Source organism: Cellulomonas sp. P4_D11 (assembly GCF_056401915.1).
This window is the reverse complement of sequence record NZ_JBFUIK010000013.1, coordinates 1-113,606: the sequence shown is the minus strand read 5'-3', so window position 1 is coordinate 113,606 and position 113,606 is coordinate 1. Positions and strand designations below refer to the sequence as shown.

The window sequence follows — 113,606 nt, the reverse complement described above, 5'->3', positions numbered from 1 at the left end:
GCCCAGACCAGCGACAGGATGCCGGACCCGGCGAGCGCGAGGCCAGCGAGGTCGAGCCGCTGGCGTCGGCCGTACGACTCGGGCAGTGCCCAGAGAACGAGCGGGATCGCGACGAGCGCGACGGGGACGTTGATCCAGAAGATCGCCTCCCACGAGATGCCGTCGACGACCGCGCCGCCGATGACGGGTCCCAGGGCGACCCCGAGGCCCGAGACGCCACCCCAGATGCCGATGGCCATCGCCCGCCGGGCCGCCGGGACGGCGCCGGCGAGCAGAGTGAGGGAGAGCGGCATGATGGCCGCGGCGCCGGCTCCCTGCAGCGCCCGGGCGGCGATGAGCATCTCGGCGCTGGTGGACAGCGCGGACGCGATCGAGGCGACGGCGAACAGCGCGATGCCGGCCAGGAACACCCGGCGACGGCCCCACCGGTCGCCGAGCGTGGCGGCGGCGATCATCAGCGTCGCGAAGCTCAACGTGTAGGCGTTCACCATCCACTGCAGCTGCTCGAGCGAGGCCGACAGCTCGGTGCGCAGGACCGGGAGCGCGGTCGTCATGACGAGGTTGTCGAGCGTCGCCATGAACATGGGGAGCGAGGCGGCGACCAGCGCGATGGCCGTGCCGCGGCGGCGCGGTGTCGACAGCGGTCCGGCAGCGGCCGGCCGGGGTGGTGCCGGGGTCGTGAGGGTCACGATGACTCCTAGCTGGCGCTTGTTGGCATTGACTGATTACTAACAACCACGACCGTAGGCATCGGCTGATAACATGTCAACCATGTCTCTCGACCAGACCACGGAGTGGACGGCGAAGAAGCCGGCCCAGCGCATGACCGGAGCGCAGCGGCGCGAGGAGATCCTCGTCGCGGCCCGGACGGTGTTCGCGGAGCGCGGGTACGCGGCCAGCACCGACGAGGTCGCGCGCGCCGCGGGCGTCTCGCAGCCCTACGTCGTGCGGTTGTTCGGCACCAAGCGCGAGCTCTTCCTCGAGGCGTACACGGTGGCGAGCGCCGAGATCATCGCGGCGCTGTCGGGCGTTCCCGCAGGTCCGGACGCCATGATGGAGATGGGCGACGCCTACGTCGGCCTGCTGGCCGACCGCGACCTGCTGCGGCTCGTGATGCACGGGTTCATCGCGGGGGCCGACGAGGAGGTCGGGCGGGTGGCCCGGCACACGCTCGGCGAGGCGTTCCGTCTGTTCCAGGAGCGGTCGGGCGCCGACGAGAACGCGGCCCGGGCGTTCGTCGCCCAGGGGATGCTCATCAACGTGCTGCTCGCGGTCGACGCGCCTGCGCACCGCGGCGACGACGCCGGCCTCGACGCCCTCGTGCAGTGCGTGCAGGACGGCATCGCCGAGCGGCGCACCGCGTGAGCCGGAGCCAGGCCCCGGGGGAGCGCAGGCCCACCGCCGCGGACGGCATCGTCGTCGTCGACAAGCCCGCCGACTGGACCAGCCACGACGTGGTCGCCCGCATGCGGCGCCTGGCGAGCACCCGCAAGGTCGGGCACGCCGGCACGCTCGACCCCATGGCCACCGGCGTCCTGGTGATCGGCATCGGCCGCGCGACGCGGCTGCTCACGTACATCGTGGGGGCAGACAAGGAGTACACGGCGACCATCCGGCTCGGGGTCGCGACGACGACGGACGACGCCGAGGGGGAGCCGCTCACGGTGGCCGACGCCTCCGGCATCACCGCCTCGGACGTCGAGGCGGGCGTCGCGGCGCTCACCGGCGAGATCCAGCAGGTGCCGAGCGCGGTGTCGGCCATCAAGGTCGACGGGCAGCGGGCCTACGCCCGGGTCCGGGCCGGCGAGGACGTCGAGCTCGCCGCGCGCCCCGTCACGGTCAGCCGGTTCGACGTGCACGAGGTGCGGCCCGCGCGGACCGACGACGGCTCGCCGGTGCTCGACGTCGACGTCACGGTCGTGGTTTCGTCGGGAACCTACGTCCGTGCGCTCGCCCGCGACCTCGGGGCGCGGCTGGGGGTCGGGGGGCACCTCACGGCCCTGCGACGGACCCGGGTGGGCGGGTACGGGCTCGACGTGGCGCGGTCGCTGGACGACCTCGGCGCACTGCCGATGGATGCGCCGATCGACGTCGTCCCCCTCGCCGACGCGGCGCGGGCGACGTTCCCGGTGCGCGAGCTCAGCGACGACGAGGCACGGGCGCTGTCCTACGGCCAGGCGATCGGCGTCGCGGGGGTGCAGGCCGGGGTGACCGTCGCCGGCATCCGGTCGGACGGCGAGCTGGTCGCGCTGCTCGAGGAGCGCGAGGGCAGGGTGCGCCCGGCGCTGGTGTTCGCGCCCGCCTGAACCTCGTCGGCGCCGTCGTGGCGGGCGGGACGCGCCGGGGATGGCAGGCTTGTCCGTCGGGCCCCGGATCTCGACCCTGGGGGCGGACGACGAGGAGCAGGTGTGCAGGTCTGGAGGGAGCTGTCCGACGTGCCCGCGGACTTCGGTCCGTCGGTGGTGACGATCGGCAACTTCGACGGGGTCCACCGGGGCCACGTCAGCGTGCTGCGCCGCATGTGCGCGGATGCTGCGGCGGCGGGCGCCCAGGCGGTCGCCGTGACGTTCAGCCCGCACCCGCAGCAGGTGCACCGGCCCGACACCGCGCCGCCCCTGCTGACCGGCGACGCCGACCGGCTCGAGCTGCTGGAGCAGACCGGCCTCGACGCCGTGCTGCTGCTCGAGTACACGCTGGAGTTCGCCCGCCAGACGCCCGAGGAGTTCGTGCAGCGGTACCTGGTCGACGTGCTGCACGCGCAGACCGTCGTCGTCGGGCGCGACGTGCGGTTCGGGTGGAACAACTCCGGCGACCTGTCCACCATGGTCGAGCTCGGTCGTGAGCACGGCTTCGGCGTCGAGGTGATCGAGGACGTCGCGCCGGCGGTCTCCGCGGATCCCGGCAGCGCCGAGGACCGGGCCGCGGACCCGCTGCGCCGGCGCTGGTCGTCGACGTGGGTGCGGGAGCTCCTCGACGCCGGCGACGTCGTGCAGGCCGGGCGTGTCCTCGGCCGGCCGCACCGGGTGCGCGGCGTCGTGGTGCACGGGGACGCGCGGGGCCGCGACCTGGGGTTCCCGACGGCGAACCTGAGCCAGGACGCCGAGGGCATGGTGCCCGCCGACGGCGTCTACGCGGGCTGGCTGCGCCGCGTGCTCCACGCGGACGGCACGCCGGTCGAGGCGACCGACGCGGACCGCGTGCTTCCCGCCGCCGTGTCCATCGGCACCAACCCGACGTTCGACGGGGTCCAGCGACGCGTCGAGGCCTACGTGCTGGACCGCACGGACCTGGACCTCTACGGCGAGGTCGTCGTGCTCGAGCTGGTCGAGCGGCTGCGCGCGACGCTGAAGTTCGACTCGATCGACGAGCTGCTGGTCCGGATGCACGAGGACGTGGCGCGCGTGCGGGAGATCCTGGACGGGGTCGCGGTGGCCGAGGGCGATGCGGGGACCGGTCCCGCAGCCTGATAGTCTGTGTGCGCCGTCTGAACGGCCGCGGAACGAGAGAGCCCGGGTGGACAAGCCCCGGAGCACCGCGCAACGAGACAACCTGGAGAACCGTGCCGCTCGAAAGTGCCGTCAAGCAGTCCATCATGACCGAACACGCCACCCACGAGGGTGACACCGGTTCCCCCGAGGTCCAGATCGCGATGCTGACGCAGCGCATCAAGGACCTCACGGAGCACCTCAAGACGCACAAGCACGACCACCACAGCCGCCGCGGCCTGCTGCTGCTCGTGGGCAAGCGTCGTCGCCTGCTGGGTTACCTCCAGAAGATCGACATCAACCGCTACCGCGCCCTCATCGAGAAGCTCGGTCTGCGCCGATAACGCCGTGCACCAGCCCGGACCCGCTCAGGGTCCGGGCTGGTGTGGCGTCACGGCCGCAAGCGCTTCACTCGCACGACCAGCACCACCTGCACCACCACACCGCGTCGGTCCGCTCGGTCCGGTCCTCGGTAGTGGCTTCCGGAAGCTCCGCGAGGAGAGTCCGGTGGCCTCGATCGAAGATCGCTCGCGGACGGCCGGCGCCTTCACCAAAGAGGAGGGCACCCGTGGAGGGTCCCGAGATCCAGTTCGCCGAGGCACTGATCGACAACGGTCGCTTCGGCACCCGCACCGTCCGCTTCGAGACCGGCCGCATCGCCAAGCAGGCCGCCGGCGCCGCTGTTGCCTACCTGGACGGCGAGACGACGCTGCTCGCCGCCACCACGGCCGGCAAGCACCCGAAGGAGCAGTTCGACTTCTTCCCGCTGACGATCGACGTCGAGGAGCGGTCGTACGCGGCCGGCAAGATCCCCGGCTCGTTCTTCCGTCGCGAGGGTCGTCCGTCCACCGAGGCCATCCTCGCGTGCCGCCTGATCGACCGCCCGCTGCGCCCCCTGTTCGTCAAGGGCCTGCGCAACGAGGTCCAGGTCGTCATCACCGTGCTGTCGATCCACCCGGACGACTCCTACGACACGCTGGCGATCAACGCGGCGTCCATCTCGACCCAGCTCTCGGGCCTGCCGTTCTCCGGCCCCGTCGCCGGTGTGCGCATCGCGCTCATCGACAACCAGTGGGTCGCGTTCCCGCGGTACTCCGAGCGTGAGCGCGCCACGTTCGACATGGTCGTCGCCGGTCGCGTCGTGGGTGACGATGTCGCGATCGCCATGATCGAGGCCGAGGCGCCCGAGAAGTCCTGGAACCTCATCAAGTTCGAGGGTGGCACCGCCCCCACGGAGGAGATCGTGTCCCAGGGCATCGAGGCGGCCAAGCCGTTCATCAAGGTGCTCGTCCAGGCCCAGCAGGAGCTGGCGTCGAAGGCCGCCAAGGAGACCCAGGTCTTCCCGACGTTCCCCGACTACCAGGACGACGCCTACGCCGCCGTCGAGGCTGCCTCGACGCAGTCGCTCAGCGACGCGCTGAGCATCGCGGACAAGCAGACCCGCGAGAACCGCCTCGACGAGATCAAGGCCGAGGTCGTCGCCCAGCTCTCCGGGCAGTTCGAGGGCCGCGAGAAGGAGCTCTCCGCCGCGTACCGCTCGGTGCAGAAGAAGCTCATCCGCCAGCGCATCCTCACGGACGGCTTCCGCATCGACGGTCGTGGCCTGCGGGACATCCGTACGCTCTCGGCCGAGGTCGAGGTCCTGCCCCGCGTGCACGGCTCGGCCATCTTCGAGCGCGGCGAGACCCAGATCCTGGGCGTCACCACGCTGAACATGCTGCGCATGGAGCAGCAGCTCGACACGCTCTCCCCGGAGACGCGCAAGCGCTACATGCACAACTACAACTTCCCGCCCTACTCCACGGGCGAGACGGGTCGCGTCGGTTCGCCGAAGCGTCGCGAGATCGGCCACGGGGCGCTCGCCGAGCGCGCGCTCATGCCGGTCCTGCCCAGCCGCGAGGAGTTCCCGTACGCCATCCGCCAGGTCTCCGAGGCGCTGAGCTCCAACGGCTCCACGTCCATGGGCTCGGTCTGCGCGTCCACCCTGTCGCTGCTCAACGCCGGTGTGCCGCTGCGCGCGCCGGTCGCCGGCATCGCCATGGGCCTCGTCTCCGACACGGTGAACGGTGAGACCCGCTACGCGGCGCTCACGGACATCCTCGGCGCCGAGGACGCGTTCGGTGACATGGACTTCAAGGTCGCCGGTACCCGCGAGTTCGTCACGGCCATCCAGCTCGACACCAAGCTCGAGGGCATCCCCGCCTCGGTGCTGGCCGGCGCGCTGACGCAGGCGAAGGAGGCTCGCCTGGCGATCCTCGACGTCATCGCCGAGGCGATCGACGTGCCCGACGAGATGAGCCCGTTCGCTCCCCGCGTCATCACGGTGAAGGTCCCCGTCGACAAGATCGGCGAGGTCATCGGGCCGAAGGGCAAGATGATCAACCAGATCCAGGAGGAGACCGGCGCCGACATCTCGATCGAGGACGACGGCACGGTCTACATCGGCGCCACCGACGGTCCGTCGGCGGAGGCCGCGCGTGCGGCGATCAACGCGATCGCCAACCCGCACATGCCCGAGATCGGGGAGCGCTTCGTCGGCACGGTCGTCAAGACCACGACGTTCGGCGCGTTCATCTCCCTCTCGCCGGGCAAGGACGGTCTGCTGCACATCTCGCAGATCCGCAAGCTCGTCGGTGGTCGTCGCGTCGAGAACGTCGAGGACGTCCTGGCCGTGGGCCAGAAGGTCCAGGTCGAGATCGGCGAGATCGACCCGCGCGGCAAGCTCTCGCTGCACGCGGTCATCGAGGGCGAGCAGGCCGACGCTCCGGCCGAGGATGCCTCCGAGCCGGTCGACGCCTGACGATGCCGCTGGACCTCCCGCTCGTCCGCCCGGGTCAGCCCGGGGCCGAGCAGTCCGTCGGGCAGGACGGCGACGCCATCGTGCGTCGTTCCGTCCTGCCCGGCGGGGTCCGCGTGCTCACGGAGCACATGCCGGGCCTGCGCTCGGCGACCGTGGGCGCGTGGGTGGGGGTCGGCTCGCGCGACGAGTCCGACGGCCACCACGGCTCGACGCACTTCCTCGAGCACCTGCTGTTCAAGGGCACCGCGCGCCGCACCGCGATGGACATCGCGGAGGCGTTCGACGCCGTCGGTGGTGAGGCCAACGCCGCCACCGGCAAGGAGCACACCTGCTACTACGCGCGGGTGCTCGACACGGACCTCCCGATGGCGGTCGACGTCATCGCGGACATGGTCACCTCCGCGCGCCTGGACACCGACGAGCTCGAGACCGAGCGCGGCGTGATCCTCGAAGAGCTCGCCATGAACGACGACGACCCCAGCGACGTCGTCCACGAGCAGTTCGCCGCCGCGGTCCTGGGCGCCCACGCGCTCGGCCGCCCCATCGGCGGCACCCCCGACACCATCCGCGCGGTGCCGCGCGACGCGGTGTGGGACCACTACCGGCAGCACTACCGGTCGTCGACCCTGGTGGTGACCGCCGCGGGCGGCGTCGACCACGACGTGCTCTGCGCGCAGGTCAGCGAGGCGCTGGTCACCGGCGGCTGGTCGCTCGACGCCGGCGCGGAGCCCCGCAGCCGCCGCCTCCTGACCGACGTCGCCGTGCAGGCCGGGCAGGAGGGCATCCCGGCGCAGGGCGTCGAGCGGACGATCCGCCGGCACACCGAGCAGGCCAACGTCATCATCGGCGGCACGTCGCTCACGGCCACGGACCCGAGGCGGTTCACGCTCTCGGTGCTCAACGCGGTCCTCGGCGGCGGCATGTCGTCGCGGCTGTTCCAGGAGATCCGCGAGCGCCGCGGGCTGGCGTACTCCACCTACTCGTTCGCGTCCGGGCACGCCGACACGGGCGTCTTCGGCCTGTACGCGGGCTGCACGCCGGGCAAGGTCGACGAGGTCGTCGCGCTCATGGTCGCCGAGTGGGAGCGCATGGCCGACGCGCCGATCACCCAGGCCGAGCTCGAGCGGTCGATGGGCCAGCTGGCCGGCGGCCTGGTGCTCGGCATGGAGGACTCCGGGTCCCGCATGAGCCGGCTGGGCAAGTCCGAGCTGGTGCACGGCTCGCTGCTGAGCATCGACGAGTCGCTCGACCTCATCCGCGCGGTGACCGTGCAGGACGTGCAGGACCTGGCCGCCGAGCTGGCGTCGCGACCGCGCTCCGTGGTGCGGGTCGGACCGTTCGGCGACTGACCGCCCCCACGCGCGTCCTCCGCGCGCGATGATGGGGCATGGTCAGCGACCAGGTCGTCTACCGGCGCTACGCGCCCCCGCCGAGCGCGCGCGGGCTCGTCGAGCACCTCTGGGTGGTGCACGTCCCCGAGGGCGTCGTCGAACGTGAGGTGCTGCTGCCCGACGGGCACGGTCTGGTGACGGTCGCGGTGGGCACGCCCGGCGAGCACGTCGACCCCCTGAGCCTCGCGCGGACGCCCGACAGCAGCGGGGTCCGCGGCCTGGCGGAGCGCGCGTTCGTCCGCGAGCAGCGCGGTCCCGCGGTCCGGCTGGGCGCGCAGCTCGACCCCGTCGCGCTGGCACGCATGGGCGTGCGGACTCCCTCGTACGACGCCGTGGCGCTCGGGTCGTTCGTCGGCGCGGAGGTCGAGGAGGAGTGCGCGACGGCGCTGGGCCAGGGGCGCGACGCCGACGCCGCCGCCGCGCTCGGGTCGGCGCTGGCCGTGCACGCCGCGCCGGTCATCGTCGGCTCCCCGCTCGAGGCCCTCGCGCCGGTGCTGCGCAAGGTGATCGAGCAGAAGGGCCTGGTGCGGGCCTCGGACCTCGCGCGGCAGGCGGACCTCGCGGTCGGTGTCCTGTACCGCGAGGTGGTGCAGACCGTGGGCATCACCCCGGAGGCGTTCCTCGCCGCGGTGCGGTTCTCCGCGTTCGTGCGCGACGCCGTAGGTCCCGGTCCGGTGCGTCCGGGCGACGCGCTGGCGGTCCTGCAGTGGTACCTGCGCGCCGGCTACCCGCCGCGTGAGGTCGAGCGGTTCACCGGGCTGAACCACGTGGAGCTGCGCCGGCTCGAGATCGGCATCGCGGCGGCGCTGGGGGTCCCGGCCTGACGTTAGGGTTGCTGGTCGTGAGCGAGCGCATCAGGGTGGCCGTGCTGGGTGCGGCGGGCCGCATGGGATCGACCGTGGTGGCAGCCGTCGAGGCCGCCCCCGACCTGGACCTCGTCGCCGCGCTCGACGCGGACGCCGACCTGCAGGCCGTCGTCGACGCGGGCGCCCAGGTGGCCATCGACTTCACCGTGCCGTCGGCCACCGAGGGCAACGTGCACGCGCTGGTCGACGCCGGGGTGCACCTGGTCGTGGGCACCACGGGCTGGACGGACGAGTCGCTCGCCCGCGTGCGGGACCACCTGGCGGACCGGCCGGGCGTCGGCGTGGTGGTCGCCCCCAACTTCGCGCTCGGCGCCGTGCTGGCCATGGCGTTCGCGGCGCGGGCCGCCCGCTGGTTCGAGTCCGTCGAGGTGGTCGAGCTGCACCACCCCGACAAGGTCGACGCCCCGTCCGGGACGGCCCGGCACACCGCGTCGRCGATCGCGTCGGCGCGGGCCGCGGCCGGCCTCGGGCCCGTGCCGGACGCCACCGCGCAGGCGCTCGACGGGGCGCGCGGCGCGGACGTCGACGGGATCCGGGTGCACGCGGTGCGGCTGCGCGGGCTCGTCGCCCACGAGGAGATCCTGCTGGGCAACCCGGGCGAGCAGCTGACCATCCGGCACGACTCCTTCGACCGGGTGAGCTTCATGCCCGGCGTCCTCCTGGCCGTCCGGCGGGTGGGCTCGCGTCCCGGCCTGACGGTCGGGCTCGAGCACCTGCTCGACCTGGCGTGAGCGTGGCGACCTCCTCGAGCCGCGTCCGCTGGACCTCCCTGGCGGGTGCGGTCGCGCTCACCGGGCTGCTCGCCCTCTACGTGTGGCTCGTGGCCACCCGCGCGACCGCGCTGATCCGGACGGGGGAGCCGGTCGGCATCGGGCTCGGCGTCGCGTTCTGGATCCTGCCGCCGCTGGTCATCTGGCTGGTCGCCCGCGAGTGGCGGCTCGCCATCGACGTGCAGCGGATGGCCGACGAGCTCGCCGCCGCCGACGAGCTGCCGATCGACGACCTGCCCCGCACGCCCGGCGGCCGGATCGACCGCGCCGCGGCCCGCGCCGCGTTCGAGCCCGCGCGCGAGCTGGCCGAGGCGGAGCCCGACGACTGGCGGTCCTGGTACCACCTCGCGTTCGCGTACGACGCGGCGGGGGACCGGCGGCGCGCCCGCGAGTCGCTGCGCACGGCGAGCCGGCTGCACCGGTCCTAGCAGCTAGATCGACGCCGACCAGCGGTGCTCGGTCACCGTGCGGGTCGAGCCGTCGGGCATCCTGCCGGAGATGAGCTCACGGGCGACGTCGTCGGGACCCAGGCCGGCCGACGCGAGGAACCGGGCGCGCGCCTCGTCGCCGTCGAGGACCCACGTGTGCACCTGGTCGGCGCCGTCCTCGCGCAGGGTGTCGACGGCGGCCGCCAGCAGCCGGGAGCCGTGCCCGACCCGCTGCCTCGCCGGCTCCACCTCGAGCGCGAGGATCGCGCCGCCGGGGGCGTCGAAGGGCCGGTCCTCGGGCGCCGGCACGGGGGCCACGGACACCACGCCGACCACCGTCGGGCCGTCGCACGCGACGAGCACGCGGTAGCCCGCTCCGGGCGGCGCGACGACGGCCGCGGCCCACTGCGCCTCGATCGCCCGCTGGTCCAGCAGGTCGAGCGCGCCCTGGCCGAGGACCTCGGCGTGCGAGACCCGCCACGCCTCGACCTGCACGTGGGCGATCGCGTGCTCGTCGCCGCGGACGGCGGGCCGCACGGAGACGTCGGCGTTGTCGGTGAACAGCGGCATCAGACCTCGACGGGCTCGGGGGCGGTGGTCTCGTGCACGACCGCCTTGGGCGGGTGCTTGACCGACATCTTGTCGATCCACGCTAGCGCCACGGCGGACACGATGAACGCGAGGTGGATGACGGTCTGCCAGAGCAGCACGTCGGTGCCGCTGGTGTCGATGATGGTCCGGGCCTCGATGAAGCTGCGGAGCAGGTGGATCGAGGAGATGCCGATGATCGACATCGCGAGCTTGGTCTTGAGCACGTTCGCGTTGACGTGCGAGAGCCACTCGGGCTGGTCGGGGTGGCCGTCGAGCTTGATGCGGGACACGAACGTCTCGTAGCCGCCGACGATCACCATGATCAGCAGGTTCGCGATCATGACGACGTCGACGAGCCCGAGGACACCGAGCATGATGGCCTCCTCGGACAGCCCGCCGTGCAGGAACACCTCCTCCGCGATGTGCCAGAGCTCGAGCATGAACTGCCACACGTAGATCGCCTGCGCGACGATCAGGCCCAGGTACAGGGGCACCTGGAGCCAGCGCGAGAAGAAGATCAGCGAGCCGAGTCGGTTGGTGCGGGCGGGAGCGGCCACGGGGTCCTCCGGGATGGTGTGGGGTGCCGGGCGCGAGGGCGCGCCACGCGGCAGGGCGTTCGGACCCCCAACGGGCGGGGGGCGCGAATGGTGCCCGCTACGGCATGCCGAGTGCCCGCAGCACGGCCGCCGTGACGGCGGCGAGGAGCACGACGACGACGAACGGCGCCCGCAGGACGAGTGCGATGGCGGCGACGACGAGCGCGGGGAGCCGGGCGTCGAGCACGATCTCGTTGCCGCGCGTGGCGGCCTGCACCGCCACGAGGGCCGACAGCAGCGCGACCGTGACCAGCGCCGCGGTCCGGGCGACGCGCGGCTCGGCCAGCCAGTGCTTGGGCACGAGGTGGCCCGCCAGCTTGAGCGCGAAGCACACGGCGCTGGCGACGAGCAGCGCGACCCAGGTGAGGGCGCTGCTCATGCCGCGGGTTCCGGGGTCTTCACGACGAACCCGGCCACGATGGCGACGCCCGCGGCGAGCAGCACCGGGATGCCGGCGGGGGCGACCGGCGTGAGGGCCAGGGCGACGACGACCGCGCCCCCGGCGACGAGCCGCGCGAGCCCGGTCCCCGGGCCGGTGATCCGGGGCCACACGAGCGCGAGGAACGCGGCGGCCGCGGCGGCGTCGAGACCGTACTTGCGGGGGTCGCCCAGGCGGTCGCCCACGAGGGCACCCGCGAGGGTGAACAGGTTCCAGAGCACGAAGACGCCCACGCCGGTCCACCAGAAGCCCAGCCGGGCGGCGTGGGGCGCCTTGTGGACCGTCGCCACGGCGGTCGACTCGTCGATGGTCAGGTGCGCGGCGACGGGTCGGCGCCAGCCGTGGGCGTCGATCAGCGGTGCCACCTGCGGACCGTAGAGCCCGTTGCGGACACCGAGCAGTCCGGCGGTCGCGATCGCGGCGCCGGCCAGCCCGGCGGCGCCGACGACGCCGATGAACGCGAACTGCGAGCCGCCGGAGAACATGAGCAGGCTCAGCGCCATCGCCTGCGGCACCGAGAGGCCTGCGGCCACGGCGAGCGCGCCGAACGAGATCCCGTACAGGCCGGTGGCCAGCGCGACCGAGACGGCCTGCCGGATGGCGGCCCGTCCCTCGGCGTCCTGCGTCACGCGGGCAACTGTGGCACAGGGGGCGCGGGTCAGATCGCCACGTACACGCTGTCGAGATACTCCTCGATGCCGGCCTCGCCGCCCTCGCGGCCCAGGCCCGACGACTTCACGCCGCCGAACGGCGCGCTCGCGTCGGACACCAGTCCGCGGTTGATGCCGAGCATGCCGGTCTCGACGGACTCCGCCAGGCGCATCGCGCGGGCGATGTCGCGTGTGTACGCGTAGGCGACCAGGCCGAACGGGGTGGAGTTGGCCAGCGCGACGCCCTCCTCCTCGGAGCCGAACGTCACCACGGGGGCCACCGGGCCGAACGTCTCCTCGGTGATGACCCGCAGGTCCGCCGAGACGCGGTCGAGCACGGTCGGTGCGTAGAAGTAGCCGGGCCGGTCCGGCCGGTCGCCGCCGATCCGGACCCGCGCGCCGCCGTCGACGGCCTCGGCGACGACCTCCTCGACGCGGTCCACGGCGGACTTCTCGATGAGCGGCCCGACCGTCGTGCCCTCGTCCGCGCCGTGCCCGACGACGAGCTTGTCGAACGCCGCGGTCAGGCCGGCGGTGAACTCCTCGGCCACGGACGCGTGCACGAGGAAGCGGTTGGCGGCGACGCAGGTCTGCCCGGCGTTGCGCATCTTGGCCTGCACGGCGCCCTGCACCGCCGCGGGGACGTCGGCGTCCTCGAACACCAGGAACGGGGCGTTGCCGCCGAGCTCCATGGACGTGCGCAGGATGTTGTCGGCCGATGCCTTGAGCAGCGCGGCGCCCACCTCGGTGGAGCCCGTGAACGACAGCTTGCGCAGCCGCGGGTCCGCCAGCAGGGGCCCGGAGATCGAGCGCGCCGACGCCGACGGGACCACGTTGATGACCCCGGTGGGCAGACCGCGGCCCTCGAGCTCCTCGCGGATGATCTCCGCGACGTACGCGGTGGTCAGCGGCGTGAGCTGGGCGGGCTTGATGACGACCGTGCAGCCCGCGGCGAGCGCCGGGGCGACCTTGCGGGCGATCATGGCGATCGGAAAGTTCCACGGCGTGATGAGCAGCGCCGGCCCGACCGGTCGGCGCAGCACGAGCTGGTGGTTCGCACCGGAGGGCGCGCGGCGGGCGAGGCCCTCGAACCGGACCGCCTGCTCGGAGTACCACCGCACGTAGTCGGCTCCGTAGGCCACCTCGGCGCGGGACTCGGCGAGCGGCTTGCCGCCCTCGGCCGTGACCAGCGAGGCGATGTCCTCCGTGCGCGCGGTCAGGGTCTCGTAGACGGCTCGCAGCAGCTCGGCCCGCACGCGCGGGGCGGTCGCGCGCCACTCGGGAAAGGCGGAGTCCGCCGCGGTGAGGGCGTCGAGGGCGTCCTGCTCGCCGGCGTCGGCGACGTCGAACAGCGTCTCGGTTGTCGCGGGGTCCGCGACCTCGAACGTGCGGCCGGTGCTCGCGGAGCGCCAGGCCCCGTCGATGAGCACCCCGGTGGGCACGTGGGCGGCGACGGTGGGGGGCAGGGACGACGGCGTCATACCGGTGAGTATCACTCGCCGGAGCCGCCGACGCACTGAGCGACGTGTCCGCGGCTCGTCGGCACCGCGACCTACGATGACCACCATGACGGACGCGCGCGTGGCCAGCCCCTACGAGGACCTCCTCCGGCTCGTCCTGGAGACGGGCACCCCGAAGGCGGACCGCACCGGCACCGGCACCCGCAGCGTGTTCGGCCACCAGATGCGGTTCGACCTGTCGGCGGGATTCCCCCTGGTCACGACGAAGCGCGTGCACCTGCGCTCGATCGTCCACGAGCTGCTCTGGTTCCTGCGCGGCGAGTCGAACGTGGCCTACCTGCACGAGAACAACGTGACCATCTGGGACGAGTGGGCCGGTCCCGACGGCGAGCTCGGGCCCGTCTACGGCGTGCAGTGGCGCAGCTGGCCGACGCCCGACGGCGGCCACATCGACCAGATCACGGAGCTGCTGGCCAACCTGCGCCGCGACCCCGACTCGCGCCGGCACATCGTCTCGGCCTGGAACGTCGCCGACATCCCGTCGATGGCGCTCGCGCCGTGCCACGCGTTCTTCCAGTTCTACGTGGCGGACGGCCGCTTGAGCTGCCAGCTGTACCAGCGGTCGGCGGACCTCTTCCTCGGGGTGCCGTTCAACATCGCCTCCTACGCGCTGCTCACGCACATGGTCGCCCAGCAGGTGGGGCTCGAGGTGGGCGACTTCGTGTGGACCGGCGGCGACTGCCACATCTACGACAACCACGTCGACCAGGTGCGCGAGCAGCTGACCCGCGCGCCGTACCCCGCGCCGACGCTCCGGCTCCGCAAGGCCGATTCCTTGTTCGACTACACGTTCGACGACGTCGAGGTGCTCGACTACCAGTACCACCCGGCCATCAAGGCCCCGGTGGCCGTGTGAGCCTGGCGCTCGTCTGGGCCCAGACGCCGACCGGCGTCATCGGGCGCGACGGCACCCTGCCCTGGCACGTCCCGGAGGACATGGCGCACTTCCGCGAGCTCACGCGCGGCCACCCGGTGATCATGGGGCGGGCCACCTGGCAGTCGCTGCCCCCACGGTTCCGGCCGCTGCCGGGCCGGGACAACATCGTGCTGACCCGGAGCCCGGGGTTCGAGGCGGCCGGCGCGCTGGTGGCGCACGGGATCGACGAGGCGCTCCGGCTCGTCGGGGACCGCGACGCCTGGGTCATCGGCGGGGGAGTCGTCTACGACGCCCTCCTGCCTCAGGCGGACCGCGTCGAGATCACCGTCGTCTCGCTCGACATCGACGGCGACACCCGTGCGCCCGTGCTCGACGCGGGGACGTGGCGACGCAGTGGTGCCGACCCCGACCACGGCTGGCACGTGTCGTCCGCGGGCGGCACGCGGTACCGCTTCGAGTCCTACCTGCGCGTCTGAGGCACGGATCGGAAGGACGGCCGGGGCGGCCGGGGCGGTACCGTGGCCCCATGCCGCGCACCTCCTCGTCCGCTCGCCCGTTCGGGACTGTGCTCACCGCGATGGTCACGCCGTTCACGGCGGACGGTGCGGTCGACGTGGCCGGCGCCGTGCAGCTCGCCCGGCACCTCGTGGACCACGGCAACGACGGTCTGGTGCTCAACGGCACGACCGGCGAGGCCTCCACCACGCACGCGCCCGAGAAGGCCGAGCTCGTGCAGGCCGTGGTCGAGGCCGTGGGCGACCGCGCCTGGATCATCGCCGGCGCCGGGTCCAACGACACCGCGCACGCCGTGCGCATGGCCGAGCAGGCGGCCGAGGCCGGTGCGCACGGCCTGCTCGTCGTCAGCCCGTACTACTCGCGACCGTCGCAGGAGGGCGTCCGGCGGCACGTCGAGGCCGTCGCCGACGCGACGCCGCTGCCGGTCATGCTCTACGACGTCCCGGGCCGCACGGGCGTCCGGTTCGCCCCGGCGACCGTCGAGGCGCTCGCGCAGCACGACCGCGTCGTCGCCATGAAGGACGCCAGCGGAGACCTGTACGGCGCCGCCAAGGCGATCGCCGGCACGGGGCTCGCCTGGTACTCGGGCGACGACAGCGCCTTCCTCGCGCTCCTCGCGCACGGCGCCGCGGGCATCGTGAGCGTCTCCGGGCACGTCGCCGGCGACCAGCTCGCCGCGATCGGCCGCGCGTTCGACGCCGGCGACCACGCCGACGCGCTCCGCCTCTTCCTCTCGATCGCACCCGCGATCGATGCACTCAACGGCGCCGGCTTCCAGGCCGTCGCCGCGAAGGCCGCGCTCCAGGTGCTGGGCGTGCTGCCCGAGCGCTCGGTGCGCCTCCCGCTCGTCCCCGCGTCCGACGACGAGCTCGCGCTGATCCGCGACGGCCTGCGGGCCGCCGGGCTGCTCGATCTGACGTCGGCTGACCGCAACTGATCCCACCAGGAGCCCCATGAGTCACCCGCACCCCGAGCTCACCCTGCCGCCGGCCCTGGCCGACGGTGCCCTGCGAGTCGTCGCACTGGGTGGCCTCGGAGAGGTCGGCCGCAACATGGCCGTCCTCGAGCACGCAGGCCGTCTGCTCGTCATCGACTGCGGCGTCCTCTTCCCCGAGGACCACCAGCCCGGCGTCGACCTGATCCTCCCCGACTTCGAGTACATCAAGGACCGCCTCGACGACATCGAGGCGATCGTTCTCACGCACGGCCACGAGGACCACATCGGTGCCGTCCCGTATCTGCTGCGCCTGCGCCGCGACATCCCGCTGGTCGGCTCCAAGCTCACGCTCGCGTTCATCGAGGCGAAGCTCAAGGAGCACCGCATCCAGCCCGTGACGCGCGAGGTGCGCGAGGGGCAGACCGCGACGTTCGGCGGCTTCGAGTGCGAGTTCATCGCGGTGAACCACTCGATCCCCGACGCCCTCGCGGTCGCCGTGCACACGTCCGCGGGCACCGTCCTGCACACCGGCGACTTCAAGATGGACCAGCTGCCGCTCGACGGCCGGATCACCGACCTGCGGGCCTTCGCGCGGCTGGGCGAGCGCGGCGTCGACCTCTTCATGGTCGACTCCACCAACGCCGAGGTGCCGGGCTTCGTCTCGCCCGAGCGGGGGATCGGCCCGGTCCTCGACCAGGTGTTCGCCGACTCGACCAAGCGGATCATCGTCGCGTCGTTCGCGTCGCACGTGCACCGCGTGCAGCAGGTCCTCGATGCCGCCTACACGCACAACCGCCGCGTCGCGCTGGTCGGCCGGTCGATGGTGCGGAACATGGGCATCGCGTCCGACCTCGGGTACCTCAAGATCCCGGACGGCGTCCTCATCGACCTCAAGCAGGTCGACACGCTCCGCGACGACGAGATCGTCCTCATGTGCACCGGCTCGCAGGGCGAGCCCATGGCCGCGCTGTCCCGCATCGCCAACAACGACCACAAGGTCTCCGTCGGCCCCGGCGACACCGTCATCATGGCGTCGTCGCTGATCCCCGGGAACGAGAACGCCGTCTTCCGCGTGATCAACGGCCTGACCCGGCTGGGCGCGCGCGTCGTGCACTCGGGCAACGCCAAGGTGCACGTCTCCGGGCACGCCAGCGCCGGCGAGCTCCTGTACTGCTACAACATCCTCAAGCCGCGCAACGTCATGCCCGTGCACGGCGAGATCCGCCACCTCGTGGCCAACGCCGCGCTCGCGGTGCAGACCGGCGTCCCCGCCGACCGCGTTGTCCTGGCCGAGGACGGCATCGTCGTCGACCTGATCGACGGGCGCGCGCGGATCGTCGGCGCGGTGCCCTGCGGCTACGTGTACGTCGACGGGTCCAGCGTCGGCGAGATCACCGAGGTCGAGCTCAAGGACCGCCGGATCCTGGGCGAGGAGGGCTTCATCTCGATCTTCGCGGTGGTCAGCTCCGCCGACGGCAAGGTGCTGGCCGGCCCGCAGATCCACGCGCGCGGGTTCGCCGAGCAGGACGCGGTGTTCGACGACATCCTGCCCGAGCTCACCGCCGCGCTCGAGGAGTCCGCCCGCAACGGCAACTCCGACAGCCACGTCCTGCAGCAGGTCATGCGTCGCGTGGTCGGCCGCTGGGTGTCCAACCGCCTGCGCCGCCGCCCGATGATCATCCCGGTCGTCGTCGAGGCCTGACCGGCCCGACCGCACGGCCCCGTCCCGCTCGCGGGTCGGGGCCGTCGTCGTCCCCGGTCAGCTCGGGGTGGCGCGCGCGTCGCCGTCGGTGGCGAGGGCATCCTCGACGGTGACCCCGCCGGTGGGTGCCACGGCGTCAGCAGCCGGTCCGTCGTCGGTGTCGCGCGGGCGACGCGAGGCCGCCGCGGAGCCGAGCAGGATGAGCGCGGTCGCCGCCAGCACCGTCACCGTGATGGCCTCGTCGAGCACGAGCGCGCCGAGCGCGACGGCCACCACGGGGTTGAGGTACGCGACGAGCGTCGAGCGGGCCGCGCCGACCTCGAGGATCAGCCGGAAGAACAGCACGAACGCCAGGGCGGTGCAGAGGGCGCCGAGCCCGACGAGCGCGAGGACCGCGTCGAGCTGGGGCCAGGGCTGGGGGCCGCCGAACGCGACGAACGGGGCGTAGACCAGGGCCGTGAGGGCGAGGCACGTAGCGGTGAGGGGGATCGCCGGGACGTCCCGGAGGCCGCGGTCGGCGATGATCGGCGCCGACGCGTAGCCCAGCGCCGCGAGCAGCACCTGCGCGACCGCCCACGGGTCGCCTCCCGCCGCGCCCGGGCCGAGCAGCAGGGCCACGCCGCCGAGGCCGACGAGCAGCCCGATCCACCGCACGACCGCCACGGGCTTCCGGTCCCCGACGAGCCGGCCCAGGACGACGGCGGCGATGGGCACCGTGGCCACCAGCAGACCCGTGGTCGAGCTGGACAGGGTGCGCTCGGCGTTCGACAGCAGGATCCACGGCAGCACGATCTCGAGCACCGCGAACCCGAGCACGGACGGCCAGTGACCCCGGAGCGTGCGCAGCCCACCGCCGCGGACCGCGAACGGCAGCAGGAGCAGGGCGCCGAGGGCCGTCCGGACGAAGACGACCGTGACGGGCGTGACCTCGGTGACCGCGATCTTGATCAGCAGGTAGGGGATGCCCCAGATGACGCCGACGGCCAGGAGCAGCAGCCAGCCCCGGCGGCTCATCGGGCCGCGCGCAGAAGACTCATGGGGACACCGTAGGACCGACCGCCGACACTCTCAGGGGCTCGTCCGGAACGCGGCCCGGTGCTGGCGAGGGCTGGTGCGGAACTCGCGCGCGAAGTGCTGGCGCAGGGCGGCCGACGAGCCGAACCCGGCCGAGGCGGCCACCTGCTCGACCGGCGCGTCGGTGGACTCCAGCAGCACGCGGGCGCGCACGAGCCGCTGCCGCAGGAGCCACTGCGACGGGCTCGCGCCGGTGCGGGCGCGGAAGCGGCGCGTGAAGGTCCGGCGCGAGAGGTGCACGCTCCCGGCCCATCTGTCGAGGTCGAGCGGCTCGTCGAGGCGGGCGGAGGCCCAGCCCATCGCGACCTCCACGGGGTCGGCGGACGGCTCGGGCGCGACGGGCGCGGGGATGTACTGCGCCTGGCTGCCGTCGCGGTGCGGCGCGAGCACCAGGGCGCGCGCCACGTCCGCGGCGAACGCGGCGCCGTGGTCGCTGCGGACGACGTGCAGGCAGCAGTCGAGCGCGGCGGCGACTCCGGCGGAGGTGACGACGTCGCCGAGGTCGCACCACAGCACGTCCGACCGCACGTCCGCCGACGGGTGCCGGCGCGCCAGCTCGGGCGCCGCCGACCAGTGCGTCGCCACCTCACGGCCGTCGACCAGCCCCGCCGCGGCCACGACGAACGACCCCAGGCAGAGGCCGATCACGCGCGCGCCACGCTCGTGGGCGGCGCGGACGGCGGCGAGCAGCGCGGCCGACGGCTCACGGGTCACGTGCCAGCTCGGGATCACCACGGTCTGCGCCTCGGTCAGCGCGTCGAGCCCTCGGACGACCGAAAGGTCGTAGCCCGCGTCCGTGCTGATCGGGCCCGGCTCCTCCGCGCACACCGTGACGCGGTAGCGCGGCGTGGGGGCGCTGCGGGACCGCGCGGCGAAGACCGTGGACGGCACCGAGAGGTGGAACGGGCTGATCCCGGGGAACGCGACGACGGCGACCTCGTGCATGGCCCGATCCTAGCGAACGCTGTCCAGCGGGCCACTGGTCCCGGCTCCACCGAGGGCCCACGCTGGCGTGATGACCTCGACGCCCACCGCCACCTTCGTCGGCGGACCCACGCTCCGGCTCGCGTACGCCGGTCTCACGTTCCTCACGGACCCGACCTTCGACCCGCCCGGCGAGTACCCGGGCACCGGGGCGACCCTGCACAAGCTGGTGGGACCGGCCGTGCCGCTCGCGGAGCTCGGTCCCGTCGACGTCGTGCTGCTCTCGCACGACCAGCACGCCGACAACCTCGACCACGCCGGGCGCGCTCTGCTCGCGTCGGTGCCGACGGTGCTCTCGACGCCCGACGCCGCGAGCCGGCTCGACGGCGTCCGGGGCCTGGCGCCGTGGGAGGAGGTGACGGTCGGCGTGGTGACCGTCACGGCCGTCCCCGCGCGGCACGGACCGGAGGGCGCCGAGCCGCTGAGCGGGGTCGTCACGGGGTTCGTCCTCGCGGCCGAGGCGTGGCCGACCATCTACGTGTCGGGCGACAACGCGTCGCTCGACGTGGTCGACGCGATCGCCCGCCGCGTTCCGGGGATCGGGATCGCCGTGCTGTTCGTCGGCGGCGCGAACGTCGGCCGGTTCGGGGACGAGCCGCTCACGCTCGACGCCGCGCGGGCGAGCGCAGCCGCCGACCTGCTCCCGGGCGCGCGCATCGTCCCCGTGCACCACAGCGACTGGGCGCACTTCGTCGACCCGCTGGCCGCGGTGGAGGCGCGCTTCGAGGCCGGGGGTCGGCGCGACCGCCTGGTCGTCCTGGAACGCGGGGTGCCGACCGAGCTGTAGCGGCCGGCTCAGCCCGGCGTCAGGCCGCGGAACTCCGCAAGACGCTCGTGCTCAGCCTCGACCGCCTTCCTCGTGCGCGCCGACCACGGCACCCACTCGTCGAGCTCGAGCCCGAGGGTCCGCCCCTTTGCGCGCGGCCGCCACGTGCCGATGAGCTCGGCGTCCGCCAGGACCGCGCCGGGCCGCCCGATGCTGGGCCAGAGCGCCTTGTGGTGGACCTTCTCCGGTACCAGGAGGTCGCGATCGCGGCCCTGCAGGAACAGGTCGTACGGACCGAGCAGCCGCACGACCGGCTCGTCGGCGGGATCCTCGAGGGCGGCGACATCGGCCTCCAGCAGCCCGGCCGCGTGCCCGTCGAGCTCGACGTCGACCGCGTCGTCGGGCCACCGGGCCTGCACGTCCCGGAGCGGCGAGTCGAGGAAGCCCGCGGCCTGCTTCGGCGTCAGGGGACCGAGGAAGTGCAGGAGCCCGCGGAGCAGGTCGACGGTGCCGTCGTCCGCGGTCGACGGTCGATCGAGCACGCCCACCTGCCCGGCGGGCCAGCGCGGGATGCGGCGCAACACCGGGGGAGAGGTGTACGGCTCCAGCTCCAGGCCGGCGTGGAGCGCGGCCAGCCGGAACGGCATCTCGTACATGTGAGTGGCGCCGCAGCCGGGGCACCAGCGCAGGTACGGCTCGGTCATCTCGGCGGTCATCCGCGTGGACACCGTGCCCTTGTCCATCGGCTCGTCGACGACCGTCCGCATCGTGCGCGCGGTCGTCGCCAGGCCCTCGACCGACGAGATGTCCGCCGCCCGGAGCGACTGCGCGGCGTTGAGCACGCGCGAAGCGGCGTCAGCCTCGGAGTACGGCCGCAGGGCCTTCTCGACGGCCTTCAGGTCGGTGCGACGGTAGGCGTGCGGGGCCGCGCGGACGGTCCACGCCAGCGCCAGCTCGCGCGGCCACTCGTGCGCCCGCACCGGGACCCCGCGCACCGCGAGCGCCCAGAGCGCGCCGTCGGGACCGGTGTCCTGCACACCGAGATCGAGGATCGCGGCGTCGTCGGGCCCCCGCCGGCTGCTGGCCGGCCGGTCGAGCTGCTGCACGTGCACGCGGTACCGGAGCACCTGGCGGCGGGTCACGGACATGGCTCCACCGTGGCACGGGCCACCGACACCGGCAGGTCAGCCGCCCAGGATGCCCGGTCCCGCAGCCCGCAGCACGCGCGCGTACCGGTCGGAGGCCCCGTCCGGCAGGAGACCGTCGAGCTCGAGCTCGACGAGCCCGTGCACGAGCGCCCACAACCCGAGCGCCGGCTCCTGCGCGGCCCCGGCCCCCACGCCCAGGACGCGCGCGACGGCGTCGCGCAGGACGCCGAACGTCGCGCTCGCGGTGGCGGGGCCGCGCGTCCCGTCCTGCAGGCCCGCACCCGCCGCGCCGAACATCACACGGTAGAAGTGTGGGTCGTCCAGCGCGTGCCGGCGGTACGCGAGGCCGAGCCCGAGCAGGTCGGCGGCGGCGTCGGACGTCTGGGGGACGGTCGCGAGGCGGGCGGCGAAGCGCGCGAAGGCCTCGTCGCCCACGGCCCGCACGAGGTCGTCGCGGCTGCCGAACAGCGAGTAGACGGCGGACGCCGACGTGCCCGCGCGGGCCGCCAGGTCGCGGACCGTCAGGGCTTGGGCTCCGCCGGTCGCGACGAGGGCCGATGCCTCCTCGAGCAGGCGCACGCGCAGGGCGTCGTCGTGCACGCGGGGACGGGCCATCCGGCGAGTCTAGGGGTTGACGGAGGTTTGCGAACAGGGTTCTATAACAACGTTCGTAAACGAGGAGGAGCCATGATCGAGCTGACCGACGCCGCCCGGGTGACCGCCGGGGTGGTCGCCCTCACGGTGGTCGCGATCGAGTCCGGGGGCGCGTTCCTGCTGCGCGTCGCGACCGGCAGGGAGCAGGCCACCGACTTCCAGAAGAGCTTCTACCGCGCCGGTCACGCGCACGCCGGCGTCCTGGTCACGCTGGGGCTGGTCTGCCTGCTCCTCGGGGAGGCCACCTCGCTGTCCGGATTCTGGCGCTGGCTCGCGCAGACGGGGGTGCTCCTCGCGGCGATCGTCATGTCGGCCGGCTTCTTCTTCTCGGCCATGGGACGGGGTCGCGAGCGGCCGAACCGGGCCGTCGCGCTGCTCGGCGTGGGGGCCGTGCTGCTCGCCGCGGGGGTCGTGACTCTGGGCGTCGGCCTGCTGCTCGGGTGAACGCGCGGCCGACACGCGCTCGGGCGCGCCCGTCTCGCCGTCGGCCCCGGCTACTTTGAGGACCATGGCGACTCGTACGTCCACCCCTCGCGCCCGCTCAGGTGCGCCGGCGACGTCGCGCGCCTCCGGCAAGTCGACCGGCTCGTCCCGACCGCAGGGTCGCAAGCCGGCCCCGCCGCCACCGCGCCAGGCGCTGCCGGTCCGCATGGTCAAGGGCGTCTTCATGGGCACGGCGCACCTGGTCGGCGGCACCGCGCGCCGCGTCGGCCGGGGGGCCCGGGACCTCGACCCCTCGCACCGGCGGGACGGGCTCGCGTTCACGCTCCTGGGTCTCGCGATCGTCATCGCGGCCCGCGAGTGGTGGGACCTGTCCGGCACCGCCGGGACCGTCGTGCACAACGTCGTCGCCGGCACGTTCGGCAAGGTCGGCGTCGTCGTCCCCCTTGTCCTGCTCGGGCTGGCCATCCGGCTCATGCGGCACCCGGAGCGCGTCGAGGCCAACGGGCGCATCGTCATCGGGCTCGGCGCGATCACCCTCGCGGTCTGCGGGCTCGTGCAGATCGGCGCAGGCCTGCCCGGCACCGACGACTTCGCGGCGCTGCGCGACGCCGGCGGGATGGTCGGGTTCCTCGTCGGCACCCCGCTGGCCAGCCTGCTCACGCCCGGCGTGGCCGTCGCACTGCTGCTCCTGCTCGCGTTCTTCGGCGTCCTCGTCGTCACCGCGACGCCGGTCCACCAGGTGATCCCGCGGTTGCGCGGGGTCTACGACAGGCTCACGGGGAACCACCGGGAACCGGCCGAGGCGACCGAGGCCGACGACGACGCGCCCCTCGTGATCAACGCCCTGCACACGGCCGTCCCCGAGATCGAGGCGCCGCCGGCGAAGCGCGGGCTGCTCGCGCGGCGGCGCAAGCGGGCCGAGGAGGTCGACGAGCCCGAGGACACCCGGCTCGACGGGTACGACGGCGACGAGGCGTTCGCCCGCGCGGCCATCGTCGCGGCAGCCGAGGCCGAGGCGGAGGCGCAGCTGGCGCGCGACGCGGCGCCGGACACGGTGCCGACGACCGTCGTGGCCAAGACCCCGCTCGTCGCGCCGGAGACGACTCCCGTCCCGCGCGGCGAGCAGCCGATGCTCGGCGGCGACGTGCTCTACACGCTCCCGGCCGAGGACGCGCTGGCCAAGGGCGCGCCGCACAAGGTGCGCTCGGCGGCCAACGACCGCGTGGTCGAGTCGCTGACCTCCGTGCTCGAGGCGTTCGAGATCGACGCGCAGGTCACGGGGTTCACGCGCGGCCCGACGGTCACGCGGTACGAGGTCGAGCTCGGCCGGTCGGTCAAGGTCGAGCGGGTCACGGCGCTGAGCAAGAACATCGCCTACGCGGTGGCCAGCGCGGACGTCCGCATCCTGTCGCCCATCCCCGGCAAGTCCGCGATCGGCATCGAGATCCCGAACACCGACCGCGAGACGGTCTCGCTGGGCGACGTGCTGCGGTCCAGCGCGGCCAAGCGCACCGAGCACCCGATGGTCATCGGCGTCGGCAAGGACGTCGAGGGCGGCTACGTCACGGCCAACCTGGCCAAGATGCCCCACCTCCTCGTGGCGGGCGCGACCGGCGCGGGCAAGTCGAGCTTCGTCAACTCGATGATCGTCTCCATCCTCATGCGCGCGACGCCCGACGAGGTGCGCATGGTGCTGGTCGACCCCAAGCGGGTCGAGCTCACCGTCTACGAGGGCATCCCGCACCTCATCACGCCGATCATCACCAACCCAAAGAAGGCCGCCGAGGCCCTCGAGTGGGTGGTGCGCGAGATGGAGGCGCGGTACGACGACCTCGCCAACTTCGGGTTCAAGCACATCGACGACTTCAACACCGCGGTCCGGGCGGGCAAGGTCAAGCCGCTGCCGGGCTCGGAGCGCAAGATCGCGACGTACCCGTACCTGCTGGTGGTCGTCGACGAGCTGGCCGACCTGATGATGGTCGCGCCGCGCGACGTCGAGGCATCGATCCAGCGCATCACGCAGCTCGCCCGCGCGGCCGGCATCCACCTGGTGCTCGCCACGCAGCGCCCGAGCGTCGACGTCGTCACCGGGCTCATCAAGGCCAACGTGCCGTCCCGCCTCGCGTTCGCGACGAGCAGCCTGACGGACTCCCGTGTCGTGCTCGACCAGCCCGGCGCTGAGAAGCTCATCGGGCAGGGTGACGCGCTGTTCCTGCCGATGGGCGCGGCCAAGCCGATGCGCACGCAGGGTGCCTGGGTGTCGGAGTCGGAGATCCACGCGGTCGTCGAGCACGTGAAGAAGCAGCTCAAGCCGGTGTACCGCCAGGACGTCACGGTCGCCGCCGTGAAGAAGCAGGTGGACGAGGACATCGGCGACGACCTCGACCTGCTGCTGCAGGCCGCCGAGCTGGTCGTGACCACGCAGTTCGGCTCGACGTCGATGCTGCAGCGCAAGCTGCGGGTCGGGTTCGCCAAGGCGGGCCGGCTCATGGACCTGCTGGAGTCGCGCGAGATCGTCGGCCCGTCCGAGGGCTCGAAGGCGCGCGAGGTGCTGGTCCAGCCGGACGACCTGCCCGGCACTCTGGCGATGCTGCGCGGCGCGCCGGGCGAGGAGGAGGACCGGTACGCCACGGTCGACGGTGCCCTGCCGGGCGAGCCACCGGTGGCGACCGACTACTTCGACAGCGCCGAGGAGGACGACGCCGGCTGGTCCGGCGGGGGTCGGTGAGCGCCGTGACCCTCGACCCCCTCGGGGTCGTCAGCACGGTGATCGCCGTCGTCGCGGTCGTGGCCCTCGTGGCCGTCCTCATCCTGCTCGGCAAGCAGCGCGCCGAGGTCCGCCGCGCGAACGCGCTCCTGCAGCTGTCGCGCGAGCTGCGGCACCGCTACGACGCGCTCCAGGCCGTGACCAAGGAGGGCGTGCTCGTCCAGTCGCTGTCGGGCACGGTGCTCGACATCTCCGAGCGTGCCGCGGCGATCCTCGGCGTCGACGCGGCGTCCTCGGTCGGGCGCTCGGTGGGCGACCTGCCGGTGGTGCTGGTCAACGAGATGGGCCTGGCGATGAACCCGGCCGCGGTGCTGGGCCACCGGAGCGGGGTCGCGCGAGCGGGCTTCACGGTCGACTCCGAGCTGGTCGGTGTCGCGCTGCCGGGCACGGACAGCACGCAGGCGCGCATGGTCCAGGTGGCCAGCCAGCTGGTCCCTGCGGGCGACGGCGACGTCGCGGCGGTGCTCACAACGCTGGTCGACGTGACCGGTCGGCGCGAGGTCGAGGCCGCGCTGACCCGCAGCGAGATGCAGTTCCGAGTCGCGATGGAGAACGCGCCGATCGGCATGGCCCTCGTGGACCTCGAGTGGCGGATCGTCGAGGCCAACGCGGCGTTCGCCGAGCTGCTGGGCACGAGCGTCGGCGCCCTGCGCGGCTACCGCATGGAGGATCTCAGCACCCCCGAGGGGCGGCCCGCCGAGCGCCTCGAGGTCGACCGCCTGCTCGGCGGCGGCCAGCACCGGTTCTCGCTCGAGAAGCGGTACCAGCGGGCCGACGGCCACCAGGTCTGGGTCGCTCTCGACGCCGCGCTGGTGCGCACGCCCACCGGCGCACCCGACCACTTCGTCGTCCAGGTCCGCGACTCCACCGAGTCGCGCCTGCAGGCCGAGATGCTCACGCACCGCGCCATGCACGACCCCCTGACCGGCCTGGCCAACCGCACGCTCCTGCAGGAGGTCCTGCAGTCCGTCCTCGAGCAGCCCGGGGTCGTCGACCGTGTCGCCGTGCTGGCGTGCGACCTCGACGGGTTCAAGGAGATCAACGACCGGTACGGGCACGCTGCGGGGGACGAGGTGCTGGTGCACGTCGCGGGTGTCCTGCGCGCGGCGACCGCGCGCCGCGGCACGGTCGCCCGGCTCGGCGGCGACGAGTTCGTCGTCGTCGTGCAGGACCTCGACGGTCCCCGTGCGGTCTTCGAGGTCGCGGCGGCCATCCACACGGGGCTGCAGGAGCAGGTCCGGGTCGGGCGTCGCCGGCTGACCGTCGCCGCGAGCATCGGCATCGCGCTCGCCGACCCCGAGTCGATCGAGGGCGGCGCCCCCGGCCTGCTCGCGGCCGCCGACGCCGCGCTCTACCGGGCGAAGGGCGCGGGCCGCAGCCGCACCGAGGTCTACGAGCCGTCGATGACGATGGGGTCGGCCTCGGACCTGCACCGCGAGCTCGCCGCGGCGATCGCCAAGGACCAGCTGGTCGTGCACTACCAGCCGATCGTCGACCTGTCCGACTCCCGCGTGGTCGGGTACGAGGCCCTCGTGCGGTGGGAGCACCCGTCGCGCGGGCTGCTGCTGCCCGCCTCGTTCCTGTCGCTCATCCAGGAGGCGGGCATGTCGGTGGCGCTCGGCCAGCTGGTGGCCACGCGCGTCGTCGAGTTCGTCGCGTCGATCCACGACCGGACGCGGTGGGTGTCCGTCAACGTGTCGGCGGACCAGCTGGGCGACGGCGAGTTCGCGACGACGCTGCTCGGGGAGATCTCGCGGCACCGCCTGACCGCCGGCCGGATCGTCGTCGAGCTCACCGAGTCCTCGCTGGTGGCGTCCGGCACGCGGATCCGCCACGAGCTCACGCAGCTGTCCGCCGCCGGCGTCCCCATCCTGCTCGACGACTTCGGCACCGGGGTGTCGCCGCTGTCCTACCTGCGCGACCTGCCGGTGGCCGGCGTGAAGCTCGACATGTCGTTCACCTCCGGCATCCCGGAGGACCCGACCGCCGGCAAGGTGGCGCGCGCGCTGGGTGCGCTTGCCCGCGAGCTCGCGATGGTCACCATCGCCGAGGGCATCGAGCACGAGGAGCAGGCCGAGTACCTGCACCGCAACGGCTGGCGCTACGGGCAGGGCTGGCTGTACGGCAGCGCGCAGCCGGGGGACATCAGCCGCTGACGCGGGGCGCGACGACGGGCGCGGGCCCCGTCGGCGTGAGCGGCGTGGTCCGCTGCGGCGCCTGGTCTCCCGCGGCCGCGACCACGCGCGCCAGCCGGTCCGCCACCTGCGCGGCGCTCAGCGTGCCGGTGCCGCCCGCGATGTCGACCAGCGCGTGCACCTGGTGGCCGCCGAGCCGGTCGACCGTCACGGGCGTCCACTCGACGCCGGTCACGCGCGCCGGTCCGGCCTCGCGCCCCTCGGCCGGGAAGGCCCCCGTGCTCTCGACGTGCGCGGTGAGCATCAGCCCGGAGTCGGTGCTCTCGACGCAGCACTCGCCGTCCTGGTTCGAGACGTAGTTGCCGAGCCCGTACGCGACCCACATCCCCTCGCCCCGCGGTCCGCCGGTCAGGTGCACCACGGGCTGCGGCACGTGCGCGTGGTGCCCGATGACCAGGTCGATCACGCCCGAGTCCGCCAGCTGCTGGTCGATGGCCACCTGGTCGGCCGTCGGCTCGGTGCGGTACTCGACGCAGCAGTGCAGGCTCGCGACCACCAGGTCCGCCCCGGCCGCGCGCGCTGCGGTGGCCTGGGCGACGAGCGCCGGGACGTCGATGACGTTCACCGACCACGGCTTGTCGGCGTCGATCGGCATCCCGTTCGTGCCGTACGCGGCGGCGAGGTGCGCGACCGTGATCGTCTGTCCCGCACGCTCGAGCGTGTACAGCTGCGGCTGCGACTGCTCGAGCGCGCTGCGGGCGGTGCCCACGTGGCCGAGACCGGCGGCGTCGAGCGCGTCGAGGGTCGCCGTGATGCCGGCGAAGCCGCGGTCGACGGAGTGGTTCGACGCCGTCGAGCACCCGTCCCAGCCCTGCGCCCGCAGGGACGACGCGATCTCCGCCGGAGACCCGAACAGCGGGTAGCCGCTCGGCGGAGTCCCGGCGGGGGCGACGGGCACCTCGAGGTGGCACAGCGCCAGGTCGGCGCCCTGCACCCAGGGGTCCATGGGCGACAGGACGGGCGCGAAGTCGTACCCGCCGCCGGGGGTGCGCGCGTCGGCCAGGACCGGCAGGTGCGGGAGCACGTCTCCGGTCGCGACGATGGTGAGCTGCGCGTCGGGGTCTGCCGTGGGTGTGGGCGTCGGGGTCGGGGTCGGCGTCGGGCTGTCCGCGGGCGCCGTCGAGGGCGCGGACGTCCCCGCGGTGGCCTGCTGGTCCCATGGGCGCAGCGCCGCGGCACCCGCGCCGAGGCTGACCAGGACGAGCAGCAGGATCGCGAGGCCGACGACGACGGGGGAGCGTCGGCCGGCGCGGGCGTGGCGGGTCACAGGCGGACTGTAGTTGGTGGACGGGCCACCTCCCGCACCCCTCTAGGCTGTCCGGGTGTCCGACGCCGTGCCTCCAGCGCCTTCTGTGCCGTCCGCCTGGAACCTGGCGAACGCGCTCACGGTGCTGCGCATCGCGATGGTGCCGTTCTTCGCCTGGGCCTTGCTCGTCGATGGCGGGCACAGCACCACGGGCCGGCTCGTCGCGACCGCGCTGTTCGCCCTGGCTGCGGCCACCGACCGCCTCGACGGCTGGCTCGCCCGGCGCTCCGGCCAGGTCACCAACCTCGGCAAGCTGCTCGACCCCATCGCGGACAAGGTGCTCATCGGCACCGCGCTGATCCTGCTGTCGTACCTGGGCGACCTGTCGTGGTGGATCACCGTCATCATCCTGGTGCGCGAGCTCGGCATCACCGCCATGCGCTTCTTCCTCCTGCGGTACGTCGTGCTGCCCGCCTCCCGCGGCGGCAAGCTGAAGACCGTGCTGCAGTCGGTCGCGATCGGCCTGTACCTCCTGCCGCTGGACCAGCTGCCGACGTTCGTCACCGTGGTCGCGGCGATCCTGATGGCCGCCGCGCTCGTGGTGACGGTGGTGACCGGCCTCGACTACGCGCGCACCGGCCTGCGGATCAGCCGGACCGCGAGCCGTCCGCCCGCCGCCGGGCTGTGACGTGTCTGGCGCCGAGGACCTGCTCGCGGCCGTCCGCGCCCGCGGCTGGACCCTGGCCGTCGCCGAGTCGCTGACCGGCGGGCTCGTCTGCTCGACGCTCGTGGACGTGCCTGGCGCGTCGAGCGTCCTGCGGGGTGCCGTCGTCGCCTACGCCACCGAGCTCAAGGCGACGCTGCTCGACGTGGACCACCATCTGCTGGCCGCCCGCGGCGCCGTGGACCCCGATGTCGCGCAGGCCATGGCGATCGGCGTGCGGGACCGGCTCGGTGCCGACGTGGGCCTGGCGACGACCGGCGTGGCCGGGCCCGACCCGCAGGACGGTCACCCGCCCGGGACGGTGCACGTCGCCGTGTCGACGCCCGACGGCACGCAGGTCCGGTCCCTGCGCCTGGCGGGGGACCGGGTCGCCGTCCGCGCGCTCACCGTGGACGCGGTGCTGGCGCTGGGGGTGGAATTCGTGGGCCGATCGGGGTGAATCTCGCGCCGCGGGCGGGCATCCGGTCCCCGAGCGGGAACACTTGTCGACGACGGACCGTTACTACGACCGTGATGAGCACTCGACCCCCGGCACGACGCTTGCCTTCGCGTGTCGGCGGTGCAAGGTACGGTGGAATCCTCCCGATCAAGGGACAGCAGGGTTCTGCAGTGGTTCGGACTCCGGTTCCCGGAGTGGATGTGGCACGTGACGCGAGAGGGGGAGCCCGGATGGTTGTACTCCGTCGAGAGATCGGCGATGTGCTGCGGGATGCGCGACAGCGCCAGGGGCGCACCCTGCGCGAGGTGTCGTCGGCAGCCCGCGTCTCGCTCGGGTACCTGAGCGAGGTGGAGCGGGGTCAGAAGGAAGCGTCGTCGGAGCTGCTCAACAGCATCTGCGAGGCGCTCGACGTCCCGATGTCGCTCGTCCTGCGCGAGGTCAGTGACCGCGTCGCTGTCGCCGAGGGTCTGCTGATCCCCGACACGGTGCCTGCGGACCTCGCGGCGTCGGTGGCCGGTGCCACCGACTCCGGATGGGCGCGGTCGCGGTCGGAGCTCGCCGCCATCGGCTGATCGGATGGCTTCGGCCATCATCTGATGATCGGGCGCGGTGCGTGCCCGATCGGTGGGTCGCTCGCGAGCGCCCACGACGGCGGGCGTCGTGCCCGTCCGTCCTCCTGCACGGTCCGTGGACTTCCGTCCGCGGACCGTTGCGCGTTCCGGGGTGGGCGCGCCGGTCAGTCGCGCTCCTTCTGGCAGCGCGGGCAGTAGAAGATCGGTCGCTCCATCGGCGGCTTGCGCGCCTGGCCGACCATGATCGGTGTGCCGCAGCGGTGGCACGGCCGACGCAGCCGCCCGTGCACGTGCCCCGGTGGTCTCCCCTCGGCGACGGCGCGCTGGAGCTGTCGGCGCGCGACCCCCAGCAGCCGGGCCGGGTCGGGGATCGCGTCGGCCGGCGTCCACGGCCACAGCCGCTCGGCGAACAGGGACTCGGCGGCGAAGATGGTGCCGATTCCGGCGACGACCGTCTGGTCGAGCAGGACCTCCGCGGCCGGGGTGGTGCCCCGGGCGGTCCACCGCCGCAGCGCCTCGTCGACGTCCACCGTCTCCGCCAGGAGGTCCGGCCCGAGGTGGCCGATGAGCGTGCGCTCGTCCCGCGTGCGCACCACGTCGAGCATCCCGAGGTGGTGGCCCACCGCGGTCCACTCGGCGGTCGCCAGGACGGCGCGGACCTGGGGCGAGCGCGCTCCCGCCTCGCGGGACCCGGTCCGCCAGATGCGCCAATAGCCCTCCATGCGCAGGTGGGTGTGCAGGGTGCGCCCGTCGTCGAACCGGGTCAGCAGGTGCTTGCCGTACGAGCGCGTCTCCAGCACCGTCGTGCCGACGAGATCGACCGTGGCGGCCGACGGCCAGCGCAGGTCGGACCGGGTCACCACGCGACCGGTGAGGGCGAGCTGGAAGCGGTCCGCGGTCCGGCGCAGGACGTCGCCCTCAGGCACGGGCGCCCGCCGTCACGGCCGGTCCCGCAGGCGCAGCCCGCGCGGTGTCGTCGCGAAGCCCGCCGCGACGAGTGCCTGGCCCAGCGTGCCGTGCAGGGCGCCCGAGAGGACCTCGACGCCGTCGATCCGCACGATCGTGAGCCGGCCGGTGCGCCGGGTGCGCACGGTCGACGCGAGCCCGTCGGCGGCGGCGGTCAGCACCGGAGCGTCGGGGGTGAATGACAGGACGGTCCGGCCCCCGCGTTCGAGGTAGAGGACGAGCGCCCCGTCGACCAGCACCACGAGGGCCCCGCCCTTGCGGCCCGGCCGGTGGCGGCCGGCCGCGGGGTCGTTCTCGGTGGGACCGGGGGCGGGCCACGGCAGCGACGCGCCGTACGGGTTGGCGGGGTCCGTGGCGGCGAGGACGACCACCTGCGTGTCGGTGGTCGCCTGGTCGTCGGCCGCGCGGTCGACCACTTGGGCGTCGACGCGCAGCCGGTCGACCGCGCCCGGCAGCGCGAACTGCGAACCGCCGAGCCGCTCGACGAAGTAGCCGCGGCGCACCTGGCCGCCCTGCTCCAGCGCGGAGAGCACCTTGTACACGTCGGCGAACCGCGCGCCGATGCCTTCCGCCGGCGCGACCGCCCGGGTGAGGATCCCGTGCCGGTCGAGCAGCTGGGCGGCGAGCGCGTGCGCCCGCAGGGTCGGGTCGGGCTCGCGCGCCGGGAGCAGGGACCACCGCCCGCCGCTCGCGGCGCCGTTCATGCCGAGGGCCGACGACCGGGTGCTCGGGTCCCCGGCCAGCTGGACCGCGGCCCGCAGCCCGAGCCGAGGGCGCAGGGGACGCCCGCGCGGTGCGGCCGCCCGGGTCTTGTGCGCGGTGCTGCCGCTGCCCAGCCAGGCGCGCAGCGGGGCGAGCCCGTCGTTGGTCACGTGCCCGGTCCACACCAGGTCCCACACCGCCTCCGCGACCTCGGCCTGGCTCGGGGAGGCCTCGTCGGGGCGCAGCTGGCGGACCCGCTCGGCGAGCGCGCCGAGGAACCACGCGCCACCGCCGGCGAGCGCCTCGAGGATCGCGGCGTGCAGCGGCCCGTCCGGCGGGGCGGTGACCGGCGGGAGCGTGAGGTCCGCCACGGCGGCGGGGTGCAGCGAGATCAGGCCGTCGTGCCCGGCGAGCGCCCCGTGACCCGCCCAGACGACCTCGCCCGCGGCGGTGAGCTCGTCGAGCATGGCCGGGGAGTAGTCGGCTATGCGCGCGGGCAGCACGTGGGTCTCGAGCGCCGACGCGGGCAGCACGGCGCCCGCGAGCTGCTCGACCACCCGCGCCACGCCGTCGACGCCCCGCAGCGACCCCGTCGCGGAGCTGCGGCCGGACCGACCGACCGGCTGGACCCCCTGCCAGCGCGGCAGGAACACCCCGAGAGCCCGCGGCGCGACCGGCTCCACCTCCGCTCGCAGCGCGGCGAGCGAGCGCCGGCGCAGCGTCCGCAGCACGTCGGCGTCGCAGAACTCGTCGCCCGTGCCGCCCAGCACGTCCGGCCGCAGGCGCCCCTGGACCAGCACGCCCAGGCGCTCGAGCCGGCGCAGCGTCTCGGTGACCACCGCGACGCCCCAGCCGAACCGGGCGGCGGCCTGTGCGGCCGTGAACGGCCCGTGCGTGCGGGCGTGGCGACGCAGCAGGTCGCCGACCGGGTCGGGCACCACCTCGGTGAACACCTCCGGCACGCCCACCGGCAGGGCGACGCCCAAGGCGTCGCGCAGCCGCCCGGCGTCCTCGACGGCCGCCCACTGGTCGGCCCGCTCCGGCGACACGGCGCCGAGCCGCACGCGGATGAGCCGTCGGGCGCCCTCGAGCTCGACCAGCCACGCCGGCACCTGGTCCCGGACCTCGACCTTCGTGCGCTCGGCGAGCTCGTCGGCGGTGAGAGGCCCGTGGCGCCGGACGGCGTCCGCGAGCTGCTCGAGGGTCCCGGCCTGGCGCTCGGGTGCCCGACCGCTGAGCTCCGCCTCGGTCCGCACCACGGCGTCGGGGTCGAGCAGGTCCGCCAGCTGCGACTCGCCGCCCTGCCCGAGCAGCTCGGCCAGCAGCGTCGGGTCCAGCGTCAGGGCGGCCGCGCGCCGCTCGGCCAGGGGGGCGTCGCCGTCGTAGAGGAACTGCGCGGTGTAGCCGAAGAGGAGCGACTGGGCGAACGGCGACGGCTGCGTCGTCGTCACCTCGACCACCCGGATCCGGCGGGCCGCGACGTCCCGCATCAGGGTGGTGAGCGCCTCGGTGTCGAAGTCGTCCTGCAGGCACTCGCGGACGGCCTCAAGCAGGATCGGGAAGTCCGGGTACTCGGACGCCACCGCGAGCAGCTGCGCCGAGCGCTGCCGCTGCTGCCAGAGCGGCTGCCGACGGTCGGGCCGGCGCCGGGGGAGCAGCAGGGCCCGGCTGGCGGCCTCGCGGAACCGGGCGCCGAACATCGCGGACGAGCCGAGCTCCGCCCGCACCGCGTCGAGCACCTCGTCGGCGTCGAGCAGCAGGTCCGCCATGTCGATCGCCGGTCCGGTCGACTCCGCCCACGGGTCGTCGACGCCGAACCCGCTGTCGAGGCACCCGTCGAGCATGTCCGGCAACCGCAGCACGATGCCGTCGTCCGAGTGCATCGCGGCCGCGTCGACGCCGTAGCGCTCGCGCAGGCGAGCGCCGATGACGATGGCCCACGGGGCGTGCACGCGCGCGCCGTACGGGGAGTGCAGCACCACACGCCAGTCGCCCAGCTCGTCGCGGAACCGCTCGACCACCAGCACCGTGTCCGACGGGACCTCGCCCGTGGCCTCCCGCTGCTCGGCCAGGTAGGTGAGCAGGTTGTCGGCCGCCCACGGGTCCAGGCCGGCCCCCTCCACGCGGGCGCGGGCGTCGTCGGGCGTCAGGGCGCCCAGCTCACGCACCCAGGCGCCCATCGCCTGGCCCAGCTCCGCCGGGCGGCCGGGTGCGTCACCCTTCCAGAACGGGAGCCGACCGGGCACACCGGGAGCGGGCGTCACGAGCACGCGGTCGGGCGTGATGTCGTCGATGCGCCACGTGCTGGAGCCCAGCGTGAACATGTCGCCGACGCGCGACTCGTAGACCATCTCCTCGTCCAGCTCGCCGACGCGCTTGCCGCCGCGGACCGCGCCGCCCGTGCGCTCGGCGTCCGCGGGGACGTCGCTGGTGGTCGCGCTGCTGGCGAGGAAGACCCCGTACAGCCCGCGGTCCGGGATGGTCCCCCCGCTGGTGACGGCGAGGCGCAGGGCTCCGGGGCGACCGCTGAGCACGTCCCGCACGCGGTCCCACACGAGGCGGGGGCGCAGCTCCGCGAACTCCTCGCTCGGGTACCGCCCGGCCAGCATGTCGAGCACCGCGCGCAGCGTGGCGTCGCCCAGCCCGGAGAACGGCGACGCCCGGCGCACGACGGTCGAGAGCTCGTCGAGCGACCAGTCCTCCACCGCGACCATCGCGACGATCTGCTGCGCGAGCACGTCGAGGGGGTTGCGCGGGATGCGGAGCGCCTCGAGCGACCCCTCGCGCATGCGCTGAGCGGTCACGGCCGCCGGCACCAGCTCGCCGCGGAACGTCGGGAACACGATGCCGCGCGACACGGCGCCGACCTGGTGCCCGGCCCGGCCGACCCGCTGGAGCCCGCTGGCCACGGACGGCGGCGAGCCCACCTGTACGACCAGGTCGATGGCGCCCATGTCGATCCCGAGCTCGAGCGAGCTGGTGGCGACGACGGCCGGGAGCAGCCCGGCCTTGAGCTCCGACTCGGTCCGCGTCCGCTCCGCGCGGCTCATCGAGCCGTGGTGCGCGCGCGCCAGGATGGTCGCCGCCTCGCGGGTGTCGACCCCGACGGCCGTCCCGGACTGTGCCGGGACCTGCGCCGCCCGGAGCGTGGCGGGGTCGGGCACGTCCTCGCCGGACCGCTCGGCCCACACCTCGTTCATCCGCGCGGTGAGCCGCTCGGCGCCGCGGCGCGAGTTGGTGAACACGAGCGTCGAGCGGTGCGCCGCGACCAGGTCGACCACGCGCTCCTCGACGTGCGGCCAGATGGACGGGCGCGGGAGCTCGCCGGCCGCAGCGCCGGACAGGTCGAGCTCGGCGTCCGCCGGCGTCGCGCTGCGCAGGTCCGAGAGGTCCGGCACCGGGACGACGACGTCGACCACGATCTTCTTGGTGGACGGCGGCTGGACGACGACGACGGGGCGTCCCCGGTCCTCCGGCGTGCGGGCGCCGCCGAGGAACTCGGCGACCGCGTCGACGGGGCGGACCGTCGCCGACAGGCCGATCCGCTGCGCCGGACCGGGGCCGCCGGGGTGGTCGAGCAGGGCGTCGAGCCGCTCGAGCGACAGGGCGAGGTGCGCCCCGCGCTTGGTACCGGCCACCGCGTGGATCTCGTCGACGATCACGGTGCGGACGCCCGCGAGGCCGGCCCGGGCGCCCGACGTCAGCACGAGGTACAGCGACTCGGGCGTGGTGATGAGGATGTCCGGGGGCTTCGTCGCGAAGGCCCGGCGCTCGTTGGGCGGCGTGTCCCCAGTGCGGATGCCGACGCTGACGTCGGGCAGGGTCAGGCCGAGCCGCGTGGCCGCCTGCCGGATGCCGACCAGTGGCGAGCGCAGGTTCCGCTCGACGTCCGTGGCCAGGGCCTTGAGCGGCGAGACGTACACGACCCGGCACCGTTCGACCGGGTCGTCCGGCGCCTGACCCGTCAGCAGGCCGTCGAGCGCCCACAGGAAGGCAGCGAGCGTCTTGCCGGAGCCCGTCGGGGCGACGACGAGCGCGTGGTCCCCTCCCGACACCGCCGTCCACGCGCCGAGCTGCGCGGTCGTGGGCTCGGCGAACGCACCCGTGAACCACGCCCGGGTCGGGTCGGAGAAGCGGTCGAGCACCACCGGGCCATTCTGTCGGCCCCCACCGACACCCGCGCGCCCCGGGGGATGGCAGGCTGTCGTCCGTGAGGTTACGAGAGTTCTGGCAGCTGGTGGACGAGGTCCTCGGCAGCGCGCACGGCCGTGAGCTCACCCGCGAGCTGGTGCTGCGCAGGCTGGACCAGCGGACCGCGATCCAGGCGCTCGACGACAACGTCGAGCCGCGCACGGTCTGGCACGCCCTCTGCGACGAGCTGGAGATTCCGGAGAACGCACGCTGGGGGGCCGACGCCCGGCGCCCGGCGCCACCGCGGGCATAGGAGCCACCACCCATGACGTCCCCGACCCGCTCGCGCGCCCCCCGCTGGCTGCCGACCCTGCGCGACATCGGGGAGGCCGTGCTGACCCTCGTCACGACGACCCTGGGCCTCGCCGTCGCCGTCTGGCTGATCGACGGCGTGCGCGCCGACACGCCGGGGGCGATCGTGCTCGCGGCCGTCGTCGTCGCGGTCGGCGACCTGCTGCTGCGGGCGCCGCTGCGGTTCCTGGCCCGGCGGGGCAGCGCGGCGCTGGCGCTCGGGCTCGGGCTGCTCGCCCAGGTCGCGGTCCTGTGGCTCGCCCTCTCGGTCGTGCCCGGCATCGGCGCCGACAACCTCTGGTCCGTGCTGGGCGTCCTGGTGCTCACGGCGATCGTCATGGCGATCGGGCGCTGGCTGATCGGCGCGAGCAACAGCGACTACGTCGTGTCCGACGTCGTGCGGCGCGCGCGGCGCCAGGCCCGGCGCGAGGGCGTCCGCGAGCCCGGCGCCGGAGAGGCGCGCGAGGCCGGGATGCTCGTCGTGCAGCTGGACGGGGTGGCCGCACCGGTGCTGCGCGAGGCCATCGAGGCCGGGCTCGCGCCGAACATCCAGCGCTGGATCACGTCGGGCGGCCACACCCTCGAGGACTGGTGGGCGCGGATCCCGTCGACCACCCCCGCCAGCCAGGCCGGACTGCTGCACGGCGACTCGTCGCAGATCCCGGCCTTCCGCTGGTGGGACCGGGACCTCGGCCGGCTCGTCGTGACGAACCACCCCGAGGACGCCGCGCTGGTCGAGCAGCGGCTCACCACCGGCAAGGGGCTCCTCGCGGGAGGCGGCACCGCGGTCTCGACGATGTTCTCGGGCGACGCCGCGACCGCGTTCGTGGTCATGAGCCGGTCCCGGACCAAGGGTCCCGACGGCGGCCTCGGACCCGGTCCCGCCTACGTGCGGTTCTTCGCGAGCCCGTTCGTGCTGGCGCGCGCGGTGAGCCTGTCCGTCGGTGAGATGGTCAAGGAGCTGTACCAGGCGCACCGCCAGCGGGTCCGTGACGTCGAGCCGCGCATCTCGCGCGCCGGGTGGTACGTGGTGCTGCGGGGGATCACCAACGTGCTCCTGCGCGACCTCAACACGTCGCTGGTCTCCGAGGCCCTGCTGCGCGGCGACCCGACGATCTACGTCGACCTCGTGGACTACGACGAGATCGCGCACCACGCCGGTCCCACCCGGCCGGAGTCGTTGCGGTCCCTCGAGGGCCTGGACCGCGTGCTCGGGACGCTCGAGCGGGTCGCTGCCGTCGCGCCCCGCGACTACGAGATCGTCGTGCTCTCCGACCACGGGCAGGCGCTCGGCGCCACCTACGAGCAGCTCGCGGGCGAGACGCTGCTGGACTCGGTGCGCGGGCTCATGGCGGAGCCGGCCGCCGACGGCGTCGAGAGCAGCACCGGCGAGGACTGGGGCCTGCTCAACGCCCTGGTCAACAGCGCGCTGAACCTCTCCCGCGGCTCGACCGTCCTCGGCCCCGACCAGGGGCGTCCCAAGCAGCCGGCACCCGCGGACGACGTGCCCGACGTCGTCACCGTGGGCTCGGGGAACCTGGGCCTCGTGTGGTTCCCGCAGGTGCCGCACCGGTTGACGCTCGAGGACTTCCAGGAGCGCTGGCCCGCCCTGGTCGCCGGCCTCGCCGCGCGGCCAGGGGTCGGTGTCGTCGTCGTCGACACGCAGACCCGTGGCCTCGTCGCCGTCGGGCCCCGGGGCCTGGTGCTGCTCGAGCAGCCCGACGCGGAGCCCGAGGGGGAGGACCCGCTGGTGCCGTACGGTCCGCGCGGGCGCGCGGACCTGCTCCGGGCAGCGCGGCTCACGCACACCGGCGACCTCCTGCTCATCTCGACGGTCACCGACCGCGGCCACGTGCACGCGTTCGAGGGCCAGGTCGGCTCGCACGGTGGCATCGGCGGCGCGCAGAACCACGCCTTCCTGCTGCACCCGACGCGCTGGGCGATGGCCGACGAGCTCCGCGAGCCGGTCGGCGACGACGAGATCCTGGTCGGCGCCGAGGCCGTGCACGAGCAGCTGCTCCGCTGGGCGGACGCGGCCGGCCTGCGGCCGTGAGCCTGCAGGTCCGCTGGCTGGGCCACGCGAGCACGGTGATCGACGTCGGGGGCGTGCGGCTGCTCACCGACCCGCTGCTGCTGCGGCACGCGGGGCTGCTGCGGCGGCGCGGCGGCGCCCCTCGGCCGGCCGACTGGCAGGGGGCCGACGCGGTGCTGGTCTCGCACCTGCACCACGACCACGCCGAGCTGGGCTCGCTGCGGCTGCTCGACGGCGTCCCCGTGCTCAGCGCGCCCGCGAACGCCCGCTGGCTGCGCGGGCGCGGGATCGCCGGGGCGGTGGGGCTGTCGGACACGGAGTGGTGGCAGGTCCCGGGCGCGGACGTCCGGGTGCGGCTGGTCCCCGCGGTCCACGTCCACCGCCCGATGCCCCACCGGCCCAACGCGACCCACGGCTTCGTCGTCGTGGCCGGCTCGGTCCGGATCTGGTTCGCGGGGGACACCGCGCCCTTCGCGGCCATGGCGGACCTCCCGGCGCTCGCGGGCGGCCCGATCGACCTCGCGCTCGTCCCGGTCGGCGGGTGGGGTCCGCGGCTGTCGGGCGGCCACATGGACGCGGCCCAGGCCGCGCGCGCGTGCCTGACGGTCGGCGCGCGTGCGGCGGTCCCGGTGCACTGGGGCACGCTCCACGCCCCCGTCTCCCGACGCCTTCCGCCGGGCTGGATGGACCGCGCGGGACCGGCGTTCGCGGCGGCCGCCGCACGCGTGGCGCCGGGGATGCACGTGCACGTGGTGACGCCCGGGGAGCAGTTCACGGTGACCACGACACGCTGACGGCGTGTCGCGTGCATCGAACATCTGTTCGGCTAGTGTGGTGCGTGCGGGTGAGCGACCGAGCCTCCCACAGCCCCTCCGGCGGACGCCGGGATCCCGGGGACGAGGGTGGCCCGGTCGGGATGTCAGTGGTCGGACATAGCGTCGCTCGCAACAAGACCAGCCCCCGTACCGCAGCACCCGCTGCTCGAGACAGACGAGGTCGACATGCCCGCTCCGAAGGATCGCGACAAGGCCCTCGAGGCCGCGCTCAGCCAGATCGACCGCCAGTTCGGCAAGGGGTCGATCATGCGACTCGGCGACGAGGGGCGCGCCCCGGTCGAGATCATCCCCACCGGCTCCATCGCGCTGGACATCGCCCTCGGCATCGGCGGGCTGCCGCGCGGCCGCGTCGTCGAGATCTACGGCCCGGAGTCCTCGGGCAAGACCACGCTCGCGCTGCACGCAGTGGCGAACGCGCAGAAGGCCGGCGGCATCGCCGCGTTCATCGACGCCGAGCACGCGCTGGACCCCGAGTACGCCAAGAAGCTCGGCGTGGACACCGACGCGCTCCTCGTCTCGCAGCCGGACACCGGCGAGCAGGCGCTCGAGATCATGGACATGCTGATCCGCTCCGGCGCCATCGACGTCGTGGTCATCGACTCCGTCGCGGCGCTCGTGCCCAAGGCCGAGATCGAGGGCGAGATGGGCGACAGCCACGTCGGCCTGCAGGCGCGCCTCATGTCGCAGGCGCTGCGCAAGATCACCGGTGCGCTCAACCAGTCGGGCACCACGGCGATCTTCATCAACCAGCTGCGCGAGAAGATCGGGGTGTTCTTCGGTTCGCCGGAGACCACCACGGGCGGCAAGGCGCTGAAGTTCTACGCGTCGGTGCGCCTGGACATCCGCCGCATCGAGACCCTCAAGGAGGGCACGGACGCGGTCGGCAACCGGACCCGCGTGAAGGTCGTCAAGAACAAGATGGCGCCGCCCTTCAAGCAGGCGGAGTTCGACATCCTCTACGGGGTCGGCATCTCCCGCGAGGGCAGCCTGATCGACATGGGCGTCGAGCATGGCTTCGTGCGCAAGTCCGGCGCCTGGTACACGTACGAGGGCGACCAGCTGGGGCAGGGCAAGGAGAACGCCCGCGCGTTCCTCAAGGACAACCCCGACCTGGCCAACGAGCTGGACAAGAAGATCAAGGAGAAGCTCGGCGTCGGCGCACGGGTCGACGCGCCGGCCGACGCCCCCGTGGCCGTCGACTTCTGAGCGCTCGCATGACGACTGGTACCCGGCGTCGGGGGCGGAGCGGCACGGAGCCGCCCCCGACCGGGTCCGCTGCCCAGGACGCCGAGCCCGACCAGGAGGCCGTCGCGCGCGCGATCGCGCTGCGGCTCCTGACGTCTTCGGCTCGGAGCCGGTCGCAGCTGGCCGACGCGATGGCACGCAAGGACGTGCCGGCCGAGGTGGCGGAGCGCGTGCTCGACCGGTTCACCGAGGTCGGGCTGATCGATGACGCCGAGTACGCCCGCATGGTCGTGCGGACCCGGCACGCGGAGCGCGGCCTGTCCCGTCGAGCGATTGCCGTCGAGCTGCGGCGGCGCGGGATTGATGACGAGCTCGCCGGCGAGGCTCTCGAGCAGGTCGACTCGGACGACGAGGAGGTCGCCGCGCGCGCGCTGGTGCGGCGCAAGCTCCGGTCGACGGCCGGCCTCGACGCGCAGACGCAGGCGCGGCGGACGTTCGCCGCACTCGGTCGCAAGGGCTACCCGCCGGGGCTGGTCTCCCGGCTGGTGCGCGAGGAGCTCGCCGCGGCCGGCGCGCAGGACGTGGATTCGCTCAGCGGTCCGGACCTCGGGCTGTAGGTCTGGACGTCGGGCCGGCTGGAGGTCTGGACGTCCGGCCGGGGGCTCTGGCTGGGGTTCGGGCCCTGGATCCCGGGACGTCGGGCGAGCGGAATGCCGGGAATCGACCGTTCCGGGCGGGGTGGCGATGCCGCAGGCAGTGGGTCGGGGTGAGCGACAATGGTCCCCGACCCGCGCAGCACCTTCGTTGCGCGTGACCGCTGCCCGAGCAGGAGGACGACGTGGACGCAGGCGCGACCGCCACCATCGTGGGGCTGCTCGGTGCCTGCCTGGTCGCCCTGGTGCTCGTGCTCGTCGCCCGCCGCGAGGCGAGCGTCCAGCGCGCGCGTGCCGAGGCCGACGTCGCGTCGATCAAGGACGACGCGCGCACCATGCTGGCCGACGTCGAGCGCCGGGAGAAGCGGCTGACCGAGCGCGAGCGGCAGCTCGCGGCCGACCGGTCCGAGGTCGACGACCTGGAGCGCAGGGCGCGCGCCGACGCGGAGGCGGCCGCCGAGGCGCACCGGTCGAGCACGCGTACCGTCGAGGAGGCGGAGCGCGCGGCGGTCCAGGTTGCTGCGGACGCCGACCGTGCCGCGCGTGCGGAGCTCGAGTCGGTGACCGGGCTGACGCTCGAGGACGCGCGCGCCGAGCTCACGCGCCGGATCACCGAGGACGCGCAGAACGACGCCGCGGCGCAGGTGCGCCGGGCGGAGGCTCAGGCGCGCCGGACGGCCGAGGCGCGTGCCCGCCGCATCGTCACCACCGCGGTCCAGCGGCTCGCCGTCCCCACCAGCTCCCAGTCCGCCCTGACGGTGCTGCCGCTGCCGTCGGACGAGATGAAGGGCCGGATCATCGGCAAGGAGGGCCGCAACATCCGGTCCTTCGAGGCGCTGACCGGCGTGAACGTGCTCATCGACGACCAGCCCGACGCGGTGGTGCTCTCGTGCTTCGACACGGAGCGGCGCGAGGTCGCCCAGGTGGCCCTCGAGGCGCTCATGGCCGACGGGCGGATCCACCCCCAGCGCATCGAGCAGGCGTACGCCGAGGCGCTGGCCGGCGCGGACGAGCGCACCGACGCGGCCGGTCACGACGCCGCCGAGCGGGCGGGCGTGCAGGGCTTGCACCCGAACCTGGTCCGCACCCTCGGCCGGCTCCGGCTCCGGACGTCCTACGGGCAGAACGTGCTCGAGCACCTCGTCGAGACCGCGGTGCTGGCCGCCACGATCGCCGCCGAGGTGGGCGCGGACGTCGAGGTCAGCCGCCGTGGCGCGTTGCTGCACGACATCGGCAAGGCGCTCACCGCCGAGGTCCCCGGCACGCACGCAATGGTCGGTGCCGACCTCGCGCGCCGGCACGGCGAGTCGGCGGCGATCGTCAACGCCATCGCCGCGCACCACGACGAGGTGCCACCGGAGACCGTCGAGGCGGTGCTGGTGCAGGTGGCGGACGCCATCTCCGCCGCGCGGCCCGGTGCCCGCCGCGAGGAGCTGGACCAGTACGTCGAGCGCATCGACAAGCTCGAGCAGCTGGTCGCCGCGCACGCGGGCGTGCGCCGGGCCCTGGCCATGTCGGCGGGCCGGGAGGTGCGGGTGGTCGTGGAGCCCTCGGAGGTCGACGACTACGCGCTGCCGCAGCTCGCGGTCGCGATCGCCCGGCACATCGAGGCGGACCTGGCATACCCGGGCGAGATCAAGGTGACGGTCGTGCGCGAGAGCCGCGCGAGCGCCACCGCCGGCTGACCGGGCCAGCCTCAGTCGTTCCCGGTCGCTACGACCAGGCTCGGCGCCTCGGCGCGCGGCTTGCCGGCCGTCCGCTTGCCGACGCGGCTGGCGAGCAGGTCCGCCAGCTTGGTCAGCCCGTAGTTGATGACGATGAAGATGAGCGCCGCGACGACCAGCGCCTGCAGGATGTTGCCGTTGCCGGAGCCGAAGCGCCGGGCGGCGTCGAGCAGCTCGGGGTACGTGATGATGACGCCGAGCGCGGAGTCCTTGAGGATCACGACGAGCTGGCTGGCGATCGCGGGCAGCATCGCGATGAGCGCCTGCGGCACCTCGACGATCCGGAGCGACTGACCGTCGCGCAGCCCGATCGCCAACGCGGCTTCCCGCTGCCCGCGGGGCAGGCTGTGCACCCCGGACCGGACGAGCTCGGCGAACACGGAGCCGTTGTAGAAGGTGAGCCCCAGGACGACGGCGACCAGCGGCACGTCGGACGGCTCCATGACGCGCATCTGCCCGAGGCCCAGGTAGAAGAAGATCATCATGAGCAGCACGGGGACGGCGCGGAAGAACTCGACGATCGTGCCGCTGACGGAGCGAACGGCTCGCGACGCGGAGAGCCGCCCGAGGCCGAAGACCAGCCCGAAGACGGCGGACGTGACGATCGAGATCCCGGCGGCCTTGAGGGTGTCTCGCAGGCCGGGGAGCAGGTAGTTGGTCCACGGGTTGGCCGTGAGGAACGGCTTCCAGAGCGCGGGGTCGAGCTGCCCCTTCGCGCCGAGCCGCGCCAGCACCCACACGCCGATGCCGACGACGACCACGGTGGCGCCGATGTTGACGAAGACCATGCGGCGGCGGGCGACCGGGCCGGGGACGTCGAAGAGGGTGCTCATCGGGCCACCGCCAGTCGTCGGGAGAGGGCGGTGGTCGCCAGGCCGATCGGCACGACGATGATGACGAAGCCCAGCGCGAAGGTGAGGAAGATCGCGACGATGACGTCCGGCCGGAACTCGATCATGGTCTTCATCAGCCCGGACGCCTCGGCGACTCCGGCGGCCGACGCGACTGTCGAGTTCTTGGTCAGCGCGATGAGCACGTTGCCCAGCGGGGCCACGGAGCCGCGGAACGCCTGCGGCAGGATGATCAGCCGCGCCGCCGGCCAGAAGGACAGCCCGATCGCGCGCGCGGCCTCCGCCTGACCCACGGGCACGGTGTTGACCCCGGACCGCAGCGCCTCGCAGACGAACGCCGCGTGATACACGGACAGCGCGAGGACGGCGAGCCGGAAGAAGTTCGTCTGGAAGTCGGGCGAGAGCGTGAAGCCGAGCTGCCCCCAGAGCCCGAGGACGCAGAACACCATGATGATCGTCAGGGGCGTGTTCCGGAGCAGGGTGACGTAGGTGGACCCCGCCCAGCGCAGGCTGGGGACGGGGGAGATCCGCATGGTGGCCAGCACGGTGCCCAGGATCAGGGCGAGGATGCCCGCGTAGAAGGTCAGCTGGATGTTGACCCAGAACGCGGCGGGCACGTCGAACTCGCCGAACAGCGACACGAACTGCTGCAGAAAGCCGTCGTCCACCGACGCTCCTTGCTCTGGGAGGTCCCGGGGGCCGTCGCGGTCGTCGCGAGGGCCCCCGGGAGACGGGTCAGGCGCAGGCGGCGGGCGTCGGGGGGTTCAGCTCGTCGTTCGCCTTGTAGCCGGAGGCGCCGACGTTCTTGTCGAGCAGCTCCTGCCACGTGCCGTCGTCGATCATCTTGGTGATCGCCGTGTTGATGGCCTCGCACTTGTCGCTGCCCTTGGGGATGCCGACCCCGTAGTTCTCCTCGGAGAACGGGTTGCCGACGACCTTGACCTTGCCCTCGTTCGCGGGCACGGCGGCCAGGCCGGCCAGGATGATGTCGTCGGTGGTCACGGCGTCGACGGTCCCGGCAGTCAGTGCCGTCACGCACTCGGCGTAGCCGGGCTGCTCGAGCAGGTTCGTGCCCGTGGCGTACTCGTCCTTGATGCGCTGGGCGGACGTGGACCCGGTGACCGAGCAGAGGTTCTTGCCCTCGAGGTCCTCGGGGCCCGTGATGGAGTCGTCGTCGGCGGCGACCAGGAGGTCCTGCCCGGCGACGAAGTACGGACCGGCGAAGGAGACGACCTCCTTGCGCTTGTCGGTGATCGAGTAGGTCGCGAAGATCATGTCGACCTGGCCGTTCTGCAGCAGCGTCTCGCGCTGCGCGGACGGCGACTGGACCCACTCGATCTGGTCCTCGCCGTACCCGAGCTCGCCCGCGACGTACTTCGCGACGTCCACGTCGAAGCCGGTGTACTCGCTGCCGTCCTGGTACCCCAGGCCGGGCTGGTCGAACTTGATGCCGATCTTGATCGTGCCCTCGGCGCCGCCGCCGGAGGCGGACGCGTCGCTGGTGGCGCCTGCGTCGGTGTCGGTGTCGCCGTCGCCGCTCGAACAGCCGGTCAGGCTGAGCGTGGCGGCGGCAGCGAGTGCCAGGACCAGTCGTCCTCGTCGCATGATGTGTCTCCCCTTGTGTGTGGTGTGCGGTGTCGGTTCGGTCGCGGTGGGGTTCTGGGGTTCTCAGTGGGTCAGGATCTTGGACAGGAAGTCGCGCGCGCGGGCGCTGGTGGGTGCCGTGAAGAACGTCTCCGGGTCGGCCTCCTCGACGATCTGGCCGCCGTCCATGAAGACGACGCGGTGCGCGGCCCGGCGCGCGAAGCCCATCTCGTGGGTGACGACGATCATGGTCATGCCGTCGTTCGCGAGGCCGACCATGACGTCGAGGACCTCGTTGATCATCTCGGGGTCCAGCGCGGACGTCGGCTCGTCGAAGAGCATGACCTTCGGCTGCATGGCCAGGGCCCGGGCGATGGCGACGCGCTGCTGCTGCCCGCCCGACAGCTGCGCGGGGAGCTTGTCGGCCTGGTCCCGGACGCCCACCCGGTCGAGCAGGTCCATCGCGATCTCGCGCGCCTTCGCGGGCTTCACGCCCTTGGCCTTGACCTGACCGAGCACCACGTTCTGCAGGACCGTCTTGTGCGCGAACAGGTTGAAGGACTGGAACACCATGCCGACGTCGGCGCGGAGCCGGGCGAGCGCGCGCCCCTCCGCCGGCAAGGGCTGGCCGTCGAGCGAGATGGTGCCCGAGTCGATGGTCTCCAGGCGGTTGATCGTGCGGCACAGCGTGGACTTGCCGCTGCCGGAGGGGCCGATGACGACCACGACCTCACCCCGACGCACGGTGAGGTCGATGTGCTGGAGCACGTGCAGCGAGCCGAAGTGCTTGTCGACGGCCTTGAGCTCGACGAGGGCGTCGGTCGGATGGTGGGTCGGAGCGGCTGCTGGGTCCTCCATTGGTCGAACCTACGGGGCAATTGTCGGACTTGGCGAGCGCTCACCGTCACGATCGGGCCACGGCTCGGTCAAGCGACGTCCTCGATGCAGGTCACTCCGACCCACCGCCGTACCCTGGTCGGTGATGTCCACGACCCTGCCCATCGCCCTTCCGCGCCCCTCGTCGACGAGCGCCGACGGGTCCGCTGCGCGCACCTATCTGGTGAAGACGCTCGGCTGCCAGATGAACGTGCACGACTCGGAGCACATGGCGGGCATGCTCGAGCAGGCCGGCTACGTCGCCGCCAGCCCCGCGGACGCCGCGGCGGAGGACGCCGACGTCATCGTCATCAACACGTGCGCGGTCCGCGAGAACGCGGCGGACAAGCTCTACGGCAACCTGGGCCGGCTGGCGGGCACCAAGCGGGCGCGGCCCGGCATGCAGATCGCGGTCGGCGGGTGCCTGGCGCAGAAGGACCGCGCGGGCATCGTCGAGCGCGCGCCGTGGGTCGACGTCGTCTTCGGCACGCACAACCTCGACGTCCTGCCGACGCTGCTGGAGCGCGCCCGGCACAACGCCGAGGCGCAGGTGGAGATCGAGGAGTCCCTGCAGGTCTTCCCGAGCACCCTGCCGACGCGCCGCGAGTCGGTCTACGCGGGCTGGGTCTCCATCAGCGTGGGCTGCAACAACACCTGCACGTTCTGCATCGTGCCGCACCTGCGGGGCAAGGAGCGCGACCGCCGGCCGGGGGAGATCCTCGCCGAGATCGAGGCCCTCGTCAGCCAGGGTGCGATCGAGGTGACTCTGCTCGGCCAGAACGTCAACTCGTACGGCGTCGGCTTCGGGGACCGGGGCGCGTTCGCCAAGCTGCTGCGCGCCGCGGGCGCCGTGGAGGGGCTCGAGCGGCTGCGGTTCACGTCCCCGCACCCCGCGTCGTTCACCGACGACGTGATCGCGGCCATGGCCGAGACCCCGACCGTGATGCCCCAGCTGCACATGCCGCTCCAGTCCGGCTCGGACCGGATCCTGCGGGCCATGCGCCGCTCGTACCGGTCCGACAAGTTCCTCGGCATCCTCGACCGCGTCCGGGCCGCGATGCCCGACGCGTCGATCACGACGGACATCATCGTCGGCTTCCCGGGCGAGACCGAGGAGGACTTCGAGGAGACGCTGCGCGTGGTCGAGGCCTCGCGGTTCTCCTCGGCCTTCACCTTCCAGTACTCGCCGCGCCCCGGCACCCCGGCGTTCGACCTGCCCGACGAGATCCCGAAGGCGGTCGTGCAGGAGCGCTACCTCCGCCTGACCGCTCTGCAGGACCACATCTCGCAGGAGGAGAACCAGGCCCAGGTGGGCCGGACGGTCGAGGTCCTGGTCGCCGAGGCCGAGGGGCGCAAGGACGACGCGACACACCGGGTCACCGGCCGGGCCGCCGACAACCGCCTGGTCCACCTCGCCCTGCCCGTCGGCGGCGCCGCCGTGCCGCGACCCGGCGACCTGGTCGCCGTCACCGTGACGCGGGCCGCGCCCTACCACCTCGTGGCGGACTCGGCGCTGACCGGCGGCACGTTCGCGGTACGCCGCACGGCGGCCGGCGACGCGTGGGAGCGGCGACAGAACGGCGAGGACGAGCACAGCCACGGCGGCGGGGGCGACTCCTGCGGCACGGGCGCGGGACCGGCCGGCCCCGTCGTCCTCGGCCTGCCGACGATCGGCCTCGCGCGCCGCTAGCCCGGCGGGACGGACGTCCCGCGCGCGACCCGGCCGACGCGGGCATTGGTGTCGTCACGGCTCTGACCTGGCCCTAGGGTCGGGCGCCATGGGACTGCAGCTGGTTCAGGTGAACATCAAGGCGCGCGACGACTCGGCGCTCGGCCGGTTCTGGGCGGAGGCACTCGGCTGGGGTCTGTCCAGCGAGGGTCCCGGCGTGACCAACCTCGAGCCCCTCGGCTTCGACTGGCCGGACCCCGCGGCCGTCTGCGTCGACCTGGTGACCGTGCCGGACCCGGAGACCGTGCACTACCGGGTGCACCTCGACCTCGCCACCACCTCACGGGAGCACCAGGCCCAGCTGGTCGCGCGTCTGCAGGAACTCGGGGCCACCGCCGCCGACCTGGGCCAGGGCGACGTGCCGTGGACGGTCCTGGCCGACCCCGAGGGCAACGTCTTCCGGGTGCTGGAGCCGCGGCCGACCTCCCAGGACACGGGCCCGATCGCCGCGGTGGTCGTCGACTGCGCGGACCCGCGAGCCATGGCCCGGTTCTGGGAGGCGGCGCTGGGCTGGACGCTGCACGAGGCGACCGACGACGGTGCGCGGCTGCGGTCGGCGGCGGGAGTGGGGCCCTACCTCGAGCTCCGCCGCACGCCCCCGGGGGCCCCCATCACGAGCCGCATCCATCTCGACGTGCTGCCGCACCCCGGTGACGACCAGGCGGCGGAGGTGGCCCGGCTGCGGTCCCTGGGCGCCACCGACGCCGACGTCGGGCAGGGCGACGTGCCGTGGGTGTGCCTCGCCGACCCGGAGGGGAACGACTTCTGCGTCCTCGCCCCCCGCTGACCGCCGGGCCGACCGGCCGCCTAGTTGTCCGGCACGTCCGGCGGCGGTGCGCCGTCGTGGGGGAGCACGGCCTCGAGCGACGAGAACATCTGCACGCCGGTGCCCAGCCCGCACGCGAGCAGCTGCGCCAGCTGCGGGTCGGTCACGCCCGGCTCGAAGTCGGCGGACACCTCGCTGTAGAGGGCGAGGACGCCCTCCTCCTCCCGCAGGTAGGCCTTGGGCCAGATGCGCTCGCGGTTCCAGTCGTTGACGGCCAGCGACGCGACCTCGCGCTGGTCCAGCGGCAGGCTGCGGTGCCAGCGGCCGCGGACCTGCAGGATCTCCTGCTGCTCGCCCAGGAGCAGGAACCAGAACCGGCTCCCGTCCCAGGTGCCGGTGAGGTCGCCGTCGTCGTCGATCACGAACCGGTAGCCGCGGCCCACGAGGTAGTCGGCGATGCGCTCGCGCGTCAGCGGACCCGGCGGCTCGTCGTCGGGCGTCGGACGCTTGGTGGGCTTGGGCAGCCCGCCGAGGACCCGCAGGAGCCAGCCCGGCCCGCTCACGGCGCGACTCCCGCCGGGTCCGGGTACCGCTCGTCGAGCGCGTCGAAGAACATGCTGCCGGTGGACAGGCCGCAGAAGAGCATCTGGCTGAGCTGGGAGTCGGTCGCACCGTGCTCGAGGTCGGTGGCGACCTCGGAGACGACGTGCACGCGCCCGTTGTCCCGCACCCGGACATACGCCTTGGGCCAGATCCGGTCGGCGTTCCACTCGTTGCACAGGTCGAGCACCTCCTCGAGGCGCTCGATGGCGACCTCGCGGTGCCACTGCCCGCGGACCTGGAGGATCTCCGACTTCTCGCCGAACAGGAAGAAGTAGAACAGCCGCCCGCGCCACAGCCCGCCCAGGTCGCCGTCGTTGTCGACGAAGTAGCTGAACTGGTTGTTGGTCATCCACGCGGCGATCCGGGCGGGGGTCACGTCGGTCGGCAGGTCGGTGGCAGGTTCGGCCACGCCGAGCTCGCGGGCCAGCAACTCGGCGACGCGGTCGTGGAGCTCGTTGTCGTCCGGCTCGGGCGCGGGGAGGCGTTCCGACGACTCGGGACGCGAGCGCCCCGGGAACCATCGCCGCGCACGTTCCCCGAACGACCCCATGCGCACGACAGTACCGGCGGTCGCCCACAGAGGGAGCCGTCATCCGGGGGACCGCCGTGTCGCCCGGGTGCCCCGCGCGTCTCGCGTAGGTTCGGGCGCATGCTCGTCCGCGCCGCGCTGGTCCCCGACACCGCACTGCTCGTGCCCGGCGCCGCGGGGTCGGCCGAGGTCCTCCCCGCGCTGCGTGACGCCGCGCTGCGCGCCGTGCAGGACGTCGTGGCGACGGGCCCGCGCACCATCGTCGTCGTCGCTCCCGGCCGCGAGGAGCGCGAGCTCACGGGTGTCGTGCGCCCCTCGCTCGGCCCGGCCGGGATCCCCGACCGGCTGCTGAGCTGGCCGGTGCCGGACGTCACCCTCGACGGGCCGCGGGCGGGCCCGCCGTCGGTCCCGAGCGCGGTCGCGCTGCACCTGCTCGCCCGAGCCGGCCGCACGGACGGGCTGCGGGTGGTGGAGGTGACCGGCCGCCAGGGCGCAGAGGAGCTCGCGGCGCTCGGACGGACCCTGGTCGGCGACGGTCCGACGGGCCTGGTCGTCGTCGGCTCGGGGAGCGGGCGGCACGGGCCCGACGCGCCGCTGGCCGACGACCCGCGGGCGATCGAGCACGACGCGCGCGTGCTGGTCGACCTCGTCGACGCCGGTCCCGACGCCCGCGCCCGGCTGGCCGTCGACGACCCTGCCCTGGCCGAGGAGCTCGCCGTCCGGGGGTGGGGTCCGTGGCAGGTGCTGCTCGGCGCCGTCGGTCCCGCACAGGTGCGCGGACGGCTGCTGGCGACCACCACCGAGCTCGGTGCGCAGCACTCCGTCCTCGTCTGGGAGCCCCGGCCGGACGCCGGGTAGGGTCGCGCTGTCCACCCCCCGACACCCGAGGTCCCGATGTCTGCCGACGCCACCGAACCCACCCTCCCGCCGCTGACCATCGACCGCGTCGCGGCGCGGCTCGACGCGCGTGGCTCGGTCTACGGCCGCGACACCGACGGCGACCTGGTCGGCCGGTGGGACGGGCACCCGTTCTGGTTCATCACCATGGGCCGCGCGAAGGAGTACTTCCAGGTGCGCGGCCGCTGGGCCCGCCAGGTGCCCTCGAGCGAGTTCGGCAACGTGCTGCTCGGCGCGAACGCGTGGTCGGAGCGGATGGTCTGGCCCAAGCTCTACGTCCGCATCGAGGCCGACCTGGTGGCGGTCTACACGGAGCACACCGTCGACTACGAGCACGGTGTGAGCGACGCGCAGCTGGACCTGCAGATCACCGGCGGGATCGCGAGCGCGCTGCGGTTCTTCAACGAGCTCGACGAGAAGTACCCCGAGGCCGTCACCACGGTGCCGGTCACACCTCCGCCGCCCGCGCCGCCCGTGGCGTACCACGACCCGGCGCGGCCCACGATCGACTGACGCCGATGACCCTCGTGGTCGCGCTCGTCGGGCCGACGGCGACGGGCAAGTCCGACCTGGGGCTGGCCCTCGCGCACACGCTCGGCGGCGAGGTGGTGAACACCGACGCGATGCAGCTCTACCGCGGGATGGACATCGGCACCGCGAAGCTCACGCCCGGCGAGCGCCAGGGCGTCCCGCACCACCTCCTCGACGTGCTCGACGTGCACGAGGACGCGTCTGTCGCCGACTACCAGGCGCGTGCGCGGGCGGCGCTGCAGGACATCGCGTCGCGGGGTGCCCGGGCGGTCGCCGTCGGGGGGTCGGGGCTCTACGTCCGCGCGCTGCTCGACCACATGGAGTTCCCCGGCACCGACCCGGGGATCCGCGCGCGGCTCGAGGCGCGGGTGGAGGTCGAGGGAGCGCGCGCGCTGCACGCGGAGCTGGCCGCCGCCGACCCCGTGGCCGCGGACGGCATCGGCCCGCGCAACGCGCGCCGGATCGTGCGCGCCCTCGAGGTCATCGAGATCACGGGGCGGCCGTACTCGGCCAGCCTGCCGCAGCACGTCTACGAGGTGCCGGCCGTGCAGATCGGGCTGGACTGCGACCGCGCGGTGCTCGACGAGCGGATCACGGCCCGCGTGGACCGGATGTGGGCCCGCGGGCTGGTCGAGGAGGTCGAGCACCTGCGCGCGCACGGGCTGGGCCGGACGGCCTCCCGCGCGGTGGGCTACGCCGAGGTGCTCGCGATGCTCGACGGCAGGCTGACGGCCGACGAGGCGCAGGCGGCGGTCGCCGCGGGCACCCGCCGGCTCGCCCGCAAGCAGATGGGCTGGTTCGGCCGGGACCCGCGCGTGCACTGGCTCGACGCGCGCGACCCGGACGTCGTCGAGCGTGCCCTCGCGCTCGTCGCGACCGCCGACGCCGGCGAGCTGGGACTGGCCACCGACGACCCCGCGCCACGACGTAGCCTGGGCTCATGACCGTCGTGGCCGCACCCACGCTGCACGTGACCAAGGGCCACGGCACGCAGAACGACTTCGTGCTGCTCGACGACCGCGAGGCCCACGTCGACCTGTCCGCCACCCTGGTCCGCGAGCTCGCCGACCGGCGCGCAGGGGTGGGCGGCGACGGCGTGATCCGGGTGGTCTCCAGCGAGCTGGTGCCCGAGGGCGTGGCCGCGCTGGCCGAGGAGCCGGCCGCGGTCTGGTTCATGGACTACCGCAACGGCGACGGCTCGGTCGCGGAGATGTGCGGCAACGGCGTCCGGGTGTTCGCGGCCTACCTCGAGCGGCTCGGGCTCTGGGACGCGGCCGAGGGCGAGCTCGCTCTCGGCACGCGCGCCGGTGTGCGCCGCGTGCGCCGCGTCCCCGTGCCGGCCGGGGTCGGCGACGACGTCTGGTACGCCGTGGACATGGGCCGCTGGCACCTGCCGGGCGGTGCCGACGCGGTCGCCGCCGGCGCGGACGCCGAGGTCGAGGTCGCCGGACTGCCGGTCGCCCGGGCCGGCCTCAGCGTCGACGTCGGCAACCCGCACGTCGTGCTGGCCCTGATGGACGAGGACGAGCTCACCGCGGCCGACCTCACCAGGGCGCCGCAGGTCACCCCGGTGCCGTCGAACGGCACCAACGTCGAGCTCGTCGTGCCCCTGGGCGAGCAGCGTGCGCCCGACGGCTCCCTGGTCGGACGCGTGCGCATGCGCGTCCACGAGCGGGGCGTGGGGGAGACCCGGTCGTGCGGGACCGGGGCGTGCGCCGCGGCGCTCGCGGTCCGCACGTGGGCCGGCACCGGCGCACCGGACGTGTGGCTGGTCGAGGTGCCGGGCGGCACCGTGCGCGTCAGCCTCCTGCCCGAGGGGCACGTCGAGCTCGCCGGACCCGCGGTCCTCGTCGCCGCGGCCGACGTCGACCTGGCCGCGCTCACCGCAGGCCGATGAGCACGCGCCTGACCGCGTCCGACCTGGGCGCTGCGCTGGGGGAGCTGGGGGAGCGCGCGACGGTCGTGCAGTTCTCCAGCACGTTCTGCGCGCCGTGCCGCTCCACCCGGTACGTCCTCGAGCGGGCCGTCGCGACCACCGAGGGCGTCGCCTACGTCGACCTCGACGTCGCGGACCACCTGGAGCTCGGCGAGCGCCTGGCGATCGACGTCACGCCCACGGTCCTCGTGCTCGATGCCCGCGGGGAGGTGATGCGCCGGGCGACCGGGGTGCCGACGCTCGCTCAGGTCCGCAGCGCGCTCGACGCCGCGTCGTCGGTGGCATCCTCCGCCTGAGGGCGGCCGACGCCCACCCGCGGGGCCACCAGCGCGGCGCCGAGGGCGAAGACCGCGGCGACCGAGAGCGCGGCCGTGAACGGGTTGCCCGCGGCGAGGGAGAACGCCAGCCCGGTGAGCGCGAGCGCGATCGCCGCGCCGATGGAGTCCGCGATCGACAGGGCCGAGCTGTTGACGCCCTGGCTGCCCGGCGTCGAGTAGGCGAGCACCAGCACGGTCAGTCGCGGGTACGCCAGACCCATCCCGGCGCCCGCCAGGGTCCAGGACGTGATCGCTACGGCCGCCGGGAGGTCGCCGGCCGCCGTCACCAGGGCGCCGACGATCGCCGCGAGCGTGAGGACCGAGCCGATCACCACGGCCGTGCGGTGCGACAGCCGCTCCCCGAGCCGCCCCTGCAGCCACGACGTGCTAGCCCAGGCGATCCCGCCGACCGTGAGCGCGATCCCGGCGGTGGTCGGCGAGAATGCGTACCGCTCCGTGAGCAGGTACGGCAGGTAGACCTCGGCGCCGAAGAACGCCCCGGCCACCAGGCCGCGGGCCGCGATGACGCTCGGCAGGCCGCGCGCCGCGCGCAGCGTCCCCGCGGGCACGACCGCCCGCAGCGCGACGAGAGCCAGCGCCCCGGTGACCACGGCGACCACGACCGACCAGGGCACCGCCAGGTGCGCGGCGAGGTTGAGGCCGAGGACGGCCGCCGCGGCGAGCCCGGCCCAGGCGAGCCGGCCCCGCGGCGCGGAGTCGCCGGGCGTGTCCGGCGGACCGATCCGGCGCAGCGCGGGCAGGAGCACGAGCGTCGTCGGGACCACGAGCACCGCGACGCCGAGGAAGACCCACCGCCACCCCGCGTGCTGCGTCACCGCACCGGCCGCGGCCGGCCCCACGAGCGACGGGACCACCCAGGCCGCGGCGAACCACGCGAACAGCCGCGGGTGCAGGAGCGGGGGATAGAGGCGGGCCACGACGACGTAGAGGGCGACGGTCATGGCGCCCCCGCCGAGGCCCTGCACGAGCCGGCCCGCCACGAGCACGCCCATGGTGGGCGCGGCCCCCGCGACGAGGATGCCGACCATGAACAGGGCGATCGCCACCAGGAGAGGGGTGCGCGGTCCGCTGCGGTCGCTCCACGGGCCCGCCACGACCATCCCGACGACGCCGGTCGCCAGCGGCCCGGCGAAGGCGAAGGCGTACAGGGACGCGCCGTCGAGCGCGTTCGACACCGTCGGCATCACGGTGGTCACGGCCAGCGACTCGAAGGCGACCATGAAGATGAGCGTGACCATGCTCCAGGTCGTCGGGCGCAGCGTCCGCCAGTCGCTCATCGGTCGCGCACGGCCAGGACCCGGAAGCCCTTGGCGCTCGCGGTGCGCTCGACGTCGACATCGAGCTCGGCGGCGATCCAACGCTGGAGCGAGTCCGCCCCCAGGTTCTTCCCGACGACGAGGTGCGCCTCCCCGCCCGGCTCGCGGCGGCCGAGCCACTGCGTGAGCATCGCGTGCAGGGCCTCCTTGCCGACGCGGATGGGCGGGTTCGACCAGATCGACGCGAACACGACGTCGTCCGGCACGCGGTCGGGCGTGACCGCGTGGAGGTTGGTCACGCCGAGCCGCTCGGCGTTGCGCCGCGTGAGGTCCAGCGCCCGCTCGTTGACGTCGACGGCCCAGACGCGGGCGCCGGGCGACTCGAGCGCGAGCGTGAGCGCGATCGGCCCCCAGCCGCAGCCGAGGTCGAGCAGGTCGCCCTCGGCGGGCGGCTCCGGGGCGTTCTCGAGCAGGACGCGGGTGCCGAGGTCGACGTGGTCGGGCGAGAAGATGCCGCCGGCCGTCTCGACCTCGACGTCCCGGCCGGCCAGCCGGACCCGCAGGAGGCGTCGCTCGTCGGCCGAGGCCGGCTGCGCCGTGAAGTAGTGGTCGTGCTCGCTCACTGCGCCGACGATACCGACGCCCGGCCGCTCGGCCCGCAGCGAAATGCCTCGTCGTCGTCGGACGGGGCGTGCGACCCTGGAGATACCGCACGAGAAGAGGACCCCCTTGACCGACCCGCAGCACACCACCCGCGAGACCGACGACGCCCCGCTCACGCGCTCCGCGCAGGAGGTCGCCGACGATGTCGTCGCCCGGGTGCTCGCCAGGGCGGGGACCGCGCTGCAGGCGGGCGTGACCGTGCACTCGTCGTACGACGGGGACCAGCTCGACCTCGAGGAGCGCACGTCGCTGCGCCGCGTCGCGGGCCTGTCCACCGAGCTCCAGGACGTCACCGAGGTCGAGTACCGCCAGCTGCGCCTCGAGAAGGTCGTCCTCGTGGGCGTCTGGGGCTCCGGCACGGTGACCGACGCCGAGATCTCGCTGCGCGAGCTCGCGCAGCTTGCCGAGACCGCCGGTTCCGAGGTGCTCGACGGTCTGCTCCAGCGCCGGCAGAAGCCCGACCCGGGCACGTACCTGGGCTCCGGCAAGGCCTCCGAACTGGCGGCCCTCGTCGCGGCCGTCGGAGCGGACACCGTCGTGGTCGACGGCGAGCTCGCCCCCTCGCAGCGCCGCGCCCTGGAGGACATCGTCCGCGTCAAGGTCATCGACCGGACCGCGCTGATCCTCGACATCTTCGCCCAGCACGCCAAGTCCCGGGAGGGCAAGGCGCAGGTCGAGCTCGCGCAGCTGGAGTACCTGCTCCCGCGTCTGCGCGGCTGGGGCGACTCGATGTCCCGGCAGGCCGGTGGCCAGGTGGGCGGCGCCGCAGCCGGCATGGGCTCGCGCGGTCCCGGTGAGACCAAGATCGAGCTCGACCGCCGGCGCATCCGCAACCGCATGGCCAAGCTGCGCCGCGAGATCGCGGCGATGGAGCCGGGCCGCGTGACCAAGCGCGCGTCGCGCAAGAAGCACGCGATCCCGTCTGTCGCCATCGCGGGCTACACCAACGCGGGCAAGTCGTCGCTGCTCAACCGGCTCACGCACGCCGGGGTCCTGGTCGAGAACGCCCTCTTCGCCACCCTCGACCCCACCGTCCGGCGCGCCGAGACGGTCGACGGCCGCATCTACACCCTCGCCGACACCGTCGGCTTCGTCCGGGCGCTCCCGCACCAGCTGGTCGAGGCGTTCCGCTCGACGCTGGAGGAGGTCGCGGACGCCGACCTGATCCTGCACGTGGTCGACGCCTCGCACCCGGACCCCGAGGGCCAGATCGCGGCCGTCCGGCACGTCTTCGCGGACATCCCGGGCGCCATGGACGTGCCCGAGATCATCGTGCTCAACAAGGCCGACCTGGCGACGCCCGAGGCGATCGCCCGGCTGCGCTCGCGCGAGGTCCACTCGATCGTCGTCTCCGCCCACAGCGGCGAGGGCATCGACGAGCTGCAGGCCCTCGTTGCCGACCAGCTCCCGCGCCCAGGCGTGTCGGTCGACCTGGTCGTCCCGTACCACCGGGGCGACCTGATCAGCCGCGTGCACGAGCACGGCGACATCCAGGCCGAGGACCACACCGCCGAGGGCACGGCCATCCGCGCGCGGGTCGACGCCGGTCTCGCCGCCGAGCTCGAGGCCGCGGCACTCGCTCGTCCCTGACGGTCCGTGAGCGTCGTCGGCCGCCACTAGGCTGACGCGGTGCCAGACGCCGACCCCTCCGTCGAGACGCTCCTCGACGTCGCGGTCGAGGCGCTCGGTGGCGTCCGCCGGGACGGCCAGCACCAGATGGCCGTCGCCGTCGCGGAGACCATCGACAAGGGTGAGCACCTTCTCGTGCAGGCCGGCACCGGCACGGGAAAGTCGCTCGGGTACCTGGTGCCCGCGCTGCGCCACGCGGTCCTCGAGAACGAGCACGTCGTGGTGTCCACGGCCACGCTCGCGCTGCAGCGGCAGATCATCACGCGCGACCTGCCGCTGGTGGCCAAGGCGCTCGAGCCGCACCTGCCGCGGACGCCGTCGATCGCGCTGCTCAAGGGCTGGCACAACTACCTCTGCGTGCACAAGGTCGCCGGCGGCTACCCGGACGACGACACCGGCACGCTGTTCGACCTGGGCGAGCACGCCGGCGCCGCCGAGCACCCGTCGCCGGCGCGCAAGGGCGCCGCGGGGCCGACCGAGAGCCTGGGCGAGCAGGTGCTGCGGCTGCGGGAGTGGGCCGACGAGACCGACACCGGCGACCGCGACGACCTCGTCCCGGGCGTCACCGCGCAGGCGTGGCGGCAGGTCTCGGTGACCTCGCTGGAGTGCTTGGGCGCCAAGTGCCCGATGCTCGCCGAGTGCTTCCCCGAGAAGGCGAAGGCCGCGTCGCGGGAGGCGGACGTGGTCGTGACCAACCACGCGATGCTGGGGATCGCGGCGTCGGGGTCGCCGGGTGTCCTGCCCGAGCACCAGGTCCTGATCGTCGACGAGGCCCACGAGCTCACCGACCGCGTGACCGCCCAGGCGACGTCCGAGCTGTCGGTCGCCACGATCGAGCACGCCGCACGCCTGGCGCGGCGGCACGGCGGGGTCCCGACGACGGACCTCGACCAGGCGAGCCAGGCGCTGGCCACCGTGCTCGTCGGGCTGCCCGAGACCCGGTTCCGCGACGGCCTGCCGCCGGCCGCCCGTGACGCGGTGGCGAGCGTGCGCGACACGACGCGCGCGCTGCTCAGCGTGCTCAAGCCCGAGTCCGGGCCCAACGCCCCGCCCGAGGGCGGTCGCAAGATGGCCCAGGCGACCATGCTGGCGCTGCACGAGGTGGCTGACCGGATGGCCGCCGACCCCGACGACAACCGGCACACCGTGCTCTGGAGCTCCCGCAGCGAGGACCGGCGCGGCAGCATCCTCACCCGCCTGCACGCCGCCCCGCTCGCCGTCAACGGCCTCATCCGGACCCACCTGCTCGCGGGCCGCTCCGGCGTCCTCACGTCGGCCACGCTCGAGCTCGGCGGCTCCTTCGACCCGATCGCGCGCGCCGTCGGCCTCGAGGTCCGCCCGGACGCCGAACCGGTCGGCCCCACCTCGCTGGGCGGGCCCCCCGCCGCCGCGCCCGCCGGTCAGCCGTGGCGCGGGCTGGACGTCGGCAGCCCGTTCGACTACCCCCGGCAGGGGATCCTGTACCTCGCGCGGCACCTGCCGAAGCCCGGCCGCGAGCCGGCGACCGACGCGCAGCTGGACGAGATCGCCGAGCTCGTGACGGCCGCTGGGGGCCGGACACTCGGGCTGTTCTCGTCGCGACGCGCGGCGAACGCCGTTGCCGCCGCGATGCGCGAGCGGCTGGACGTCCCGATCCTCGTCCAGGGCGACGACCAGCTGCCCACCCTCGTCTCGCAGTTCATCGCCGACGAGCCCACGTGCCTGTTCGGCACCCTCTCGCTCTGGCAGGGCGTCGACGTCCCCGGCGCGACCTGCCGACTCGTCCTCATCGACCGCATCCCGTTCCCGCGGCCAGACGACCCCGTGAGCTCCGCCCGCTCGGACGCGATCGAGGCGGCGGGCGGCAACGGCTTCCTCGCGGTCTCCGCCACGCACGCCGCCCTCCTGCTCGCCCAGGGCGCCGGTCGCCTGATCCGGACCAGCGAGGACCGCGGTGTCGTCGCGGTGCTGGACCCGCGCCTCGCGACCGCCGGCTACGGCAGCTTCCTCACGCGGTCGCTGCCCGACTTCTGGCGGACCACCGACCGCGCCGTCGCCGTCTCCGCGCTGCAGCGGCTCGCCGCGTCCGGATAGCCTCGGTCGGGTCGACGACCTGGAGGTACGTGATGACCGAGAGCCTGGACATGGAAGACGTCGGCATGGCCCCGTACCGCAGCGCACGCCGCACCTCGAAGCTGGCGATCGTGGGCGCGGGGGCCGTCGGGTCGACCATGGCGTACGCCGCGCTGATGCGCGGGGCCGCCCGGTCGGTGGCCCTGTACGACATCAACGCGGCGAAGGTCGAGGCCGAGGCGCTGGACCTCGGGCACGGCATCCAGTTCATGCCGATGGCGCAGGTGGTGGGTTCCGACGACATCGCGGTGTGCGCCGACGCCGACGTCGTGATGTTCACCGCGGGCGCGAAGCAGAAGCCCGGCCAGTCGCGGCTCGAGCTCGCCGAGGCCACGATCGGTCTCGTCCGCAAGGTGCTCCCGGCGCTCGTGGACGTCGCCCCCGAGGCGGTCTACGTGATGGTGACCAACCCCGTGGACGTCGTCACCTACGCGGCGCTGAAGATCTCCGGGCTGCCACCTGCGCAGCTGTTCGGGTCGGGCACCGTGCTGGACTCCTCCCGTCTGCGCTACCTGATCGCCCAGCACACGGGGGTCGCCGTGCAGAACGTGCACGCCTACATCGCGGGCGAGCACGGGGACACCGAACTCCCGCTGTGGGGCTCCGCCAGCATCGGGTCCGTCCCGCTGCTCGAGTGGACCGGGGCGGGCGGTGCCGGCCCGCTCACGGCCGACGTCCGGGCAAGCATCACGCGCGAGGTCGTCGAGTCTGCCTACCGGATCATCGAGGGCAAGGGCGCGACGAACTACGCGGTCGCGCTGGCCGGGTCGCGGATCATCGAGGCCGTCGTCAAGGACGAGGGCAGGGTGCTGCCCGTGTCGTCGTTGCTCGACGACTTCCACGGCATCAGCGACGTGTGCCTGTCGGTGCCCGCCATCGTCGGGGCGCACGGCGTGGGCCAACGGCTGCCGGTGCCGCTCTCCGACGACGAGCTCGCCGGCCTGCGGGCCTCCGCCGAGGCCGTGCGCTCGGTCGCCCGGCAGTTCGGCTTCTGAGCCGGCAGCCGTCAGCGGCTCGTCGGCGCGCCACGATCGACGGGGCTTCGCACGACTCGCGCGGTGGTGACCGGCCGGGCCGCGCTCGGCGCGCGGCCCGGCCGGCGCGTCAGAGGCTGCGCAGCACGCTGACGACGCGACCGAGGATGGTCGACTCGTCGCCCGGGATCGGCGAGTACGCCGGGTTGTGCGGCATGAGCCACACGTGGCCGTCGATGCGCTTGAGCGTCTTGACCGTGGCCTCGCCGTCGATCATCGCGGCGACGATCTCGCCCTGCTCGGCCACGGGCTGGCGGCGGACCACGACCCAGTCCCCGTCGCAGATCGCGGCGTCGATCATCGAGTCCCCGCTGACCTTCAGCAGGAACAGGTCGCCGTCGCCGACCAGCTGGCGGGGGAGCGGGAACACGTCCTCCACCACCTGCTCCGCGAGGATCGGCCCGCCAGCGGCGATCCGCCCGACGACCGGGACGTAGGACGGCGCGGGCATCCGCTCGCCCTCGCCCTGGTCGGGGAAGCTCGACCGGCTGCCGTCGGGCGCCTGCCAGGTGCCCACACCCCGGGAGTCGTCGGCGTGCACGACCTCGATGGCTCGCGGGCGGTTGGGGTCGCGCCGCAGGTAGCCCTTGCGCTCGAGGGCCGTGAGCTGGTGCTTGACGCTCGACGGGCTGGTCAGGCCGACGGCCTCGCCGATCTCGCGCATGCTCGGTGGGTAGCCGCGCGACTCGACCGACGTCCGGATGGTGTCCAGCACGAGCCGCTGGCGCGCCGTGAGGCCGTCCGGGCCAGGCGCACCGTCCGGCAGCGCGTGGATCGTCGCCAGGTCCTTGTCGGGCTGGGACGTGTCCCGTGAGTCCGTCACTGCGCTCCTCCTCCGTCGGGCGGCGGCCTCTCGGCCCTGACCGCCTGGTACCGCTGGTTCCGCCTGCTCCGTGAACGTGCCGCGCTGCCTGTGCCAGCCGACGCCCCCGAGCTCCTGACCTGCGGCGACGGGGGCTCCCGCCGGTCGTGTCAGTGGCTCGTGGTGCGCTTGTGCTGCATCGCCAGCCTAGGGATGTCGGGACGGAAGATCAAACATCTGTTCGATCGTGTCTCGACAGTGTCGGCGGATGCTGGTAGACATCGTACAGACGTTCGACGAACAAGCGTTCGACGACCAGCGGTACCCCGGGAGACCGGGCCGAGCAGGAATCGAGTGACGTGATGAGCGCGATGGCGATGGGACCCGCGATGCCGAGCTTCGCGACGCCGAGCAGCCGGACGGCCGGCGCCACCCGCGGGTCGGCCGCCTCGTCGGCCGCGTCCCGGGCGAGCCACCTCCGGCTGGTGGGTACCCCGACCATCGTCACGGCGCCCGTGGACCAGCCCGCGGACCAGGCGGCACCCGCGGCCGCGTCGCACCTCCGGCTCACCACCCGCGGTCGCGTCGTCCTCTGGGTCCTCGCGGCCGCGATCGTCGCCCTGGTCACGCTGCTCGGCAGTCGCGCCGCGGCGGACGGCCCCTCCGGAGCGCAGGAGGTCGTGCGGCACGTCGTCCAGCCGGGGGAGACCATGTGGGAGATCGCCGAGACCGTCGCCGGGCCCTCGGACGACGTGCGCGACGTCGTGTTCGACCTCGTCCGGCTGAACGAGCTCCCCGACGCCGGCCTGATGGCCGGCCAGGTGATCGTGGTCCCCGCGGGCTGACGGACGTCCGTCGGCGGCGCGGGAGCCCGCCAGAGCACCGTGGGGGCGTGGCACACAGGACGCGCGGTACTGCGCGGGCCGAGGCGAGTCGGCCCGCTACACGGGACGGGAGCGTCCCCGCGTGGGCGGTCATCTCAGGATGGCCGCCCTCGTGCGTCGCCCGGGGAACGTGGGGGGCGACGTGGGATCGAGCACGGCGGGTCGCGTCGGGGGCAACGACCTTGCACCGCCGCAGAGCGTGGCCTAGCGTCACGGGGGCGTTCACGACGCCATCGCCGCCGGCCCTCCCGGCTCGGCGGGCCAGCTCGAAGGGGATCACGGTGCACTGTCCGTTCTGCCGTCACCCGGACTCGCGGGTCGTCGACTCGCGGACCTCGGACGACGGGTCGACCATCCGGCGACGCCGCCAGTGCCCGCACTGCAACCGCCGCTTCACCACGGTCGAGACCGCCAGCCTCTCCGTGGTCAAGCGCTCCGGCGCCACCGAGCCGTTCAGCCGCGAGAAGATCGCCGGCGGCGTGCGCAAGGCGTGCCAGGGCCGTCCGGTGAGCGAGGACGACCTCGCGCTGCTCGCTCAGAAGGTCGAGGAGACCCTGCGCGGCGCCGGCTCGGCGGAGATCGATGCGTACGAGATCGGTCTGGCCATCCTCGGTCCACTGCGGGAGCTCGACGAGGTGGCCTACCTGCGGTTCGCCAGCGTGTACCAGGCGTTCGACTCGCTCGAGGACTTCGAGGCCGCGATCACGGTCCTGCGGGCGGAGCGCGACGGCACGGAGGACGTGGACGACGCCGAGGAGCCGCTGCAGCCCGAGGACGAGACCGCGCGCACCAGCTGAGGCACGGGCTCGCGAGGATCCACCACGTCCCCTCGGGCACCGGAGCAGCGACGCGTCCGCACACACGGCTCCGGGACCGGCGGTCGGGGGCGTGCCGAGGCCGTCGGCCCCGTCGGTCGGAAAGTCTCGGCGGGACGACGTAGGTTCGTCCGGTGCTTCCTACCGATCTCGAGCTCCTCCACGTCCCCGGCGCGCCCGCCGTCCTCCCGGACGGCAGCCGCGCGATCGTCTCGGTCGTCCGACCGGACCTGAGCACCGACGAGTACACGGGCCACCTCTGGTCCGTCGACCTCGTCGGTGACGAGCCGCCACGACCGCTGACCCGCGGGCACCGGGACACCGCACCCGACGTGTCGCCCGACGGTCGGTGGGTGGCGTTCCTCCGCGCAGAGCCCGAGGGCAAGCCGCAGGTGTTCGTCGTCGAGTCGACCGGGGGCGAGCCCTTGCAGCTGACCGACGCGCCGCTGGGCGCCGCCGAGCCGCGGTTCTCGCCGGACGGCACCCGGGTGTCCTACGTCGCCCGCGTCCCCGAGCCGGGCCGGTACGAGGCGGACGGCAAGCCCGGGTCGGAGGACCCGCGGCACATCACCGCGCTGAAGTACCGCGCGGACGGGGTCGGCTTCCTGCGCGACCGGCCGCAGCACGTGTTCGTCGTCGACGTCCCGCTCGACGGGGAGCGTCCGACCAGCCTGCCCGAGCCCGTGGCCCTGACCGCCGGCGAGATCGGCGTGTCCGGCGCGCGCTGGCTGCCGTCGGGAGAGGCCCTCGTGGCCGTGTCCTCCCGGCACGCGGCCCGGGAGGACGACCTGCGCAGCGACGCCGTCCTCGTCGACGCCTCGCCGGGCGGGGAGCTCGCGGCGCCGGTCCCGCTCACGGACGGCGACGCGGGCAGCACGCTCGGCGTGGACGCGGTCCTGCCGTCGGCCGACGGGGGCACCCTGTGGCTGCTGGCGAGCGACCTCGGACCGACCGGCCGCGACTTCGTCGCCGCACAGGTCGGCCTGTTCCGGCTCCCGCTCGGCGGCGGCGGCACTCCGGAGCGCCTCACGGACCTGGAGGACGTGCAGCTCGGCGGCGTGCTGGCGGAGGTCGACGGGGACCCGGTGGTCGTCGTGGAGCGCCGCGGCGCCCAGCACCTGGCCCGGGTCGAGACCGACGGCGCGCTGTCCACGCTCGTCGGCGGCACCTCCGTCGTCTCCGGCGCGGCGGTGGCCGGCGGGCGCGTCGTGGCGACGGCGGCGACCCCGACCTCGTCCGGCGAGGTGCTGGTCGTCGACCTCGGCACGGGAGCCGTCGACGTCCGCACCGACCTCTCGGCGCCGTTGCGCGCGACCGGGCGGGTCCGGCCTCCGCGGGAGCTGCTGGCGACCGCGCCCGACGGCTACGAGGTGCACGGCTGGGTGGTCACGCCCGACGTCGAACGGTTCGGCGCGGGGCCGCACCCGACGATCCTCATGATCCACGGAGGCCCGTTCGCGCAGTACACGCACGGGCTGTTCGACGAGGTCCAGGTGCTCGCCGAGGCCGGCTACGCGGTGGTGTTCGGCAACCCGCGCGGCTCGTCGGGCTACGGGCGCGCGCACGGCCTGGCCATCCAGGGCGGCTTCGGCACGTCGGACACCGAGGACGTCCTCGCCCTGCTGGGTGCGGCGCTCGAGGACCCCGCGCTGGACGGCGAGCGCGTGGGGGTCATGGGCGGCTCGTACGGCGGCTACCTCACGGCGTGGCTGACCACGCGCACCGACCGGTTCGTCGCGGCGATCGTCGAGCGCGGCTTCCTCGACCCGGTGAGCTTCGTCGGCTCCAGCGACATCGGCTGGTTCTTCGGCACCGCGTACCTCGGCGACGCCGCGGACGAGCACGGCGCCGCGGCGGTCGCCGCGCAGTCACCGATGGCACACGTCGGTGCGGTCAGGACGCCCACGCTCGTCATCCACTCGGAGCAGGACTGGCGCTGCCCGGTCGAGCAGGGTCAGCGCTGGTTCGTCGAGCTCAAGCGGCGTGGCGTCGAGGCGGAGCTGCTGCTCTTCCCGGGCGAGGGCCACGAGCTGACGCGGTCCGGCAACCCGAAGCACCGCCGGGTGCGGTTCGAGCACGTGCTGCGCTGGTGGGAGAAGCACCTGCCGGTCGGCTGAGCCGCGCGTCAGCGGTCGCTCGAGCGCACGCCCCACATGTTGATCCCGGCGTCGACGGCGTGCGGCTCGATCGCGGCGACCTCGTCGTCGGTCAGCGGCGGGAGGTCGACGGCGGCGAGGTTCTCGTCCAGCTGGTCGGTGGTGCGGGCGCCGACCAGCACGGACGTGACCCGGGGGTCGCGCAGGACCCAGGCCAGGGCGAGCTGCGGGAGCGTCCGGCCGCCGGCTCGGGCGATCTGGTCGAGGGCCCGCACGTGGTCCAGCACGTCGTCCGTCAGCCACTCGGTCCGCAGCGGCCCGCCGCGCGCCGCCCGCGAGTCGGCGGGCACCCCGTGCAGGTACCGCTCGCTGAGCATCCCTTGCGCCAGCGGGGAGAACGCGACGACGGCCAGGCCCGCGTCGGCGGCGACGTCGAGCAGGGAGCGACCATCCGGTCCGGGCTGCTCGATCCAGCGGTTGAGGATCGAGTAGGCGGGCTGGTGCACGGACAGCCGCAGGCCGAGCGAGCGGGCGACCGCGAGGGCCTCGGCGGTGCGCTCGGCCGAGTACGACGAGATCCCCGCGTACCGGGCCTTGCCCGACCGGACGGCCCGGTCGAGGGCGCCCAGCGTCTCCTCGAGCGGCGTCGACGGGTCGAACCGGTGGCTGTAGAACACGTCCACGCTGTTCAGGCCGAGCCTGCGCAGCGACTCGTCGAGCGACGCGCGCAGGTATTTTGCGGAGCCGTGCTCGCCGTACGGCCCGGGCCACGCGCGGTAGCCGGCCTTGGTGGTGATCAGCAGCTCGTCACGGCGTCCGCGCAGGTCACGGGCCAGGAGCCGGCCGATCGACTCCTCGGCGGCGAACGGCGGCGGCCCGTAGTTGTTGGCCAGGTCGAGGTGCACGACCCCGCGGCCGACGGCGTGCAGGACGAGCCGGCGCTGGTCCTCGAACGGCGTCGACGCGCCGAAGTTCTGCCAGAGCCCCAGCGAGACGACCGGCCAGGACAGGCCGCCGGCCCGGCGGTGCGGGACATTCGCGACATCGGGCACGCCCCGACGCTACCCGCGGTGAGAAGAGGTGGCGCCGCGGGCCCGAGTCGGTAAGGCTGGGCGGGTCGCGGTCGCACACGTCCGTCGGCAGACAGCACCGCATCGACAGGAGACGCCATGACGAAGGACGAACAGACGGCGACCACGGAGGCGGCGGTGAGCGAGGACACGAAGGCGAAGTTCCGCGAGGCGCTCGAGCGCAAGAAGTCGAACCAGCACAGGACCGCGGACGGCTCGGCCAACACCGGACAGGTGCACGGCTCCGAGACCGCCGGCCCCTCGCAGCGTCGGTTCCAGCGCAAGTCCGGCTCCGCCTGACCTTCCGCCCCCAGACACGAACGGGCCCGACCACCGCGGTGGTCGGGCCCGTCCCGCGTCAGGGTGTCGTCAGGACAGCAGGCGTAGCCGCACGGACTCGGGCCGCGAGGACAGCGCCTCGAGCACCGCGGAGTCGACGGGCGCACCGGCGTCGGTGACCACGTAGCCGATGTCGCCGCGGGTGGCGAGCAGCTGGCCCTCGATGTTGACGCCGTGCTCGGCCAGCGTGGCGTTGACCGCGGCGAGCACGCCGGGCACGTTGCGGTGCAGGTAGGCGAGGCGGTGCACGCCGGGCTGCTGCTCGAGCGCGAGGTTGGGCAGGTTGACGCTCAGGGTGGTCGAGCCCGTGGCCAGGTAGTCGCGGACCTTGTTCGACACGAACTGCCCGATGGCCTCCTGCGCCTCCTCGGTGGACCCGCCGGTGTGCGGCGTGAGGATGACGTTGGGCAGCCCGCGCAGCTCCGACTCGAAGGGGTCGCCCTTGCGCTTGGGCTCCACGGGGAACACGTCGACGGCCGCGCCGGCCACGTGCCCGGACACGATCGCGTCGCGCAGCGAGGCGTAGTCGACGACGAACCCGCGCGACAGGTTGAGGAACACCGCGCCGGGGCGCATGCGCGCGAACTGCTTGGCCCCGAACAGGCCCGCGTTCCCGCTGCGGCCGTCGACGTGCAGCGTGACGATGTCGGCCGTCTCGAGCAGCTCGTCGAGCGTGTCCATCCGGCGGGCGTTGCCCAGCGAGAGCTTCTCCGCCGTGTCGTAGAAGACGACCGACATGCCGAGGTTCTCGGCCAGGACGGACAGCTGCGTGCCGATGTTGCCGTAGCCGATGATGCCGAGGGTCCGGCCGCGGATCTCGTGCGCGCCGGTGGCCGACTTGTTCCAGATGCCGTCGTGCATGGCACGGTCGAGCTCGGTCTGGCGGCGGGTCAGCGAGATGATGTCCGCGATCGCGATCTCCACCACCGAGCGGGTGTTGGAGAACGGCGCGTTGAACGAGGCGACGCCGCGCGCTGCGGCCTCGGCGAGGTCGATCTGGTTGGTGCCGATGCAGTAGGCGCCGATGGCCACCAGGGAGGGAGCCTGCGCCAGCACCTCCGCGGTGACGTGGGTCTTGGACCGGATGCCCAGCAGGTGCACGCCGTCGAGGGCCTCGATGAGCTCGGTCTCGTCGAGCGCCCCGGTGCGGGTCGTCACGTCGAAGCCGGCCGTCTCGAGGATCGAGCGAGCCTGGGGGTGGAGGTTCTCGAGGAGCAGGGCCTTCAGCACGCCCCTATGGTGCGCCTCACAGCGGCCACGGCCCACACCGGTCCGGCCCTCGGACACGCGTGAGACGGCCGGCTCAGCGCTCCGGTGCCCACCCGCGGGGGAGCGGGCGGTCGTGGAACACGTGCAGCGCACGGGTCGGCCGGGTCATGGCGACGTACAGGTCGCCGGCGCTCGCCTCGAGGACCTCGGCGGGCTCGACCAGCACGACCACGTCGAACTCGAGTCCCTTGGCCTCGCGCGGGCTGAGGACGACGAGCGGCGCGTCGAGGTCGGCGGCGCTCGACCCGGTCCCGAGCGCGGGCCGCTGACCGGCCGCCCGCAGGGCGTCGGCGATCGCCTCGAGCCGCGCGTCGACCGCGACGACCGCGATGCGCCCGGCTCCGGAGGAGTCCGTGACGTCCGCGACGAGCTTCTCGGTGCGCTCGACGACGGCGGCGACGAAGTCGGACCGCTCCTCGACCACCAGGGAGTCGTCCACGTCGCGGGCGGACGTGAGCGGGCTCACGGGCAGCCCGGCCGCGACGGCGACCCGACGGGCGGTGTCCGCCACCTCGGCGGGCGTCCGGTAGTTCACGGTGAGCTCGTTGAGCCGCCAGGACGTGCGCAGCACGGGGTCGAGCTGGGCGGCCCAGCTGTGCGCGCCGGCGGTCGCCGTGGTCTGCGCGACGTCGCCGACGATCGTCAGCGACCTCGTCGGCACCCGCCGCAGGAGCGAGCGCCACGCCATGGCCGAGAGCTCCTGCGCCTCGTCGACGACGACGTGGCCGTAGGTCCACGACCGGTCGGCCGCGGCGCGCTCGGCGGTGGTCAGGGTCGGGCCCGTGACCGCGAACCGGTCCGCCAGCATCTCGGCCGACACCATCCCGCCGCTGCCCGTCGACTCCAGCACCTGCCGGGCGTAGGCGAGCTCGGAGGCGCGCCGCTCGGACGCGGCCCGAGCCTCCGCGCGCGCGGCCTGGTCGTCCTCGCCCAGCAGCTCGGCGGCCTCGTCGAGGATCGGCACGTCGGCCGGGGTCCAGGGCGCGTCCGCGTCCCGCACGAGCATCGCGCGCTCCCGCGGCGTGAGCTGCGGCGCGGCGGACTCGAGCCGGTGCGGCTTGGACCACAGGTCCGCGACGAGCTTCTGCGGCGTGATCGGCATCCAGGCCAGGTTGAGGGCCACCCGGATCTCGCGGGTGGTCCGCAGCTCCTCGATGATCTCGCCGCGCTCGTCGGCCGGCACGTCCCCGCCCAGCTGGACCACGTACTGCTCGGCGAGCCGGGCCAGCATGTCGCGCACGAACGAGACGCGCGCCTGGTTGTGCGGCTTGTGGTTGCGCCGCGCGCGGGCCATCGCGGACGCGATGTCGGCGGGCCGGATCACCAGGTCGTGCCCGTCGACGCGGACCTGGACCGGCTGCGTCGGGATCCGCTCGCGGTCGCGCACGGCCCGGGCGACGACGCCGCCCCACAGCGCGCGCCCCTTGAGCTCCGCGACGGCCTCGTCCTCGGTCGCGGTCGCCTGGAGGCCGGGGTACAGCTCCGCCACGGTGGTCGTGACGACGCCGGTCTCGCCGAGCGACGGCAGGACCTGGTCGATGTAGCGCAGGAACGTCCGGCTGGGTCCGACGAGCAGGACCCCGGAGCGCTCGAGCAGGCGGCGGTGCGCGTAGAGGAGGTAGGCGGCGCGGTGCAGCGCCACGGCGGTCTTGCCGGTGCCGGGGCCGCCCTGCACCACGAGGGCTCCGCCGAGCTCGGAGCGGATGATCGCGTCCTGCTCGCCCTGGATGGTGGCGACGATGTCGCCCATCCGGCCCGTGCGCCCGGCGGCGAGCCCGGCCAGCAGCGCGCCCTCGCCGGACAGGCCGCTCAGGCGCTCGCCCGAGTCGTCGGTAAGCAGGTCGAGGTCGAGCACCTCGTCCTCGACGCTGGTGACCGTGCGCCCGCGGGTCACCACGTGCCGACGTCGCACGACGCCGTCGGGGTGCGCCGCCGTCGCCCGGTAGAACGCCTGGGCCGCCGGTGCGCGCCAGTCCGTGAGCAGCTGGGACTGCTCCTCGTCGGTCAGCCCGAGCCGGCCGATGTAGCGGCGCGTGTCGTCGTCGAGGTCCAGCCGGCCGAACACGAGGCGCTCCTCGACCGCCTCGAGCTGCGCGATCCGGTCCTCGTAGAGGGTTGCGAACGCGTCGCGCTCGCTGCGGTTCTGCGGGGAGCCCGACGGGCCCTCCCGCCGGACGTCTGCCAGCCGTGCCCGCATCTGCGCGCGCAGGTCGTCGAGCCGCCCGTACAGCTGGTCGACCACCCGCTGCTCACCGGTCAGCTCGTTGTCCATGCCTGCCACCTGGGCGATCTCCGTTCCGCCGGGGCGACCCGGCCGTGCGTTGCGACGCTCCTGCGCCGGCCGAGGAACGGCGCGGCGCGCGGAGCGGCCGTCCATTATCCGTTGTCGGGGGCCTCGCTGCACACGCCCGTCCGGGTGGGTCCGGCCGGGAGCGGGTGAGATGGCGCGCAGAGGCCGGGCGCGCACCCTACGCTTCGGGTGTCCTGTCGAGCAGTGGCGGGCGAGCGGCCGGAAGGAGGCCCGTTGAGCGAGGCACGCACCGCGGCGCCCCGCGGCACCGAGACGGTCGGCGCGCCCATCCGGCTGCTGCTGGTCGAGGACGACGAGGGCGACGCGATCCTCGTCCGCGAGCACCTCGACGACGCAGGCCTTCGCGTCGACCTGACGTGGGTGCGGACGCTGGACGAGGCGATCGACCGGCTCGACGTGGACCTGGTCCTGCTCGACCTGGGCCTTCCCGACGCGATCGGGATCGCCGCCCTCGAGCGCCTGCTCGGCGCGGGGGCACCGGCCGTCGTCGTGCTCACCGGGCTGTCCGGTACCGACGTCGGAGTGGCCGCCGTGGCCGCCGGGGCGCAGGACTACCTGGTCAAGGGCGAGGTGGACGGGGAGCTGCTCGGGCGCTCGATCCGGTACGCGATCCAGCGCCGCCGGCTCGAGGACACCGACCGTGCCCTGTACCGCAGCCTGGTCCGGGCCGAGGAGGTCAACCGGCTCGAGCGCGCACTGCTGCCGACGCCGTCGGTCGTGGACCAGCACCTCGAGGTGCGGGTCGGCTACCGGGCCGGGCGCGACGGCGTGCTCGGCGGCGACTTCTACGACGTGGTCGAGCGCTCGGACGGCTCGGTCCTCGCACTCGTCGGCGATGTCTGCGGCCACGGTCCCGACGAGGCCGCGCTCGGTGCCACCCTGCGCACGGCCTGGCGGACGCTTGTCCTCGCGGAGGTGCCGACGGTCCAGATCCTCGGGCTGCTCGAGCGGGTCCTGATGTCCGAGCGTGCCAGGCCGGAGATCTTCACCACGGTCTCCATGCTCGACGTCGCGGCGGACCGCGGGTCCGTCGACCTCTACCTGGCCGGCCACCCCGTGCCGCTGCTGCTCGGGACGCCGTCGACGCTGCTGCCCACGCACGGCCGGGGCCGCGCGCTCGGGATCCCGGTCAGCGGGGGCTGGGAGCCGGTGCGCCTCGAGCTCTCCGCGTCGTGGCGCATCCTGCTGTACACGGACGGGGTCCTGGAGGCCACCATCCAGGGCAGCGCCGACCGCGTCGGCAAGACCGGCCTGCTGCGGATCGTCGACGGCGTCGTCGGCTCGGCGCCGCAGGACGAGCTGGTCGACCGCGTGCTGCACGACGTCCGCGCGCTGCACGGCGGCGACCTCGTCGACGACGCCGCCGTGGTGGTCCTCGGATGGTCCGCGTGAGCGGTGGCACGACGCCCGCGCGGCGTTCCTCGACCCTGCGCCGACGCCTGCGCACGGTCATCATCGCGGCCGGCGCCGCGCTGGCCGTCGTCGTCCTCGGCGCCGCCTTCGTGCTGGTCCGGCTGGTCGACCGGCAGGAGGCGGTCACGCAGACCTACTTCGACGCCATCACGCTGGCCGACGGCGCCTACATCCAGCTCATCGACGCCGAGACCTCGGTCCGCGGGTTCGCGCTCACGGGCGACCCGATCACGCTCGAGCCCTACGACCGCGCCATCGCCGACGACCTGTCGTTCCGCAGCCTGGCCGCGCAGGCCGCCGAGGGCGACGACGAGGAGGTCGCGGCCGCCGCCCAGGCCGCGGCGGACGCCGCCAGGACGTGGAACGAGGAGTTCGCCGTCCCGGTGATGGCCGAGGTCCGCGCGGGCGGCAAGGGCGCGGTGACGTCCGACGAGATCGAGCAGGGTCGGGTGCTCTTCGACCAGGCGCGCGGGGCCGCCGAGGCCTACACCGACCTGCTGCGCGAGCGCCGCGCCGACGCCCTCGACGAGCTGCACGTGTGGACCACGATCGCGGGAGCGACCGTCGGGCTGCTGGTGCTGGCGGCCGTCGCGCTGGGCATCGCCCTGTGGGTCACCCTGCGGCGCTGGATCCTCGAACCCCTCGACTCGCTGGCCACCGACGCGCGGGCCGTCTCCTCGGGCGACCTGTTGCACCCCGTCGAGACCGTCGGGCCGGGGGAGATCGCGGCGCTCGCGGGCGACATCGAGACGATGCGCGTGGCGCTCGTCGACCAGCTGACCGTGCTGGAGGCCTCGCGGGCCGAGATCGAGCTGGCCCACGAGCAGCTCACCGAGCAGGCCGAGGAACTGCGTCGCTCGAACCGGGACCTCGAGCAGTTCGCCTACGTCGCGTCGCACGACCTGCAGGAGCCGCTGCGCAAGATCGCGAGCTTCACGCAGCTGCTGCAGAAGCGCTACGGCGGGCAGATGGACGAGCGCGCCGACCAGTACATCGCCTTCGCCGTCGACGGTGCCAAGCGCATGCAGCGGCTCATCCAGGACCTCCTGGGCTTCTCGCGCGTCGGGCGGGTCGGGGGAGAGGTCACCGACGTCGACCTCGGCGCAGCGCTCGCGGCCGCGGTCGACAACCTGAGCGAGTCCATCGAGGAGTCCGGCGCGGTGGTCACGCACGGCGAGCTCCCGGTGGTCCGCGGCGAGGAGCCGCTGCTGGTCCAGCTCTTCCAGAACCTCGTCGGGAACGCCGTGAAGTTCCGCGACCCGGAGCGCGCGCCGACCGTTCATCTGAGCGCGCGCCGCGTGGCAGACTCCTGGGAGCTCGAGTGTCGAGACAACGGCATCGGGATCGACGAGCAGTACGCGGAACGGGTGTTCGTCATCTTCCAGCGGCTGCACGCCAAGGACGTCTACGAGGGCACCGGCATCGGGCTCTCGTTGTGCAAGAAGATCGTCGAGTTTCACGGCGGTCGCATCTGGATCGAGCAGCCCGACGGCGAGGGCACCAGCATCCGCTGGACCCTCCCCGCTGCCGACGACCGAGCCTGAAACGGAGAGCCCCTGTGCCCACGAGCACCAAGATCATCGACGTCCTCCTGGTCGAGGACGACCCGGGTGACGTCCTGATGACCCGCGAGGCGTTCGAGGACAACAAGCTCCGCAACCGTCTCTCCGTGGTCTCGGACGGTGTCAGCGCGCTGGAGTTCCTCCGCAAGGAGGGCGAGCACGCCGAGGCCCCCACGCCCGACCTGATCCTGCTCGACCTCAACCTGCCCAAGATGGACGGCCGCGAGGTCCTGCAGGCTCTCAAGGCCGACGCCGACCTGCGCTCCATCCCGGTCGTCGTCCTGACCACGTCGGAGGCCGAGGAGGACGTGGTGCGCAGCTACTCGCTGCACGCCAACGCCTACGTCACCAAGCCCGTGGACTTCGACCGGTTCATCGAGGTCGTCCGGCAGATCGACGAGTTCTTCGTCGAGGTCGTCCGGCTGCCGGGTCGCTGAGCCGCTCGGCCGCCGGGCCGGGAAGAACTCGCGCGGGGTCGGCGTTGTCCCCGGTAACCCGGACGGAAGTGAGCACAACCCCATGCTGAACCCGAGCGAGATCTACGACGTCGACCCCGAGGTCGCCGCCCAGGTCGAGGCGCGGACCGTGAACGGCGCCGGTCCCGTGCTCGTGCACGCCGTGCGCGGCTTCGTGGACGCGGGCAACGCCGGTCAGCTGGCCGCCGAGCACCTGGTCGACGAGCTGCCGACGACGCGCCTGGCCACCTTCGACGTCGACCAGCTGCTGGACTACCGGTCGCGACGGCCGGTCATGACCTTCGACCAGACCACCTGGGCCTCCTACGCCGAGCCCGAGCTCGTGGTCGACCTGGTGCAGGACGCGACCGGCGTGCCGTTCCTGCTCCTGCACGGCGTCGAGCCCGACGTCCAGTGGGAGCGCTACGTCGCCGCGGTGCGGCAGATCGTCGAGCGGTTCGACGTCCCGCTGACGGTGGGGCTGCACGGGATCCCGATGGGCATCCCGCACACGCGGCCGCTGTCGGTCACGGCGCACGCCACGCGGCCCGAGCTCGTCGCCGACCACACCTCGTGGTTCGGCACCGTGCAGGTGCCGGCGAGCGCGAGCGCGCTGCTGGAGCTGCGCCTCGGGCAGTCGGGCCACGACGCGGTGGGCTTCGCGGTGCACGTGCCGCACTACCTGTCGCAGTCGGCGTTCCCGCAGGCCAGCCAGGCCGCGCTGACCAACGTCGAGCGCGCGACGGGGCTCGACCTGCAGGTCGGGGCCCTGACCGCCGCCGCGCAGGAGGCCATGTCCGAGATCGAGCGGCAGGTCTCGGGGTCCGACGACGTCGCCGCCGTGGTGCACGCGCTCGAGGAGCAGTACGACTCGTTCACGCGCAACATCGGCCGGACGAGCCTGCTCGCCGGCTCCACGGACCTGCCGACGGCCGACGAGCTGGGCGCCGAGTTCGAGCGCTTCCTGGCGCAGCAGGGCGACGACGGTCCGGCGATCTGAAGCCCGTCGCCTTTACCAGATCGTTGTCAAAGCGTGTGCGCCGGAAGGGCGAAACCGTGGCGCCACCTGCGGGCCCGATGTAAGGATGCACACGTTGCATTGCAGTGACGTACTCGCTTGACCGGCGTCGTCACCCGGGCCCAGGCCCGGGGGTCGGTTCCGACCAGCCGCTCGCGGCTGGGCCACCCGGTGCAGGACGTGAGGCATTGCGGCACGGTGCGGGCAGAAGGCCGGCGCTGTCACCGGATGGACAGAAGGAAACGAACATGGCACAGGGTGCTGTCAAGTGGTTCAACGCTGAGAAGGGCTACGGGTTCATCGCCCAGGACGGCGGCGGCGCCGACGTCTTCGTCCACTACTCCGCGATCGACTCCTCGGGCTACCGCAGCCTGGACGAGGGCCAGCGCGTCGAGTTCGAGATCACGCAGGGCGCCAAGGGCCCGCAGGCCGAGAGCGTCCGCCCGCTCTGATCTGACTCCAGAGGGCCGCACCCGCTCGGGTGCGGCCCTTCGTCATGCCACGGGGTCGGTCAGCGCGGACGCCCTGCCGACGAAGACCGCGACGTCGTCGCCGTGCAGCAGCCGTGCGGGCGCGGGGAGGCTGCGGACGGCCCGCGCGAGCGTGGCCGACCCGAGGAGCTCCGGGTCGTCGGTCGCGGCGAGGACGACGTTGCCGTACCCGCGGCCGCGCAAGAGGCCGGGCTCGGCGACGACCGCGACGTCGGCGAACGCCTCGCGCAGGGTCGCCACCTCGGCCCGCGCCCCGGCGAGCGGGGGTCGGTCGGCGCAGTTGACGAGGTAGGCCCCGCCCGGACGCAGGACCCGGGCCACGTGCGCCACCATCTCGCGCGTGCGCACGTGGTCCGGCGTGGTGTCACCGGCGAAGACGTCCCGCACGACGACGTCCGCCGACGAGTCGGCGAGCTTCTCCAGCTCCGCGCGCGCGTCGCCCGCGCGGATCCGCAGCGCGGGGGAGCGCGGCAGGTCGAACCACCCGCGGACCAGCTCCGGCAGCGACGTGTCCAGCTCGATCGCGAGCTGGCGCGAGCCGGGTCGCTCCGCGTCGACCGCCCGGGCGAGGGCACAGCCCGCGGCGCCCAGGTGGACCAGGTCGAGCGGCCCGCCCGCGTCGCCGACCCGGTCGATCACCGCGGCCATCTGCTGCATGTACTCGAACACCAGCCGCGTCGGGTCGGCCAGGTCCAGGTAGGAGCTCGGCACGCCGTTGACCAGCACCGTCACGCCGTCCGGGTCGTCGAGGTCGCGGACCAGCTCGACGGTGCCCGTGGCGATGGGCAGGGGCCCCGTCGGCCACAGCGCGCGCACGCCCGTGCGTGTGGGTGCCTGGTGCGAACCTGGGCTGCGTCGGGCGGAGCGGTCGCGGGCAGCCATGGCGCCCACGCTACGGGCCTGGGCCAGGGCTTGACGGCATCGAACAGGTGTTCGATACTGAGGAGACGGATCGGCGAGCACGTGGAAGGGGACGGCGGCATGGACCAGCGGCTGGCGCAGCACGGCACGGGCGGCACGATCACGGAGGCGCCGGTCCCGGCGCGCGTGCTCGAGCTCCTCGGGCGCGCGGACGCCGAGCTGCTCGCCGCGCAGTTCTCGCCCGAGCCCTGGGAGCAGCTCTCGCACGCGCACCTCGCCGCGCTGCGCGCCGGCGCCGCGGTCGTGGCCTTCCGCGGGACGCCCTCGGGCCGCGGCGCGCCGCGCACGGTGTGGGCGATGCTCGGCATGGTCGCGCCGGAGCTGGGCTCCTGGTCCACCTACTTCGCCGAGGCTGCCCCGCTGCGGTCCGCGGTCGACGCCGGACGGTTCGAGCTGGTCGGTCCGCAGCGCGGCGAGGAGGCGGTGTGCGCCGCCGAGGACTTCGTCGACGCGGCACGCCGGCTGGTGCACGGTGGCGCGGACGCGGTGGCCGGGCGGTCGCTGAGCCTGCGGGCGTCGTGAGCACCGGCGGCGGGGCCTCGGCATGAGCCGCGGGCCCCGGTCGTCCGAGGCGAAGCGGGACTGGGGTCGCGAGGAGCTCGGCTGCTCGATCCTGCACGTCGACATGGATGCGTTCTTCGCCTCCGTGGAGCTCGCGCGGCGCCCGCAGCTCCGCGGGCTTCCCGTCATCGTCGGCGGCGCCACGCGCGGCGTCGTGCTCGCGGCGACCTACGAGGCCCGCGCGTTCGGGGTGCACTCGGCGATGCCGATGTCGGTCGCGCTGCGGCAGTGCCCGCACGCCGTCGTCGTGCCGCCCGACCACCACGCGTACCACGAGGTCTCCACGGGGGTCATGCAGGTGCTCGGCGACATCACCGCGCTGGTCGAGCAGGTGAGCGTCGACGAGGCGTTCCTCGACGTCGCCGGGGCTCGGCGGCGGCTCGGGCCGCCGACCGTCATCGCGCAGCTGATCCGCCGCCGGGTCCGGGAGCAGTTCGGGATCACGTGCTCGGTCGGCATCGCGTCCACCAAGTTCGTGGCCAAGCTGGCCTCCGGGCACGCCAAGCCGGACGGCGTCCTGCTGGTCCCGCGGGCCGCCACGGTCGACTTCCTGCGCGTCCTGCCCGTCGGTGCGCTCTGGGGGGTGGGTGAAAAGACGGAGGCGGCGCTGGGGCGGTGGGGGATCCGGACCGTGGCCGAGCTGGCGGACAGCGACGTGTCCACCGTGCAGCACGCGGTCGGCAAGGTGGCGGGCGCGCACCTGTTCGACCTGGCGTGGGGGCGTGATCCGCGGCCGGTGCGGCCCGGTCGGGAGGAGAGGTCGCTCAGCGCGGAGGAGACGTTCCCGGTGGACGTCGCGGACCTCGCGGTCGTGCAGGAGAAGGTCCGGGAGCTGGCGGACCGGTGCGCGGTCCGGTTGCGCAGGAACGGGCTGGTCACCCGCACGATCACGGTCAAGGTGCGGACGTCGGACTTCCGCACGCTCACCCGTTCGCGCACCCTGCTGACGCCGACGGACGTGGGCCGCGAGCTGTTCCTGGCGGCGCGCGAGCTGCTCGCCGGCGCGGATCTCGGGGGGCTTCCGGTGCGCCTCGTCGGGGTCCGGGCGGAGGGGCTGTCACCTGCGGCGTCGACCGTCCGGCAGCCGACGCTCGAGGAGGCGTCGGACGAGCCGTCGCCCTCGCGCAGGGACGCCGAGCGGGTCATGGACGTGGTGCGCGAGCGCTTCGGCCGGACCTCGATCCAGGCCGGGCCCCCACAGCCGGGAGGAGTATCCTCACGGTCGACTACCACCTTCGTTCCGGCGGATCTATCCTGAACCGGAAGACAGGTCCACATAGCTGACAACGGGGGTCAGGATGCCTCTCTCGGAGTACGAGCAGCGCGTGCTCGAGCAGATGGAACGGCAGCTGACTTCTGACGATCCTCGGCTCGCGAACACGCTGACCCAGCGCGGGCACCGCCCGTTCGGCCGATACGTCATCGCGGGAGCTGGTGCGTCCGTCGGTCTGCTGCTGCTCGTGCTCGGTGCGGCGAACAGCCGGGCCTGGCTGGGCGTCGTCGGCTTCGTCGTGATGTTCGCCGCGGTGGCGTTCGCGTTCGCGGACCCCCGTCGCGGGTCGGGCCGTCGCTCGGGGCCGCAGGGCGTCGTGCAGAGCGACGGCCAGGTCAAGCCGGCAACGCCGCCGGCTCGTCAGCGCAGCAGCTTCATGAGCCGTCTCGAGGAGCGGTGGGAACGGCGCCGCGGCGAGAGCGGTCGCTGAGCAGCGTCTCGACGCCGCTCATCATCTCGTCCACCCACCCGGCCAGCACGGCCGGGTCCACGTCGGGCTGCTGCGGCGCGTAGCGCTCGCGCTCGACGGTGCGCGCCAGCGCCTCGAGTGCCGCCGCGGGCTGACCCGCCAGCTCCGATCCGGCCGCCTGACGCAGCTGCTCCTGCACCGAGACCACGACGGTCCGGGGCGTGTCCGAGTCCGTCCACGTGATCCCGCGGGCAGAGAGCCGCTTGCGCGCGCGCAGCCAGGCACGCTCGGGCGTCAGGTCGGCGCGGAACCGGGTGCGGCGCCGGACGACGGCCAGGCCGAACGAGGCGAGTGCCAGGACGATCGCGACCGTGATCGCGACGGGCAGCAGGGCGCGACCGGTGTCGTCGGTGGAGGTGGTGGACGACTGGTCGCCCGGGGCGGTTGTGGCGGTCACGCCCGGACGTGAGCTGGGCACGAGGTTGTCGGGCTGGCTGGCCGGCGCCGAGATGCCGGCGAACGGGTCGCTCCACCGGGGCGGGGCGCCGGTCTGGACGGCGGGCGTCGGCTCGAACCGCACCCAGCCGTAGCCCTCGAAGAACAGCTCGGGCCAGGCGTGCGACTCGTGACCGGTGACGACGAAGGAGCCGTTGCGGTCGGACTCGCCGGGCAGGAAGCCGACCCCCACGCGGGCGGGGATGCCCAGCGAGCGGGCCATCATCGCCATCGAGGTGGAGAACTGCACGCAGTAGCCGCGCTTCGACTGCAGGAAGTCCCAGACGGCGTCGTCGGACCGCGACGGGGCCACGCGGACGTCGTAGGTGAAGTTCGTCGTCGCGCGGAAGTACGTCTGCAGGGCCATGGCCTGTTCGTACGGGGTCGTGGCGTCGGCCGTGATCTCCTGCGCGAGAGCGGTGATGTCCTCCGTGTGGTCGGTCTCCGGGACGGCGAGCGTGGCGCCGTCGTCGTCCGGGTCGCCCACCTCCGCGTCCGCGAGGTCGTCCGCCGTGAGGGACGGGACCTCCACGGTCATGGCGTACGTCATGCCGTCGAAGGTGCTGCGGCCGCCCACGACCTCGTCGCGCGCGGTGTCGTACTGCCACGTCCCGGGGACCTCGACGGTGCGGGGGAAGGTGCTGACCGGCAGCCGGCGCTCGCGCAGGGCGGCGACCTCGACCTGCACGTCCGCGAGCCTGCCGCGCTCGGCATCGGGCGTCGTGCCCCGGATGCTCGGGTCCGACGACAGGAGGGTGGCCGGGTCCCAGGTGACCAGGTCGACGGACTCGGCGCGGTCCCAGGTCCGGCCGTCGAACGTGGTGAGCGTGAAGGCGCGCAACGGCCCGACGTCCGAGGCCGTGACCGCGGAGGTGGGGGCCGGCGCGGGGGTGGCGCCGTCGGCCGGCGGGTCGGCGACGGGCGGGGTGACCGAGTACCGCAGGACCACCTGCCCCGAGCGGGAGCCGAGGCTCTCACGCAGGTCGAGCTTGTCGCTCAGCGACATGGGTCCGACGGGACCGCTGCCGAAGCTGGGCATGCTCATCGAGGCCCAGCCGGGGAACGCCGCGACGGCAGGCCCGGCGAGCAGCGTGGCGACGATGAGCGAGAGCGAGCACAGGATCGCGACGGAGATCCGCCGCCCGCGGTCGCTGTGGGCGGACGCCGGAGCGGCGCTCAGCGCGAGCAGGAGCAGGTACAGGAACGCGGTCCACGCGATCGCCCACCCGCTCGCGGGGAAGCCGAGGACGATCGCGGGGATCCACAGCGTCGCGAAGAAGACGCCGGCGAGCGCCGGCACGCCGAGGCCGATCGCGACCAGGTCGGCGAGCAGGAAGACGGCGACGGCGCCCACGACGACCAGGAGCTCGGCGGGGCGGACGCCCGCCATCGGCACCAGGGAGGCGTTGATCACCGCGACGCCCTCGCGGGCGGTGGCGAGGGTCCGGTCGAGCGACCCGGCGTCCGGGAGGACCTGGAGGCGGCCGGGGGGCGCGCCGTAGCGGACCAGGATGATGCCGAGCGCGACGACGGTGCCCGCGAGCGTGGGTGCCCACCACGACCGGGTCACCGCGCGCACACCGATGACGACCGCGGCGACGAGGAGCACGATCACCCAGGCCGCGACGAGCCAGGACCCGCGCACCATCAGGCCCGTCAGCGCGAAGAGGCTGGCGCAGGTCGCGGCGGCGACCAGCGCGGAGCCCAGCGCCGAGCGGGGGCCGCGCGGGATGCGCTGCGGGCGGCCGGTCACTGGGCCGACCCCAGGAGTCGCAGCCAGCAGTCGACGATCGGCTCGCCCGGCGTCACCCGGCAGGCCCGCCAGCCGGCTCGGCGCAGGGCCTTGATCGTGTGCTCGGCCTCGGCCTCGTGCGCCAGCGTCTCCGCACGGACGACGGCCCAGGCCTGCGCGTTGTCGGCCACGTGCGCGAGGGCGGCCCGCGAGGAGGCGCCGAGGGGACCGAGCACGGCGAGGACGATCTCGCCGCCGGCGTCGGTGGTCTGCAGCAGGTGGGCCGCGGCGACCAGCTCGGCCTCGCCGATCGCCGCCGTGCGCGGCGCCTCGAGGTCGATCGTGCGGTCGAGCACGGCGTTGCGGGCGCCCGGTCCGGTGCGGTTGTGCACGAACGCGAGCGGGTAGACGGACGCGTCCTCCCGCAGGCCGCTCACGAGGCGCACCGGGTGCCCGCCGTCGAGCATGGCCAGCGACATCGAGGCGGCCAGCGAGATGGACCACTCGAGGCTGGCGGTCCGCGCCGGCAGGTCCAGCAGGACGGAGACGGGGCGCATGCCGGCGCGCTCGTCGGAGCGGACCATGAGCGCACCCTTGCGAGCGCTGCTGCTCCAGTGCACGCGGCGCAGGTCGTCACCCTCGCGGTAGTCGCGCAAGGAGGCGTCGTCGGTCGACGGCGTGCGGGCGCCCAGGGCGACGCGGTCGGGCTCGCCCACGAGCACGTCGGAGGGAGTCGGGAGCGGGACGACGGCGGGCCACACCGAGACCTCGGCCTGCTCGCCCAGGGTCGCGGAGGTGCGGACCACGCCGAACGGGTCGCTGCGGGTCACGACGAGCGGACCGAGCGGCCAGCGCCCGCGCCGGGCGGCCTGCACCGCGTACGTGACGGTGACCCGACGGGGGGCGCGGGTGACGCGCGCCCGCAGCGGGCGGCCGCCGGACAGCTCCGTGGCGGCCTGCTCGGCGAACTTCAGGCCGGCCAGCCGGACGCGCGCGGCGGGGTCGGTCGCAGCGATGGTGACCTCGATCTGCGCCTCGTCGCCCGCGTGCACGGGGTTCGGGGTGGCCCGACGCTGCACGCTGAGGCGGTGCTTGCCGCGGCCCGGGTCGAGCAGGCCGACGCCCACCGCCGCCCCGGCGACGAGCAGGAGCGCGAGCGTGCCGATCCGGACCAGGTCGACGGCGCCCAGGACCACGCCGAGCTGCAGCGCGAGGAGACCGGCGACGCCGATCGCCCAGCCGCGCGGGGTGGGCCGGAGGCGCATCAGCCGATCGCGCGGCGCGAGCGCGCGGTGCCGGCCGCAGACGGCAGCGGGATCCGGTCGAGGATGTCGGTGACGATGTCCGACGTGCTGCGGCCGGACAGGCGCGACTCGGTGCTGGGCAGCAGGCGGTGCGCGAGGACGGGCACGCCGAGCTGCTGCACGTCGTCGGGGAGCACGTGGTCGCGGCCGTCCATCGCGGCGAGCGCCTTGGCGGCCCGCAGCAGCTGGATCGCCGCGCGGGGGGACGCGCCGAGGCGCAGGCCCTGGTCCTCGCGGGTCGCGGTGACCAGGTCGACCACGTAGCGCTTGATGCTGGGGGCCGCGAAGAGCCGTCGGGTGGTCTCGATGAGGGCCTTGACCTGCGCGGCGTCCGTGACGGGCCGCAGCGTGTCCAGCGGGTCGGAGGTCTCCTGCAGGTCGAGCATGTCGAGCTCGGACTCGATGCTCGGGTAACCGACCGTCAGGCGGGCCATGAACCGGTCGCGCTGAGCCTCGGGCAGCGGATAGGTGCCCTCCATCTCCACGGGGTTCTGCGTCGCGACGACCAGGAACGGCCGGGGGAGCGGGTAGGTGCGGCCGTCGACGGTCGCCTGCGCCTCCTGCATGCACTCCAGCAGTGCGGACTGCGTCTTGGGCGAGGCGCGGTTGATCTCGTCGCCGATGACGACGTGCGCGAACACCGGGCCGGGCCGGAACTCGAACTCGTGCGTCTGCGACCGGTAGATGTTCACGCCGGTCAGGTCGGACGGCAGGAGGTCGGGGGTGAACTGGATCCGGCCGACGGTGCAGTCGATGGTCTTGGCGAGCGCCTTGGCCAGGGTGGTCTTGCCGACCCCGGGGACGTCCTCGAGGAGCAGGTGCCCCTCGGCGAGCAGCACGGCGACGGTGACCCGGACCAGCTCGGGCCGACCGGTCACCACGCTCTCGACGGCGGCACGCATCTTGAGCGTGGTGTCGACGACGTCCTCGAGCTCGCTCGACGACGGGACGGCCTGCAGCATGACGCCTCCTTTGGCGGAACTGGGACCGAGCCTAAACGGCCGGGGCGCCGAGTTCATCGCCCATCGCCCCCCACTTCGCTCCACCACCCGCCCGGCCGAGCGGGCTCGCGGCTGCCGCGCCGGCCCGTGAGGGAGTGATTCGCCTGGTCAGTCCCGATTCTGCACCCTCCAACACGCCCCGGAGTGCGATCGACGCCAGATTCCCCTCCACTCCGCACCACCCGCTCTGACCTGCAGTTTTAGCCGTTCGATCGGGTGAATCATGGGTCTCTGCCCTAGCGGGTGGAGTGAAGTGGAGTACCGTGGAGGCACGTGGTGAGGCAGGGAGTCTCGCGTCGGAGGAGTGGAGGGAGGCGAGGTGTCGTATGAGTCGTCGTCCGGCGCCTTCGGTTCCTTCGCGCCCTTCCTCGGGACGTACACGCCGCGCCTGGACGACAAGGGCCGGCTCATCCTTCCGGCCAAGTTCCGCGGCCAGCTGGCTCCGGGCCTCGTGATGACCCGTGGCCAGGAGCGCTGCCTGTTCCTGCTCCCGATGGACGAGTTCCGACGCATGCACGACCAGCTCCGCCAGGCCCCGGTGACCAGCCGCCAGGCCCGGGACTACCTGCGCGTCTTCCTGTCCGGTGCCAGTGACGAGCTGCCCGACAAGCAGGGCCGCATCTCGATCCCGCCGATGCTCCGCAAGTACGCGGGGCTCGAGCGCGACGTCGCCGTCATCGGCACCGGCACCCGGGTCGAGATCTGGGACCTCACTGCGTGGGAGACGTACCTGGCCGAGCAGGAGGCCGGCTACGCCGACACCGCGGAGGAGGTCTTCCCCAACGGTCCCTTCTAGACGTAGGCCCACGAGCTCGCCCGGTGAGACCTCCTCCCGAATCTCTGCCGCACTTCCCCGGTGGCAGAGGGTCGGTGGGGGATCTGGTCGGACGGCGGAGGGGCCGCCTGACCACCAGCTTCGTAGCGCCCGCAGGGCAGAGCACAGGAGGGGAGCAGCGATGACCGAGCACACGCCAGACGACGCGGCCTCCCGGCACACCCCGGTGCTGCTGCAGCGCTGCCTCGACCTGCTGGCCCCGGCCTTCGACGTCGAGCACCCCGTGATGGTCGACTCGACGCTCGGCATGGGCGGTCACACCGAGGGCGTCCTGCAGGCGTTCCCCCACGTCCGGGTGGTCGGCCTCGACCGGGACACGCAGGCGCTCGAGCTGGCGGGGCGCCGGCTCGCGCCGTTCGGCGACCGGTTCACGGGCGTGCACGCCGTCTACGACGAGATCAACGACGTGCTCGACCGCCTCGGCATCAGGGGAGTCCAGGGCGTGCTCATGGACCTCGGCGTCTCGTCCCTGCAGCTCGACGAGCGCGAGCGCGGCTTCTCCTACTCGGCCGACGCGCCGCTCGACATGCGCATGGACGCGACGACCGGCCAGACCGCGGCGGACGTGCTCAACACCTACGACGAGCGCGAGCTCGCCCGGATCCTGCGGGTGTACGGCGAGGAGCGGTTCGCGCCGCGCATCGCCCGGGCGATCGTCTCCCAGCGGGAGCGGCGGCCGCTCGAGCGCACCGGCGAGCTGGTGAGCATCGTGCGCGCGAACATCCCGGCGGCCACGCGCAAGACCGGGGGCAACCCCGCCAAGCGGACGTTCCAGGCGCTGCGGATCGAGGTGAACGGCGAGATCGAGGTGCTCGAGCGCGCGCTGCCGCAGTCCATCGAGGCGCTCGCGGTCGGCGGCCGGATCGTCGTCGAGGCGTACCACTCGCTCGAGGACCGCGCGGTCAAGCGGGCGCTGGCCGTCGGAGCCACGTCCAGCGCCCCGCCGGACCTCCCCGTGGAGCCCGAGACCCACGCGCCGTTCCTGCGCCTGGTGACCCGGGGCGCGGAGGAGGCCGACGAGGCCGAGCTGGCGCACAACCCCCGCTCGCAGTCCGTCCGCCTCCGCGCCGCCGAGCGCGTCCGCCCCACGCCCGACCACCTCAAGCCACGCCAGACCGGAAGGAGGGCAGCATGAGCGCCCAGTCCGCTGCCCGAGCAACTGCCTACCCGGCACCGTCCCGCCCCCGCGCGGCGAGCGCGCCGGCACCCCGACTTCGCGTCGTCCGCGCGCCGGAGCACGCCAGGACGCGAGTTCCGTTCATCCTTGCCTGCATGGCCGTCCTCGCCGGAGCGCTCCTGTCCGCCCTGCTGCTCAACACCTCGATGGCGGCGAGCGCCTACGCCAAGTACGACCTGTCCAACGAGCTGGGCCGGCTGAACCAGGACCAGCAGGACCTGACCGCCCAGCTCGACGCGAAGGCGTCGCCCACCCAGCTCGCCGCGGCCGCGGCCGCCCTCGGCATGGTCCCGACGAACGGCACGGGCTGGCTGCGGCTCTCCGACGGCAGCGTGCAGGGCGCCCCCGAGCCGGCCGGAGCGGGCGGATGACCACACCGGTCGCGCGCCCGCGCGCCCGCACCGAGCAGACCGGCACGCGTCGTCCGGAGCCGACCAACCGCTCCACCGGCGCGACCGCGCCGCAGCGGCCCGGGCCGCGGACCGTCGTGGTCCCGCCCGGCACCCGCGGCGGCCGGCCGCCGCAGGGACCGGTGCAGCCGGGCTCCCGCGGCCGCATGGCCCTGCTCACGGCCCTCGTGGTCCTGGCGCTCGCCGTCTTCGGCGGGCGCCTGGTCTACGTCCAGGGGCTGCGCGGCGCCAGCATCGCCGAGGAGGCGCGCAACTCGCGGCTGGTCTCCGTCGCGCTGCTGGGCGGACGGGGAGAGATCACGGACGCCGACGGCAACCCGCTGGCGACGTCGGTCGAGCGGTACGACATCTCGGTGAACCAGCGGCTGGTCGGCGCGTTCAAGGGCACGGTCAACCCGCCGGTCCCCGACGGACCCGCGGGCGTCGCCGCCATCCTGGCGCCCCTGCTCGACATGAACGCCGCGGAGCTCGGCGGCACCCTCGTCGGCGACCGCCAGTTCGTCTACATCCGCAAGGGCGTGCTGCCCGACGTCGCGCGCGAGATCCGCAAGCTGGGGCTCAGCGGGGTCAACGTCGACCGGGTGGCGGAGCGGGTGTACCCGAACAACACGCTCGCCGGGAACGTCATCGGCTTCGTCAACTCGAACGGCGTGGGCCTCGCGGGGCTCGAGGCGTCACTGAACCAGCGGCTCACCGGGACGTCGGGCAAGGAGACGTACGAGAGCGGCCGCAAGGGGCAGGCGATCCCCGGCGGGTACTCGCAGGACACGCCCGCGCGGCAGGGCGACTCGGTCCAGCTCACGCTGCTGTCCGACGTGCAGTGGAAGGCGCAGTCGGCGCTCGACGCCCAGGTCGCCGCCACCGGGTCGGACTCCGGCTCCCTCATCGTCATGGACACGCGGACCGGCGAGATCTACGCGCTCGCCGACTCCGGCTCGGTCGACCCCAACCACCCCGGGGACGCCTCGGGCTCGCTCTCCAGCGCCGTCTCGGACGTGTTCGAGCCCGGCTCGACGGGCAAGGTCATCACGATGTCCGCGATCCTCGACAACAAGATCGCGACGCCCCTCTCGCAGTGGGAGGTGCCGTACACCTACTCGCCCGACGGGCACGAGACGTTCAAGGACTCCCACGAGCACGGCGTGCTGCCCCTCACGACGACCGGTGTGCTCGCCGAGTCCTCCAACACGGGGACGGTCATGATCGGCCAGAACCTGCCCGTGCAGACGCGGTACGACTACCTCGCGAAGTTCGGCTTCGGCGCCAAGACCGGGATCGAGATGCCGGGGGAGTCGAAGGGCCTCCTGCACCCCGTGGACACGTGGCAGCGACGCGACAAGTTCGCCGTCCTGTTCGGCCAGTCGGTGTCGGTGACCGCGATCCAGGCCACCCAGGTGTTCCAGACGATCGCCAACGGGGGCGTGCGGGTCCAGCCGCACATCATCAAGGGCTGGACGTCTCCCGACGGCGCCTACACGCCGGCCGCTCCGGCCGCGACGACGCAGGTGGTCTCGGCCGAGACGGCGAAGACGGTCCTCACGATGATGCAGAGCGTGGTCGACGACGGCACGGGCTCCAGCGCGCAGATCCCCGGGTACCAGGTGGCCGGCAAGACGGGCACCGCCCAGAACTGGGTGGGCGGCGTCCAGGGCATCACGGCGTCGTTCATCGGGGTGGCCCCCGCGGACAACCCGCGCATCGCGGTCGCCGTGATCCTGCACAACCCGAGGACGTCGATCTACGGCGGCACGGTCGCGGCGCCGGTGTTCTCGGACGTGGCCGGATACACGCTCAGCGAGCTCGGCGTCGCCCCCTCCGGCACCGTGGGGACGCTCTTCCCGACGACGTGGTGACGCGGTCGTGACGGGCCGCATCCGGGCGTCCGCGCCCCCCACCCGGGGTAGATTCTCCCCATGACGACCCCCGCTCGGATGCGCCCGCTGCATCCCGCGGCCCACCGGGTCGCCGACCTCGTCTCGACGTTCGGGCTGGTCACGCGCGGTCTCCCGCTGCCCGCCGACGCCTCGCTGACGGGTGTGACGCTCGCCAGCGGCGACGTCGAGCCGGGTGACGTGTTCGTCGCGGTGGCCGGTTTCAAGGTGCACGGCGCCACGTACGCCGCGCAGGCGGTCGACGCCGGCGCTGTGGCGGTGCTCACCGACGAGGCGGGTCTGGAACACCTCGAGTCCGCCGGACTGGCCGCCCGCGTCGCCGTGCTGGTCGCCGACGACCCGCGAGCCCTCGCCGGTCCGGTGGCGGCCTGGGCGCACGACGCACCCGGCGAGCGCCTGGTGACGGTCGGCGTGACCGGCACCAACGGCAAGACCACGACGACGTACTTCCTCGACGCCGCGCTCCGGGCGGCGCACGCGACCACCGCGGTGCTCGGCACGGTCGAGCTGCGGATCGGGCCCGATGCGGTCGAGAGCCCGCGCACCACGGTCGAGGCCCCCGCGCTCCAGGCGATCCTCGCGCTGGCCGTGGAGCGGGGCGCGACGGCGATGGCCACCGAGGTGTCGTCGCACGCGCTCGCGCTCGGCCGGGTCAGGGCGCTGACGTTCGACGTGGTCGGCTTCACCAACCTGCAGCGCGACCACCTCGACTTCCACGGCGACATGGACAACTACTTCCGGGACAAGTCGCGGCTGTTCGCCGTCGGCCAGGCGCGCCGTGGCGTCGTCGTGGTCGACGACGAGTGGGGCCGTCGGCTGGCCGCCGAGTCGCCGATCCCCGTCGAGTCCGTCGCCACGCACGTGGGTGCGCCCGAGGGGTCCGACGCCGACTGGGCCGTGGTCGCCGCGGACATCGGGCTGGACGGCGTGGGCTCGAGCTTCACGCTGCGCGGGCCCGACGGCGTCGAGCACCCCGCGGTGAGCCCGCTGCCGGGCAAGGTCAACGTGTCGAACGCGGCGCTCGCGATCGTGCTCGCGCACGCCGCCGGCGTCGACCTGGACGCGGCGATTGCCGCCGTCGCGGTCGCGCACGAGATCCCGGGCCGGATGGAGCGGGTCATCGAGCGCGGGGAAGGCCTCCCGCTCGCGATCGTCGACTACGCGCACACGCCCGACGCGCTCGTCCTGGCGCTCGACGCGGTGCGCCCGATCACGCCCGGCCGCCTCGTGATCGTGTTCGGCTCGGACGGCGACCGCGACCAGGGGAAGCGCCCGATCATGGGCGAGATCGCGGCCCGGCTGGCCGACGTGATCGTCGTCACGGACGAGAACCCGCGCTCCGAGGAGCCGGCGGCCATCCGATCCGCCATCCTCGACGGGGTCCGGGCGCAGCGTCCGGACCTGGTCGACGTGCACGAGGCCACCAGCCGCGCGCAGGCCATCCGCGACGCCCTCGACCTCGCCGCCGAGCAGGACACCGTGATCATCACGGGCAAGGGCCACGAACCGACACAGGAGATCGCCGGGGTGTTCCACCGGTACAACGACCGCGACGTGCTGATCGCCGCACGCCTCACCCGTCAGGAGCAGCACGCGTGATCGCCCTCACCGCGGCCGAGATCGCGGCCGCGACCGGTGGCGTGCTGCGCGGCACCGCGGCGACGGACCCGGCGCTCGTCGTCAGCGGACCCGTGGTCGTCGACTCGCGCGACGACGTCACCGGCGGGCTGTTCGTCGCCCTGCCCGGGGAGCACGTCGACGGCCACGACTACGCCGCCGTCGCCGTGGCCGGGGGAGCCGCGCTCGTGCTCGCCGTGCGTGACGTCGTCGGGGCCGGGGGCGCCGTGCTGCCGAGCGTCGTCGTGACCGACGTCGAGAAGGCGCTGGGCGACCTCGCCCGCGTCGTGCTCGAGCGCCTGCGCGAGGTGTCGCACGAACCGGGCGGCAGCGAGCTGCGCGTCGTCGGGATCACGGGGTCGGTCGGCAAGACGACCACCAAGGACCTGCTCGCGCAGCTGTGTGGCAGCGTCGGGCCGACCATCGCCCCGGTCCGCTCGTTCAACAACGAGATCGGGCTGCCGCTCACCGTGCTGCGCGCCGACGAGTCGACGCGCTTCCTCGTGCTCGAGATGGGCGCCAGCGGGCCCGGGCACCTCACGTACCTCACGGACATCGCGCCGCCCGACGTCGCGGTCGTGCTCATCGTCGGCCACGCCCACCTCGGCGGGTTCGGCGGCATCGAGGCGGTCGCCGTGGCCAAGTCCGAGATCGTGCAGGGCCTCGTCTCCGACGGGATCGCGGTGCTCAACGCCGACGACCCGCGGGTGTCGGCCATGGCCACGCTGGCCCCGGGCGAGGTCGTCACGTTCGGCGCCGCGCCCGCGGCGACCGTCGGTGTGCGCGACGTCCGGCTCGACCGCACCGGGCGGGCGACCTTCACGCTCGTGCACCGCGCCGAGCCCGAGCGCACGGCGGAGGTCGCGCTGCGGCTGGTCGGCGAGCACCACGTGCACAACGCCCTCGGCGCGGCGGCGGCCGCCCTGGCCGTCGGCCTCGACCTGGACGAGGTGGCCGCCGGTCTGGGCGCGGCGGACGCGCTGAGCCCCCACCGCATGCACGTGGTCGACCGACCGGACGGCGTCACCATCGTCGACGACTCCTACAACGCGAACCCGGACTCGATGCGCGCGGCCCTCAAGGCGCTGGCCGTGCTCGCCGGGCGGGACCGGCGCTCGATCGCCGTCCTGGGCGAGATGCTCGAGCTCGGGCCGGGTGCGCGCGAGGCCCACGACGCGATCGGCCGGCTGTGCGTGCGGCTGAACATCGGCCTGACGATCGTCGTCGGCGAGGGCGCCCGCGCCATCCGCGACGGCGCCAACCATGAGGGCTCGTGGGGCGACGAGGTCGTGCTGGCCGACGACCTCGCCGTGGCCACCGCGTTCCTCGAGAGCGAGCTGCGCCCCGGCGACGTCGTCCTGGTGAAGTCGTCGTACGGCGCCGGCCTCTGGAAGCTCGGCGACACGCTGGTCGCAGGGGCCGCCACATGAGAGCCGTCCTGATCTCCGGCGGCCTGGCGATGCTGATCGCCCTGCTGGGCACGCCCCTGTTCATCCGGTACCTGGTGCACAAGCAGTACGGCCAGTTCATCCGGCAGGACGGACCGACCGCGCACTTCACCAAGCGCGGCACGCCGACCATGGGCGGCGTCGTCATCATCGGCGCCACGCTGCTCGGCTGGGTGGGCGGGCTCATTGTGACCGGGACCGTGCCCAGCGCGTCCGCCGTGCTGGTGCTGTTCCTCATGACCGGCCTGGGGGTGGTCGGGTTCCTCGACGACTTCATCAAGATCTCTCGGCAGCGCAGCCTCGGGCTCAACGCGCGCTGGAAGATCGTCGGCCAGGGGATCGTCGGCATCACGTTCGCGGTCGCCGCGCTGCAGTTCCCCAACGAGAAGTTCCGGACGCCGGCGTCCACCCGGATCTCGTTCATCCGGGACACCAACCTGGACCTCGCGTTCTGGGGCGTGACGCTCGGCATCATCCTGTTCGTCGTCTGGGCCAACTTCCTCATCACCGCCTGGTCGAACGCGGTCAACCTCACCGACGGGCTGGACGGCCTGGCCACCGGCGTCTCGCTGATTGTCTTCGGCGCGTACGTGATCGTCGGCGTGTGGCAGTTCAACCAGAGCTGCCAGTTCCTGGCCAGCGCCGGGCCGCGCTGCTACGAGACGCGTGACCCGCTCGACCTCGCGGTCGTCGCCGCGGCCATCACCGGTGCGTGCTTCGGGTTCCTCTGGTGGAACGCGAGCCCCGCCAAGATCTTCATGGGTGACACCGGGTCGCTCGCGCTCGGTGGCGCGCTGGCCGGCCTGTCGATCCTGTCCCGCACCGAGATCCTCGCTGCGATCATCGGCGGCCTGTTCGTGCTCGAAGTGCTCTCCGACGTCATCCAGATCGGCTTCTTCAAGCTGACCCGAAGACGAGTGTTCAAGATGGCCCCGCTGCACCACCACTTCGAGCTCTCGGGCTGGGGCGAGGTCACCATCGTGATCCGCTTCTGGATCATCGCCGGGCTGTTCGTCGCGCTCGGCGTGGGGATCTTCTACGCGGAGTGGGTGGCCGGCTAGGTGTCCGAGCTCGTGCTGGAGGGCGCCCTGGTGGTCGTCGCCGGCCTCGGGGTCTCGGGCCGCGCCGCGGTCGAGGTGCTCGCGTCCCGCGGCGCCCGCGTGGTGCCTGTCGACGACCACGCCGACGACGTGATCGGTTCGGCCGAGCTGCTCGAGGGGACCGTGCTGGACCGCGCCGACCTCGTCGTCGCCTCGCCCGGGCTCGCGCCGCACCACCCCTTGCTGGCGGCAGCGCTCGAGCGCGGCGTGCCGGTCTGGAGCGAGGTCGAGCTCGCCTGGCAGGTCCGGGTCGACCGCGCGTCCGGCGGGGGACCGGCCCCGTGGCTCGCCGTCACGGGCACGAACGGCAAGACCACCACCGTGGGGATGCTCGAGTCGATCCTGCGGGCGTCGGGCGAGAACGCGCTGGCCGTCGGCAACGTCGGCACCCCGGTGGTGCTCGCCGCGACCGACCCGAGCCTCGACGTCCTCGCGGTGGAGCTGTCGAGCTTCCAGCTCCACTTCACGCACTCGATGTCGGCGCAGGCGGCCGCGGTGCTCAACGTGGCGCCCGACCACCTCGACTGGCACGGGTCGCTCGACGCGTACGCGGCCGACAAGGGGCGCATCTTCGAGCGCGCCCAGATCGCCTGCGTCTACAACCTGGCCGACCCCGTCACGCAGGACCTCGTCCTGGAGGCGGAGGTCGTCGACGGCGCCGTGGCCGTCGGCTTCACGCTGGGCACGCCGCTCGTCGGGCAGGTCGGGCTGGTCGAGGACGTGCTGGTGGACCGCGGGTTCGCGCGGCTGCGGCACACGCACGCGGCCGAGCTGGGCACGCTGGACGACCTGGCGCAGCTGGCCGGCCCCGACGGCACGGTCCCGCCGCACGTCGTCGCCGACGCCCTCGCGGCCGCCGCGCTCGCGCTCGCGCACGACGTGCCGCCCGCCGCGGTCCGTGACGGCCTGCGCGCCTACGGCCCGGGGGCGCACCGGCTGGCCACCGTCGCGGTGGTCGACGGGGTCGCCTACGTCGACGACTCGAAGGCCACCAACGCGCACGCGGCGGCGGCGGCCCTGGGAGCCTTCGCGGCCGGCAGCGTCGTGTGGGTGGCGGGCGGCCTGGCCAAGGGCGCGCAGTTCGACGAGCTCGTGCTGGCCCGGCGGGACCGGTTGCGCGCGGTGGTCCTCATCGGGGTGGATCGTGCACCGTTGCGCGAGGCACTCGCCCGACACGCACCCGAGGTCCCCGTGGTCGAGGTCGACGCCGGTGAGACTGGCACGGTGATGACCCGCGCCGTGCACGAGGCCCAGCGGCTCGCCGCCTCGGAGCCCGACGCGACGACCGTCCTGCTCGCCCCCGCCTGCGCGTCGATGGACCAGTTCACGTCGTACGCCGCCCGGGGTGAGGAGTTCGCCGCAGCCGTGCGTGCACTGGAGGTCCGATGACCGCGACGACGCCCCGGGCCGGTACGCGTCGCGACGAACCGGTCACCAGCACGGGCTCGCTGCTCGGCCAGTGGAACAGCGCGGTCACCAGCTACTACGTGCTGCTCGGCGCGACCGCCCTGCTGCTCGTCATCGGGCTGGTCATGGTCCTGTCGAGCTCCAGCGTCGAGTCGCTCGACGACGGGCACTCGGCTTACGCGGTGTTCCTCGACCAGGCGAAGTACGCCCTCATCGGGCTGCCGATCCTGTTCGGGCTCTCGCGCGCGCCGGTGAAGTTCTTCCAGGCGATCGCGTGGCCCGCGCTCGCCGTCGCCATCGTCTTCCAGCTGACCGTCTTCACGCCGCTCGGGTGCGGCGCGGGCGGCAACCAGAACTGGGTCTGCTTCGCCGGCCTGTCCGCGCAGCCGTCGGAGACCATCAAGCTGGCGCTGGCCATCTGGCTCGGCGCGGTGCTCGCCCGCAAGCTGCCGCTGCTGCGGGAGTGGAAGCACGCGCTCATCCCGGCGGTCCCGGTGGCCGGCCTGGCCATCCTCGTCGTCCTCGCGGGCCACGACCTCGGCACCGCGCTGGTGCTCATCCTGCTCGTGGCGGGCGCGCTGTTCGTCGCCGGGGTCCCGATGCGGATGTTCGGCCTCGCCGCGGTGCTCGCGGGCGGGCTCACGGCGCTCCTCACGGTCACCAGCAAGAACCGCACCGACCGGATCATGTCCTGGCTCTCCGACGAGTGCGACGCGGCGTCGTCCTGCTACCAGACGCTGCACGGCGGCTGGGGGCTGGCCAGCGGCGGCTGGGGCGGGCTGGGGCTGGGGGAGAGCCGCGAGAAGTGGTCCTACCTGCCGGCCGCGCACAACGACTTCATCTTCGCGATCCTGGGCGAGGAGCTCGGGCTCATCGGCACGCTGCTGGTGCTCGGGCTGTTCGGCCTGCTCGCCTTCGCCATGATCCGCGTCATCCGCCGGCACCCCGACCCGTTCGTCCAGATCACCACGGGCGCGATCCTCTGCTGGATCATCGGCCAGGCGCTGGTCAACGTGGCGGTCGTCATCGGCCTCGCCCCGGTCATCGGGGTCCCTCTCCCGCTGGTGTCGGCCGGCGGCTCGGCGCTGATCATGACGATGGCCGCGCTCGGGGTGCTCATCGCCTTCGCGCGCTCGGAACCGGGCGCCGCCGAGGCCCTGGCCGCGCGCCCGAGCGTGGTGCGCCGGTCGCTCGCCGTCATCGGGCGGTCCCGTGGCTGAGGGGCACACGACGCCGTCGGTGCTGCTCGCGGGCGGTGGCACGGCAGGCCACGTGAACCCCCTGCTCGCGGTCGCCGACGAGCTGCGACGGCGGCACCCGAACGCCCGCCTGACCGTCCTCGGCACGGCTGAGGGCCTCGAGGCGCGTCTGGTCCCCGAGCACGGCCTGCCGCTCGCCGTGGTGCCGCGCGTCCCCCTGCCGCGCCGCCCGACCCTCGACTGGTTCCGCCTGCCGGCGCGCCTGCGGGCCGCCGTCCGCGCCGCCGGCACCGCGATCGACGAGTCCGGCGCGCAGGTCGTCGTCGGGTTCGGCGGCTACGTCGCGACGCCCGCCTACCTGGCCGCGCGGAGCCGAGGCATCCCGGTCGTCATCCACGAGCAGAACGCGCGTCCGGGCCTGGCCAACCGGCTGGGCGCCCGCTGGGCCAAGGCGGTCGCGGTGACGTTCCCGGGGACGTCCCTGCGCGGCGCGCAGGTCACCGGCCTGCCGCTGCGCGCACCCATCGCCCGGCTGGTGGACCAGCTGTCCACCGACCGTGCCGGCACGCGCGCCGCGGCGGCCGCGGAGCTCGGGCTCGACGCCGACCTGCCCACGCTCCTGGTCACGGGGGGCTCGCTCGGCGCGGTGAGCGTCAACGCCGCGGTCGCCGGTGCCGCGGCCGACCTGCTCGCGGCCGGCGTGCAGGTGCTGCACCTCACGGGCGCGGGCAAGGCCGAGGCCGTGCGCGCGGCGCTCGACGGCGTCGCGGGCGCCGAGCGGTACCACGTGCGCGAGTACCTGACCGAGATGCACCTGGCCCTGGCCGTCGCCGACGTCGTCGTCGGGCGCTCCGGCGCCGGCACGGTGTGCGAGCAGGCCGCTCTCGGCATCCCGGCGGTCTACGTCCCGCTGCCCGTCGGCAACGGCGAGCAGCGCCTCAACGCCGCCTCCGTGGTCGCGGCAGGCGGTGGGCTGCTGGTCGACGACGCCGACCTCGACCCGGCCTGGATCCGTGCGCACCTGCCGGTCCTGCTGGTCGGGGAGTCCGCCGCGGAGACGCGCGCGCGCATGGGTGCGGCCGCCGCGAGCGTCGGCGTGCGGGATGCCGCCGCCCGGGTGGCCCGGCTGGTCGAGAAGGAGCTGCCATGACGGCCGAGCTCCGTCCCGCGGACCTCGGTCGCGTGCACCTGGTCGGCGTCGGGGGAGCGGGCATGTCGGCCGTCGCCGCGCTGCTGGCCGCCCGCGGGGTGGCCGTCAGCGGGTCCGATGCTGCCGACGGTCCGGTGCTGCCTGCTCTGCGCGACGCGGGCGTCGACGTGCACGTGGGTCACGACGCCGCGCTGGTCGACGGCGTCGACACCGTCGTGATCTCGTCGGCGGTCCGCGAGTCCAACCCCGAGCTCGCCCGCGCGCGCGAGCTCGGCCTGCGCGTGCTGCACCGGTCCGAGGCGCTGGCCTCGCTCATGATCGACCGGGATGCGGTGGCGGTCGCCGGGGCGCACGGCAAGACGACCACCTCGGCGATGATCGCCACCGCCCTGCTGCACGCCGGGGCGGACCCGTCCTTCGCGATCGGCGGCACGGTGTTCTCGGCCGACGGCCCGCTCGGCGGGGGTCGGGACGGCGCCGGGCCGGCGTTCGTCGCGGAGGCCGACGAGTCCGACGGCTCGTTCCTCGCGTACGCGCCGCTGGTCGCCGTCGTCACCAACGTCGAGCCGGACCACCTGGACCACTACGGCTCGCCCGAGGCGTTCGAGGACGCGTTCGTCGCGTTCGCCGACCGGATCCGCGCCGGGGGTGCGTTGGTGGCCTGCGCCGACGACCCGGGCGCGGCTCGGCTGGTGGAGCGCGTGCAGGAGTCCCTCGCCCGGCGCGGCGTCACCGTCGTCACCTACGGCAGGTCGCCCGACGCCGACGTGCGGGTCGGCGACCTCGTCCCGGACGGCGACCGCTGGGCGTTCGGCCTGACCGCGGGCGACGAGCGCACCACGGTGCGGCTCGCCAGTCCCGGCGCGCACAACGCGCTCAACGCCGCGGCCGCCTGGGCCGCCGTCCGCAGGCTCGGGCTGCCGGACGCCGCCGAGGGCCTGGCCGCGTTCCGGGGTACGGGGCGCAGGTTCGAGGACCGCGGGACCGCGGGCGGCGTGCGGGTGGTCGACGACTACGCGCACCACCCCACCGAGGTCGCGGCGATCCTGCGGGCCGCGCGCTCCGTCGTCGGCGACGGCCGCGTGCTCGTCCTCTTCCAGCCGCACCTGTTCTCGCGCACCCGGACATTCGCGACCGAGTTCGGCGCAGCGTTCGACCTCGCGGACGTCGTCGTCGTGACCGACGTCTACGCGGCGCGCGAGGACCCGGACCCCACGGTGACCGGGGCGCTCATCGTCGACCGGGTCCCGACGCCCGGGAAGGCGACCTTCGTCGCCGACAAGCTGGCCGCCGCCCGCACGCTGGCTGCCGCGGCCCGGCCCGGGGACCTGCTCCTCACCGTGGGTGCGGGGGACGTGACCCTCCTGGCGCCGGTCGTGCTCGACGCGCTCGCGGACGACGAGCGGGCGGGCGCATGAGCCCGTCGCGACCCACCGCACCGCGCGATCCCGCCCCCGGCCGGCCGGCCGCGCCGCGGAGCGCACCGCCGCAGCCCGCGAAGGCGCCTGCGCCCACCAAGCCTGCGACGTCCGCCAAGCCGGCGACGGCCACGAAGCCTGCGACGTCCGCCAAGCCGGCGACGTCCGCCAAGCCGGCGATCGCGAAGCCCGCCGCGAAGACGGCCACGGCGCCGACGCGCGGCGTGCCGGCGCAGCCGGACGCCGCGTCGTTCGGACGCTCGGTGACGACGTACAGCGCCGGGGGAGCCCGCCGGTACGCGGGCCCGGTCGCGCCGCCCGTGGTCTCCACCAGCTCGGTGGCTCGGTTCGCCGAGCGTGCCCGCGCGCGGCGCAACCTCGCCCGCCGGCAGGGAGTCCTCGTGGGCGGTGCCGTGGTCGCCGCCGGCGCCCTCGGGTGGCTGCTGCTGCTCTCGCCGGTGCTCGCGCTCGACCCCGCGCAGGTGCAGGTCGAGGGCGCGGGGACGGTCGTCGCGGTCGACCAGGTGCTCGGCGTCGTCGACGCCCACGCGCGCACGCCGTTGCCGCGCCTCGACACGGTCCGGCTGCGCGACGAGGTGCTCGACGTACCGGGCGTCCGGGAGGCGCGCGTGACCCGCGCGTGGCCCCAGGGCCTGGTCGTCGTGCTCGTCGCCCGCGAGCCCGTCGCCGCGGTGCCGGAGGAATCGAACGCCGCGACGCACGGCGGACCCGCCGGCTTCGCGCTGCTCGACATGGACGGGGTGCAGGTGGGCCGCGTCGACGCCGCACCCGACGGGTTGCCCGTCGTCGACGTGCCCGTGGGCGACAAGCGGACGCTCACCGCTGTGCTGAGCGTGCTCGAGCAGCTGCCGGCCGACCTGCTCGCGCAGGTGGGCGCGGTCTCGGCGCACACGCAGGACACGGTGACCATGACGCTGCGCGACAACGTCGAGGTCGACTGGGGGAGCGCGCACGAGACCCCGCTGAAGATCGCGGTCCTCTCGGCGCTGCGCGCGTCGCCGGCGGCGGCAGGGGCGACCGTCATCGACGTGTCGGCACCGCGGCTGCCCATCACCAGGTGAGTTTCGGCACCAACTCCCGACACGCGCGGCGCGGTCGTTGATCGCGGTCGGGACGACACCTAGCGTCACGCACTGACAGCACACCTGACATAACTATAACCCTCAAGTAGAGGGTGAAGGTTTCACCGCCGGCCTCGGAGTGTCGTGGCCGGACCCCGTGGCTCAGGCCGCGACCGGCACAGAACGAGAGGCACCCACCGTGGCAGCTCCGCAGAACTACCTGGCGGTCATCAAGGTCGTCGGCATCGGCGGCGGCGGCGTCAACGCCGTGAACCGCATGATCGAGGTCGGCCTCAAGGGTGTCGAGTTCATCGCCGTCAACACCGACGCCCAGGCCCTGCTCATGTCCGACGCGGACGTCAAGCTCGACGTCGGCCGCGAGCTGACCCGTGGGCTCGGCGCCGGCGCGGACCCCGAGGTCGGCAAGAAGGCCGCCGAGGACCACAAGGACGAGATCGAGGACGTCCTGCGCGGCGCCGACATGGTCTTCGTCACCGCGGGCGAGGGTGGTGGCACCGGAACCGGTGGCGCACCCGTCGTCGCACGGATCGCCCGCTCGCTCGGCGCGCTGACCATCGGTGTCGTCACCCGCCCGTTCACGTTCGAGGGTCGCCGCCGCTCCGTGCAGGCGGACTCCGGGATCGAGGCGCTGCGGGCCGAGGTCGACACCCTCATCGTCATCCCGAACGACCGGCTGCTGCAGATCTCCGACCGGTCCGTCTCGGTGCTCGACGCGTTCCACTCGGCGGACCAGGTGCTGCTGTCGGGTGTCCAGGGCATCACGGACCTCATCACCACGCCGGGTCTCATCAACCTCGACTTCGCCGACGTGAAGTCCGTCATGCAGGGCGCCGGCTCGGCGCTCATGGGCATCGGCTTCGCCCGCGGCGACGACCGCGCGGTGCAGGCCGCCGAGATGGCGATCTCGTCGCCGCTCCTCGAGGCCAGCATCGACGGCGCGCACGGCGTGCTGCTCTCCATCCAGGGCGGCTCCGACCTCGGGCTCTTCGAGATCAACGAGGCCGCGCGCCTGGTGCAGGAGGCCGCGCACCCCGAGGCGAACATCATCTTCGGTGCGGTCATCGACGACGCCCTCGGCGACGAGGTCCGCGTGACGGTCATCGCGGCCGGGTTCGACTCGGGCTCCCCGACGGTCCGCCGCGACGCGCGCGCTCTCGGCCAGGTCAGCGGCAACTCGGCCCGCCAGGTCCCGGCCGCCCCGCAGGTGCCGACGCCGCGCCCGGTGCTCGACCCCGAGGAGCAGCTGGTGCCGGTCGGCGCGTACGCGCAGAACCGTCCCGCCGGCGCGAGCCAGCCCGACGTCCCGGCCTTCCTCTCGACCGAGGCTGAGCCGACGCCGATCACGGGAGCGCTCGAGGTGCCCCGGATCTTCACCGAGGACGCCCCGCGCCGCGAGCGCGACGAGCTCGACGTCCCGGACTTCCTCAAGTAGGCACGCGAGCACCCTCGTGTCCGGCGTCCAGCCCGGGGTCGACCTCCCGCCCGTCGTGGCGGTCGATCTCGGTCCCGGCGTGCGGGCCGGGTTCAGCACCCGCGGGGGCGGCGTCAGTCGGCCGCCGTACGACGCGCTGAACCTCGGCTACGCGGTCGGCGACGACCCGGCGGCCGTCGATCGCAACCGGCACCTGCTCGTGCGGTGGGCGGGCGCGCCCGTCGCGTACGCCTCCCAGGTCCACGGCGCCGGGGTGCTCGTGGTGTCGGAGCCGCCGCGCGCCGACGACGAGTCGGTCGGAGAGGCCGACGCGCTGGTCTCGACCACCCCGGCCGTCGCGGTCGCCGTGCTGGTCGCCGACTGCGTGCCCGTCCTGCTGGCCGACGCGGCCGCCGGGGTCGTGGCCGCCGTGCACGCCGGGCGGCGCGGCCTCGTGGCCGGCGTGGTGCAGGCGGCGGTCGCGGCCATGGTCGGAGAGGGCGCGGACGTCGGGCGGATCCGTGCCGCCGTGGGTCCCGCGATCGCGGGCGAGTCCTACGAGGTGCCGGCCGACCTGCAGGACGAGGTCGTCGCCGTCGTGCCGCAGTCGCGGGCGACGACGGCGTGGGGCACCCCCGCGCTCGACCTGCCGGCCGGCGTCGTCGCGCTGCTGCGCTCGGTCGGGGTCACGCAGGTGACCACCGACGGGCGGGACACCTGGAAGGACCCCGCTCTCTACTCGTTCCGGCGCGCCCAGCGGACGGGTCGGTTCGCCGGTCTGGTCCGACCGCCGGACCGACCGCATCTCCCGTGGTGAATGCCGAGGTTGTCGGGCGTGTCGCGGGGTGCGCTGTTCGCGCGCGTTGCTAGCGTGACCGGCAGAGGGAGCCCAGCGTCGCTGCAGCAGTGTTCAGCAGGAGGCGGGGCTCCGGGGAGGTCCGGAGAGATCCGGGGAGGGAGCCAAGGCGATGGCCGGAGCGCTGCGCAAGACGATGCTGTACCTCGGCCTGGCCGACGACCGGTCCGAGCACGAGGACTACCTCGAGGAGTACGACGACCAGGAGGTCGCGGTGCCGCAGGAGTACGAGGCCCAGGTCACGCCGCTGCACCGGCCGACGCGCACGACGCTGCCCACGCAGGCCGCGCCGCAGGCGCCCGTCGCCGGTGAGCTGCGCCGCATCACCACCATCCACCCGCGGTCGTACAACGACGCGCGCAAGATCGGCGAGGCGTTCCGCGAGGGCACCCCGGTGATCATGAACCTCACGGACATGGACGACGCCGACGCCAAGCGGCTCGTCGACTTCTCGGCGGGACTGATCTTCGGCCTGCACGGCGCGATCGAGCGCGTGACCAGCAAGGTCTTCCTGCTCTCGCCGGCGCACGTCGAGGTGGCGGGGGAGGCTGCGGGTCCCGCGGCCGAGCCGCCGACGCGCGCGGGCTTCTACAACCAGAGCTGACGCGTGCATCTCGTCGCCGCCCTGCTGTTCTACGTCGTCCTCGCGTTCTTCCTGCTGCTCCTGGTGCGGCTCGTGCTGGACTGGGTGCAGTTCTTCGCGCGCGACTGGAAGCCGTCGGGGATCGCCCTGGTGATCGCGGAGGCGACGTACACGGTGACGGACCCGCCGCTCAAGGCGTTGCGCCGGATCCTGCCGCCCGTCGGCATCGGATCCGTGCGTCTCGATCTCGCATTCCTGGTGCTCGTCCTGGGCTGTTCCGTCCTGATGTCGCTGCTCAGCCAGTTCTGAGCCGACGGACCACCCGTCCGTGGGCGTGTCGCGGGGACGTGCGCGCACCCCATTCTCCGCTACCGTGGCCCGAGGCGGTCGGTGGACTGCCGCCGGCCCGACCGAGCACTACCGACTGAGGTGATGACGATGGCTCTGCTGACCGCAGACGAGGTCTTGAACAAGAAGTTCCAGGCCACGAAGTTCCGCGAGGGCTACGACCAGGACGAGGTCGACGACTTCCTGGACGAGGTCGTCAACACGCTGCGCGAGGTGCAGGGTGAGAACGACGAGCTGAAGACCAAGCTGGCCGCGGCCGAGCGCCGCATCGCCGAGCTGAGCAGGGCCGGTGCCCAGCAGGCCGCGCCGGCCGCGAAGCCCGAGCCCACGCCCGAGCCCGTCCCGGCTCCCGCACCGGTCATCGCCGCCCCCGTGGCCGCGCCCGCGCCGGTCGTGGCGCCCGTGCAGCCCGCCGCCCGGGCCAGCGAGCCGGAGTCCGCCACGGGGATGCTCGCCCTGGCCCAGAAGCTGCACGACGACTACGTGCGCAGCGGCCAGGAGGAGTCCGACCGTCTGGTGGGCGAGGCGAAGAGCCAGGCCAATCGCATCGTCCGCGAGGCCGAAGAGACGTCGCAGCGCACGCTCGGCCAGCTCGAGCAGGAGCGTTCGCTCCTCGAGCGCAAGATCGACGAGCTCCGTGTGTTCGAGCGCGACTACCGCACGCGCCTGAAGAGCTACCTCGAGAACCTGCTGGGCGACCTGGACAACCGGGGCAACGCCTTGCCGCCCCGCTCGGGCCAGCCGCAGCCGGTCGGGGACGGTCAGAACCTCTGACGACGGTCCGGCGTCCACCCGCCGGGCCCCGGCACGCCCTGCATCACCACAGGTCAGGTCGTACGTCCACCACGCGCCATGCCGGGTTTCACCCGGCGTGGCGTGTTGTGTCCCTGCCGGTGCACGCATACAGTCACGTGACTTCGAGGACAGGGGGGCCCGCTCGTGGCCATCAATGACGCGCTGAGCACGGTCGACATCAGCACGGACACCAAGGAGCTCGCGAAGCTCGTCAAGGGCTTCCCGGTGCGTGACGGCGAGAAGCCGTGGACCACCCGTGAGGTCAAGGACGTCGCGGACGAGCTCACCAGCGACATCGACCGACTCACGGGCGAGCTCGCGGCAGCCGATGCCGAGCTCTCCGACCTGCTGCGCAACTCCGGGGACGGCGCCGGCGACGACCAGGCGGACTCCGGGTCCTCGGCGCTCGAGCGCGAGCAGGAGCTCACGCTGGTGAACAACACGCGGGACCTGCTCGCGCAGACCACCCGTGCGCTGTCGCGGATCTCCACGGGCACGTTCGCGACGTGCGAGTCGTGCGGCAAGGCCATCGGAAAGGCCCGCCTGCAGGCGTTCCCGCGGGCCACCCTCTGCGTGGAGTGCAAGCAGCGCGAAGAGCGCCGCTGACGCGCACGTAGACTCCTGCGGTGCCCACCACCCCGGACGTCCAGCCTGACGCGCCCTCGACCCACCCGCGTCGCCGTGGGCTCCTGATCGCGCTCTTCACGATCGCCGGGGTCGTCCTCGTCGTCGACCAGGTGTCGAAGGCCTGGGCGCTCGACGCCCTCGCGGACGGCGAGCGACGGCAGGTGGTCGGCGACCTCCTGGGGCTGCAGCTCGTGTTCAACCCCGGGGCGGCGCTGTCGATCGCGACCGGCATGACGTGGCTGCTGACGCTCGTCGCGATGGTCGTCATCGTCGTCGTCGTGCGGGCCAGCCGCCGGATCGGCTCGCGCGCCTGGGCCGTCGCGCTCGGCCTGCTGCTCGGCGGGGCGCTGGGCAACCTCGTGGACCGCTGGATCCGGGAGCCCGGACCGGCGCGCGGCCACGTGGTCGACTTCATCGCGTACGCGCACTGGTTCGTGGGCAACGTCGCGGACATCGCGATCGTCGTCGCCGCCGTGATGATCGTGATCCTCGCCGCGACGGGGGTCCACATCGACGGGACGCGCGACGGGCACGACGACCCGGACGCGGACGTGTCCGACGCCACCGACGCCACCGATGGCACCGACGGCACCGACGACGCAGCGCCCGCGACGGCCGGCCCGTCCGAGCAGACCGAGCAGAATGCCTGACACGCGCGCGATGCCCGTGCCCGACGGGCTGGTGGGCGAGCGGGTCGACGCGGCGCTGTCCCGGCTGCTCGGACTCTCGCGAACCCGCGCCGCGGAGATCGCCGAGGCCGGCGGCGTGCGCCTCGACGGCAAGGAGCTGGGCAAGTCGGACCGCCTGTCCGCGAACGGCTGGCTCGAGGTCGAGATCCCCGACGTGGCCCCCGCGGCCGGCATCGAGGTCGTGGCCGAGCCGGTGCCGGGCATGCGCATCGTCTACGACGACGACGACCTGGTGGTCATCGACAAGCCCGTCGGGGTCGCCGCGCACCCGTCGCCGGGCTGGACCGGCCCGACCGTCGTCGGCGCTCTCATGGCGGTCGGCTACCGCATCTCCACGTCCGGGGCGGCCGAGCGGCAGGGGATCGTGCACCGGCTCGACGCCGGGACGTCGGGGCTGATGGTCGTCGCCAAGAGCGAGCACGCCTACACCGTGCTGAAGCGGGCGTTCAAGGAGCGCACGGTCGAGAAGGTCTACCACGCGCTCGTGCAGGGGCACCCGGAGCCGACCAGCGGCACCATCGACGCCCCCATCGGCCGCCACCCTAGCTCCGACTGGAAGTTCGCGGTCGTGGCGGACGGCAAGCCGTCGATCACGCACTACGAGGTGCTCGAGATGCTGCCCGCGGCCTCGCTGGTGGAGGTGCACCTGGAGACGGGCCGCACGCACCAGATCCGCGTCCACTTCGCGGCGACCCGCCACCCGTGCGTCGGCGACCTGACGTACGGCGCGGACCCGACGCTCGCCGCGCGCGTGGGCCTGACGCGGCAGTGGCTGCACGCGATGCGGCTCGGGTTCCACCACCCGAGCACGGGCGAGTGGCTCGAGCTGACCAGCGAGTACCCCGAGGACCTGGCGCGGTCGTTGGCGGTGCTGCAGGACGGGTACGTGTGACGGTCGTCGTCGTGCGCGTCGAGACGGACGAGCAGCGTGCAGCGATGACGGCGATCCGCATGGCCGTCTTCGTGCAGGAGCAGAACGTGGCCGCCGAGCGTGAGATGGACGCGCTGGACGACGACCCCGCGACGCTGCACGTGCTGGCGCAGGCCGGCGACGGCACCGCGCTCGGCACTGCACGGCTCCTCCCGCCGCACCACGTCGGTGAGCCCGCGCACATCGGCCGGGTGGCGGTGAGCGCCACGGCCCGCGGGCTCGGCGTCGGGGCGCTGCTCATGGCAGCGCTCGAGGCGGAGGCGCTGGAGCGCTACGGCGTCGTGGCGGACGGCTCCAGGAGCGTGTCCGTCGAGCTCAGCGCGCAGGAGCAGGCGCTCGGGTTCTACGCCCGGCTGGGCTACGTCGCGCGGCCGGAGCGGTACCTCGACGAGGCCATCTGGCACCGCGACGCAGTGAAGGTCGTGACGGCTCCGGCGTAGGCGCGCCGCGACACGCCGCGCACCCGCCGACACAGGCCGCGCCGCGCCGGGGAGTGTCGGCGGCGGGACGTAGGATCGCCCGCATGGCATCTGCTGGGGGCTCCGACTTCGTCCACCTCCACGTGCACACCGAGTACTCGATGCTCGACGGCGCGGCCCGCCTGGGCGATCTGTTCGCGGAGGTCGAGAGGGTCGGCCAGACGGCCATCGCGACCACCGACCACGGCTACCTCTTCGGCGCCTTCGACTTCTGGTCCAAGGCGACGTCGGCCGGGATCAAGCCGATCATCGGCATCGAGGCGTACGTCACGCCGGGCACCAGCCGGTTCGACCAGACCCGCGTGCGGTTCGGCCAGCAGGGCCAGGAGCAGGACGACGTCTCGGCACGCGGCGCCTACACGCACATGACGCTGCTGGCGCGGAACAACGAGGGCCTGCACAACCTCATGCGGGCGTCGTCGCTGGCCTCGCTCGAGGGGCAGATGGGCAAGTGGCCGCGCATCGACCGCGACCTGCTGCAGCGCTACGGCAAGGGCCTCATCGCGACCAGCGGGTGCCCGTCGGGGGAGATCCAGACGCGCCTGCGCCTGGGCCAGTGGGACGAGGCCGTCCGCGTGGCCGGCGAGCTGCAGGACATCTTCGGCAAGGAGTACTTCTACGTCGAGCTCATGGACCACGGGCTCGACATCGAGACGCGGGTGCTCAAGGACCTCCTGCGCCTCGCCGAGTCCATCGGCGCCCCGCTCCTGGCCACCAACGACCTGCACTACGTCAAGCAGGAGGACCGCGCCTCGCAGGACGCGCTCCTGGCCATCAACTCCGGCTCCACGCTCGCGGACCCCGACCGGTTCAAGTTCGACGGCGACGGCTACTACGTCAAGACGGCCGCCGAGATGCGCCGCGTCTGGGCCGAGCTCCCGGAGGCGTGCGACAACACGCTCCTCGTCGCGGAGCAGTGCGAGGTCACGTTCAACACGTCGGCCAACTACATGCCGAACTACCCGGTCCCGGCCGGCGAGGACGAGACCAGCTGGTTCATCAAGGAGGTCGAGACCGGCCTGCACGTGCGCTACCCGGACGGGATCCCCGACGCGGTGCGCAAGCAGGCGGAGTTCGAGACCGAGGTCATCACGGGCATGGGCTTCCCGGGGTACTTCCTCGTCGTCGCCGACTTCATCAACTGGGCCAAGAACAACGGCATCCGCGTCGGACCCGGGCGTGGGTCCGGCGCCGGCTCGATGGCGGCGTACGCCATGCGGATCACCGACCTCGACCCGCTGCAGCACGGCCTCATCTTCGAGCGGTTCCTCAACCCGGACCGCGTCTCCATGCCCGACTTCGACGTCGACTTCGACGAGCGCCGGCGCGGCGAGGTCATCCGGTACGTGACCGAGAAGTACGGCGAGGACCGCGTCGCGCAGATCGTCACCTACGGCACGATCAAGGCCAAGCAGGCCCTCAAGGACTCCGCGCGGCTGCTGGGCATGCCGTTCGCGATGGGGGAGAAGCTCACCAAGGCGATGCCGCCCGCCATCATGGGCAAGGACATCTCGCTCACGGGGATCTTCGACCCGGCGGACAAGCGGTACAACGAGGCCGAGGAGTTCCGTCAGGTCCACGCGGCGGACCCCGAGGCGCAGCGCGTGGTCGAGCTGGCCAAGGGCATCGAGGGCCTGAAGCGGCAGTGGGGCGTGCACGCGGCCGGCGTGATCATGTCGAGCGACCCGCTGATCGACATCATCCCGATCATGCGGCGCCCGCAGGACGGCGCGGTCATCACGCAGTTCGACTACCCGACGTCCGAGGGCCTCGGCCTCATCAAGATGGACTTCCTCGGGCTGCGCAACCTGACGATCCTCGACGACGCGCTCGAGAACATCGTGATGAATGGCAAGGAGGCCGTGGTCCTCGAGGACCTCGCGCTGGACGACCGGGCCACGTACGAGCTGCTGGGCCGTGGCGACACCCTGGGCGTGTTCCAGCTCGACGGCGGCGGCATGCGCTCGCTCCTCAAGCTGATGCGCCCCGACAACTTCGAGGACATCTCGGCCGTCGGCGCCCTGTACCGGCCCGGCCCGATGGGCGCCAACTCGCACACCAACTACGCGCTGCGCAAGACCGGCGTGCAGCCCGTCACCCCGATCCATCCGGAGCTCGAGGAGCCGCTCGCGGAGATCCTCGGCACCACGTACGGCCTGATCGTCTACCAAGAGCAAGTCATGGCGATCGCCCAGCGCGTCGCCGGGTACTCGCTCGGCCAGGCCGACATCCTGCGCCGCGCGATGGGCAAGAAGAAGAAGTCGGAGCTGGACAAGCAGTTCGAGGGCTTCTCGGCCGGCATGGTCGAGCGCGGCTTCTCGATGGGCGCGGTGCAGACGCTCTGGGACATCCTGCTGCCGTTCTCCGACTACGCGTTCAACAAGGCGCACTCCGCGGCGTACGGGGTGATCTCGTACTGGACGGCCTACCTGAAGGCCAACTACTCGACCGAGTACATGGCCGCGCTGCTGACCAGCGTGCGCGACGACAAGGACAAGTCCGCGCTGTACCTGGGCGAGGCGCGGCACATGGGGATCACGGTCCTGCCCCCCGACGTGAACTCGTCGTCGGCCAACTTCACGGCCGTGGGCAAGGACATCCGGTTCGGTCTCACGGCCGTCCGCAACGTCGGGTCCAACGTGGTCGACGCGATCGTGCGGGCGCGCGAGGAGAAGGGCGAGTTCACGTCCTTCACCGACTTCCTCGACAAGGTGCCGGCGGTGGTCTGCAACAAGCGGACCATCGAGTCACTCATCAAGGCCGGTGCGTTCGACTCCCTCGGCCACGCGCGACGCGCGCTGCTGCTGGTGCACGAGCAGGCCGTGGACTCGGTCATCGGCGTCAAGCGCAAGGAGGCCGAGGGGCAGTTCGACCTCTTCGCCGACCTCATGGGAGGCGATGACGGCCCGCAGGGCTTCGCGGTCGTCGTGCCGGACCTGCCCGACTGGGACAAGAAGCAACGGCTGGCGTTCGAGCGGGAGATGCTCGGCCTGTACGTCTCGGACCACCCGCTGTCCGGGCTCGAGCACGTGCTCGCCGCCGCGGCGGACGTGTCGATCGCGACCCTCCTGGGCGACGAGCAGCGGCCCGACGGCTCGACGGTCGTCGTCGCGGGGCTCATCACGTCGCTGCAGCGCAAGATGTCCAAGCAGGGCAACCCGTGGGCCGCGGTCACCATCGAGGACATGGAGGCCTCGGTCGAGATCATGTTCTTCGGCGAGACGTACCTGGCCTACTCCACGGCGCTGACCGAGGACGCCGTCGTGGTGATCCGCGGCCGGGTGCGACGGCGCGACGAGACCATGCAGCTGCAGGCCATGGAGGTGTCGCTGCCCGACGTCGCCCAGGCCGCGGACGCGCCCGTCGTCGTGTCGATGGCCGTGTCCCGCTGCACCCCGCCGGTCGTCGAGCGGCTCCGCGAGGTGCTCTCCACGCACCCGGGCGTCACCGAGGTGCACCTGCGGCTCACCAGCCCCGGCCGTGCCACCGTGATGCGGCTCGACCACGGGCTGCGCGTCGCGCGGTCGCCGTCTCTGTTCGGGGACCTCAAGGCGCTGCTCGGGCCCAGCTGTTTGGCGTCCTGACCGAGGCCGCGGAGGGTCCGTCGGCGGCTGACCTGCCCCCGCGGCCGCGGAGCCGTCGCGCCCGGTGCCGTTGTCGGGACACCTCGCGGGGTCGTCGGGGCACCGCGTTCCAGCCGCGATCCGTCGTATCCGCCTTGCGTTATATAACCGAAGGTGGAAACATCGGCGTCGTGCAGACGATGGACGCTCTGGGAGACCCGGTCCGGCGCCGGCTGGTCGAGCTCCTCGCCGACGGCGAGCGCAGCGCCGGGCAGCTGGCGACCGCGGTCGGCGCCGAGTTCGGCATCAGCCAGCCGGCGGCGTCCCGGCACCTGCGGGTGCTGCGCGAGGCCGGCGTCGTCGACTCGGTCCCGCAGGGCGCCGTCCGCCTGTACTCGGTGCGGCCGGAGGCGTTCGACGAGCTCGAGCGCTGGTCGCGGGGCATCCGGCGGTTCTGGGACGGCAGGCTGGACGCGCTGGAGACGGAGATCGCCCGGGGCGCGCGGGAGCGGCGCCGGGCCCAGGACGCGACGGAGGAGCAGTGATGACGACGGACGTGTGGGGCGTGCTGACACCCGGGGAGGTCGGCGTCACGGTGCGCTTCGAGCGCCGCTACGCGACGACGCCGGACGACCTGTGGTCCTGCGTGACGGAGCCGGAGCGGCTCGGGCGCTGGCTCGGGCCGGTCTACGGCGACCTGCGGGTGGGCGGCCGGTACGAGCTCCGGATGGGCGACGACGTGGCCGGCTCGCCGCAGAACGCGGCCGGCGAGGTGCTGGAGTGCGACGCGCCGGGGCGGCTCGTCCTCACCTGGGAGTTCCCCGGCGAGGAGGCGACGAGCATCGTGGTCACCATCGTCGCGGACGGCGTCGGCTCGCTCCTCGTGCTCGAGCACCTGGACCTGTCCGAGTCGGCGGCGCGGGGGTACGGGGGCGGCTGGCACGCGTCTCTCGACCAGCTGGACGACTACGCGGCCGGTCGGCCCGTCCGGCCGTGGCAGGACCTCTTCGACGCGGCCCTGCCGCACTACCGGGAGCCGTGATGGGCGGCGACCTGGGTGAGGTGCTGGTCCGCGGACCCCGCCGCGAGCTCGTGTTCAGCCGCGTGCTGAGCTCGTCGCCGGCCGACGTCTGGGCCGCGCTCACGGTGCCGGAGCGTGTGGGCCGGTGGATCGGGCAGCTCGAGGTCACCGGTCAGGACTACGTCCTCACGTTCCCGGACGCCGGGCACCCGCAGACGCGCGGCCGGGTGCTGGTCTGCGAGCCCACGAGCCGGTTGGTCGTCACGTGGACGCACGAGGACGAGGCGCCGGGGGAGCTCGAGGTCGCGCTCCGGGTGCACGGGCACGGCACGGAGCTCCGGCTGGTGCATCGCGACCTGCGGGCCGTCGGCGCGAGCGTCTACGGCGCCGGGTGGCACGGGCTGCTGGACGCGCTCGCGGGTGCGCTCGGGCGCCCCGTCGCGGACGCGCAGCCGTTCGCCGCGCTGCTGTCGCGCTACCGGACGCTCGAGGCGGCGGGCGTCGCGGGTGAGGTGACGACGACCCCGGAGGGCGCGGCGGTCGTGGTGTCGCGGCTGCTGGACGCCTCCGTCGACGACGTCTGGTCGGCGCTCACCCGCCGCGAGCGGGTCGGCCGGTGGCTCTGGCCGGTGGCGCAGTGGCCGGTCGGGGACGACGAGCTCTGGGACCCCGCGGCGGGTGACCGGGTCGTGTTCGACGACCCGAACGCACCGTCGCAGGCCCGGTTCGACGTGCTCGACGCCCGGCCCGGACGCCGACTCGTGGTGTCCTGGGGGCCCGTCGACGGCGACGGGGGCACCGAGGTGACGTTCACGCTCGAGCCCGAGGGGGACGCGACGTTGCTCGTCGTGCACCAGGCGCCGACGCCGTCCGTCGTCGCGGCCGGGCGCGAGCGCGGGGGCGCCGACTTCGCGGCGGGGTGGCACGCGCTCGTCGACGGGCTCTCGGTGCTGCTCGCCGGGGAGGAGCCGCCGCCCACCGACGACCTGTGGCAGGCGGCCTACGCGGTCTACGCGACCGTGGCCTCCTTGTAGCCGGCCGGCAGGTCGACCTCGACCACGTCCCCGCGGACCAGCTGGCGGCCCCGGCGGGCCTCGTCCTCGCCGTTGACCGTGACGGCTCCCTCCTCCAGCAGCGCGCGGGCGTGCGCGCCGGAGTCGGCGAGGTCGGCGAGCTTGAGGAACTGGCCGAGCCGGATCGAGTCGTCGGAGATGGGCACCTGGGTCATGGGAGCAGTCTGCCTGGTCCGCGCCGGGTGTGGCGCAGCGCACGGACCGCCCGTTGGTCGTGGCCGGGCCACGCCCGGAGGCGCGTCCTATGCTCAGGAACGTGATCACCCGCATCGACCTGCGCGGTCGCACCCTGTCACGCCGGGAGCTCCTCGAGGAGCTGCCCCGCGCCGAGGTCGACGTGGAGCACGCCGCCGAGGTCGTGGCGCCCATCCTGGCCGACGTGCGCAAGCGCGGGGCGGCCGAGCTGCGCGACCTCGCCGAGCGCTTCGACGGCGTGCGCCCCGTGCACCTGCGGGTGCCGGCGGACGTCATCGCGGCGGCCGTCGGCGTCCTCGACCCCGACGTGCGGTCGGCGCTGGAGGAGACCATCCGGCGTGTCCGCGAGGTGCACGGCGCGCAGCGGCCGGCCGACTTCACGGTCGAGATCGCCCCCGGCGCGCAGGTGCGCCAGCGCTGGATCCCGGTCCGCCGCGTCGGGCTGTACGTGCCGGGCGGCCTTGCGGTCTACCCCTCGTCGGTCGTCATGAACGTGGTCGCGGCCCAGGCCGCCGGCGTCGGGTCGCTCGCCGTGGCGTCGCCGCCGCAGAAGGCCGGCGACGGCCTGCCCGACCCGGTCGTGCTGGCCACGTGCGCCCTGCTCGGGGTGGACGAGGTCTACGCCGTGGGTGGGGCGCAGGCGATCGCGATGTTCGCCTACGGGGCGGCGGGCAGCGACGACGTCGACGGCGAGACGCTCTGCGAGCCGGTCGACGTGGTGACCGGCCCGGGCAACGTCTACGTCGCGGCGGCCAAGCGGCTGGTCCGCGGCGTCGTCGGCATCGACGCCGAGGCCGGCCCGACCGAGATCGCGATCCTGGCCGACGGCACCGCCGACGCGACGCACGTGGCCGCCGACCTCGTCTCGCAGGCTGAGCACGACCCGCTCGCGGCGGCCGTCCTGGTGACGCCCTCGGTCGAGCTGGCCGGCGCGGTCGAGGCGAAGCTCATCGACCGGGTCGAGGTGACGATGCACCGCGGTCGGGTGACCGCCGCCCTGGACGGCCGGCAGTCGGCGATCGTGCTGGTGGACGACCTGGAGCGGGGCCTCGAGGTGGTCAACGCGTACGGCGCCGAGCACCTCGAGATCCAGACGGTCGGTGCCGCGGCACTCGCGGAGCGGGTGACCAGCGCGGGCGCGATCTTCGTCGGCGCGTACTCGCCCGTCTCGCTGGGCGACTACATGGCCGGCTCCAACCACGTGCTGCCGACAGGCGGGTGCGCGCACTTCACCAGCGGCCTGGGCGTGCACTCGTTCCTGCGCGCCGTGCAGGTGATCGAGTACGACGCCGACGCGCTGGCGGAGGTCGCGGACAAGATCGTCGCACTCGCGGACGCCGAGGGTCTCCCGGCCCACGGCGAGGCGGTGCAGGCCAGATTCTGACGCCACCCGTCCCCGCAGCGCAGCCACCGCGCCGATCCCACGCCCGCGCCGTCGCGCGAGCCCGCGACCTCAGCCCCCGTCGAGAGGACAGCCTGTGACAGGCAACGCGACGTTCCGCCACCGTGATGTCGCCCTCCTCGCCGTCGTCGGCATCGAGGCGCCCGTCGTGGTCCCGTCGACGGTGTTCGACGAGCAGCTCGCGCCCACCCTGAAGCGCCTGCGCCTGCCCCGGGGGCTGCTGTCCCGGGTGGCCGGCGTGCACGAGCGCCGCTGGTGGGACGAGGAGATGACGTTCGACGACGCGGCGACGGCCGCGGGCGCGAAGGCCCTGGCCGAGGCGGGGATCGACGCCGGGAACGTCGGGCTGCTCATCAACACGTCGGTGACGCGCACGTTTCTCGAGCCGTCGGTCGCGTCGCGCATCCACTCGGGCCTGTCGCTGCCGTCCAGCGCGCTCAACTTCGACCTGACCAACGCGTGCCTGGGCTTCGTCAACGGCATGACGCTCGCGGCGCAGCTCATCGACTCGGGCCAGATCTCGTACGCGGTGATCGTCAACGGCGAGGACCCACGCCCGACGCAGGAGGCGACGATCGCGCGGCTCACCTCGCCGGACACCACCCGCGAGTCGTTCCTCGAGGAGTTCGCCACCCTGACCCTCGGGGCGGGCGCGGCCGCAGCCGTCCTCGGCCCGGCGCACCTGCACCCGGGCGCCCACCGCCTGCTCGGTGGCGTCGCCCGCTCGGCCACGCAGCACCACGACCTGTGCGTCGGCGGGGTCGACGGCATGCGGACCGACCCGAGCGGGCTGCTGGCCGGCGGCCTCGAGCTGGTGGTCGATACCTGGAACGAGGCGCAGCCCGAGTGGGGCTGGGCCGACGTCGACCGCATCGTCACGCACCAGGTCTCCTCGGTGCACACCCGCTCGATCGTCGAGGCCCTGGACCTGGACCCCGAGCGCGTGCCGACGACCTTCCCGCGCTGGGGGAACGTCGGCCCGGCCGCGCTGCCGATGACCCTGGCGGAGGAGGCCGACTCGCTGCGCACCGGCGACCGCGTGCTCTGCATGGGCGTCGGGTCGGGTCTGCACACCGCCATGGCCGAGATCGTCTGGTGACCGCGGCGTCGACACCGCCCGCGGACGTCCTGGCGGCCGGCGGGATCGACCCGCGCTGGTCGCGGGTGGTCCGGGTGGGGTCGCGGACCTGGCACCTGCTCGACAACGGCCCGACCCTGCAGGCCGAGCCCGTCGGCACGCTCCTGTGCGTGCACGGCAACCCGACCTGGTCGTTCCTGTGGCGCCGCCTGGTCGCGGCCGGTGCCCGGCCCGAGCGGCCCTGGCGCGTCATCGCGGTCGACCAGCTGGAGATGGGCTGGTCCGAGCGGACCGGCGAGCAGCACCGGCTCGCCGACCGCGTGGCCGACCTCGGGGACCTGACCGGCCACCTCGGCCTGTCCGGCCCGGTGGTGACGGTCGGGCACGACTGGGGTGGCGTGGTCAGCCTGGGCTGGGCGCTCGACCACCCCGAGCTCCTGGCCGGGATCGTGCTCACCAACACGGCGGTGCACCAGCCGGACCGGGACCCGCTCCCCGCGGCGCTGCGCGTGGCCATGGCGCCGGGCGTGCTGCCGGTGGGGACGGTCACCACGCCGGCCTTCCTCGAGACCACGCTCGCGCTCGCGCACCCGCGCCTCGACCCCGCCGTGGCCGACGCCTTCCGCGCGCCGTACCGGACGGCCGAGCGGCGCGCGGGGATCGGCGGGTTCGTGGCCGACATCCCCGCGACGCCCGACCACCCGAGCCGCCCCGAGCTGGACCGGATCGCCGAGGGCGTCCGCGGCCTGGGCGTCCCGGCCCTGCTGCTCTGGGGGCCGCGCGACCCGGTGTTCTCCGCGCGCTACCTCCGCGACCTGCGGGACCGCCTCCCGCACGCCGACGTGCACCGGTTCGAGGGCGCCGGCCACCTGGTGGTGGAGGACGAGGACGTCGCGGGCGCGGTGCTGCGCTGGCTCGACGCTCGGGACGACGTGCCCCGACCCGTGGAGCACCCGGAGCCGTACCGCGCGCTCGGCGCGACGCTGGTGGAGCGAGCCGACGACCAGGGGACGGCGCTCGTCGAGCTGGCCGGCGCACGGTCGCGGCGCGCGACCTGGGCCGCGCTCGCAGCGCGTACCGACC

General features: G+C 73.7%; 106 protein-coding genes (1 of these 106 running past the window's edge). 76 read left to right on the top strand and 30 right to left on the bottom strand.

From position 1 onward, the window contains the following. Positions 1-689 carry the beginning of an MFS transporter gene (locus AC1DT4_RS10425; RefSeq protein WP_477089717.1) on the bottom strand. It extends 751 nt beyond the left edge of the window, so only the first 689 of its 1,440 coding nucleotides appear in the window; the start codon lies at positions 687-689; its stop codon lies off the left edge, out of view. Positions 690-771: 82 nt separating this feature from the next. Between AC1DT4_RS10425 and AC1DT4_RS10420 the strand changes: the two genes are divergently transcribed. The 9 genes from AC1DT4_RS10420 (at position 772) to AC1DT4_RS10380 (ending at position 9,740) form a co-directional block, all read left to right on the top strand. Beyond that, on the top strand, positions 772-1,365 hold the full coding sequence (locus AC1DT4_RS10420; protein WP_477089716.1) for a TetR/AcrR family transcriptional regulator: 594 nt from the start codon (positions 772-774) through the stop codon (positions 1,363-1,365). Next, on the top strand, positions 1,362-2,306 hold the full coding sequence (gene truB / locus AC1DT4_RS10415) for a tRNA pseudouridine(55) synthase TruB (protein WP_477089715.1): 945 nt from the start codon (positions 1,362-1,364) through the stop codon (positions 2,304-2,306). Before AC1DT4_RS10420 ends, truB begins: the two co-directional genes overlap by 4 nt. A gap of 102 nt (positions 2,307-2,408) precedes the next feature. After that, on the top strand, positions 2,409-3,467 hold the full coding sequence (locus AC1DT4_RS10410) for a bifunctional riboflavin kinase/FAD synthetase (RefSeq protein ID WP_477089714.1): 1,059 nt from the start codon (positions 2,409-2,411) through the stop codon (positions 3,465-3,467). A 92-nt stretch (positions 3,468-3,559) separates the two neighbouring features. Beyond that, positions 3,560-3,829, top strand: coding sequence for a 30S ribosomal protein S15 (gene rpsO / locus AC1DT4_RS10405; protein ID WP_370504829.1), 270 nt, complete (start codon positions 3,560-3,562; stop codon positions 3,827-3,829). A gap of 224 nt (positions 3,830-4,053) precedes the next feature. Beyond that, positions 4,054-6,285, top strand: a complete 2,232-nt coding sequence (locus AC1DT4_RS10400; RefSeq protein WP_477089713.1) for a polyribonucleotide nucleotidyltransferase — start codon at positions 4,054-4,056, stop codon at positions 6,283-6,285. A gap of 2 nt (positions 6,286-6,287) precedes the next feature. Further along, on the top strand, positions 6,288-7,634 hold the full coding sequence (locus AC1DT4_RS10395) for a M16 family metallopeptidase (protein WP_477089712.1): 1,347 nt from the start codon (positions 6,288-6,290) through the stop codon (positions 7,632-7,634). A gap of 38 nt (positions 7,635-7,672) precedes the next feature. Then, positions 7,673-8,500 (top strand): hypothetical protein, encoded by an 828-nt coding sequence (locus AC1DT4_RS10390; protein ID WP_477089711.1) that lies wholly within the window; start codon positions 7,673-7,675, stop codon positions 8,498-8,500. 17 nt (positions 8,501-8,517) lie between these two features. Further along, the gene (dapB, locus tag AC1DT4_RS10385; RefSeq protein WP_477089710.1) at positions 8,518-9,273 is read left to right on the top strand and encodes a 4-hydroxy-tetrahydrodipicolinate reductase; all 756 of its coding nucleotides are present in this window, start codon (positions 8,518-8,520) and stop codon (positions 9,271-9,273) included. 2 nt (positions 9,274-9,275) lie between these two features. Beyond that, positions 9,276-9,740: a hypothetical protein gene (locus AC1DT4_RS10380; protein WP_477089721.1), complete on the top strand. Its 465-nt coding sequence runs from the start codon at positions 9,276-9,278 to the stop codon at positions 9,738-9,740. A 3-nt stretch (positions 9,741-9,743) separates the two neighbouring features. On the opposite strand, the gene AC1DT4_RS10375 is transcribed toward AC1DT4_RS10380, so the two are convergent. The 5 genes from AC1DT4_RS10375 to AC1DT4_RS10355 form a co-directional block, all read right to left on the bottom strand. After that, on the bottom strand, positions 9,744-10,310 hold the full coding sequence (locus AC1DT4_RS10375; protein WP_477089709.1) for an N-acetyltransferase family protein: 567 nt from the start codon (positions 10,308-10,310) through the stop codon (positions 9,744-9,746). Further along, complete coding sequence (locus AC1DT4_RS10370; RefSeq protein ID WP_477089708.1) at positions 10,310-10,888, bottom strand: TIGR00645 family protein; 579 nt, start codon at positions 10,886-10,888, stop codon at positions 10,310-10,312. The genes AC1DT4_RS10375 and AC1DT4_RS10370 overlap by 1 nt, the downstream gene beginning before the upstream one ends. 97 nt (positions 10,889-10,985) lie before the next feature. After that, on the bottom strand, positions 10,986-11,306 hold the full coding sequence (locus AC1DT4_RS10365) for an AzlD domain-containing protein (RefSeq protein ID WP_477089707.1): 321 nt from the start codon (positions 11,304-11,306) through the stop codon (positions 10,986-10,988). Then, on the bottom strand, positions 11,303-11,995 hold the full coding sequence (locus tag AC1DT4_RS10360) for an AzlC family ABC transporter permease (protein WP_477089706.1): 693 nt from the start codon (positions 11,993-11,995) through the stop codon (positions 11,303-11,305). The genes AC1DT4_RS10365 and AC1DT4_RS10360 overlap by 4 nt, the downstream gene beginning before the upstream one ends. Positions 11,996-12,024: 29 nt before the next feature. Next, on the bottom strand, positions 12,025-13,497 hold the full coding sequence (locus AC1DT4_RS10355) for an NAD-dependent succinate-semialdehyde dehydrogenase (RefSeq protein ID WP_477089705.1): 1,473 nt from the start codon (positions 13,495-13,497) through the stop codon (positions 12,025-12,027). A 76-nt stretch (positions 13,498-13,573) separates the two neighbouring features. On the opposite strand from AC1DT4_RS10355, the gene AC1DT4_RS10350 reads away from it, so the two are divergent. Genes AC1DT4_RS10350 through AC1DT4_RS10335 form a run of 4 tightly spaced genes read left to right on the top strand, consistent with a single transcriptional unit; the run spans position 13,574 to position 17,568 of the window. Then, on the top strand, positions 13,574-14,392 hold the full coding sequence (locus tag AC1DT4_RS10350) for a thymidylate synthase (protein WP_477089704.1): 819 nt from the start codon (positions 13,574-13,576) through the stop codon (positions 14,390-14,392). Continuing rightward, positions 14,389-14,889: a dihydrofolate reductase gene (locus AC1DT4_RS10345; protein ID WP_477089703.1), complete on the top strand. Its 501-nt coding sequence runs from the start codon at positions 14,389-14,391 to the stop codon at positions 14,887-14,889. Before AC1DT4_RS10350 ends, AC1DT4_RS10345 begins: the two co-directional genes overlap by 4 nt. A 50-nt stretch (positions 14,890-14,939) precedes the next feature. Further along, positions 14,940-15,866 carry a 4-hydroxy-tetrahydrodipicolinate synthase gene (gene dapA / locus AC1DT4_RS10340; RefSeq protein ID WP_477089702.1) on the top strand — a complete coding sequence of 309 codons (927 nt, stop codon included), beginning with the start codon at positions 14,940-14,942 and terminating at the stop codon, positions 15,864-15,866. Between the two features lie 16 nt (positions 15,867-15,882). Then, positions 15,883-17,568: a ribonuclease J gene (locus tag AC1DT4_RS10335; RefSeq protein ID WP_477089701.1), complete on the top strand. Its 1,686-nt coding sequence runs from the start codon at positions 15,883-15,885 to the stop codon at positions 17,566-17,568. Between the two features lie 57 nt (positions 17,569-17,625). Here the strand turns inward: AC1DT4_RS10335 and AC1DT4_RS10330 are convergent, their stop codons facing one another. Both AC1DT4_RS10330 and AC1DT4_RS10325 read right to left on the bottom strand, forming a co-directional pair. Further along, on the bottom strand, positions 17,626-18,582 hold the full coding sequence (locus AC1DT4_RS10330) for a DMT family transporter (protein ID WP_477089700.1): 957 nt from the start codon (positions 18,580-18,582) through the stop codon (positions 17,626-17,628). A gap of 54 nt (positions 18,583-18,636) precedes the next feature. After that, entirely contained in the window at positions 18,637-19,587 is a 951-nt protein-coding gene (locus AC1DT4_RS10325) for a GlxA family transcriptional regulator (RefSeq protein WP_477089699.1), read from the bottom strand. A 70-nt stretch (positions 19,588-19,657) separates the two neighbouring features. Here AC1DT4_RS10325 and AC1DT4_RS10320 point away from each other — a divergent pair, with 70 nt between their 5' ends. After that, the gene (locus AC1DT4_RS10320; protein WP_477089698.1) at positions 19,658-20,413 is read left to right on the top strand and encodes an MBL fold metallo-hydrolase; all 756 of its coding nucleotides are present in this window, start codon (positions 19,658-19,660) and stop codon (positions 20,411-20,413) included. 8 nt (positions 20,414-20,421) lie between these two features. Here AC1DT4_RS10320 and AC1DT4_RS10315 read toward each other — a convergent pair whose 3' ends face one another. Continuing rightward, on the bottom strand, positions 20,422-21,540 hold the full coding sequence (locus AC1DT4_RS10315) for a DNA glycosylase AlkZ-like family protein (RefSeq protein WP_477089697.1): 1,119 nt from the start codon (positions 21,538-21,540) through the stop codon (positions 20,422-20,424). Positions 21,541-21,576: 36 nt separating this feature from the next. Continuing rightward, complete coding sequence (locus AC1DT4_RS10310; RefSeq protein WP_477089696.1) at positions 21,577-22,155, bottom strand: TetR/AcrR family transcriptional regulator; 579 nt, start codon at positions 22,153-22,155, stop codon at positions 21,577-21,579. A gap of 72 nt (positions 22,156-22,227) precedes the next feature. Between AC1DT4_RS10310 and AC1DT4_RS10305 the strand changes: the two genes are divergently transcribed. The 3 genes from AC1DT4_RS10305 (at position 22,228) to AC1DT4_RS10295 (ending at position 27,561) form a co-directional block, all read left to right on the top strand. Further along, positions 22,228-22,638, top strand: coding sequence for a hypothetical protein (locus AC1DT4_RS10305; RefSeq protein WP_477089695.1), 411 nt, complete (start codon positions 22,228-22,230; stop codon positions 22,636-22,638). A 64-nt stretch (positions 22,639-22,702) separates the two neighbouring features. After that, on the top strand, positions 22,703-25,366 hold the full coding sequence (locus AC1DT4_RS10300) for a DNA translocase FtsK (protein ID WP_477089694.1): 2,664 nt from the start codon (positions 22,703-22,705) through the stop codon (positions 25,364-25,366). 5 nt (positions 25,367-25,371) lie between these two features. Next, entirely contained in the window at positions 25,372-27,561 is a 2,190-nt protein-coding gene (locus tag AC1DT4_RS10295; RefSeq protein ID WP_477089693.1) for a putative bifunctional diguanylate cyclase/phosphodiesterase, read from the top strand. Here AC1DT4_RS10295 and AC1DT4_RS10290 read toward each other — a convergent pair. Then, positions 27,551-28,867: a CapA family protein gene (locus AC1DT4_RS10290; RefSeq protein ID WP_477089692.1), complete on the bottom strand. Its 1,317-nt coding sequence runs from the start codon at positions 28,865-28,867 to the stop codon at positions 27,551-27,553. The two genes, AC1DT4_RS10295 and AC1DT4_RS10290, sit on opposite strands and share 11 nt — an antisense overlap. A gap of 55 nt (positions 28,868-28,922) precedes the next feature. On the opposite strand from AC1DT4_RS10290, the gene pgsA reads away from it, so the two are divergent. The 3 genes from pgsA to AC1DT4_RS10275 all read left to right on the top strand — a co-directional run bounded on the left by pgsA (position 28,923) and on the right by AC1DT4_RS10275 (position 30,581). Then, positions 28,923-29,534, top strand: coding sequence for a CDP-diacylglycerol--glycerol-3-phosphate 3-phosphatidyltransferase (gene pgsA, locus AC1DT4_RS10285; RefSeq protein WP_477089691.1), 612 nt, complete (start codon positions 28,923-28,925; stop codon positions 29,532-29,534). 1 nt (position 29,535) lies between these two features. Next, the gene (locus tag AC1DT4_RS10280) at positions 29,536-30,009 is read left to right on the top strand and encodes a CinA family protein (protein ID WP_477089690.1); all 474 of its coding nucleotides are present in this window, start codon (positions 29,536-29,538) and stop codon (positions 30,007-30,009) included. A gap of 230 nt (positions 30,010-30,239) precedes the next feature. Beyond that, positions 30,240-30,581, top strand: coding sequence for a helix-turn-helix domain-containing protein (locus tag AC1DT4_RS10275; protein WP_477089689.1), 342 nt, complete (start codon positions 30,240-30,242; stop codon positions 30,579-30,581). Positions 30,582-30,745: 164 nt separating this feature from the next. Here the strand turns inward: AC1DT4_RS10275 and AC1DT4_RS10270 are convergent, their stop codons facing one another. Both AC1DT4_RS10270 and AC1DT4_RS10265 read right to left on the bottom strand, forming a co-directional pair. After that, on the bottom strand, positions 30,746-31,507 hold the full coding sequence (locus AC1DT4_RS10270) for a DNA-formamidopyrimidine glycosylase family protein (protein ID WP_477089688.1): 762 nt from the start codon (positions 31,505-31,507) through the stop codon (positions 30,746-30,748). 12 nt (positions 31,508-31,519) lie between these two features. After that, the gene (locus AC1DT4_RS10265; RefSeq protein ID WP_477089687.1) at positions 31,520-36,397 is read right to left on the bottom strand and encodes an ATP-dependent helicase; all 4,878 of its coding nucleotides are present in this window, start codon (positions 36,395-36,397) and stop codon (positions 31,520-31,522) included. A gap of 62 nt (positions 36,398-36,459) precedes the next feature. Between AC1DT4_RS10265 and AC1DT4_RS10260 the strand changes: the two genes are divergently transcribed. The 6 genes from AC1DT4_RS10260 to rny all read left to right on the top strand — a co-directional run bounded on the left by AC1DT4_RS10260 (position 36,460) and on the right by rny (position 43,122). Continuing rightward, a complete protein-coding gene (locus AC1DT4_RS10260; protein WP_477089686.1) occupies positions 36,460-36,693 on the top strand; it encodes a DUF3046 domain-containing protein in 234 nt (77 codons plus the stop codon). A 12-nt stretch (positions 36,694-36,705) separates the two neighbouring features. Then, entirely contained in the window at positions 36,706-38,784 is a 2,079-nt protein-coding gene (locus tag AC1DT4_RS10255) for an alkaline phosphatase family protein (protein WP_477089685.1), read from the top strand. Next, positions 38,781-39,557, top strand: coding sequence for an MBL fold metallo-hydrolase (locus AC1DT4_RS10250; RefSeq protein ID WP_477089684.1), 777 nt, complete (start codon positions 38,781-38,783; stop codon positions 39,555-39,557). Before AC1DT4_RS10255 ends, AC1DT4_RS10250 begins: the two co-directional genes overlap by 4 nt. A 207-nt stretch (positions 39,558-39,764) precedes the next feature. Further along, a complete protein-coding gene (gene recA / locus AC1DT4_RS10245) occupies positions 39,765-40,805 on the top strand; it encodes a recombinase RecA (RefSeq protein WP_477089683.1) in 1,041 nt (346 codons plus the stop codon). 8 nt (positions 40,806-40,813) lie between these two features. Continuing rightward, positions 40,814-41,401: a regulatory protein RecX gene (locus AC1DT4_RS10240; protein ID WP_477089682.1), complete on the top strand. Its 588-nt coding sequence runs from the start codon at positions 40,814-40,816 to the stop codon at positions 41,399-41,401. 221 nt (positions 41,402-41,622) lie between these two features. Continuing rightward, the gene (gene rny / locus AC1DT4_RS10235) at positions 41,623-43,122 is read left to right on the top strand and encodes a ribonuclease Y (RefSeq protein ID WP_477089681.1); all 1,500 of its coding nucleotides are present in this window, start codon (positions 41,623-41,625) and stop codon (positions 43,120-43,122) included. 11 nt (positions 43,123-43,133) lie between these two features. Here rny and AC1DT4_RS10230 read toward each other — a convergent pair whose 3' ends face one another. The 4 genes from AC1DT4_RS10230 to AC1DT4_RS10215 form a co-directional block, all read right to left on the bottom strand. Then, the gene (locus AC1DT4_RS10230) at positions 43,134-43,994 is read right to left on the bottom strand and encodes an amino acid ABC transporter permease (RefSeq protein ID WP_477089680.1); all 861 of its coding nucleotides are present in this window, start codon (positions 43,992-43,994) and stop codon (positions 43,134-43,136) included. Then, the gene (locus AC1DT4_RS10225; RefSeq protein WP_477089679.1) at positions 43,991-44,680 is read right to left on the bottom strand and encodes an amino acid ABC transporter permease; all 690 of its coding nucleotides are present in this window, start codon (positions 44,678-44,680) and stop codon (positions 43,991-43,993) included. The genes AC1DT4_RS10230 and AC1DT4_RS10225 overlap by 4 nt, the downstream gene beginning before the upstream one ends. A 67-nt stretch (positions 44,681-44,747) precedes the next feature. After that, positions 44,748-45,617 carry a glutamate ABC transporter substrate-binding protein gene (locus tag AC1DT4_RS10220; protein WP_477089678.1) on the bottom strand — a complete coding sequence of 290 codons (870 nt, stop codon included), beginning with the start codon at positions 45,615-45,617 and terminating at the stop codon, positions 44,748-44,750. Positions 45,618-45,680: 63 nt separating this feature from the next. Beyond that, on the bottom strand, positions 45,681-46,454 hold the full coding sequence (locus tag AC1DT4_RS10215) for an amino acid ABC transporter ATP-binding protein (RefSeq protein WP_477089677.1): 774 nt from the start codon (positions 46,452-46,454) through the stop codon (positions 45,681-45,683). Between the two features lie 124 nt (positions 46,455-46,578). On the opposite strand from AC1DT4_RS10215, the gene miaB reads away from it, so the two are divergent. Both miaB and AC1DT4_RS10205 read left to right on the top strand, forming a co-directional pair. Beyond that, a complete protein-coding gene (gene miaB / locus AC1DT4_RS10210; RefSeq protein ID WP_477089676.1) occupies positions 46,579-48,162 on the top strand; it encodes a tRNA (N6-isopentenyl adenosine(37)-C2)-methylthiotransferase MiaB in 1,584 nt (527 codons plus the stop codon). Positions 48,163-48,250: 88 nt separating this feature from the next. Further along, complete coding sequence (locus AC1DT4_RS10205) at positions 48,251-48,988, top strand: VOC family protein (protein ID WP_477089675.1); 738 nt, start codon at positions 48,251-48,253, stop codon at positions 48,986-48,988. A 20-nt stretch (positions 48,989-49,008) separates the two neighbouring features. Here AC1DT4_RS10205 and AC1DT4_RS10200 read toward each other — a convergent pair whose 3' ends face one another. Together AC1DT4_RS10200 and AC1DT4_RS10195 are read right to left on the bottom strand one after the other, a co-directional pair. Further along, positions 49,009-49,530 carry a type III secretion system chaperone family protein gene (locus AC1DT4_RS10200; protein WP_477089674.1) on the bottom strand — a complete coding sequence of 174 codons (522 nt, stop codon included), beginning with the start codon at positions 49,528-49,530 and terminating at the stop codon, positions 49,009-49,011. Continuing rightward, complete coding sequence (locus AC1DT4_RS10195) at positions 49,527-50,120, bottom strand: type III secretion system chaperone family protein (protein ID WP_477089673.1); 594 nt, start codon at positions 50,118-50,120, stop codon at positions 49,527-49,529. Before AC1DT4_RS10195 ends, AC1DT4_RS10200 begins: the two co-directional genes overlap by 4 nt. Before the next feature lie 99 nt (positions 50,121-50,219). On the opposite strand from AC1DT4_RS10195, the gene AC1DT4_RS10190 reads away from it, so the two are divergent. Genes AC1DT4_RS10190 through AC1DT4_RS10170 form a run of 5 tightly spaced genes read left to right on the top strand, consistent with a single transcriptional unit; the run spans position 50,220 to position 53,759 of the window. Continuing rightward, on the top strand, positions 50,220-50,957 hold the full coding sequence (locus AC1DT4_RS10190) for a class III extradiol ring-cleavage dioxygenase family protein (protein WP_477089672.1): 738 nt from the start codon (positions 50,220-50,222) through the stop codon (positions 50,955-50,957). A gap of 36 nt (positions 50,958-50,993) precedes the next feature. Further along, on the top strand, positions 50,994-51,509 hold the full coding sequence (locus tag AC1DT4_RS10185) for a type III secretion system chaperone family protein (protein ID WP_477089671.1): 516 nt from the start codon (positions 50,994-50,996) through the stop codon (positions 51,507-51,509). Positions 51,510-51,514: 5 nt separating this feature from the next. After that, positions 51,515-52,471: a tRNA (adenosine(37)-N6)-dimethylallyltransferase MiaA gene (gene miaA, locus AC1DT4_RS10180; protein ID WP_477089670.1), complete on the top strand. Its 957-nt coding sequence runs from the start codon at positions 51,515-51,517 to the stop codon at positions 52,469-52,471. Beyond that, positions 52,468-53,424 carry a diaminopimelate epimerase gene (gene dapF / locus AC1DT4_RS10175; protein ID WP_477089669.1) on the top strand — a complete coding sequence of 319 codons (957 nt, stop codon included), beginning with the start codon at positions 52,468-52,470 and terminating at the stop codon, positions 53,422-53,424. The genes miaA and dapF overlap by 4 nt, the downstream gene beginning before the upstream one ends. Beyond that, positions 53,421-53,759, top strand: coding sequence for a TlpA family protein disulfide reductase (locus AC1DT4_RS10170; RefSeq protein ID WP_477089668.1), 339 nt, complete (start codon positions 53,421-53,423; stop codon positions 53,757-53,759). The genes dapF and AC1DT4_RS10170 overlap by 4 nt, the downstream gene beginning before the upstream one ends. Here AC1DT4_RS10170 and AC1DT4_RS10165 read toward each other — a convergent pair. After that, a complete protein-coding gene (locus AC1DT4_RS10165) occupies positions 53,708-55,078 on the bottom strand; it encodes an MFS transporter (RefSeq protein WP_477089667.1) in 1,371 nt (456 codons plus the stop codon). The genes AC1DT4_RS10170 and AC1DT4_RS10165 overlap by 52 nt on opposite strands. Continuing rightward, positions 55,075-55,680, bottom strand: a complete 606-nt coding sequence (locus AC1DT4_RS10160; RefSeq protein WP_477089666.1) for a class I SAM-dependent methyltransferase — start codon at positions 55,678-55,680, stop codon at positions 55,075-55,077. The genes AC1DT4_RS10165 and AC1DT4_RS10160 overlap by 4 nt, the downstream gene beginning before the upstream one ends. A 106-nt stretch (positions 55,681-55,786) precedes the next feature. On the opposite strand from AC1DT4_RS10160, the gene hflX reads away from it, so the two are divergent. The 3 genes from hflX to AC1DT4_RS10145 are packed head-to-tail and all read left to right on the top strand — an operon-like array spanning position 55,787 to position 60,456. After that, positions 55,787-57,310 carry a GTPase HflX gene (gene hflX, locus AC1DT4_RS10155; protein WP_477089665.1) on the top strand — a complete coding sequence of 508 codons (1,524 nt, stop codon included), beginning with the start codon at positions 55,787-55,789 and terminating at the stop codon, positions 57,308-57,310. A 39-nt stretch (positions 57,311-57,349) separates the two neighbouring features. After that, positions 57,350-59,422 (top strand): ATP-dependent DNA helicase, encoded by a 2,073-nt coding sequence (locus AC1DT4_RS10150; RefSeq protein WP_477089664.1) that lies wholly within the window; start codon positions 57,350-57,352, stop codon positions 59,420-59,422. 32 nt (positions 59,423-59,454) lie between these two features. Beyond that, positions 59,455-60,456: an L-lactate dehydrogenase gene (locus AC1DT4_RS10145; protein WP_477089663.1), complete on the top strand. Its 1,002-nt coding sequence runs from the start codon at positions 59,455-59,457 to the stop codon at positions 60,454-60,456. Positions 60,457-60,565: 109 nt separating this feature from the next. Here AC1DT4_RS10145 and lexA read toward each other — a convergent pair whose 3' ends face one another. After that, positions 60,566-61,318 carry a transcriptional repressor LexA gene (lexA, locus tag AC1DT4_RS10140; protein WP_477089662.1) on the bottom strand — a complete coding sequence of 251 codons (753 nt, stop codon included), beginning with the start codon at positions 61,316-61,318 and terminating at the stop codon, positions 60,566-60,568. 341 nt (positions 61,319-61,659) lie between these two features. Between lexA and AC1DT4_RS10135 the strand changes: the two genes are divergently transcribed. The 3 genes from AC1DT4_RS10135 to AC1DT4_RS10125 all read left to right on the top strand — a co-directional run bounded on the left by AC1DT4_RS10135 (position 61,660) and on the right by AC1DT4_RS10125 (position 65,113). Beyond that, the gene (locus tag AC1DT4_RS10135) at positions 61,660-62,142 is read left to right on the top strand and encodes a LysM peptidoglycan-binding domain-containing protein (RefSeq protein WP_477089661.1); all 483 of its coding nucleotides are present in this window, start codon (positions 61,660-61,662) and stop codon (positions 62,140-62,142) included. A 320-nt stretch (positions 62,143-62,462) separates the two neighbouring features. Next, positions 62,463-62,978, top strand: a complete 516-nt coding sequence (gene nrdR, locus AC1DT4_RS10130) for a transcriptional regulator NrdR (protein WP_477089660.1) — start codon at positions 62,463-62,465, stop codon at positions 62,976-62,978. A 152-nt stretch (positions 62,979-63,130) separates the two neighbouring features. Next, on the top strand, positions 63,131-65,113 hold the full coding sequence (locus tag AC1DT4_RS10125; RefSeq protein WP_477089659.1) for a S9 family peptidase: 1,983 nt from the start codon (positions 63,131-63,133) through the stop codon (positions 65,111-65,113). Positions 65,114-65,121: 8 nt separating this feature from the next. On the opposite strand, the gene AC1DT4_RS10120 is transcribed toward AC1DT4_RS10125, so the two are convergent. Next, entirely contained in the window at positions 65,122-66,144 is a 1,023-nt protein-coding gene (locus AC1DT4_RS10120; protein WP_477089658.1) for an aldo/keto reductase, read from the bottom strand. Positions 66,145-66,261: 117 nt separating this feature from the next. Here AC1DT4_RS10120 and AC1DT4_RS10115 point away from each other — a divergent pair, with 117 nt between their 5' ends. Then, the gene (locus tag AC1DT4_RS10115; protein ID WP_477089657.1) at positions 66,262-66,462 is read left to right on the top strand and encodes a DUF5302 domain-containing protein; all 201 of its coding nucleotides are present in this window, start codon (positions 66,262-66,264) and stop codon (positions 66,460-66,462) included. Positions 66,463-66,531: 69 nt separating this feature from the next. Here the strand turns inward: AC1DT4_RS10115 and serA are convergent, their stop codons facing one another. Further along, on the bottom strand, positions 66,532-67,731 hold the full coding sequence (gene serA, locus AC1DT4_RS10110; RefSeq protein ID WP_477089656.1) for a phosphoglycerate dehydrogenase: 1,200 nt from the start codon (positions 67,729-67,731) through the stop codon (positions 66,532-66,534). A 73-nt stretch (positions 67,732-67,804) separates the two neighbouring features. Beyond that, complete coding sequence (locus tag AC1DT4_RS10105) at positions 67,805-70,042, bottom strand: HelD family protein (RefSeq protein ID WP_477089655.1); 2,238 nt, start codon at positions 70,040-70,042, stop codon at positions 67,805-67,807. A 252-nt stretch (positions 70,043-70,294) separates the two neighbouring features. Here AC1DT4_RS10105 and AC1DT4_RS10100 point away from each other — a divergent pair, with 252 nt between their 5' ends. From AC1DT4_RS10100 to AC1DT4_RS10080, 5 genes are all read left to right on the top strand, one after another. After that, positions 70,295-71,473 (top strand): PP2C family protein-serine/threonine phosphatase, encoded by a 1,179-nt coding sequence (locus AC1DT4_RS10100; RefSeq protein ID WP_477089654.1) that lies wholly within the window; start codon positions 70,295-70,297, stop codon positions 71,471-71,473. Continuing rightward, complete coding sequence (locus tag AC1DT4_RS10095; RefSeq protein WP_477089653.1) at positions 71,461-73,038, top strand: sensor histidine kinase; 1,578 nt, start codon at positions 71,461-71,463, stop codon at positions 73,036-73,038. Before AC1DT4_RS10100 ends, AC1DT4_RS10095 begins: the two co-directional genes overlap by 13 nt. 77 nt (positions 73,039-73,115) lie before the next feature. Continuing rightward, positions 73,116-73,493, top strand: coding sequence for a response regulator (locus AC1DT4_RS10090; RefSeq protein ID WP_477089720.1), 378 nt, complete (start codon positions 73,116-73,118; stop codon positions 73,491-73,493). Positions 73,494-73,575: 82 nt separating this feature from the next. Beyond that, positions 73,576-74,511: a proteasome assembly chaperone family protein gene (locus AC1DT4_RS10085; RefSeq protein WP_477089652.1), complete on the top strand. Its 936-nt coding sequence runs from the start codon at positions 73,576-73,578 to the stop codon at positions 74,509-74,511. 266 nt (positions 74,512-74,777) lie between these two features. Continuing rightward, positions 74,778-74,981: a cold-shock protein gene (locus AC1DT4_RS10080; protein ID WP_028049841.1), complete on the top strand. Its 204-nt coding sequence runs from the start codon at positions 74,778-74,780 to the stop codon at positions 74,979-74,981. A gap of 42 nt (positions 74,982-75,023) precedes the next feature. On the opposite strand, the gene AC1DT4_RS10075 is transcribed toward AC1DT4_RS10080, so the two are convergent. Next, on the bottom strand, positions 75,024-75,902 hold the full coding sequence (locus AC1DT4_RS10075) for a spermidine synthase (protein WP_477089651.1): 879 nt from the start codon (positions 75,900-75,902) through the stop codon (positions 75,024-75,026). A gap of 99 nt (positions 75,903-76,001) precedes the next feature. Between AC1DT4_RS10075 and AC1DT4_RS10070 the strand changes: the two genes are divergently transcribed. From AC1DT4_RS10070 to AC1DT4_RS10060, 3 genes are read left to right on the top strand one after another with little or no spacing between them, the layout of a single operon-like run. Next, complete coding sequence (locus AC1DT4_RS10070; RefSeq protein ID WP_477089650.1) at positions 76,002-76,463, top strand: SAV_6107 family HEPN domain-containing protein; 462 nt, start codon at positions 76,002-76,004, stop codon at positions 76,461-76,463. A gap of 22 nt (positions 76,464-76,485) precedes the next feature. Further along, positions 76,486-77,760: a DNA polymerase IV gene (locus AC1DT4_RS10065; protein ID WP_477089649.1), complete on the top strand. Its 1,275-nt coding sequence runs from the start codon at positions 76,486-76,488 to the stop codon at positions 77,758-77,760. Positions 77,761-77,800: 40 nt separating this feature from the next. Further along, the gene (locus AC1DT4_RS10060; RefSeq protein WP_477089648.1) at positions 77,801-78,205 is read left to right on the top strand and encodes a DUF3040 domain-containing protein; all 405 of its coding nucleotides are present in this window, start codon (positions 77,801-77,803) and stop codon (positions 78,203-78,205) included. On the opposite strand, the gene AC1DT4_RS10055 is transcribed toward AC1DT4_RS10060, so the two are convergent. The 3 genes from AC1DT4_RS10055 to AC1DT4_RS10045 are packed head-to-tail and all read right to left on the bottom strand — an operon-like array spanning position 78,150 to position 82,677. Continuing rightward, complete coding sequence (locus AC1DT4_RS10055) at positions 78,150-80,432, bottom strand: transglutaminase TgpA family protein (protein ID WP_477089647.1); 2,283 nt, start codon at positions 80,430-80,432, stop codon at positions 78,150-78,152. The genes AC1DT4_RS10060 and AC1DT4_RS10055 overlap by 56 nt on opposite strands. Then, entirely contained in the window at positions 80,429-81,676 is a 1,248-nt protein-coding gene (locus tag AC1DT4_RS10050; RefSeq protein WP_477089646.1) for a DUF58 domain-containing protein, read from the bottom strand. The genes AC1DT4_RS10055 and AC1DT4_RS10050 overlap by 4 nt, the downstream gene beginning before the upstream one ends. After that, positions 81,676-82,677 carry an AAA family ATPase gene (locus AC1DT4_RS10045; protein WP_477089645.1) on the bottom strand — a complete coding sequence of 334 codons (1,002 nt, stop codon included), beginning with the start codon at positions 82,675-82,677 and terminating at the stop codon, positions 81,676-81,678. Before AC1DT4_RS10045 ends, AC1DT4_RS10050 begins: the two co-directional genes overlap by 1 nt. A gap of 358 nt (positions 82,678-83,035) precedes the next feature. On the opposite strand from AC1DT4_RS10045, the gene mraZ reads away from it, so the two are divergent. The 25 genes from mraZ to AC1DT4_RS09920 all read left to right on the top strand — a co-directional run bounded on the left by mraZ (position 83,036) and on the right by AC1DT4_RS09920 (position 109,809). After that, entirely contained in the window at positions 83,036-83,512 is a 477-nt protein-coding gene (mraZ, locus tag AC1DT4_RS10040) for a division/cell wall cluster transcriptional repressor MraZ (protein WP_477089644.1), read from the top strand. A gap of 160 nt (positions 83,513-83,672) precedes the next feature. Beyond that, a complete protein-coding gene (gene rsmH / locus AC1DT4_RS10035; RefSeq protein ID WP_477089643.1) occupies positions 83,673-84,686 on the top strand; it encodes a 16S rRNA (cytosine(1402)-N(4))-methyltransferase RsmH in 1,014 nt (337 codons plus the stop codon). 137 nt (positions 84,687-84,823) lie between these two features. Then, positions 84,824-85,099, top strand: coding sequence for a cell division protein FtsL (ftsL, locus tag AC1DT4_RS10030; protein WP_477089642.1), 276 nt, complete (start codon positions 84,824-84,826; stop codon positions 85,097-85,099). Next, positions 85,096-86,991 carry a peptidoglycan D,D-transpeptidase FtsI family protein gene (locus tag AC1DT4_RS10025; RefSeq protein WP_477089641.1) on the top strand — a complete coding sequence of 632 codons (1,896 nt, stop codon included), beginning with the start codon at positions 85,096-85,098 and terminating at the stop codon, positions 86,989-86,991. Before ftsL ends, AC1DT4_RS10025 begins: the two co-directional genes overlap by 4 nt. 60 nt (positions 86,992-87,051) lie before the next feature. Beyond that, entirely contained in the window at positions 87,052-88,629 is a 1,578-nt protein-coding gene (locus AC1DT4_RS10020; protein ID WP_477089640.1) for a UDP-N-acetylmuramoyl-L-alanyl-D-glutamate--2,6-diaminopimelate ligase, read from the top strand. Then, the gene (locus tag AC1DT4_RS10015) at positions 88,626-90,077 is read left to right on the top strand and encodes a UDP-N-acetylmuramoyl-tripeptide--D-alanyl-D-alanine ligase (RefSeq protein WP_477089639.1); all 1,452 of its coding nucleotides are present in this window, start codon (positions 88,626-88,628) and stop codon (positions 90,075-90,077) included. Before AC1DT4_RS10020 ends, AC1DT4_RS10015 begins: the two co-directional genes overlap by 4 nt. After that, entirely contained in the window at positions 90,074-91,156 is a 1,083-nt protein-coding gene (gene mraY / locus AC1DT4_RS10010; protein WP_477089638.1) for a phospho-N-acetylmuramoyl-pentapeptide-transferase, read from the top strand. Before AC1DT4_RS10015 ends, mraY begins: the two co-directional genes overlap by 4 nt. Further along, positions 91,157-92,584, top strand: coding sequence for a UDP-N-acetylmuramoyl-L-alanine--D-glutamate ligase (murD, locus tag AC1DT4_RS10005; RefSeq protein WP_477089637.1), 1,428 nt, complete (start codon positions 91,157-91,159; stop codon positions 92,582-92,584). Further along, positions 92,581-93,822 carry a putative lipid II flippase FtsW gene (ftsW, locus tag AC1DT4_RS10000; protein ID WP_477089636.1) on the top strand — a complete coding sequence of 414 codons (1,242 nt, stop codon included), beginning with the start codon at positions 92,581-92,583 and terminating at the stop codon, positions 93,820-93,822. Before murD ends, ftsW begins: the two co-directional genes overlap by 4 nt. Beyond that, positions 93,815-94,951 carry an undecaprenyldiphospho-muramoylpentapeptide beta-N-acetylglucosaminyltransferase gene (murG, locus tag AC1DT4_RS09995; protein WP_477089635.1) on the top strand — a complete coding sequence of 379 codons (1,137 nt, stop codon included), beginning with the start codon at positions 93,815-93,817 and terminating at the stop codon, positions 94,949-94,951. Before ftsW ends, murG begins: the two co-directional genes overlap by 8 nt. After that, positions 94,948-96,369, top strand: coding sequence for a UDP-N-acetylmuramate--L-alanine ligase (murC, locus tag AC1DT4_RS09990; RefSeq protein ID WP_477089634.1), 1,422 nt, complete (start codon positions 94,948-94,950; stop codon positions 96,367-96,369). Before murG ends, murC begins: the two co-directional genes overlap by 4 nt. After that, complete coding sequence (locus tag AC1DT4_RS09985; RefSeq protein WP_477089633.1) at positions 96,366-97,451, top strand: cell division protein FtsQ/DivIB; 1,086 nt, start codon at positions 96,366-96,368, stop codon at positions 97,449-97,451. Before murC ends, AC1DT4_RS09985 begins: the two co-directional genes overlap by 4 nt. 199 nt (positions 97,452-97,650) lie before the next feature. Continuing rightward, positions 97,651-98,904 carry a cell division protein FtsZ gene (gene ftsZ / locus AC1DT4_RS09980; protein WP_477089632.1) on the top strand — a complete coding sequence of 418 codons (1,254 nt, stop codon included), beginning with the start codon at positions 97,651-97,653 and terminating at the stop codon, positions 98,902-98,904. A 16-nt stretch (positions 98,905-98,920) separates the two neighbouring features. Then, complete coding sequence (pgeF, locus tag AC1DT4_RS09975) at positions 98,921-99,700, top strand: peptidoglycan editing factor PgeF (RefSeq protein ID WP_477089631.1); 780 nt, start codon at positions 98,921-98,923, stop codon at positions 99,698-99,700. A 151-nt stretch (positions 99,701-99,851) separates the two neighbouring features. Then, a complete protein-coding gene (locus tag AC1DT4_RS09970) occupies positions 99,852-100,343 on the top strand; it encodes a cell division protein SepF (protein WP_477089630.1) in 492 nt (163 codons plus the stop codon). A gap of 3 nt (positions 100,344-100,346) precedes the next feature. Next, positions 100,347-100,631: a YggT family protein gene (locus AC1DT4_RS09965; protein WP_477089629.1), complete on the top strand. Its 285-nt coding sequence runs from the start codon at positions 100,347-100,349 to the stop codon at positions 100,629-100,631. Between the two features lie 129 nt (positions 100,632-100,760). Beyond that, positions 100,761-101,444, top strand: a complete 684-nt coding sequence (locus AC1DT4_RS09960; RefSeq protein ID WP_477089628.1) for a DivIVA domain-containing protein — start codon at positions 100,761-100,763, stop codon at positions 101,442-101,444. Between the two features lie 165 nt (positions 101,445-101,609). After that, on the top strand, positions 101,610-102,071 hold the full coding sequence (locus AC1DT4_RS09955; protein WP_477089627.1) for a TraR/DksA family transcriptional regulator: 462 nt from the start codon (positions 101,610-101,612) through the stop codon (positions 102,069-102,071). A gap of 20 nt (positions 102,072-102,091) precedes the next feature. Continuing rightward, positions 102,092-102,742 carry a signal peptidase II gene (locus AC1DT4_RS09950; protein ID WP_477089626.1) on the top strand — a complete coding sequence of 217 codons (651 nt, stop codon included), beginning with the start codon at positions 102,092-102,094 and terminating at the stop codon, positions 102,740-102,742. Beyond that, positions 102,735-103,673, top strand: a complete 939-nt coding sequence (locus tag AC1DT4_RS09945; protein ID WP_477089625.1) for an RluA family pseudouridine synthase — start codon at positions 102,735-102,737, stop codon at positions 103,671-103,673. Before AC1DT4_RS09950 ends, AC1DT4_RS09945 begins: the two co-directional genes overlap by 8 nt. A gap of 11 nt (positions 103,674-103,684) precedes the next feature. Then, the gene (locus AC1DT4_RS09940) at positions 103,685-104,152 is read left to right on the top strand and encodes a GNAT family N-acetyltransferase (protein ID WP_477089624.1); all 468 of its coding nucleotides are present in this window, start codon (positions 103,685-103,687) and stop codon (positions 104,150-104,152) included. Between the two features lie 83 nt (positions 104,153-104,235). Next, on the top strand, positions 104,236-107,775 hold the full coding sequence (gene dnaE / locus AC1DT4_RS09935; RefSeq protein ID WP_477089623.1) for a DNA polymerase III subunit alpha: 3,540 nt from the start codon (positions 104,236-104,238) through the stop codon (positions 107,773-107,775). Between the two features lie 179 nt (positions 107,776-107,954). Further along, positions 107,955-108,299, top strand: coding sequence for an ArsR/SmtB family transcription factor (locus AC1DT4_RS09930; RefSeq protein ID WP_477089622.1), 345 nt, complete (start codon positions 107,955-107,957; stop codon positions 108,297-108,299). Continuing rightward, positions 108,299-108,796: an SRPBCC family protein gene (locus AC1DT4_RS09925; protein WP_477089621.1), complete on the top strand. Its 498-nt coding sequence runs from the start codon at positions 108,299-108,301 to the stop codon at positions 108,794-108,796. Before AC1DT4_RS09930 ends, AC1DT4_RS09925 begins: the two co-directional genes overlap by 1 nt. Beyond that, complete coding sequence (locus tag AC1DT4_RS09920) at positions 108,796-109,809, top strand: SRPBCC domain-containing protein (RefSeq protein ID WP_477089620.1); 1,014 nt, start codon at positions 108,796-108,798, stop codon at positions 109,807-109,809. Before AC1DT4_RS09925 ends, AC1DT4_RS09920 begins: the two co-directional genes overlap by 1 nt. On the opposite strand, the gene AC1DT4_RS09915 is transcribed toward AC1DT4_RS09920, so the two are convergent. Continuing rightward, entirely contained in the window at positions 109,785-110,003 is a 219-nt protein-coding gene (locus AC1DT4_RS09915; RefSeq protein ID WP_477089619.1) for an RNA-binding S4 domain-containing protein, read from the bottom strand. The two genes, AC1DT4_RS09920 and AC1DT4_RS09915, sit on opposite strands and share 25 nt — an antisense overlap. A 101-nt stretch (positions 110,004-110,104) precedes the next feature. Here AC1DT4_RS09915 and hisD point away from each other — a divergent pair, with 101 nt between their 5' ends. From hisD to AC1DT4_RS09900, 3 genes are all read left to right on the top strand, one after another. Then, positions 110,105-111,427 carry a histidinol dehydrogenase gene (hisD, locus tag AC1DT4_RS09910; RefSeq protein ID WP_477089618.1) on the top strand — a complete coding sequence of 441 codons (1,323 nt, stop codon included), beginning with the start codon at positions 110,105-110,107 and terminating at the stop codon, positions 111,425-111,427. 94 nt (positions 111,428-111,521) lie between these two features. Then, positions 111,522-112,544 (top strand): 3-oxoacyl-ACP synthase III, encoded by a 1,023-nt coding sequence (locus tag AC1DT4_RS09905; RefSeq protein ID WP_477089617.1) that lies wholly within the window; start codon positions 111,522-111,524, stop codon positions 112,542-112,544. After that, positions 112,541-113,606, top strand: a 1,066-nt coding sequence (locus tag AC1DT4_RS09900) for an alpha/beta fold hydrolase (RefSeq protein ID WP_477089616.1), incomplete at its 3' end; no start/stop codon positions are given. The genes AC1DT4_RS09905 and AC1DT4_RS09900, both read left to right, overlap by 4 nt.

Excerpts from the sequence above, each read along its gene's own strand:
- AC1DT4_RS09920 (WP_477089620.1), top strand. The coding sequence starts at position 108,796 with ATGGGCGGCGACCTGGGTGAGGTGCTGGTCCGCGGACCCCGCCGCGAG.
- AC1DT4_RS10060 (WP_477089648.1), top strand. The coding sequence starts at position 77,801 with ATGCCTCTCTCGGAGTACGAGCAGCGCGTGCTCGAGCAGATGGAACGG.
- AC1DT4_RS10025 (WP_477089641.1), top strand. The coding sequence starts at position 85,096 with ATGACCACACCGGTCGCGCGCCCGCGCGCCCGCACCGAGCAGACCGGC.
- AC1DT4_RS10070 (WP_477089650.1), top strand. The coding sequence starts at position 76,002 with ATGGACCAGCGGCTGGCGCAGCACGGCACGGGCGGCACGATCACGGAG.
- dapA (WP_477089702.1), top strand. The coding sequence starts at position 14,940 with ATGCCGCGCACCTCCTCGTCCGCTCGCCCGTTCGGGACTGTGCTCACC.
- AC1DT4_RS09925 (WP_477089621.1), top strand. The coding sequence starts at position 108,299 with ATGACGACGGACGTGTGGGGCGTGCTGACACCCGGGGAGGTCGGCGTC.
- AC1DT4_RS10085 (WP_477089652.1), top strand. The coding sequence starts at position 73,576 with ATGCTGAACCCGAGCGAGATCTACGACGTCGACCCCGAGGTCGCCGCC.
- AC1DT4_RS10165 (WP_477089667.1), bottom strand. The coding sequence starts at position 55,078 with ATGAGCGACTGGCGGACGCTGCGCCCGACGACCTGGAGCATGGTCACG.
- AC1DT4_RS10050 (WP_477089646.1), bottom strand. The coding sequence starts at position 81,676 with ATGCGCCTCCGGCCCACCCCGCGCGGCTGGGCGATCGGCGTCGCCGGT.
- AC1DT4_RS10350 (WP_477089704.1), top strand. The coding sequence starts at position 13,574 with ATGACCACCATGACGGACGCGCGCGTGGCCAGCCCCTACGAGGACCTC.
- AC1DT4_RS10195 (WP_477089673.1), bottom strand. The coding sequence starts at position 50,120 with ATGGGGTCGTTCGGGGAACGTGCGCGGCGATGGTTCCCGGGGCGCTCG.
- rsmH (WP_477089643.1), top strand. The coding sequence starts at position 83,673 with ATGACCGAGCACACGCCAGACGACGCGGCCTCCCGGCACACCCCGGTG.
- AC1DT4_RS10390 (WP_477089711.1), top strand. The coding sequence starts at position 7,673 with ATGGTCAGCGACCAGGTCGTCTACCGGCGCTACGCGCCCCCGCCGAGC.
- AC1DT4_RS10365 (WP_477089707.1), bottom strand. The coding sequence starts at position 11,306 with ATGAGCAGCGCCCTCACCTGGGTCGCGCTGCTCGTCGCCAGCGCCGTG.
- AC1DT4_RS10190 (WP_477089672.1), top strand. The coding sequence starts at position 50,220 with ATGCTCGTCCGCGCCGCGCTGGTCCCCGACACCGCACTGCTCGTGCCC.
- AC1DT4_RS10105 (WP_477089655.1), bottom strand. The coding sequence starts at position 70,042 with ATGGACAACGAGCTGACCGGTGAGCAGCGGGTGGTCGACCAGCTGTAC.
- AC1DT4_RS10205 (WP_477089675.1), top strand. The coding sequence starts at position 48,251 with ATGGGACTGCAGCTGGTTCAGGTGAACATCAAGGCGCGCGACGACTCG.
- dnaE (WP_477089623.1), top strand. The coding sequence starts at position 104,236 with ATGGCATCTGCTGGGGGCTCCGACTTCGTCCACCTCCACGTGCACACC.
- AC1DT4_RS10335 (WP_477089701.1), top strand. The coding sequence starts at position 15,883 with ATGAGTCACCCGCACCCCGAGCTCACCCTGCCGCCGGCCCTGGCCGAC.
- AC1DT4_RS09945 (WP_477089625.1), top strand. The coding sequence starts at position 102,735 with ATGCCTGACACGCGCGCGATGCCCGTGCCCGACGGGCTGGTGGGCGAG.
- AC1DT4_RS10080 (WP_028049841.1), top strand. The coding sequence starts at position 74,778 with ATGGCACAGGGTGCTGTCAAGTGGTTCAACGCTGAGAAGGGCTACGGG.
- AC1DT4_RS10095 (WP_477089653.1), top strand. The coding sequence starts at position 71,461 with ATGGTCCGCGTGAGCGGTGGCACGACGCCCGCGCGGCGTTCCTCGACC.
- AC1DT4_RS10255 (WP_477089685.1), top strand. The coding sequence starts at position 36,706 with ATGACGTCCCCGACCCGCTCGCGCGCCCCCCGCTGGCTGCCGACCCTG.
- AC1DT4_RS10310 (WP_477089696.1), bottom strand. The coding sequence starts at position 22,155 with ATGGCCCGTCCCCGCGTGCACGACGACGCCCTGCGCGTGCGCCTGCTC.
- AC1DT4_RS09985 (WP_477089633.1), top strand. The coding sequence starts at position 96,366 with ATGAGCCCGTCGCGACCCACCGCACCGCGCGATCCCGCCCCCGGCCGG.
- AC1DT4_RS10135 (WP_477089661.1), top strand. The coding sequence starts at position 61,660 with ATGAGCGCGATGGCGATGGGACCCGCGATGCCGAGCTTCGCGACGCCG.
- AC1DT4_RS10355 (WP_477089705.1), bottom strand. The coding sequence starts at position 13,497 with ATGACGCCGTCGTCCCTGCCCCCCACCGTCGCCGCCCACGTGCCCACC.
- AC1DT4_RS09960 (WP_477089628.1), top strand. The coding sequence starts at position 100,761 with ATGGCTCTGCTGACCGCAGACGAGGTCTTGAACAAGAAGTTCCAGGCC.
- AC1DT4_RS10315 (WP_477089697.1), bottom strand. The coding sequence starts at position 21,540 with ATGTCCGTGACCCGCCGCCAGGTGCTCCGGTACCGCGTGCACGTGCAG.
- AC1DT4_RS10230 (WP_477089680.1), bottom strand. The coding sequence starts at position 43,994 with ATGAGCACCCTCTTCGACGTCCCCGGCCCGGTCGCCCGCCGCCGCATG.
- dapF (WP_477089669.1), top strand. The coding sequence starts at position 52,468 with ATGACCGTCGTGGCCGCACCCACGCTGCACGTGACCAAGGGCCACGGC.
- AC1DT4_RS10240 (WP_477089682.1), top strand. The coding sequence starts at position 40,814 with ATGACGACTGGTACCCGGCGTCGGGGGCGGAGCGGCACGGAGCCGCCC.
- AC1DT4_RS09930 (WP_477089622.1), top strand. The coding sequence starts at position 107,955 with ATGGACGCTCTGGGAGACCCGGTCCGGCGCCGGCTGGTCGAGCTCCTC.
- AC1DT4_RS09915 (WP_477089619.1), bottom strand. The coding sequence starts at position 110,003 with ATGACCCAGGTGCCCATCTCCGACGACTCGATCCGGCTCGGCCAGTTC.
- AC1DT4_RS09970 (WP_477089630.1), top strand. The coding sequence starts at position 99,852 with ATGGCCGGAGCGCTGCGCAAGACGATGCTGTACCTCGGCCTGGCCGAC.
- AC1DT4_RS10145 (WP_477089663.1), top strand. The coding sequence starts at position 59,455 with ATGACCGAGAGCCTGGACATGGAAGACGTCGGCATGGCCCCGTACCGC.
- AC1DT4_RS10170 (WP_477089668.1), top strand. The coding sequence starts at position 53,421 with ATGAGCACGCGCCTGACCGCGTCCGACCTGGGCGCTGCGCTGGGGGAG.
- AC1DT4_RS10045 (WP_477089645.1), bottom strand. The coding sequence starts at position 82,677 with ATGCTGCAGGCCGTCCCGTCGTCGAGCGAGCTCGAGGACGTCGTCGAC.
- AC1DT4_RS10090 (WP_477089720.1), top strand. The coding sequence starts at position 73,116 with ATGACCCGCGAGGCGTTCGAGGACAACAAGCTCCGCAACCGTCTCTCC.
- AC1DT4_RS10300 (WP_477089694.1), top strand. The coding sequence starts at position 22,703 with ATGGCGACTCGTACGTCCACCCCTCGCGCCCGCTCAGGTGCGCCGGCG.
- AC1DT4_RS10065 (WP_477089649.1), top strand. The coding sequence starts at position 76,486 with ATGAGCCGCGGGCCCCGGTCGTCCGAGGCGAAGCGGGACTGGGGTCGC.
- AC1DT4_RS10395 (WP_477089712.1), top strand. The coding sequence starts at position 6,288 with ATGCCGCTGGACCTCCCGCTCGTCCGCCCGGGTCAGCCCGGGGCCGAG.
- AC1DT4_RS10330 (WP_477089700.1), bottom strand. The coding sequence starts at position 18,582 with ATGAGCCGCCGGGGCTGGCTGCTGCTCCTGGCCGTCGGCGTCATCTGG.
- miaA (WP_477089670.1), top strand. The coding sequence starts at position 51,515 with ATGACCCTCGTGGTCGCGCTCGTCGGGCCGACGGCGACGGGCAAGTCC.
- AC1DT4_RS10020 (WP_477089640.1), top strand. The coding sequence starts at position 87,052 with ATGACGACCCCCGCTCGGATGCGCCCGCTGCATCCCGCGGCCCACCGG.
- AC1DT4_RS10320 (WP_477089698.1), top strand. The coding sequence starts at position 19,658 with ATGACCTCGACGCCCACCGCCACCTTCGTCGGCGGACCCACGCTCCGG.
- recA (WP_477089683.1), top strand. The coding sequence starts at position 39,765 with ATGCCCGCTCCGAAGGATCGCGACAAGGCCCTCGAGGCCGCGCTCAGC.
- miaB (WP_477089676.1), top strand. The coding sequence starts at position 46,579 with ATGTCCACGACCCTGCCCATCGCCCTTCCGCGCCCCTCGTCGACGAGC.
- AC1DT4_RS10375 (WP_477089709.1), bottom strand. The coding sequence starts at position 10,310 with ATGCCGCTGTTCACCGACAACGCCGACGTCTCCGTGCGGCCCGCCGTC.
- AC1DT4_RS10185 (WP_477089671.1), top strand. The coding sequence starts at position 50,994 with ATGTCTGCCGACGCCACCGAACCCACCCTCCCGCCGCTGACCATCGAC.
- AC1DT4_RS10325 (WP_477089699.1), bottom strand. The coding sequence starts at position 19,587 with ATGCACGAGGTCGCCGTCGTCGCGTTCCCCGGGATCAGCCCGTTCCAC.
- AC1DT4_RS10305 (WP_477089695.1), top strand. The coding sequence starts at position 22,228 with ATGATCGAGCTGACCGACGCCGCCCGGGTGACCGCCGGGGTGGTCGCC.
- AC1DT4_RS10220 (WP_477089678.1), bottom strand. The coding sequence starts at position 45,617 with ATGCGACGAGGACGACTGGTCCTGGCACTCGCTGCCGCCGCCACGCTC.
- AC1DT4_RS10215 (WP_477089677.1), bottom strand. The coding sequence starts at position 46,454 with ATGGAGGACCCAGCAGCCGCTCCGACCCACCATCCGACCGACGCCCTC.
- AC1DT4_RS10275 (WP_477089689.1), top strand. The coding sequence starts at position 30,240 with ATGGTTGTACTCCGTCGAGAGATCGGCGATGTGCTGCGGGATGCGCGA.
- mraY (WP_477089638.1), top strand. The coding sequence starts at position 90,074 with ATGAGAGCCGTCCTGATCTCCGGCGGCCTGGCGATGCTGATCGCCCTG.
- ftsW (WP_477089636.1), top strand. The coding sequence starts at position 92,581 with ATGACCGCGACGACGCCCCGGGCCGGTACGCGTCGCGACGAACCGGTC.
- AC1DT4_RS10115 (WP_477089657.1), top strand. The coding sequence starts at position 66,262 with ATGACGAAGGACGAACAGACGGCGACCACGGAGGCGGCGGTGAGCGAG.
- murC (WP_477089634.1), top strand. The coding sequence starts at position 94,948 with ATGACGGCCGAGCTCCGTCCCGCGGACCTCGGTCGCGTGCACCTGGTC.
- ftsL (WP_477089642.1), top strand. The coding sequence starts at position 84,824 with ATGGCCGTCCTCGCCGGAGCGCTCCTGTCCGCCCTGCTGCTCAACACC.
- AC1DT4_RS10075 (WP_477089651.1), bottom strand. The coding sequence starts at position 75,902 with ATGGCTGCCCGCGACCGCTCCGCCCGACGCAGCCCAGGTTCGCACCAG.
- AC1DT4_RS10420 (WP_477089716.1), top strand. The coding sequence starts at position 772 with ATGTCTCTCGACCAGACCACGGAGTGGACGGCGAAGAAGCCGGCCCAG.